Genomic DNA, 91,196 nt, shown 5'->3' with positions numbered 1-91,196 from the left:
ACCAACCCCGCCACCACCTGACCCCACCCCACACCCCACCCGGCTCCGCCGGGCGCTGTCGCCTGCCCACTCACCTTTCGATTTTCGGGTCGGTTCCGCCGTGGCGACGGAAAACCGCAGGGGCTCCCCCGATCCGCCGCAGCGCTCGGAAGCCCAGCAGCGTTCGCCGCCCTCGCGTCGCGCTGGAAATCACGGGTCCTCGACCTGCCGCAGCGCTTCGGGTCAAGCTGTTTCCGGCGCCTTTCGCACGTCGTCGGAAAGCGCAAGGCCTGCAACAGCCTCGCCTCAGCCCCGCAGGCGCAGCCCCGCAGGCGCAGCCCCGCAGGCGCAGCCCCGCAGGCCCAGCAACGCAGGCCCAGCAACGCAGGCGCAGCCCCGCAGGCCCGGCCGCGCAGGCCCAGCAACGCAGGCCCAGCAACGCAGGCGCAGCAACGCAGGCGCAGCAACGCAGGCGCAGCAACGCGACATCGGGCGCTGGCGCGCCCGAAATTTCGTGTTATTGGTTGCGTTGGGTGAGCTGGTTGCGTACAAGCCGAGCAGATCATCGGCAGGGCCGCCAGCTTTGGTCTGTCGCGCGGCGGTAGGCCGGTTCTCGCGTGTGGGCGGGCGCTTCTCGCTGATCGGCTCCGGTTCTCGGGTGGTCCGGTTTTGAGGGTTACGTCGGGCGGGCGCCGCCGGTCAGCATCGTGGTCGGGTTCAGGCTTGCGTTGGGCGGTCTGCTGCCGGTTGCGTTGGTGGCGGCCCTGCCGATGATCTGCACCCCTGCGGGCGGGTCGACGGCAAACGGGGCAGCCAGGCGGTCACCACTGTGGGTGCTTGCGCATAAAAGACAAAAGACCCGACCGTGGGCGGGGGAGGAGATGGCTCAAGATCCTTGCATACGCTACCGACCTTATTCGGGCCGAATAAGGTCGGTAGCGTATGCAAGGATCTTGAATCCCGAATATTGGCATGATGCTCTCGGGATCCGAGAAGAGGATCGTGTGGCGCCTGGTCGGGCGGGCAGCGCTTGCCGAGATTTCGGTGTCGGCGGGGGCGCGATCGGCGCGCGGGACGCTATTTCCCGAAATGTCGGGCACGGAGTGCCGTTGATCAAGACCAGTCTGGACCTCAGCGCGGATCTGGACCTCAACGCAGGTCCGGGACCTCAGCGCGGGACCGAACCTCGACGCAGGTCCGGGACCTCAGCGCGGGACCGAACCTCGACGCTGGTCCGGGACCTCGACGCGGGACCGAACCTCAACGCTGGTCCGGGACCTCGACGCGGGACCGAACCTCAACGCTGGTCCGGAAACTCGACGCGGGACCGGGACCTCGACGCAGGTCTGGGGTCACAGCGCGGGACCGGACCCAACGCAAGTCCGGGACCTCAGCGTGGGTCGGACCGGCGAGTTCGGAGGCGTGGGGTGATGACTACGAGGAGGGCCCAGCCGCAGGCGTAGAGGAGGGTGACGGTGCCGCTGGCGATCATGATGTGGTGAGGGGGGACGTGGTCGACGACGGCGGCGACGCCGAGCTGGCTGATCGAGATGGCGATGGTGGTCAGCATCAGGTCGGTGGCGAAGACGCGGCCGCGCAGCGCGTCCGGCACGGCGCCCTGCAGCGCGAAGTTGGAGAGCATCCAGTTGGTGCCGCCGGCGAAGTGCGCGACGAAGACCAGTAGGACCAGCAGCGGGAACCAGGGTACGAACGCGGCCGAGGCGTATGCCAGACCGTAGACGCCCATCGAGATTGCCAGGCCGGGCAGCAGCCAGGTGGCGTGGTCGAGCAGGCGGCGGGTGATCAGCGGGCCGGCCAGCACGGCGGCGCCCCGGGCCGCGAAGAGGATGCCGACGCCGGCCGGGCCGACGCCGTAGGACGCCACCAGCAGGGGGAACACGGCTATCACGCCGTTGCCGAGGCCGACCGCGGACTTGACCGTGATCAGCGCGCGGAGCCGGGAGCTGCCGCCGATGTGGCGCAGCGCCTCGCGGATCGCGGCGAGCGGGTGTGCGGGCGGGCCGTCCGGCGCGGCGGCCTGGAGCGGGCGGCGGATGCGGGACGTGAGCGCGGACGCGGTGAGCAGGGCGGCGCCGGCCATGGCGAAGCACGCGTACGGGCCGGCGAAACCGCTGACCACGCCGCCGACGGAGGCGCCGACCACGACCATGATGCCCCAGGCGCCGCCGGCCAGCGCGTTCGCGGCGGGCAGGTCGGCGGCGTCGACCACGTTGGGCAGCGCGGCCTGCGCGGCCGGCGTCTAGAAGGACTTCGCGACCGCCACCGCGGCCATGGCCAGCAGCGCGACCCACGCGGTGCCCGGCCCCTGCACGCCGAAGAGCAGCAGCGACGCGGCGAGCGCGGCCAGGTTCGCGGTGATCATGATGGTGCGGCGGTTGATCCGGTCGACGACCGTGCCGGAGTAGGGCAGCAGCAGCGCGTTGAGGCCGGTGTCGACGGTCATCACGAGCGCGCCGAGCACGCCGCTGCCGGTGAGGTCGGTCAGCAGGACCAGCAGCGGGACCATGATGAACCAGTCCGCGCCGAAGACGACGAGTTCGCTGAGGTACAGCCGCCGGAAGTCGGGGTTACGGCGGAGCAGTGACAGGGGTGAACTCACGCCGGGACCTTACCCAAACGATCAAGGCGCCCTCCGGACGGATCCGGAGGGCGCCTCGTGTCCGCTCGACTACTCCTGCGGCGGCAGCGGGGACTTCTGGCTGCGTGGCAGGCGGAGCACCTCGAACTGGTCGGTGCCCTCACGGAGCGCGCCGGACGGCTGCGGTGCGGGCGTCTCCTCGACCGAGTCGACCGACCCGACCGAGCCCACCGAAGCCGACGAACCCGCCGGTGCGGGGGCCCCGGCCGGAGCGGGCGCCGGGATGCCGGCCTCCGCCCGACCGGCCTTGCGGGCCTTCCGCTCGGCGCGGCGCTCGCGCCGGCCCTCGACCAGCGTGTAGAGCGTCGGCACCAGCACCAGCGTGAGCAGCGTGGAGCTGATCAGACCGCCGATGACCACGACCGCCAGCGGCTGCGAGATGAACCCACCCTCGCCGGTCAGGCCGAGCGCCATCGGGGTGAGCGCGAAGATGGTCGCGATCGCGGTCATCAGGATGGGCCGCAGCCGGTGCCGGCCGCCCTCGATCACCGCCTCCTGCACGCCGTACCCCTGTTTGCGGTACTGGTTGATCAGGTCCATGAGCACGATGGCGTTCGTGACCACGATGCCGACCAGCATCAGCACACCGATCAGCGCGGGTACGCCGAGCGCGGTGTCCGTGACCAGCAGCAGCAGGATCGCGCCGGTCGCCGCGAACGGGATCGAGACCAGCAGGATCAGCGGCTGGATGATCGAGCCGAACGTCGCGACCATGATGACGAAGACGATCGCGATGGCGGCCAGGACCGCGAGTCCCAGCTGCCCGAACGCCTCGGCCTGGTCCGCGCTGACGCCACCGATCTCCCAGCTGGCCCCGGCCGGCGGGGTGAGCCCGTCCAGCTTCGTGGTCAGCGCGGTGGTGGCGGCGCCCACGTTGGAGCCGCTGACCGTGCCGGAGACGGTGGCGCTGCGGTCACCGTTGATCCGGGCGATCTGCACCGGGCCGTCGACCTCGTTGACGTCCGCGACGTCGTCGAGCTTGACGATGCCGGCCGGGGTCTGCAGCGGGTACGCCCGCAGCGCGTCCAGGTCGGCCGGCGCGACGCCGCCCATGTTCAGCACGACGGCACGGTCGCCGCCGGTCAGCGTGACCTGCCCGATCGGCGCGGCCCGGAACGCGCCGGAGACCAGCTGCCCGATCTGCGCCTCGCTGAGCCCGCGCGCGGTCGCGGCCGCACGGTCCACCGTGATGTCGACGCGCGGCACGCTCTCCGCCAGGTCACTGGTGACGTCCGTGACGTCCGCCGTGGCGGCCATCGCGTCCTGCACCTGCTGGGCCGCGGTGGCCAGCGTCTGCGCGTCCTTCGCCTTGACGACGACCGCGAGCGAGTTGCCGCTGAAGCCGCTGCTGGAGTCCGCGCCGACGGTGATCTCGCCGGCCGACGGGCCCAGGTCGCCGAACTGCTTGCGCAGCTCCTCGCTGAACGCCTCGGTGTCGACGTCCTCCTCGAGCGTGACGGAGAAGCTGGCCGAGTTGCCCCCGCCGCCCCCGCCGCTGAACAGCGCGGCCTGGCCGCCGCCGCCCACGGTCGCCTGGTACGACTTCACCTCGTCCGACGCGGAGAGCACCGCCTCGACGCGCTTGGCCTGCGCGTCCGTGGCCGCCAGGCTGGTGCCGATCGGCATCGTCTGGGAGATGCTCAGCGTGTCCTGGCCGGACTGGTCGATGAAGTTCGTCTTGAGCTGCGTCGCGAGACCGCCGGTGATGGCCAGCAGCACGACGCCGATCAGGATGGTGGTCCAGCGGCGCGTGGTGGCGAACCGGATGACCGGCAGGTAGGAACGCTGCAGCGGGCTGCGCAGCTCCTTCTCCTCCGCGGCCTTGCGCGCGGTCTCGGCCTCCTCGGCCGTGCCCTTCGGCGGGCGGAGGAACCAGTACGCCAGCACCGGCACGATGGTCAGCGACACGATCAGCGAGGCGATCAGCGCGACCGTCACCGTGATGGCGAACGGCGCGAAGAGCTGCCCGACGAAGCCGCCGACCAGCGCGATCGGCGCGAACACCGCGACGGTGGTGAGCGTGGACGCCAGCACCGCGCCGGCGACCTCCTGCACACCGGTGGTGATGGCGTGCAGCTTCTCCTCGCCGTACCCCAGGTGGCGTTTGATGTTCTCCAGCACGACGATCGAGTCGTCGACCACGCGTCCGACCGCGATGGTGAGCGCGCCGAGCGTGAGCAGGTTGAGCGAGTAGTCCTGGATCCACAGCGCGATCAGCGCGACCAGCACGGACAGCGGGATGGAGACCGCGGTGACCAGCGTGGAGCGCACGGACAGCAGGAAGATCAGGATGACGATCACGGCCATCACCAGGCCGAGCGCGCCCTCGGTGGCCAGGCTCTCGATCGACTTCTCGACGAACGGGGCCTGGTCGAACACGACGGTGAGCGTGGCGCCGCTGGCCTGCGAGAGCTCGGCCAGCCGGTCGCGGATCTCCTCGGAGATGCGCACCGCGTTGCCGTCCGGCGTGGCGGTGACCGAGATGCCGAGGCTGTCGACGCCGTCGGTCCGGGTGAACGACGTGGGCGCCGCCACCGTCTCCTCGACGGTCGCGATGTCGCCGAGCCGGGCCGCGCGGCCGCCCGTACCGGTGAGGTAGATGTTCTGCAGATCTTCCAGCGTCGTGATCGGCGTGCCGACCTGGACGGTCAGCGTGCGGTCGCCCTCGGTCAGGGTGCCGGCCGGGACGGAGACGCCGTTGGTCTGCAGCGCGGTGGGAAGGTCCGCCGGGCTGACGCCGGCCGCGCCGAACTTGGCCAGGTCGGGCGTGATGGTGACGCTGGTGGTGCGCGCGCCGCTGACCTCGGCGGTCCGCACGCCGTCGATGCCCTGGAGCTCCGGGATCACGCTCTCGTTGAGCGCGGCCGCGAGCGCCTGCTCGTCCGCGCCGCCGGACGCGGCGAGCACGATCGCCGGCAGGTCGGCGGTGCTGCCCGCGAAGACGGTCGGCTCGACGTCCTCCGGCAGCTGGCTGCGGATCCGGTTGAGGTTGCTCTCGATCTTCGAGACGGTCGCGGTGAGGTCCGTGCCGAACTCGAACATGACCTGGACCGTCGCGGTGCCCTCGGAGGTCGTCGACGTGACCTCGTCGAGGCCGGTGATCCCCTGGACGGCGTTCTCGATCGGCTCGGTGACCCGCTGCTCGACGATGTCCGGCGAGGCGCCGGGGTAGGACGCGAAGATGAAGGCAGCGGGGAACTCCAGCGAGGGCAGGAGCTGCTGCTTGAGGGACGGGATGGCGAAGGCCCCGAAACCGGTCACGATGATCGCGATCAGGGCGACAAGCCCCCGGTTCGCGAGACTCAGTCTTGCGAGCAAGGACATGAGCAGACTCTTCTCCTGCTGGGGTAAGTTAGCTCGACACAAATAGTTTGCCTTACGCTAACAAGTACCCCGCAATCGGGGACTTCACGTAGGGGTCGAGACAGTGGGAGACGCGTGTGGCCGAGGACGTCAGGGACCGGCTGATCGCGCGGATCATGGACACCCAGCGCCGTCTGCAGTACCTCTTCGCGCACGACCGGTCCAACCCGCTCTTCGACGCGCATCTGACCATGCCGCAGCTCAAAATTTTACTCGTGGTCGCGGCCGGGGGTGGCTCATCCGGTCAGGAACTGCAGCGCTTCATGGGCGTCAGCCTGGCCACGCTGACCGGCATCGTCGACCGGCTCGTCGCGCACGACCTGGTGATCAGACAGGAAGATCCACATGATCGACGGGTACGCCGGGTGGCGCTCACCCCGCACGGCCGGGACACCGTCGACCGGATCATCATGGCCGGCGCGGAGCGGCAGGCACGCGTGCTGCGCCGGATGACCGCGGAGGAGCTGGAGACCATCGCGCGGGCGTCGGAGCTGCTGGCCGACGCCGCGGAGGAGGACGCGGCCGAGGAACGGGCCGCACAGCCGTCGTGATCGGAGGTCCCCGCGGGACCCCCGATCACCGGCAGGTCGTCAGGCGAGGTCGAGCGAGCGGGCGGCGGCCAGCACGTCGTTCGGGATCGTGGTCGGGGACGGGGCGGTGGAGATCGCCCACTCCGGGTCCTTCAGGCCGTGGCCGGTGACCGTGCAGACCACGGTGGACCCGGCCGGGATCTGACCGGCCTCGGCCTGCTGGAGCAGACCGGCCACGCTGGCCGCGCTCCCCAGTTCCACGAAGACCCCGACAGAGCGGGCCAGCAGCCGGTACGCCGTGAGGATCTCCCGGTCCGTGACGGCCGCGATCAGGCCGCCGGAGGAGTCCCGCGCGTCGACCGCCTTGGTCCAGCTGGCCGGGTTGCCGATCCGGATCGCGGTGGCGATCGTGGACGGCTCGCGCACGGCCTCGCCCTTGACGATCGGCGCGGCGCCGGACGCCTGGAAGCCGAACATCCGCGGCGTGCGGGTGGCGTTGCCCGCGGCCTTGTCCTCCTGGTAACCCATCCAGTACGCCGAGATGTTGCCGGCGTTGCCGACCGGGAGGCAGTGGATGTCCGGCGCGTCGCCGAGCGCCTCCACGATCTCGAACGCCGCGGTCTTCTGGCCCTGCAACCGGTCCGGGTTCACGGAGTTGACCAGCGCCACCGGGTAGTCCAGCGACAGCTTCGAGGCGAGCGCGAGGCAGTCGTCGAAGTTGCCGGAGACCTGCAGCAGCTTGGCGCCGTGCACCAGCGCCTGGCCCAGCTTGCCCAGCGCGATCTTGCCCTGCGGCACCAGCACCGCGCAGGTGATCCCGGCACGGGCCGCGTAGGCCGCCGCGGACGCGCTGGTGTTGCCGGTGGACGCGCAGATGATCGCCTTCGCGCCGTCCTCGACCGCGCGGGAGACCGCCATCGTCATGCCGCGGTCCTTGAAGGACCCGGTCGGGTTCGCGCCCTCGACCTTGAGGTAGACGTCGGCGCCCGTGCGCGTGGAGAGCTCCGGGGCCGGCACCAGGGGCGTGTTCCCCTCGTGCAGGGTGATCACCGGTGTCGCCTCGGTGACCGGCAGCCGGTCCCGATACGCCTCGATCAAGCCACGCCACATGATGCTTCTCCTCGGTCGGCAGTCGCCTCGGGGCCTAGCCTGCCCTACCGGCCGCGGCGCGGTCGAGGACACTCCGGCCCGTACCCACCAGGCGGGACGTACAAGGGCCCCGATGGGTGATTTGACCGGCATGGACCACCGCGCGCCTCTCGTGGCACATTTCCGGGATGTTCCCCGGCATGCCCGGCTGGCACATTGGTTTCAGCGCCGGGGGGCGCGAATGACGAACTCCGAAGGGAACCACCACCGATGAGCGAGCACACCGACGATCCGGCCGGCGTCGGATGTTCGCCCGTCACGGCCCGGCGTCAACCCGACGGGCCGCATCGATCGGGTGATTCTCCGCCCGGTGGCGCACCGCCTGCCTGCAGGTGAGCAGTCGTGATCCTTTTCCGGGATATCCGGTGAGCATCCGCCTCTGGCACTGTGTGCGCGTTGCTTCACACTCCCAGCCCCACACCACATTCTTCGAAGGGAACCTGTCATGAGCGAGGACTACAGCGGCGTCGACGACACCTCCGTCACCGAGGAGCCGCCGGTCGAGTTCGAGACCGTCTCGCTGAACGACGAGCTGGCCGCGCCCGACCAGTACGAGACGCTGCTGACCGACACGGACACGGCCGGTAACGAGTACACCTACATCGACACCGACGGTGACGGCGCGGTCGACTACTCCAGCGTCGACTCCAACGCGGACGGCATCGCGGAGACGGTCTGGGCGGACACCGACGGCGACGGCCTCAACGAGACCGTGGCCACGGACACCGACGGCGACGGCCTGCTGGACCGCGCCGAGATCGACGAGGACGGCGACGGCGTGGCCGAGGGCGTCGCGGTCGACTCCAACGCGGACGGTCTGGTCGACGTGCTGGAGATCGACGAGGACGGCGACGGCGTGGCCGACTTCACGATCACCGACACCGACTTCAACGGCACGCTCGAGTCGGTCACCTCCGAGGTCACCGTGAACCTGGAGGACCCGGAGTCGGTCGCCGCCGCGACCACCACCACGCCGGCCGACCCCTACGCCAACGCCTGACGCCGGTAGCACTCCATGACGAAGGGCCGGCGGATCATCGATCCGCCGGCCCTTCGCTCTTGACCGTGCACCCACGGATCCGCGGCCGCGGGAGCGCGCGGAACCGGACCACGCCGGAAGCGGGAAATCCGCTCTTGCTTCTAGGAACCGCCCTCGACCCGCAGCACGCTGGCGATGCTGCGGACGATGTCCAGACCGCGGAGTTGCTCGACGGTCGCGGCGAGCGCGGCGTCCGGCGCGGTGTGGGTGACGATCACCAGGCTGGCCTCCTCGCCGTGACCGGCCTGGCGGACCGTGGCGATCGAGACGTCGTGCTTGGCGAAGACGCCCGCGACCTGCGCGAGCACGCCCGCGCGGTCGGCCACGTCGAGGCTGACGTGGTAGCGCGTGATGGCGTCGCCCATCGGACGGATCGCGAGCTTCGCGTAGGCGGACTCGCTCGGCGCCCAGGTGCCGGCCAGCCGGTTGCGGGAGACCGCGACCAGGTCGCCGAGCACCGCGCTCGCGGTCGGCGTGCCGCCCGCGCCCGCGCCGTAGAACATGAGCTGGCCGGCGGCCTCGGCCTCGACGAAGACCGCGTTGTACGCGCCGCCGACGCTCGCGAGCGGGTGGCTGCGCGGGATCATCGCCGGGTGGACGCGGACGCTGACCGACTCGTTGCCGTCCGCGTCGACGCCGCGGGCCGCGATGCAGAGCAGCTTGATCGTGCAGCCCATGTCGCGCGCGCTGGCCACGTCCGCCGCGGTGACCTCGGTGATGCCCTCGCGGTAGACGTCCGCCGCGGTGACGCGCGTGTGGAACGCCAGCGACGCCAGGATCGCGGCCTTGGCGCCGGCGTCGAAACCCTCCACGTCCGCGGTCGGGTCGGCCTCGGCGTAACCGAGCGCGGTCGCCTCGTCCAGCGCCTCGCCGAAGCCGGCGCCGGTCGAGTCCATCCCGCTCAGGATGAAGTTGGTGGTGCCGTTGACGATGCCGGTGACCCGGTTGATCCTGTCGCCGTGCAGCGACTCGCGCAGCGGGCGGAGCAGCGGGATCGCGCCCGCGACCGCGGCCTCGTAGTAGAGGTCCGCACCACCCTCGGCGGCGGCGTCGTGCAGCGTGCCGCCGTCCTCGGCCAGCAGCGCCTTGTTCGCCGTCACCACGCTCTTGCCGGCCCGCAGCGCCTCGACCAGCCAGGTGCGCGCGGGCTCGATGCCGCCGACGACCTCGATCACCACGTCGACGTCGTCGCGCTTGATCAGGCCGAGCGCGTCGGTCGTGAAGATCGACGGGTCGACCGGCAGGTCTCCGCGGTCGCGGGCAAGGCGGCGGACCGCGATGCCGACGATCTCGAGCGGCGCGCCGATCCGGGCCGTGAGGTCGTCGGCCTGGTCGTGCAGCAGCCGGACGACCTCGGCGCCGACCGTGCCGCAACCGAGCAGGGCCACGCGTACAGCTGGTTTAGTCATCCCACATCCAATGCGAGCAGATCAGCTTCCGTCTCCCGCCGCACGATCACGCGAACCGCCCCGTCCCGGACCGCGACCACCGGTGGGCGCGGCACATGGTTGTAGTTACTGGCCATGCTGCGGCAATACGCGCCCGTGCCCGGAACAGCGACAAGATCTCCGGGCGAAACGTCGGCGGGCAGGAATTCATCCTTCACCACGATGTCCCCGGACTCACAATGCTTTCCCACCACACGGGCCAGAATCGGCTGTGAGTCACTTCTCCTGTTCGCGACCGTGGCGCTGTAGGAGGCGTCGTAGAGCGCGGTGCGGATGTTGTCGCTCATCCCGCCGTCGACGCTGACGTAGGTCCGCATCTCGAGTTCCTTGACGGTGCCGACCTCGTAGAGCGTGAACATCGCCGGGCCGACGATCGCGCGGCCGGGCTCGATCGAGACGTGCGGCCGGACCAGCTGCTGCGCGGCGCACTCGTCGTCGACGATCTTGCGCATGCGCTTGGCCAGGTCGTTCGGCGTGGCGGGGTCGTCCTGGGTGGTGTAGGCGATGCCGAAGCCACCGCCGAGGTCCAGCTCCGGGAGGTCCACGTCGCGGGCCTTCTTCACCTCGGCGACGAGTTCGAGCACGCGGCGCGCGGCCAGCTCGAAGCCGCTGGTGTCGAAGATCTGGGAGCCGATGTGCGAGTGGAAGCCGCGCAGCTCGAGGCTCTCAAGATCAAGAACCTTCAGGGCCGCACGGTACGCCGTACCGCCCGCGATCGAGAAGCCGAACTTCTGGTCCTCGTGGGCGGTCGCGATGAACTCGTGCGTGTGCGCCTCGACGCCGGGCGTCACCCGGATGAGGATCTTCTGGACCATCCCGTGCTTCCGGGCGATCTCGGCGAGCCGGTCGATCTCGTGGACCGAGTCGACGATGATGCGGCCGACCCCGTTCTCCACCGCCCGCTCCAGCTCGGCGACGGACTTGTTGTTGCCGTGGAAGCCGATCCTGGCGGGGTCCATGCCGGCCGCGAGCGCGGTGGCCAGCTCGCCGCCGGAGCAGACGTCCAGGAAGAGGCCCTCCTCCTCGATGATCCGCACGACCGCCTTGCAGAGGAACGCCTTGCCGGCGTAGTAGACGTCCGCGTCGTGGAACGCGTCCCGGAACTCGCGGCAGCGGGCCCGCATGTCGTCCTCGTCCAGGACGAACGCGGGCGTGCCGAACTCCTCCTTGAGGTCCCGCACGGTCCGGCCGGCGATCTCCAGGACGCCGTCGGTGTTGCGGGCCGCGTGGCGCGGCCAGAGCTGCGGAAGCAGGGCGTTGACGTCGGCGGGGGTCCGTAGCCAATCGGGGCCTCGGGTGCCCGGGTCGCCGTGGAGGGCGCCGGCCTCGTGTGCGCGCATGCGTTACATCCTCTCCGGGGCGGTGACGCCGAGCAGGGACAATCCGTTGGAGATCACCGTTCGGGTGGCGTCGTTGAGCCAGAGCCGAGCCCGGTGGGTGTCGTTGATCGCCTCGTCGCCCAGCGGCAGCACCCGGCACTGGTCGTAGAAACGGTGGTAGGCGGGGGCAACCTTCTCCTCCAGGTAGCGGGCGACCCGGTGCGGCTCGCGCAGCTCGGCCGCGGTCTCCACGATCGCCGGGAACTCCGCCAGCGCCTTGAGCAGCTCCTGCTCCTTCTCGTGGGCGAGCAGCTCGGGGCGGAACCCGCCCGCCTCACCCCGGGTCAGGCCCACGTCGGCGGCGTTGCGCGCGACCCCGGCGGTGCGGGCGGCCACGTACTGGACGTAGTAGATCGGGTTCTCGTTCTTGGCGCTGGTCCACAGCTCCACGTCGATGTCGATCGGGGAGTCGGAGGAGTAGCGGGCCAGCGCGTACCGCGAGGCGTCCACGCCGATCGCGTCGACCAGGTCCTCCAGCGTCACGACGGTGCCGGCGCGCTTCGACATCCGGACCGGGGCACCGTCGCGGACCAGGTTGACCAGCTGGCCGATCAGGATCTCCAGATTGACCTTCGGGTCGTCGCCGAAGCAGGCGGACATCGCCTTCATCCGGCCGATGTAGCCGTGGTGGTCCGCGCCCAGCATGATGACGACCCTGTCGAAGCCGCGCTCGCGTTTGTCCAGGTAGTAGGCACAGTCCGCGGCGAAGTAGGTCCAGTCGCCGTCCGACTTGCGCAGCACCCGGTCCTTGTCGTCGCCGTGGTCCGTGGTGCGCAGCCAGACCGCGCCGTCCTTCTCGAACGTGTGGCCCTGCGCGGTGAGCCGGTCCAGCGCGTGACCGAGCGCGCCGCGGTCGTGCAGGTCCTTCTCGTTGAAGTAGGTGTCGAAGTGCACGCCGAAGTCGGCCAGGCTCGCCTTGATCTCGGCGAACATCAGCTCCACGCCGTACCGTCGGAAATGCTCTCTGTCCCTTGGGGCCTCGGGGTGTTGCGCGATCACGGTCTGCGCGATCTCGGTGATGTAGGCGCCGCCGTAGCCGTCCTCCGGCGCGGGCTCGCCGTTCGCGGCCGCGAGCAGCGAATCCGCGAAGCGGTCGATCTGCGAGCCGGCGTCGTTGAAGTAGTACTCCGTGCCGACCTCGGCGCCGGCCGCGCGCAGCAGCCGGGAGAGCGCGTCGCCGACCGCGGCCCACCGGACGCCGCCGATGTGCACCGGGCCGGTCGGGTTCGCCGAGACGAACTCCAGGTTGATCTTCTGTTTCGCCAGCCGGTCCGACGTGCCGTAGCCGGCGCCGCTCTCGACGATCGACCTCGCCAGGACGCCGGTGGCGGCCGCGTCCAGCCGGATGTTCAGGAAACCGGGACCGGCGATCTCGACCTGCCGGATGCCGTCGCGCGCGGTGAGCGCCTCGACCAGCGCCTGGGCCAGCTCACGCGGCGGGAGGCCGGCCTTCTTCGCCACCTGCATCGCGATCGTCGATGCGTAGTCGCCGTGCTCCGGGTTGCGCGGTCGCTCGACCGAGATCGACTGCGGAAGGAGCGACGGGTCCAGGTCCCTGGCCGCGAACACGGTCCGGGCTGCGGCGAGGACGACCTCGGAGAGCTTGGCGGGAGTCACCGAGCCATGCTATCGGGGGTAGACTCGGGAACTTGGTGGCGGCCCGGTTACTCATATATCTGGGGCGAGCACCGTCCCCCGAGATCGAGCGACCTGACGAGGCATGATGAGCATCAGCACGCAGGGCGGCCCTGAGCGCCGACCCTCCGTCGTTAAGCCGGCTGCCGGCGCCAAGCCGAACCCCGGGGGCGGTAAGCCCAAGACGGGCGCGGCCCGCCCCGGCGGCGGCAAGGGCCCGCGCAAGCCGGTCACGCCGGTAAAGGTCGCACAGGAACGCAGCTGGGGGCCGATCCTGCTCTTCGTGGCGGTCGGCGCCCTCGCGGTCGGCATCATCGGGTACGGCGCGTTCGCGGTGATCAAGGGCAGCGAGTCCTGGGAGGACCGCGCGGCCGGCATCGACGGCATCATCAACTACCGCGAGACCGATCCCGGCATGCTGACCGCGAACCACAAGAGCGGCCCGCAGACCTACAAGACCACGCCGCCGGTCGGTGGCGACCACAACGCCTCCTGGCAGAACTGCATGGGCGACGTCTACGACGCCCCGATCGCCAACGAGCACGCGGTGCACAGCATGGAGCACGGCGCGGTCTGGATCACGTACAAGACCGGCCTCCCGCAGGACCAGATCGACAAGCTCGCCGCCAAGATCCAGGGCAACGACTTCACGCTGATGAGCCCGATCGACGGCCTGACCAACAACATCTCCGTGCAGGCCTGGGGCTACCAGCTCAAGGTCGACAGTGCGGACGACGAGCGCATCGACACGTTCATCAAGGCGCTGCGCATCAACGCCACCCAGGAGCCGAACGCCGGCTGCTCCTCCGGCGTGACCGCCACCGGCACCACGCCGCGCGACCTCAGCTCCGGCATGCAGCAGGGCGGCTGACCGTGTCACGGACGGACTCTCCGGATCTCGTCGACTCCGAGGACCCGGAGTCCGGCGAGGCTTTCGAGGACGTCGCTCCGGCCCGCGGCCGTCGCTTCGGCACCGTCCTGCTGGCGCTGGCGGTCGTGGTCGGTCTCGCACTCGGCTACGCGGGAGGCCTGCTCACCCCGATCGTCACCCGCCCCGGTGACGACTCGGTCGAGGCCGGCTTCATCCGCGACATGTCCACCCACCACGCACAGGCCGTGGAAATGGCCATGATCATGCACACCAAGGCCGAGAACGACCAGGTCGCCTCGCTCGCCGCCGACATCGCGATCACCCAGCAGGGCCAGATCGGCACGATGAGCGCGTGGCTGCGCGACTGGAAGCTGGATCCCACCGGCAGCCAGCCGCGGATGGCCTGGATGCCGGACTCCGAGGGCAGCATCACCAACGGCCTGATGCCCGGCATGGCGACCGAGGAGCAGCTCACCCAGCTGCGCGCGGCGACGGGCGTGGAGGCGGAGAAGCTGTTCCTGGACCTGATGCTCAACCACCACCTGGGCGGCATTCACATGGCGCAGGCGGCGGTGGAGCTCAGCGGCGACAAGGACATCGACTGGCTGGCGGGCACCATGGTCGCCAGCCAGCAGCGCGAGATCCAGGCGATCCAGATCATCAAGAGCGAGCTGTAGGGGTTCTGTGAAGCGGTCCGGCCCTTCGGGCCGGGCCGCTTTTCTGTATACGGTCGCGGCATGACTCCCCGGCATCGCCGCGCCCGCCTCGACCTGAGCGGCCTCGCGTTCATCGCCGCGGTGGTGGCCGGCGTGGTCCTTCTGATCTACGGGCTGCTGCATCGCGACGGCGGACCTGAGCGGCTGCGGGCGGCCGCCACCGCGTACCTGGACGCCGTGGTCGCCGGTGACACGGCCCGCGCGTGGGACCTGGCCTGCGGCGCCGAGCACCTGCGCGGACCGCGTTCGTCGTGGTCGCCGGTGGCGGACCTGCCGCTGGCCGCGTACACCATCACCGCGGTCGACACCTTCACCGGCAATCCCAGGATGCCCTCCACCCACGTCGTCACCGTGGCCGTCACCTACCGCGGCGTCCCCGACGGCACCCCGCCCACGGTCCGGAAGATCGAGATCACCAAGGAGATCGACGAGTGGAGGGCCTGTCCGCGAACGCCCCTGTAGTAGACGGTCCCCACCGGCTCATCAAGGTCGACCGGGCGCGGTCCGTCGAGGAGGCCGTGGCGCTGGACCCACACCCGGCCTTCGCCGACGCGCGCGTGTTGTCTCCCGGCACGGCCGGGGCCCTCACCGCCGTTCGCGCCCTCGGCCGGGCCGTTTAGCCGACGTCGCAAGCGTTACCCTGTGTCACGAAACGCCTTCGATCGGGTGATGGTCCGTCGCCTTTCGTGGGCGGGGCGGCATGGTCCTGATCATGATCACAATTGGTTTCCGGCCGCGCGTCGTCGCTGCCGCGTTCTCGTTCGCGGCCGTGCTCGCCGCCTCGGCCGTGGCACCGGCCGCCGCGTCCGCCGCCCCGGTCGGCATGCCGGCCGCCGCCCCTGCCGCAGGTATGCAGGCCGCCGCCACCTCGGCGGGTATGCCGGCCGCCGCCAGGGCCGACGCCTGCCCGATCGTCAAGGACAAGAAGAAGGCGGCCACGGACCGCACCGTCGTCCTGAGCCGCATCACGCCGAAGCCGGCGTGGCGCGTCAGCTGCGGCACCCTCTACCGCAGCGACAACCGCGGCCCCGACATCATCTTCCCGCACGGCTTCTCCGCCCGGGACGTCAAGGGCGGCACGTACGACGTCGAGGACTACGTCCTGCTCAACCAGCCTTCGCCGTACGTGTCGACCAGCTACGACCACGACCTTTACAAGAACTGGGCGTCCGGCTTCCACTACTACATCGACGCCCCCGGCGGCCTCGACGTCAACAAGACCATCGGCGACCAGCACATCTACGCCAACGAGGTGGAGGTCGCCTTCCCCGGCGGCATCAAGACCGAGTACATCATCGGTGTCTGCCCCGTCGACAAGGCCACCAAGACCGAGATCATGAGCGACTGCGAGTCCAACCCGGCCTACAAGCCCTGGCACTGACCCGTCCACCGCCTGCAGGGCGGATGCCCTGCAGGCCCCCAGGGCCACTCGGAGCACCGATCTTTCACATCCGGATCCCGGGACAACAAACACCGGCCGACGGGGCGAAGCCCCTTCCAGCACGAGCCCCCACCACACGCGGGGCCCGGGGCTCGGGCCCCAGGAAAAATGACAAGCGCCGCAGGTCCGCGATTCCCAGCGGACCTGAGGCGCCCAAAGCTTGTACCCCCGAGAGGGCGCAGACCTACGACTCGACAAGTCGTCTTCAAATCGGAAACTTCGGAACGCCCAGAGCTGAGCAATCCTCACGAAACGGGCGCACTTTGCTGCTGTGACGCCGCGTTACTGCGGCATGTCATAGAACTACGACAGGCCGGACGGGTGGATGGGCGACCTACGGCGACATCTCCATCGCCGTACGCGGCGACACCAAAGCGGCCCGAGGGGTGGGACAGGCCGCGGCGGCACTGGTGAACTTCCCCCACCCAGAACGCGTCCTCATGGACCGCGGACGCATCAATCCTAAGTGGCGTGACAGCAAGGAACGCGGCCCGGAATACTGTCGCGAGCTCAGCTCCTGGAACAGCAGGGCATCCGGTTTGAGGACGGTCTCGCTGACCCGGCCCGCCGGGTCACTCGGGACGAACTGCGCCGCCGCGACGAATCCGAACCGGTCGCCGAATGACCCGGCATCCGCATCCCGACCAGTTTGAGGGCGGCGGCCATGAATTCTGACGCTCACGGGCCGAATGTCACCGGCTTCGCCGTACGCACTCATCTGATCAACGGCGCCATCTACATCGAGTGCGACGAGGCCTACAAGAAGTACGCCGACAGGAACGGCAGAGTCGCCGCAGAGGCGCTGAGCGCGGTGCTCAGCGGCGAGCCCATACCTCAGCGGGAACGCGACTGGGTGATTCACTGGTCCACCTGGGGAGTTGCTTAAGGCGCCGCACAGTCGAGCGTTGTCCGGGCGCGGTTTCGCCACGATCAATGACTTACCGAGCGCCGTACAACCGCCGTACACTCGTCGCGGAGGTGGCCGATGGCAACAAAGACCGAGCGCATCGAAATGCGGACGGATCGTGACAGTGGGGCGAAGATCGCCCAGGCGGCTGAGCGGGAGCAGAAGTCGGTTTCCGCGTTCGTGCTGGACGCGGCGACGTCCGCGGCCGACCGTGTGTTGGCTCGCAGCGAGCACACCATCATGCCGGCAGAGCAGTTCGACGAGCTTCTTCAGTCGCTGGACGAACCCGCTGCTGCTCCGGCGTTGAGCAGACTGGCTCGCAGGGAACGGCGGTTCATCCGAGAGTGACTCTCTGGATTTCCCGAGAACTCGGGCCACAGCATGATCTCAGCGACTTCGACTGCGGCAAAGAACCGCTCAACACCTGGCTGACGGGGCAAAGCCGCCGCGCCCACGAAGCAGGCACCGCCCGGACGTACGTCTGGACGGCCGAGAGCTCCGACGTGGTGCGCGCTTATTACTCGATCGCACCGACGCAGGTTGTTCGGGAGGGACTGACGAGGTCGCAGACCGGCGGCTACTCGGTGATCCCGGCCTACCTGCTGGCTCGGCTCGCCCTTGACCAGAGCCTGCGCGGTCAGGGGCTCGGCGCCGAGTTGCTCTTCGACGCGATCGACAAGATCGTACGCGCGGCGGCCGTAGGCGGGGGTCGTCTGATCGTCGTCGACGCACTGGACGACGACGCCGCGAAGTTCTACCTGTATCACGACTTCACCCCGGTCAAGGGCAACCCACATCGGCTGGTCATGACCATCGCGACAGCACGGGCCGCGCTCGGCGTCGGCACGCTCACTGTCAGCGCAGATCCGAGTAGCCGGCTTGTGTCGATGGTCTTCGACACTCCCGAAGGTGTGACCGTCCCCGTTGTGCTCTCCCCCTTCGAACTACGTGCCGTGGCGACGGCACTGGAGTCCCTGGACGAACCGCAACTCAGCGAGGACGGCTTGCGCGCGACCATCATCACGGCGATCGGCCGAGACCCCTTCCACGACAGCTGAGACCTCACCCGCGCGGGGGAAGCCGTTCAGGCCGGTCGATAAGGTTGCCCGCGTCTTGGTCGGACTCGTGGTGGGAGGTACGCCTGATGGTGGAGGCCGCGATCCTGGATCGTGCAGGTGAGCTCAAGGGTGAGCTGGTGGCGTTCTCCCAGCAGCCCCGGTATGACCGAGCCGCGTCCGAGTTCCTCGACCGTTATGGCAACGGGATCGAGGAACTCGACGAGCAGCGGTGGATGGTGCTGTGGGACTGTTTCATTCTGGAGCACAAGCTGACCGGCGGCCGGACGGTGGTGGAGCAGTTCGTCGCCGCGCACCCGCAATTGCCCGAGTCGGAGCGGGAGATGCTGCTGGGCTGGCGGGACGTCGTCCAGGGCCCGTTCGAGGTGATCCGCCGTGACGGCCCGGCGCTGATCGTGCAGAGCCTGGTCGACGAGCTGACCTATCGGGTGCGCTCGAACATGGGACCAGCCATCTTCCGGCATACGCCCCGCGGATCGTTCCTGATCGCTCGCCTGGTTGCGATCGGTGACGAGTGGATGCTCTCCGGGCCGCTGACCCCGCTGCGTAAGTCCGACCGGAACATCGCCTACCGGCTGGCGATGGACATGGCGTTGCGCACGCCGGAGGCGGTGTTCCGTAACCCGGAGAAGCTGACCCTGGCATGGAAGCAGCAGCGCGCTGACCGGGACCGGTTCATCAAGCATTTCGGTGCCGATCTGGTCGTGTTCCCCGGTGACCAGGTGCAAGATCGGTTGAACGGCTTCTACGCGTTCTGCCGCGAGGAGATCCTCGGCCGCCCGGAACCCGGCGGTCCGCCGGCCGGAGTCGCGGTGACCCTGCCGGAGGACATGGTCGACGCCGAGACGGTCGCGTTGATCTACGACGAGACGGACGGGATCGGCTTCTATGCCGAGTTCGGGTTCGTCGAGCAGGCGTTCGCGAACCCGGACCTGCTCCGGCGCCGGCTCTGGCGTGAACACACCCTTCAGTATCTGCACGACGACAGCGTCGAACCCATGGTGATCCGGCGGCTGGCCGAGCGGGATCAGGACAGGGCGACCATCGTGATCCGGCGGCTGCTGAAGCGGCCGAAGTTCGATTGGACCCGCGACGGTGAGACCCTGCTGCGCGAGGTCAAACCCGGCTACTACGCCCAACCGCCGCGCCCACGGGTCAGCCCCGTCAGCGAACGACTGGCCGCATTCGTCACCCAGCAGTGAGCCCGGCCGAGCCAGGCCAGATCCGGCTTCAACCTGCTCTTTCACCTGGTGGCTGTCAGGCGCCGCTGACCGGCACACGGCGCCCGCCCCGGGGATCAGTCCGGCCAGGTCCAGTCCGGGCGCGGGGTGGCGGGGAACGGCTGAAGTCCCAGGTAGTGGCGGTAGGCGGCGTGGATCCACGCGGTTTCGGTGTCCGGAGGAAAGGCGAGATCGGCCAGGGCGACGTCGCCGGTCTTTCCCGGTGACTGGCAGGTGGCGGTCAGGCCGCGCGCCTCGTTGTCGTAGTCGATGCCGGTGACGGTTACCGGGATGCCGAGCATGGTGGCTGTGGTGGGCAGCGCGGTCTGCTCGCTGATGACGGTGAGGAAGGCTGTGTATTGCTCGTCATCGCCATACGCGTCCACGACGATGATCTCGATCGTGGCGTCCAGGTCAGCGGATCTGGGCATGCTGTCGAGCGTAGACCGAGGTTTTGACGCGCTGGTAGAGGAGGGGCGGCATGGCTGGCGATGAGGATCTCCTCGCCGCGGTTGATCTGTTGCGACGGGACCGGCGGCAACACCCCTACCGCGGCCGCCGCGAGTATTCGCAGGCAGCCCGCGAAGTTGCTGATGGTGGTGAGCGGCTGATCGAAGCAGGAGAGACGGCACAAGCGATGCCGCTGTTGCGCAAGGCAGTCGATCGGATGACTCGTGCACTGATGTACCTGGACGACTCGTCCGGCATCGTCGGCGACGACCTCCGCCGCATCATGATCCTGTACGCACGGGCCTGCACCGCTGTTCCGCCGAAGCCGGCGTCGTTGGCGAAGTGGCTGGTAGATCTCGCCTGCGACGGTCCCGGCTGGCCTCGCGTCCTGCTCTCCGAGTTCGTCGGCGCCCTCGGAGACAAAGGCGTGACCGAGGTCGCCGCCTGGTCGAGGAGCGATCTCGAACCGCCGACCCGGAGTCCTGGACGTCGGTGTATTCGCTGCGGGATCTCAAGGAGCAACTGGCGGAGGTATCCGGCGATCTCGATCGCTATGTCGACGTTCTCGCCGAGGATCTCACCAGTGCCATCCAGTACGAACGGATTACCCACGCGCTGCGTGACGCCGGCCGCAGGCAGGAAGCGATCACCTGGGCTCGGCGTGGTCTGGCCGCCAAGCCTGGATGGCCGCACGCCGAACAACTCCGTGACGACCTCGTGTCCATGCTCCTGGACGAGAAGGACCCCGACGAAGCCGTCACCGTCCGTCGTGAGGAATTCACACGCCACCCGACCGGCACCACCTACCGTGCGCTTGCAGCTACCTGTGCACAGGTAGCTGCCGATACTCCGACATCCTGGGCGTTGGAGATCCTCACCGAACGTGTCGGCCGACAGCCGGTATACGCCGCTGAGCTGCTTGACATCCTCAGTTTCCTCGGTCGCCACGAACAGGCCTGGCTTCTCGCTCAGCAGCATCGGAACGTGCTCGGCGATCAACAGTGGCTGAGGCTTCTCGACCAACGCCGTCTCGACCATCCGGAAGACGTTCTCGCCCCGTACCAAGAGATGATCGAAGGCCATGTCCTGAACTCCGCGGACAAACATCGCTACCGAAGGGCGATCGCGATGCTTCCCGCACTCCGTGACGCCTATCAGGCGGCGGGCCACTGGGATGCCTTCGCCCGGTATCTGGAAGATCTCCGGGCCCGGCACACTCGGCGGCCGACCTTCATCAAAACGCTTGATGGCGCGAACCTGTAGCCGGTGATCGACAGGTAAGCGGGTAGGTCACGGCCACCAGCAGAACCCGGCTACCTACGTAAATCTTTTGGGTGCCCCCGGCAGGATTCGAACCTGCGCTTTCGCCTCCGGAGGGCGACGTCCGGTTCGGTGAAGAAAGGCTGCTGACCAGCTCAAACGGGTAGCCGAGCCGCCTTTCGAGGGCTAGTTCGGTACGTATCCGGTACGGATGGCCGAGATGAGGTGGCCGCCGTGCCCACTTCTCGTGACTCAGCGGATGGATCCGCCGGCGCCGTCGTGGCGTCTGCCGAGGGGCACCGGCCACCGCCCGCAATCCGGCACAACTGCGAAAACAGTCTTCGACAGTTGTGCCGGGGCACACGGCGACCGGGCTGTCTGCGGAGGCCTGTTCGCGACTCACTCCGTCACGGGGTGGTTGCCCTGTTTCTTGGTCGCCGGAGCGACGTCGAGAGAGTAGTCGACCTCCGTCCAGCTCGATGGGTCAGTGAACGAGAGGCCGGTAGACCGGACCGCCAGCGCGCGCTGCAAGGCCAGTCGGCGGGTTGCCTCGCTGAGGTGGCCTGTCCCGCCGGACTTGGTGGTCTGGCCGGGATGCTGGCGGTAGAGCCACGTCACCTTGTCAACGTTGTACCCGTCCGCGATCTCCGACAGAGCGGCGAACATCCCGAGGTCTTCGTCAGACGGTAGGCCAACCCATCCGCCAACCGCCCTCAGCGCGGACGCCCGCAGCATGAGCCCGGCACAGTGAATCGGCCAGTTTCCGCCCTTGGACTCTGCCCAGCGGTTGACGGCACCGGCCTTGACGGTGCCGTACGGGATCGCCGAGGCCCACGACACTCGCTTGCCGTCCGGCAGCAAGTCATCGGCTTGAGCTACCGCCCAATGCACGTTCGGGTTGGAGAATGCCGGAATTACGCTCGACAAGGCCCCCGGCAGCAATACGTCGTCGGAGTCGAGAACCTGAATAAGCGAGCCCTGCGCCCGCGACAGCGCTAGATTGCGACTCGCGGCAACGCCGAGGTTCGCCCGGCTCGCTTCGTAGCGCACATGGGGGATTTCGGCAAAATGGTCGGCCAGGCGCGGATTCGCGCCGTCCTCCTGGACGAGCCACTCAAGCTCCCATTCACCCGGAAGTTCTTGCGCACAAACCCCCTTAATGGTATCCGGAATGAAGTCAGCGCTCGGCGAGTAGGCAGCCGTGATGATTGACAGGATCGGCATTTAGTTCAAACCTTCCGGTGAGTCCCCACGCCATCCGAGGGAAAAATGGAGTGCTTGAGTCGTTTTCCTCAACAAATCGCGCTCGAACTCCTGTGGGTCATCATTATTAGGCTGATATTTGGCCATTAAGCGATGAGCAATCTCGTACCAGCGCCTAAGCGCGGAAGCGTCCAACTGGCCGATGCGTCCATCTGCCGTAGCCTCACGAATTAGCACCTCAAGCTCTCTGGCCATGAGGTCAGGCTTGGGTCGCTGAGGATTGGTCCAGTCATCCGCCAGTACGGGTCGGAGTCGCACGGCGTGCCGATTCCAATGCATGAGGATTTCGAGATCGACGGTGAACCCTGGCGACACCGCCGCGGGCCAGAGGTTCCGGAACGCGGCCCGCTGCCCTGACCAGGGCGTAGAGCCCACCTTCGGCAGCAGTTCGGGGAAGAGGTAGCCAGCGACCGGCGCGAAGAAGCCCGATAGCCACATCTGCGGGTAGATCGGGCGCCAGTAGAGATCGGTGACGCACGCATCCGCGATGCCGCTGATCAGGGGCTCAATCAGGATCGTCGACAGCGGCCGTTCGCCGTAGTACCTCATGTCGCCGTCGATCAGGCAGACGATCTCTCCGTCTGTAGCTGCCAGGCCTGCCGTGATCGCCTCTCCCTTGCCGATCGGTGCTTCGACAACACGTGCACCGGCCCTCAACGCCTTCTCTGCGGTTTGGTCAGTGCACCCGCTCGCGCTCACCAGCACGTCACCCTGGACTCCGAGCAAGTCAAGGCCTCGCCGGGCCTCCGTCACCACCTCGACGATCGTTGCCTCTTCGTTGTGCGCGGGGATGACAATGGAGATGGTTGCGTTCGACCTCTTGAGCGTGCGTTCACGCGCCAGATCGAGGCCGAGCGCAGGATTGATTTCCGGCCTGTCGCTCATTCGCCATCCTTCACGAATCGGGGATACCCCTCCGGCCATCGGTTTAGCTTTTCCGTGAATACGAGATCGATGCGATCGGCCGGATACTCCGCGTCGGACAACTCGACCACTCGATCCGCAACATCAATAGAACGACTACGAACGCGCAGGATCGGGACGCCCGGCTGCATGTCCCATCGCGCCCGATCCGCGGGGGTAGTCTCGCGCGCGCCTACAGACCTCTCCACGCGGTCGATCTCGATCCCGACCGTGTAGAGCTGGTGCTGATGTCCACCCGGCCATGGCTCCTTGCTTTCGTCAAGCAAATCATGATTAGACTCAATCAGGGAAACCGGTATGTATGACTGACTCCAGGAGAGCCGTGTTCCGGTATCTTGACGCGAGTTCTCATATTCTCGACGCAGTAGCTCCGAGCCCTCCGGAATTCCAAACTCTGCCGCCAAGTCGCCATTTGCCGTGATTGTTGTGTAGCTGTTAACGAACTTTGTGTCTTTTATAGACAGCCCCGCGGTCAACTCGATTGCGCCGGTCGCAGCCCGGTCTTCAGCCGACTCAAGCACCAAATCCTTCTGGCGCTGATTCAGGTCGACCGACATCCTGATCCGCTGCATCGAGGGCCGGACTGTGGCCCGACGGCCGGCGCCACCGCTGATCCTCCCTTCGCCAAGGAGTAGGCGGATGGCGGTTCGCGCGGTCCCTGGCGAGCATCCCCACTGCTTCGCCAGCTCGTTCACCGATGGCACCGGGTCACCGGGGGCAAGGTCGCCCCGCACGATTTTCGCTCTCAGGTCGTCCGCGATCTGGTGATGCACCGGCACAACGCCGGGCGTGGATTCCGCCTCTGCCTGCATGGTCGCTATTACAGCACCCACCTTTGCCACCTCGCTATCGAAGTCTTGCGCGCCCGTCGCGGGGCCTGCTACCGTCAGCCAACAACCTCGCTAGCGAGGTGGTTAGGTAGACAAGTGGCCAGGGTACACGGACGGCTTGCACCGGACGTTCGCCCGAGCCGCTGAGTAGGTCGCCGGAGTGTGTTGAGCCGTGCGGTTGTTAGTTGATGAACTTCATAGAGGCAGTGTTGACCGAACTGCGTACAGACCGGTCAGGTGCCCCACTCGGCGGTGTTCGAGCGGTGCCAGCACAGAGCGTTGAGGAGTTGCCCTCCGGTTGAGGAGCGCCTTCTGCCAGCGAGTGATACCTCGTTTGCAGGGGGCCGGCGCGGGATGCTCGCGTCGTCGCATTGCGCCGCCCGGTGTGGGCGGTCGACCCCAGGTTGCCCCTGGGTGAGCGGGTGCCGGTGAAGGGTGCGGACCTCGCGCTGCACGTTCTGATTCGCGGCTCGCGCTGGGTTGTCGTGCCGTCCGCGTTTCGATCGCATCGCGCCGGGGCGGCTCTGAGCCGCTTCGGCGCGATGCGCGGTACCTAATTCACGACTTAAACGATCGACTTACAGGACTTTCCTGGCCCTGCTGCGATCCGCGCGGGCTGTTTGAGCTGCACAGACTCATTCGGAGGTGCGCGTCATGGCTTCGCTGTTCGACACCGTGCGGATTACGTCCCGCAGCTGCGCCGTGTGGCGCGCCTGTGCGCGCTGTACCGCGTTGGCGCCGCTCGCGCCGGATGAGTCCCACTGCCCCGCCTGCCGCAGGCCGGCGCGGCGCAAGCGTCGCGCTGCCTGACTTTGAAGGGACTCCCTTACGTGATCAGCACCTTTGACGACGGTCCGTCCGCCGAGGATCTGGCGGCGATCGAGGCCGAGTGGCCGCAGATCGAGCAGGATCTGGCCGACCTGGACGCGGAGATCCGCGCGCTCGGTGTGAGCCCCGATCCGGGGTGGGGCGGTTACCGGCGTGCGGAGTCGATGGCGCTGGCGACCGTGACCGACCTGGTCAACCGGCGCCGGCACGACTGCCTGTTGCACCTGGTCGAGACCGGAATGTCCGACTGCCGGTATGGCTGCAAGGTTCTGACCTGCACGAAGTGCTTTACCGGCGGTGTCGTCCACAACAGCACCTACGGCTGCCGCGCCGGTCAGGCCGCGGCCTGATGGGCGCCGGGGGCAAGACTCCTGACCCGGCCGGCCGCCCCGCCGGGCCGTCTCCCGTGCTCGCGGGTCTGCTGAGCGCGGTGCTCGGGCTGCTGTCGCTCGTGGTCGACGGTGACCTCGGTCGTCTCTGTGCCGCCGGCGCGCTGGTGTGCGCGATGGGCCTGGTTCTCATGCTGTGGCGCGCCACGGGTGCGGGTGAGGACCGGGCGGGCTGATGGCCCGCGTCCGCGCCGTTTTCCACGATCCGGAGGGCGAGCGTCACGGCGGTCTGCCGACGTGGTGGTGGCGCGGCGCCCCGGACGGTTACGCCACGCGCCGTCAGCTGCGCGCTCGCGGGCTGCGGCCTGGCGGGCAGCCGATCGCCGGGCAGGTCAAGTGGTCCGGGGTGGGTGGTGTGCGCACGGCCTACCTGTACCGCATCGACCTCGCGCTGCCGAAGCGTCCGGCGTCGCCGGCGCAGCTGCGGGCGGTCGCCGGAGCTCTGGCCGCGCGCCGGGTCTGCCGGCGCTGCCGCGTGTTGCGGCCTTACTACATTCCTCGCTCGCTCGGCGAGTGCCTGACCTGCCATGAAGGGATTGCGTCATGACCGTCACCGTCGAGCGCCCGCCGGGCAGCGCGTATCCGCCTTCGATCGAGGCGCTGCTGCCCCTGGCGCGTCAGTTTGCCGTCGAACTCGGCACGCTGCCGTCGCAGAACGCGTTGCGGAAGAGGTTCCGGATCGGTCCGATCAAGGCCGGTCTGCTGCTCGCCGCGCTCCGGGCCTGGTCCGACAGTGCCCTGACGCTGCCGGACCGGGCCGACCAGCCGCCCGCGCCGGGCGATGCCTCGCTGACACCCGCGCAGGAGGACCCGGCGCCGCCGGTCGAGGCGGAGACGCCCGAGGTCGCCGAGGCGCCCCCGCTGGCCCCGGCCGTTGCGCCGGTGGTCCCGGAGAGCCTGCCGGAGCCGCTGGCCGTCGAGTCCGACGAGGTCCCGCCTGTCGCGCCGCCGGCCGTGCCGGTGTCTGGGACGGACAAGCCTGCTAAGGCGCGGGGGACCGGCCCGTTCTATCTGGTGGCGCTGATCGCGTCGCTGATCAGCATCGACACGGCGCTGAAGTTCTTCGACCTGCGCTTGCTGATCGATGGTGAGGTGAGCTTCACGCTGCCGTTGTGGTCGGGCATGGTGTGGCGGGTCGAGGACGCGCCGGTCGAGCGGTGGGCGTTGTCCGGCGTCATCGAGATCACGCTGATCGCGTGCGGGTACGCGATGCGGCACGCGGTCCGCCGGCCTGGTGGCACGCCGGGCCTGCCGCAGGTGGTCGCGGTCGGGTTCGCCGCGGTCAGTGTGTTCATGGCCGTCCGTGTCTCGGCCGATTTGAGCGCGGGTCTGGTCCGGGCGGCGCTCGGCCCGGTCCTGGCGCTCGTGGCGCTGCACCTGGCGCTCGGGATCGAGGTGCACGTGCGGTCCGGTGGTGTCCGGTCCGGTGCGATCAGCCGGGTCATCGGTGAGCTGCGCGAGCGGCTGCTGTCGCTGCTCGGGCTCGGCGACGACACCCGCGACGCGCGGACGCTGACCCGGGACCGGGCGCTCGCCCGTGCGGCCCGGCTCGCGACCGCGCAGTGGGCGATCGCCCGCAAGCCCCGCCTGGCGCGGGCGCTGCGCGCGTCCGGCGCGGCCAGCGATGCGGGTCAGCGTGACCGGCTGCTGACCCAGGTCGCGGCGCTGCGCAGCATCGACGACCTGATGACCGCGTCCCGTCCTTCCCCGTGGATCTGATCCACATCCGCTGAATGCTCCCGGGACGCGGCTGATCCGGCTACCAACCACACGCCGCGCCCCTGGCTGTCCCCTCAATCCCTTCTACGCGCCCGGCCGGGGCTGGTCCCGGCCGGGCTGGAGGCCGCCCATGAACGCCGCAGAACAGCAATCCATCCGCCTGCGCGACGAGCGCAGGATGCAGCGCCTGGCGACGATGGCCGAGGCCCAACGTCAGGCGAACGAACGCAACGCCGTGCAGGCGGCCCGCCGGGCCGCCGCATCGCAGGTCCGCGTCGATGACGACGTGGACGAGGCGTGAGCGCGGTGGACGAACGGATGTATATGTTCGCCGAGGATCCGGAGACCGGCCGGGTGACGGAGGTCGCGATCGACCCGGCGCACCGTGACCGGCAGGTCCGCGACCTTCGTGCTGCGGGCCTGTCCGTGTCCATCTTGGACGAGGACGAGCGCATCAGGTTCGGCATCCTCTCCCAGAACCTGACCGCCGCACACCGCGCGTCCACAGCCGCGGACGCCGCTGCGGATGAGGACGTCGCATGACCGCGCCGACGAAGACCCTCGACGAGCACGCCGCTGCGGCGGCGGCCGAGGCGCGTGAGCATCACGGGCGGGCGGACGCGAAGTCGTCGACGTTGCTGGCGATGGCCGGGACCGCGTTGACGCTCGGCCTGACCGTGCTGGCCCGCACCGATCTGCCGCGCGCGGCGGCGGTCTGCGGGTGGGTAACGCTGGTGGTGATCGGTGTGGCGACCTGGTTGCTGATCCTGGCCATCCGCCCGGATCTGCGCGGGAACCACGGGATCGTCCGCTACGCGGCGGCGAGGTCCCGCGCCGAGGTACTCGACGCGCTGACCGCCGAGGCCGACCAGCCCGGCGGCGCCGTAGACGTGCTGCGCGCGGCGTCGCGGACGGCGGTGCGCAAGTACCGGCGGCAGCGGCTCGCGGTCGATCTGCTGACCGCCGGCCTGGCCGGTGTGGCGGTGACCGTGCTGGTGGCCTGGCTCGCCTGAGCCCGTGATGAGGCCGTCTCCGTCCCGGCCTAGCCCGGTGTGATCAGCCGGGCGGGCCGGGAGCGGTGGTGGCCGCCAGATCGGCGGCGGAAAGGAACACCCCATGTCGCAACAGACTGACCCGGCGGCGCTGGCCGCTGCGATCGAGTCGACCCCGCTGGACGGCATGCAGCCGGAGCAGTGGGCCGACGCGGTGTGGTCGCAGACCGACACACCCACCAACGTCGCTGCGGCCGATGCGCCGCTGGAGGCGTTGCGGGGCCTGGCGACCCGCACGGACGGACCGGACGCCGCGGCGCGTGTCGCGTTCCGGGAGCGCGTGGACCAGGCCGCGCGGGTGAGCGCGAACGTGCCGGAGCCCGCGGTATCGCGCCGGTGGGATCGGCTCCCGGAGACCGATGCTGACCGCCGGTTCTTCGACCTGCGGGAGTCCGGCTACTCCGGCTGGATCGACCAGGATGGCTACGCCGTCGGCGACCCGTTCGAGGGCCGGGACGCGGCGCGCTGGACCCCGGATCTGCTCGACGAGGACACGCCGTGACCTCCCCACAGGTCGGCCCGGTCTACAGCCGGCCGGTCTCGCTCCGGGACCTGCATGACCTGGCGCCCGGCGACCTGGTGGACGTCTCCACCACGCTGCTGCCGTACTGGGAGCCGGTCGTGAGGACCGGCTGGTGCGGGGATGACCCGGACGGCCCGGCCGACTGTGAGGCCGAGTGCGTCGGGGTCGTCTTCTACACCGCCGGTGACGGCACGTCGGCGTGGCACGTCGGCCGGCACGACGCCATTCGTGCCCGGCTCGACGCGACCGCAACCAGCGACGTCGCCGGGATCGCGGCCGAGAACGCCATCCACGACCGCTCCACCGCCGTGCGATTCGGCGCGGCGCCCGATTCCCGTTCTGTCAGCGGCGATGCGGCTGACGCGATCGACGAGATGTGAGGACCATGACGACGTCTTTCAAGGTGAAGGCCGGCGCTGCGCTGGTGGTCTCGGCAGGTGTGAGCGCCGCCGTCGCGGTGGAGCCCGGGTGGACGGCCGCCGCTGCGGTGGCGGGGACGTCCGGGATGGTGTGGTGGCGGTACGGCCGGTCCGGGACCCGTGCGGCGATCGATCGGTGGGACCGGCGGACGGCCCGGCACGCGGGGACGGCGTCGTGGTGGGACATCACCCGCACGTCGTCGCCGTGGGCGATGCGCCGCAAGGCGCGGGTGCTGCGCCCGTCGCTGGCGTCCGCGCCGGTGTGGCGGGTGTGGCGGGCGCCGATCACGTCGGTGGCGGTGCCGCTGTGCACGGTCGGCCGGCGGGTCGTGCACACGTCGGTGGAGGAGTCGACGCTGCGGATCGGGATCCCCGGCACCGGCAAGACCGCCGAACTCGCCTGCCGCGTCCTCGACGCCCCGGGCGGTGCGGTGGTCACCTCGACCGCCACGGACCTGTACGACCTGACCGCGCCGGTCCGGCGGAAGCGCGGGCCGGTGACGGTGTTCAACCCGGCCGCGCTGGGCGGGCTCGCCTCGACACTGCGGTGGTCGCCGCTGACCGGATGCACCGATCCGGCGACCGCAGCCCGACGTGCGACGGACCTGGTCGGCCCGCAGAAGGAGGGCAGCGAGGGCGAGCGGTGGGCGGTCAACGGCCGCCGCGTCCTGGCGGTGCTGCTGCATGCGGCGGCCCTGGGCGGCTACCGGATGAGTGACGTGGCCGCCTGGATCGCGAGCCCGGACGCGGCCACCCCGCTGATCCTGACCGCACTCGCCAGTTCGCCGCAGGCCCGGCAGATGGTCACGGCGGCCCGGCAGGCACTCGGCACGAACCCGCGGACGCGGGACGGGGTGATGCTCGCGATCAGCCCGGCGGTGGCGTGGACGACGCTGCCGTCCGCCGCGGACACCGGCGACGTCGAGCCGGAGCAGTCGTGGTCGGTCGGTGACCTCATCGACCGGGCCGGGACCCTGTATCTGCTCGGGGACGAGGACGGCACGGTCGGGCCGCTGCTGTCCGCGCTGGTCGCCGAGATCGCCCACCAGACCCGCCGCGAGGCCGCCGCCCGACCGGGCGGCCGGCTCGATCCGGCGCTCGCCCTGATCCTGGACGAGGTCGCGCTGACCTGCCGGACCCCGCTCCCGCAGTGGATGGCCGAGCTGCGCAAACGCAACATCGCCGTGCACGCGGCGTGTCAGGGGCTGGCGCAGCTGCGGCAGGTCTGGGGCGACGACGGCGCGTCGATGATCCTCAACTGCGCCGCCGCGGTCCTCGTGTACGGCGGCTGCAAGGACGCGGGCGACCTCGACCTGTTCGCCCGGCTCGCGGGCGAGCGCGAGGAGGTCACGCATACCCGCGACCAGTCCGGCCGGATCACATCGACCAGCACCCGCCGGGTGCCGGTCATCGCCCCCGCGATGCTCGCCGGCCTGCCGAACCACGAGGCGCTCCTGATCCGGCGTGGGATGCCGGTCTCGCTGGCCCGCACGCCGATCGCCTGGAAACGGCGTGACGTGCGCCGGGCAGGCCGGGTGGCGCACATCGTGCGTGAGCCCGCACCTGCCCCGGCGGTCCGGCCGTCCGGCACACCTGCGGTGGCTGCGTGACGCAGGTCCGCCTCGACGAGATGGTGTGCCCGCCGCATCAGGAACAGACCATGACCATGTGGCCGGTCGCCGGTGGTCTCGACGTGCTGGCGGAATCCTGCGAGGACTGCGGTTCACGGTTCGCCGCGGCACTCGACGAGGCCGGCGGCAGCGAGTTGACCGTGTTGACGCAGCCGGACCTCTCTGCCGATGCCAAGGAATGGTCGGTGGCGATCCATGAGGCGGGTCACGCGGCGATCGCGGCGGTCACCGGCCGGCAGGTGCTGTCTGCGGAGGCGTACCCGTGGGACAGCGCACCGGCCGACTACGTGGGCAGGGTCATCGTCGCCGACGAACTGAACGCCTCGACGGCACTGGGCTACGTCGCCGGGAATCTGGCCGGTCAGGAAGCCGCGGTGAAGTGGCTGGCGGAATCCGGCCGCGACACCCCGGCAACGATCCTCGGGGCACGCTACGGCTCCCACGCGGACAACGCGCGCGCCGCCGAGATCAGCCGCAGGTACGGGGTCAGCGTGGAATCCGGGCTCGCGGTCTGCCGCGAAATCCTCGACGACCGCTGGCCCCAGGTCCGCATCCTGGCCGGCGATCTGCTGTCCCAGACCTACCTCGACGGTCCCGAAGTCCACCGGGTCTTCGACGCACGCACCGACGACGACACCGACACCTACTGACCCACTGATCACGCAGGAGGAAACAGCCAGGATGCCGCTCTTCAGTGACGAGACCCGCCAGCACCGCGCGGCCCTCATCGCCGCACGCCAGAACCTGACCGAGGTAAGCGACCGCGACCGCGAGGTCACCGACGACGTTCTCGACGCCAACACGGCGGTCATCGCCGCCGAGCAGCCGCTGCCGTGGTGGCAGCGGCTGGACATCGACGCCGGCACCTACGACGACTCCTACTGACGAAGGGAGGTCCGGGTGACCGGACCGACGATCGACCACACCGACGCCCACAACGACCGGCTGATCCGCACCGCCGCGGACCTGACGGGGCTCGCTGACCGCATCGACGCCAGCGCCGCAGGCCTGGCCTTCGACGCCGAGCACGCCACGACGGCACTCGACGCCCGCGGGCACGGCGACCTGAGTCAGGACGACCAGGACGCGTGGGCCGGCAGGCACGCCGACGCGGCGCTGGCCGCAGCGCAGTACGCCGATCGGCTCCGCGACCAGGCCTCGACCATGGACGCCGGCGCCGCCGTCCCGGACGCCGACTACGCGCAGGCCGAGACGGTCGCCGCCGCGGCGGACCTGAACGGCATCCTCATCGACGGTCGTTCGCTCGCGGAGCACACGATCGCGGACGGGTCGCCGTGGCACACAGGCGAACGCGAGGCGTGGGACGCCGGCGAGCACCCCGCGCAGGTCAAGGCCGCGACGGTCGAGGCGACCGGCGCGTTCACCCACATCGCCGAGCTCGGTCAGGTGCCGTTCTGGCAGCTGACCCCGCACACGGACGCGAACGACGCCGACGAGGCGTGAGTTCGCCCGGGGCGCGGCCACCCGGCTACCAACCACAGGCCGCGCCCCGGCCCCTCATCCCAACCCCTCGCAAGGAGCTGGAGGAAACCTCATCATGCCAACCAACGGGCCACCGCCGCGCGGGCGGCCCTCATGAACCGATGGCAGCGGTGGCAGGTCCGCCTGCGTGGCGGCGGCCGTGCGCTGGCCGTGTACGAGCGGCATCGGCGTGACGCGGACCGGCTGATCGACCGGCTGGCCCGCACCGATGACCCGGGCGTGCGAGCGGCGGTGTGTCTGGACATCAGCCGGGAGCTTGACCGGGCGGCCTACGCCGTCGCCGGTTCCCCGGTCCTGGCGGGCGTGCTCGGTGAGGGCCGGGCCGACCAGTTGCAGGGTCTGGCCGCCCGGTACCGGATGCGCGAGCAGACCGTGATGTTCGGCCTGATCCGTGACCGGTCCGGACCGGTCACGGCCGGGCGGGTCCCGGTCGCTGAACCGGGGCGGTTCTGGCCCTGGAATCAGCCATTCGACGAAGACGAGGCGTGAGCGGCGGGCGCGGCGGCCGGGGTGGCGCTCCGGCTATCCCTGGCTGCCGCTTCCCGCCCGATGCGAGGTACGGGAGGAACCACCGGTGAGTAGTGGATCGGTCAACGGAGTCCACCCGGCGGTGCCGGGTGCGGATGAGACGGCCGGGCGGATCGTCGATCTCGCCGCCCGCCGTGAGGCACGTGCCGCGGCGGCCGAGGGCCTGACCGTCGCGGACGAGACGGACACCGAGACGGTCGCCCCGGATGAGGTCCTGGTCGGTGAGATCGTCGATCCGGACGGCCCGGGACGGCTCGCGGACACGACGGTCCGGCGGGTGCCGATCCTGCCGCCGTGGCTGACCAGCACGGCCGCGCTGCGGTGGCAGGCCGCCCGGTGGGCCGGTGACGCCGGCTACCTCGCGGCACTGCACGGCGTCCGGCTGCCGCTGTATGCGGGCAAGGTGCTCTGGTACGCGCCACAGGGCGCGTGGCGGCTCGGCCATCGGGTGCTGACCTGGACGGCCGCGGAGGGCGGGAACTGGTCGTTGCGGCAGCACGCGGCCTCCCGCAGCGACGCCGCGACCTGGCTGGAACTGGACCAGCACCGGATGCGGCAGGCGTCGTGGCGGTGGTGGGTCACCGGCGCCGCCACGATCGGCGCCGGCGCGGGCGGGCTGGTCCTCGCCTCCGACGTAACGCCGTGGTGGGTGCAGTTGCCCGCCGGGGCGGTGGTGCTGGTCGGGCTGGCCCGGTACGGGCGGCCGCTCGACGCGCCGATCCTGGAACGGACCCGGGTGAGGACCCGGTACCGGAAGTTGACCGCAGAGTTGACCCGCAAGGGCATCATGGCCACCGGCCTGGTCAAACGCCCGGAAGACATTGCGTTCGAGTCCGAGATCCGCCGGGACGGCCCCGGCTATCTCGCGATCGCGGACCTGCCGGACGGCGTGATCGCGGTCGACGTGATCGAACGGCGGGAGAAACTCGCCGGCGGGCTACGACTACCGATGGACCAGGTGTGGCCGGAACCCATGCCGCGCGAGCACCCGGGGCGGCTGGCGCTGTGGGTCGCGGACCGGCCAGTCTCGGCGATGCGTCAGCCGCCGTGGCCGCTGCTCAAGGACGGCGTCACGGACTTCTTCAAGCCGTTCGTGTACGGGTTCGACCCGCGCATGCGGGCGGTCATGTACCGCCTCGACGAACGGAACTCGCTGTTCGCCGGGTTCCCCGGCTCGGGCAAGAGCCTGTCCGCGCGGGTCGTGATGTCCGGGGCGGCGCTGGATCCGCTGGTCACCTTCGCCGTGTTCGACCTGGCCGGCAGGGGTGATTTCGACGCGTTCGAGCAGCTTTGCGACCCGAAGCTGTTCGGATCCGGCGCGGACGACGGTACCAAACAGCGCGCCTACCAGATGCTGATGTGGCTGCTGGCGGAGTGCGACACCCGCGGGCCGCTGATCAAGCGGTACGCGGGCCAGGGCCTCAACAGCGAGAACAAGCTCAACAGGGAGATCGCCCAGCGCGACGGACGTCTCCGGCCGATCCTCGCCTCGATCGACGAGGTGCAGGAGCTGATCACGGATCCGGAGCTGGGCAAACCCGCGGCGGCGGCGATGACGAGCATCGTCAAGCGCGGCCGGGCGCTGGGGATCCATCTGCTCATCCAGACCCAGCGCATCGACAGGGACTCGTTGCCCAAGGGCGTTACGAGCAACATCGCCCTGCGGACCTGCCTGGCCGTGCCGAGCCACACCGAGGTCGAACTCGCGCTCGGCACCGGCGCGTACGCGCAGGGCGCGCGACCGAACCACTTCGAGATCGGAGTCGACGCCGGCTGGGGCGTCCGGGTCGGATACGGGCCGATGGCCACGGTCCGAGCCGCCTACCTCGACCGGGCCGCGGTCGAGCAGATCTGCGCCCGCGCGCTGCGCCTGCGCGGCGGCACGATCGCCAGCGTCGAGCTGGACGAGGCCCGCGACGTGCTCGCCGACGTGCTCGCCGTCCTGGAAGACGGCGAGAGCGGGCAGCACTGGGACACCCTCGCCGCCCGGCTCGCCGATCGGCACCCGCAGGTCTACTCCGCCATGACCGCCGACGCGCTCTCGGCCATGGTCCGCGGACTCGGCCTCGAATCACGCAGCGTGAAAATCTCCGGCGAAGTCCGCCGGGGCGTCTACCGCACGCAGCTGGTCAAGGCAATCGACGACCACAACCACGACGCCTCCTGAAAAACCGGCGGCGGGGCAAGTAGCAGACCCGCGGCAAGTAGCAACCCTGATACTCGCCCCGCTGCCGCCACCACCAGGCCCAACATCCATTGGAAGCGGTAGCCGTCCTGTATGGCTACCGGTCGTCACCATGCCCTGGAGCGCTTGAGTGACCCTCATCCTGGCCGCCACCAGCACAAACGCGCCCGAAATGTCCGTGATCCTATTTGCCGGAATCATCCTTTTCGTGACGGCGGGTTACGCACTCGCGTGCTGGGTCCGACCCTTCACCCTCTGTAGTCGCTGCGACGGGACCGGGACCAGTGCCGATCGCGGCCTGACCGACCGGCTCCGGCACCGGCGCCCGGTCCGACCCCGCGCCCCACGAGGACGGCGGGACTGCCCGCGCTGCCGTGGGACCGGCCTGCGCCTGCGCATCGGCCGCCGCCTGCACAACCACTTCGCCCGCCTGCACCGCAACTCCCGCCGCTGACCCGCCGGAAGGACACGATCCCGATGCTGCGCCACCTGATCAACGCTGTCACCTACCGCACGCCCGCCACCGACGACCGGGGCGCCCTCGTCGCGCGGCCCATCGGCGGCGGCCGGATCCGCTACGGACACCCCGACCTGCCCGCGTTGTTCGAGGCGCGCCGCGAGCGGATGATCCGCGACGGCCTCGACACCGCCGACATGGCCATGCTCGACGCCGGCACCCGGCTCGCGCTGGAGAACACCATGCGCCGGATGGTGCGCGAAAAGGCGTTCACGAACGGCGTCGACTCCCGGTGGCAGGTGCTGGCCGGGCCGGTCGAGATCGTCACGGACGAGGACGCCCCGTGGTACGGCCGGTTCGGTGCGGCGGCATGAACCTCTACGACACCAACGACGGCCGGTTCCCCGACGACGCGGACGTCAAGGTCCGCTTCCCTCTCACCGACCGGCAGATGGCCGCGGGCCGGGACACCTGGCCGTGGGTGGACGGCTACGTCGCCGGGCAGTGCGGCCCGGACGAGTGGGACATCTGCGTCACCGGCGGCGAGCCGGTCGACCATGACGAGGACGGCGAGCCGCTGTTCCCGCTCGTGTTCCGCGACGCATCCGAGATCCGGCGCGACGCCCTGTTCCGTGCTGTCGACCGCATCGCCGGCGAACTCGCCGAGCACGATGCCGCATGAGAACCCCCGGACCGCGCCGGATCCAGCGCCGCCGCACCGCCGGATGGCGCATGCCACCCGGCACCGTCTACGTCGGCCGCCCGACCCGCTGGGGCAACCCGTTCACCTCCGCCGACGCCGGGAGCCCGGACGCAGCGGTCGCTGCGTACCGCACGCACCTCACCGCGACACCCGGGCTGCTCGACGCGGCCCGCCGCCAGCTGGCCGGCCGGGACCTGGCGTGCTGGTGCCCGACCGGCCGGCCCTGCCACGCCGACGTGCTTCTCGACCTCGTCAACGATCCGATCGGAGATCCCATGTCTCGCACCATCGACCAGCGCCGCGACGTCGACCAGCGCCGCCGCGACGCCCTCCGCCAGATTCTCGACCTCGCCGACGAGCACAACCTGCGCCTGCCCAAGACCATCCGCATGGACGAGTTCTCCGGCGACGAGACCGGCCCGGCATGGGCTGCGTTGCAGATGGACCTCGACGATGAGCGCAGCGACGACGTCGCCCGGTGGGCCGACGCGCTCGGCGTGAACGAGCGTTCCCGCGACGACGTCGGCCACGACACCAAGCGGTGGATCAACGACAACGCGGCCCGATGGGACCGCGACCCGGCCACGGACTGGCTCCTGGTGTCGGTGCAGTCGCAATGCGACGTGCAGGCTGTCGTCACTCCGGTGGCGGAGGTCGCCTGATGCTGACCGTCGCGGACTACTTCTGCGGTGCGGGCGGCTCGTCGACCGGCATGCACCAGGTGCCCGGGGTGCGGGTGGTGATGGCGTCGAACCACTGGCAGTTGGCGGTGGACACGCACAACGAGAACTTCCCGGACGCCGACCACGACCGGGAGGACATCACCCGCATCGACCCGCGGCGGCACCCGCGCACCGATATCGGCTGGTTCTCGCCGGAGTGCACGAACTGGTCGGTGGCCAAGGGCAAGCGGGTCGACTACGACGGCAAGCCCGTCCAGCCGTCACTGCTCGACGACGACGGGGACGACGCGCCGGAGGCGGACGAGGCCGCGATACGCAGCAGGATGTTGATGCAGGACGTGCCCCGGTTCACCGAGGTCCACCGGTACCGCGCGGTGATCGTCGAGAATGTGACCGACGTCCTGAAGTGGTCGCACCTGCACGAGTGGCTGCGCCGGATGGTCAACCTCGGCTACGCCTACCGGATCGTGGTCCTTAACAGCGCGTTTGCGACCGCGTACGGACCCGGCGCCCCGCAGCTGCGCGATCGCGTCTACTTCACGTTCTGGCGGCGGGAGTACCGCACGCCGGACTTCGCGAAGTGGACCCGGCCGCGCTGCTGGTGCCCGTCGTGCGGGGAGGACGTGGCCGGTGTCTACGTCGACAAGCAGCCCGAGGCGCGTCGGACCATGCGCTACGGGCAGCAGTACTTCTACCGCTGCCCGCACGCCGGCTGCCGCGGGACGGCGGTCCACCCGTACGCCCTCACCGCGATCGCGGCCATCGACTGGACGATCCGGGGCCGGCGCATCGGCGACCGGGCCACGCCCCTGAAACCGAAGACCATGGCCCGGATCGTCGCCGGGCTGCGCGCCAACCCCATGCCGATGCTCGTACCGGCCGGTGGCGGATGGAACACCACCGCACAGCCGGTCGACCTGCCGATGCGCGCCCGGACCACCCGGGAGACCGAGGGCGTGCTGGTCCCGGAGCCGTTGCTCGTGCCGGTCGAAGGACGTGACGGCAAACAGGCTCGGCCGGTGTCCGCGCCGCTGCGGGCGCAGACCGCCCGCGCGGAGTCCGCCCTCGTCATCCCGTTGCGCAACAACGGGGTCGCGAAACCCGCTGCGACCTCACCGCTGCTCACGTTCGCCGCCGCCGGCACCCACCAAGGACTGCTGGTGCGGCACAACACCGCCCGTGGTGACAGCGGCTACCTGTCCACACCGGTCACCGAGCCGATGCGGGCGCTGACCACCGCCGGACACCAGTCCCTGATCGGCGTCGACCACGCCATCTACGGCTACGACACCGGCACCCTGCGGCCCGCCGCCGTGCCGCTGCCCGCGCAGACGACCGTGCAGGGTGACGCGCTGCTCGGGCCGGGGATCGACGTCAACGACTGCACGTTCCGGATGCTGACCGTCGATGAGATCCGGGCCGGGATGGCGTTCACCCCCGGCTACGTCCTGCTCGGCACCGCCAAACGCGACAAGATTCGCATGCTCGGCAACGCCGTCACCCCGCCCGCCGCCCGCGACCTGGTCGCCGCGGTCGTCGAGGCCATCACCGGCGACAGCTACGACCTCGCCGCCTGAGCAGCCGTAGCGCATCCCGCCAGAAAACTCACACACCCCTCAGCAGGGAGCCATTTCCATGATCACATCTGTCGGAACCGCCATCCCGTTCGAGCGGGGTGCGGGCGCCTGGTCGGTCGGTTCCCACGAGCCGCCCGCGGCCGAGGTCGTCGCGCACCGCGTGACGTACACGAGCCGCAAGGTCGGGGAGGTGGACGGCCGACCGTTGACGGAGCACTACGAGGCCGCCGCGTGCGCGCCTCAGTCCGGGCGGGTCTACCAGGTGAGCGCGTGGCGTGCGGCAGTCGAGCTGGGCATGACCGGCTGCCCGGCCGCCGCCTGCTTCGGCGACGCCGAGGGCTGATCTGTGCGCGTCGAGCCAGCCGCGGCCGGGATCTGCACGGCGGGCTGCGGCCTGCCGTTGGACCCGGTCGCGGCGGCCGGCGGGTTCACGACACATCCCGGTTGCGACCTCCCTCCACCGACTGGCCCCCGACAGATCGAGTGGCGGTGTGCGCACTGCGGCATGCGCGGTGCCGCGGTCGGCGAGCAGCACGCCCTGGTCCTCATCCACGTGCACGAGACCTACGCCTGCCCGGCGACCGCGTCCAGCGACCGCGAGCGGGACCTGCGGATCGCACGGCGCCGGCCGCTGACCGCGCTCTACCCGGCCGAGGTGCCGCCCTACCCGAGGAGCCCGGACCCCATGACCATCCTCGATCGGCTACGGGAGACCGCGCTGGCCGATGCTGTGCGAGGCTGGCATGTCTTCCCGCTGCGGCCCGGCGGGAAGCTACCCGCGTTTCCCGACCACTCCGCCGGACCCGGCTGCGACGGGCGTGATCGGCGGTGCCGGGCCGCGGCCCGGCACGTCACCTGGGAGGAACGTGCGACGACCGATCCGGACCGCATCACTCGCGCCTGGTCGGCCGGACGGCCCTACAACGTCGGCATCGCCTGCGGCCCGTCCGGCCTGGTCGTGGTCGACCTCGACGAGGCCAAGCCCGGAGCGGACGTCCCGGAGGCGTGGCAGGGCACCGGTGTCGAGACCGGCATGCAGGTGCTGCAGATCCTCGCGGACCGGGCCGGGGAGCCGATGCCGACCGGCACATACACCGTGCGGACCGCCTCCGGCGGACTGCACCTCTACTTCCGCCACCCTCCGGGCGTCGCGCCGCTGCGTAACACCGCCGGTGCGCGGGGCGGTGGACTCGGGTGGCTGATCGACACCCGCGCGCACGGCGGGCTGGCGGTCGCCGCAGGGTCACGGATCGGACCGGACGCGTACGAGGTCGTCCGTGATGCCGAGGTCGCGCCGCTGCCCGGGTGGCTCGCCGAACGTCTCGCCCCGCGGCCGATGCCGCCGCAGCGGCCCGTGGCGGTGCCCGTACGCCAGGGCCGGGCGGGCGCGTATCTGGCGAAAGCGGTGCAGGCAAGCCTCGACCTGATCGCCGACGCCGCGGACGGCACGCTGAACACGACCCTCTACAACACCGCGATCTCGATGGGCCAGTTCGTGGCCGGCGGCGCGCTGGACGCGACCGCCGCCGAGGACATGCTCACCGCCGCCGCCGTCCGCAAGGACCACCCCGAGGGGGCCGCACGCCGGACCGTCAGGTCCGGGTTCCGGGCCGGTGCACAGCGTCCGCGAGTCCTGCCCGCCGACTGATCGCCCCATGCCCCATTTATCTGTCTATTTCATGCCGTGGGCGTGGTCGGCCGCGCATGGTCGGCGGTCGCATGCACGTCACCAGCAACGGAAAGGAGCTGTCGCATGACCAGTGTCGACGACGGTGGACGCGCGGAATCGATGCCCCGGGTGAAGGTAGGCGGCGGGCCGGAGACGATCCGGGCGCTGTCGGAGGCATTCACCGGCGGGGTGCTGCCAGACACCTACGTCGCCGGCGGCGACCTGGTCCACACCGAACAGGTCTCCGGCGGGCTCGCCAGCGTGGCCGCCGACGAGGACGCGCCGCTGCCGATCGCGGCGACGGTGCTGGCCCCGGCGAACACCGCCGGGCTGCTGGCCAAGCACGTCTACGTCTACCGGATCAAGTTCCGGAAGAAGGAGGACGGATCGCTGGAACCGTACGAGGAGGAGTGCACGCCGTCGCAGGCGGCGCTCGCGGCGGTGCTGGCCGCGAAGACGTGGCCGGGCGTGCCGCCGCTGCGCGGGATCATCGGGGCGCCGATCCTGCGCCGCGACGGCACCCTGTTGCAGACCCCCGGCTACGACCCGGCGACCGGCCTGTTCCTCGCGTCGCGGGTGGACCTGCCGCCGGTCCCGGAGCAGCCCACCGCGGAGCAGGTCGCCGAGGCCCGGTCGTTCCTGCTGGACCGGTTCCTGCGGGACTTCCCGTGGGCATCGGACGCCGACCGGGCCAACTACCTCGCCTTGTTGGCCACACCGATCTTGCGCACGTTCACGCGCAGCCTGACCCCGTTCGCGATGATCGACGCGACGATGCCCGCCTCCGGAAAGACGATCTTGACCGGTGGGCCGGGGATGCTCTACGGGCAGAAGATCCTGATCTGGTCGGACGCGGAGGACGAGCTGCGCAAGCAGATCACCGCGGTGTTCACCGACCAGGTCGGCGTGGTGATCTGGGACAACCTGCCCGAAGGCACCGTCATCGACTCCGCGACCCTGGCCGCGCTGGTCACCACGGGCGTGTGGTCCGATCGGCCGCTGGGCACCTCCCGCAGCGCCTCCACCGTCAACGACCGGCTGTGGATGGCGACCGGCAACAACCTCCAGGTCGGCGGAGACATGGCGAGCAGAACCGTCCGGGTGCACCTCGACCCGGACATGCCCCGGCCGGAGTCCCGCGACCAGAGCAAGTTCGGGATCCCCGGCCTCGACCAGTGGATCACCCAACCCGCCAACCAGATGACCGTGATGCGGCACCTGCTCGTGCTGGTCCTCGACTGGACGAGGGCCGGAGCGGGGCGGGCGGCGGGCCTCGCGATGCGCCAGTTCACCCCATGGGCGCAAGCCCTCGGGGGGCTGCTCGCGCATCACGGCATCGACGGGTTCCTGACCAACATGGCTGCGGTCCGGGACGTCGACGAGGACGAAACCCGCTGGCGCGGGTTCCTGACCTGCTGGCACGACCGGCACGGCGACAAGGAGATCTCCGCCGCGGAGCTGCGGGCAGACGGAGAACCGGACGTGCTCAACGGCGTGCACCTCGACCGGTGGGACGGGTTGTTCATCACCACCTCCAGTGGCCGGCTCCCGAATCCGATCCACCTCGGCCGGATGCTCACCGGCCAGACCGGGCGCTGGCGCGGCGACTACGTCGTCCGCAAACGCCTCAGCGAGCGCGGCGACCGGGCCATGTTCAAGGTCGAGCGAGCCAGCACCTGACCAAAAACCGCTGAAACATCTCCGCATCTCCGCAACCACCGTCGAAACAGCCATCTACCTGCAACAACTTCTGCGGAGATACCAAAAACTTGCACACTGAGCATCTCCGCATCTCCGCAACAGAAAAGCTTCAAGATCGTGCGGAGATGCGGAGATGTGCGGAGAACCGCCAAACGCATCTCCGCACCACAAAACCGCAGGTAGGAAGGCTGCTGCGGAGATGCGGAGATGTTTCAGCCGCTCTGCGCCACCAGAAGCACAGCGAGACCCGTCCCGCTGAGAACCCCTCAGCCGATTCGGCGCATCCCCTCACACCAGACCACCACAGATCTTGGCTCTACGGGGTTCTCAGCGGGCCGCTGTGAGCGCCGCCGTCATTCTTGCCCGCACGCCGCCACTCCGACGTGCATCGGCTGCCGATCGTCCGCCCAGCAAGGCCTGGGGCTGCGATGCGGCCCCAGATGTACGCGCTCATCAGGAGGTAAGGCGTGGCTACCAGTCGTGCTCACCTGACCGTCGTCGAATTCTGCGAAGAGGTCGGCATCGGACGCTCCACCTTTTATGACTGGCGCACGAAACGTCGGGCGCCTCGATGCATCAAATTGCCCAACGGCGAACTGCGAATCCGCCGAGCCGAATATGAGCGCTGGCTTGACGCGCTGGAAGATGGGGCCGCCTGAGTGCCGACCACATACGACGTCCGGATTTATGAGATCGACGTCTATAGGGGCAAGAGGACCACAACCTACTGGGTGCAATGGAAGGTTGCCGGTAAGCTGCCGCTCAGAAAGCGACCCTTCAAGCAGAAAGCTCTCGCCGAGAGTTTCCGGGCCGGCCTCATGTCGGCATCCCGGAAGGGCGAGGCGTTCGACGTGGTCACCGGCATGCCGATTTCGATGGGCAGAGAGATGCAGGACATCACCTGCTACGAACTGGCGTGCAAGTACATCGATCTTAAATGGCCGAGGGCTGCGGCGACGACACGCAAGACCAACGCCGAAGCGCTGACCGCCGTCCTACCGATGCTGTTCAGGCGCACCAACGGCAAGCCCGATGACCGCCTCATTCGTACAGCATTGCGCCGATGGGCGTTCAACACCACCGCGCGCACGTCCGAGGGGCAGCCAGAAAACATCCGGCGCACCCTCGCATGGGTCGAGCGCAACACCCGCCCGGCGTCCGACCTTACTGACCCGAACGTGCTACGCGCTGTCCTCGATGGGCTCACGCTTCGGCTGGATGGCAAGCCCGGCTCTCCTGTCGTCGTCACTCGGCGCCGGAAGATTCTTACGGGAATGCTTGAATACGGTGCCGAGATTCATGCCCTCGCCGAGAATCCATGGCCCAATCTCAAGTGGACGCCGCCTCGAACTGCAAGCGGTGGAATTGACCGCCGTCGCGTGGCGAATCCGATGCAGGTCCACGCCCTGCTAGGGGCGGTGAGTCGGCAGGGGAAGCCCGGTCCTCGAATGGTTGCATTCTATTCATGTCTGTATTACGCCGGGCTTCGCCCAGAGGAAGCGGTTGGTATCGAGGTGCCACGTAATTTGCGGGTACCCGCTCATGATGACGAGTGGGGCGAGTTCGTTCTGGAGAGGGCGGAGCCGCATGCGGGAAAGGCGTGGACCGACTCCGGCAAGAACCGCGACCTGCGTCAGCTCAAGCAGCGGGCCATTGGTGAGGTACGCCGGGTGCCCTGTCCGCCGATTTTGACTGCCATCATCCGGTGGCACATCGGCGAGTTCGGGCTGGGTCCGTCCGGGCGGCTGTTCGTGGGAGAGCGGAACAAGGAAGAGCTGCCGACTCTGACGATTAACCGGATTTGGCGGCAGGCCCGCCAGGAGGCGTTCACGCCGGAGGTGCACGCCTCGCCGCTGGCTGAGACGCCGTACGACCTGCGCCATGCATTCATCTCGACGAACCTCAACGCCGGGATCTCGCCGGCTCAGGTGGCGGAGTGGGCCGGGCAGTCACCCGAGGTGATGTGGCGCACCTACGCCGCCTGCCTCGACGGCGGGCAGGAGGAACTCCGTCGCCGGATGGAAGAAGGCTTCGGCGGGCGCAGGCCCCTACCGAACTTCGGTACGTCCTCGGTACAGATCACCGTAGAAGGCCGTTGACGGCCGGACACAGCCGGACAGACGAGTAAGGCCGCTGACAGCGTTCGCGCTGCTCAGCGGCCTTAAAGTCCTGGTGATCGTGTGTGCCCCCGGCAGGATTCGAACCTGCGCTTTCGCCTCCGGAGGGCGACGCTCTATCCCCTGAGCTACGGGGGCTCAAGGACTTCTAGAGACTAGCAAACCCACGCGCCCGGCAGCGAATCGGTATCCGGGCCGCACGGTGCCTGGCCTCTCCGACGAAGCAGGACGCATCTAAGAGCCGCCGGCGAGGTGTGCGTTGATGGCTGCCATGTCGAAGGGGGTCGCGTCGCGGCCGCAGCCCGGGAACCAGTCCTCCGGCGGCGCATCGCCCTCGCCGCCCACGCAGACCGCCGCCGCCTCCGGATCCGCGCCCCCGACGAGACGCTCCACCGTGATCAGGTGTTCCCACTCGTCGCCGAGGTCGTAGACGTAGGTCATCGTTGCGCCGGCGGCCGGGGCCACGCGGCTCAGCCGGGCGCGGGACTCGTCGCCGCATCGCTCCAGGCCGAACTGCGGGTCGGAGTACCGGCGCCCGCTCGCCGTGAACACGTGCAGGTGGTCGTCGTCCCAGTCGAAGGCGATCTGGATGATCCGGTGCAACTCGTCCAGCATGGTGGTGGCGGGCAGGCTGATCCTGCGCCAGACTGCCGGCCGCATCCGCGTCAGCGCGATCTTCAGCTGATACGCCGCGACCGGCGGTCCACCGGCCGTGGTCAGCTCCGCCAGGGCCTCCCGCAGCGACACCTCACCAGGATGACTGCTGCCGCCGCCGAGCCCGTCGTACTCCCGGAGCACGTGATACGCCTCGTCCGGGCCGTGGGCGGCGAGCGCCGCCAGCGCGTACTCCACCGCCAGCCAGCCCTGGTCCGCCGCATCCGGTTCCGCGCCCAGCACCAGCCGGGCGTGCGGCCCGGTCATCGGGTCGCCGGCCGCGGCCCGCCAGGCCGGCAGCGCCGCATCACCGAGGCCGGCAACAAGATCAAGAGCAATGAGCCGTTGCGCCGGTACGGCCTCCGCCGCCGCGGCGAGCAGCTCGTGCGCGACCGCGCCGGGGTCCCGCGCGGTCAGCCACCGGCGGGCGTGCTCCCACACGTCCTCGTCGGGAAGGACCGCCAGCCGGTCCAGCAACTCGGTGACGCCCACCTCCGGTGCGGGTGGAAGCGGATACTCCTCCGACAGCCGCTCCAGCATCCACCGGCCGAGCGCCGTGACCTTCTCGCCGTCCACGGCACCGGCCTCGGACAGGAAGCCGATCCCGGAGCGGACCGGCGACGGGCCCTGCTGGAACGCCGCATATGCCGCCCGGTGATCGTCGAGGTCCAGATCGTCCAGCAGCATGTGGAACAGTTGCGCAAGGGTGAGGTTCTCCACCGGATGCTCGGTGCCCAGTGTCAGGAGCAGGGTCCGGCACGCCAGCGGCACCCCGCGGCCACGGTCGTCGCGCGACTCCGCCCGCATCACCGCCTGCACCACGGCCCACCAGCGCGCCAGCGGATCGGCCGCCGTGTCCGGCACCGGCACCGCACGCCCGGCCGACACCGTCAGCCAGCCGGCTGCCTGCGCCGCCACCCACGCCCGGTGAAGCGCCTCGACGTCTGCCGCGGACCGGACCTTGGCCGGCGCGGCCACGCCCAGCGCTCCCGCCGCTCCCGGCACGTCCGCCGGACGCGGCACGCCCTTCGGCGTCACCCGCCGCTCGTCGCCGGCCCACGCCGCGATCCGCCGTGCGGCGTCGATCAACCTGCAGCCGTCGGCCGCGTGTCCCAACTCAGACGTCACCCGCAGATCCTACGAGGACGGCAGTCGATCACCGGCTGCGGCGTCGACCGTCTTGATCGGCCTCCGGCCGGTCAGGCCCGCCGGCCCAGTCCGCGCCGCGCCCGCGTGATCGCCTCCCGGCTGCGGCCGTCGTCCCGCTGCGCGTGGGTGATCCGCAGGTGAGCGCTGGTGAGGTTCTCGGCAAGCACCGCGACACAGCGGTCGACGTCGCCGGTGACCTCGGCCAGTTGCTCCCGGAGGTCCCGCAGCGAATACACGGACGGATCGGCGGTCCGCGCGTTCCTCGACCAGGCGGGCGAGGTCGACCAGGGCGGCCAGGCGATCGCTGACCGGGCTCACGCGGGGCCGGGGCGGGGTGGCGAAGTACTCCGCCTTGAGTTCGCGCAGCAGGGCGTCGCCGTCGCGGGACCGGTCGAGACAGGGGCGCTTCATCAGGCGCCGGAACACCACGGTGGCCTTCTCCGGGTCGCGGTCGGCCAGACGGCGCGGGACCGACGGCTCCACGCTGTCGTCGTGCAGGTAGCCCGGTGTGGTCTCCTGCCAGCGTCGTCGCCGCAGCAGGTCCGGATCGGCGAACGCCGCCTCCACGAGTCCGAAGTCGGCGTAGGAGCCGAGACCGTCCGTCTCGTCGTCTATCGGGGCACCGTGTCCGACTCGACCACGTCCGGCGGCAACGTGACTCCCGGCAGGTCGCCACCGGGCGGGGAGATCCAGAAGCTCGGTGTCCGCTGCTTCTCCCTGTCCACACCGGAGTTGGATCGCGCCACCCTACCGGCCGGTCCGGCCGTCACCGCTCGCGCGGAAGAGTGCGGACGGGGCAGCCCGGCTATTCGGCGGCTGGGGTGTTCCAGATGTCGGCGGCGACGCGGCCCCGGGCGATCGTGGCGGCGCGGCGTTCGAGTTCGGCCTGGTTGGCACGGCTGGCGGCCTCGCGGGCCAGGCTGGCGGCGATCTTGGCGTGGCGGCGGGCGACCTCGCGGGCGCCGCTGTGGTCGGCGCTGCGGGCGACGGCGTTGCGCTCGCGCCACTCGAGGTCGCGGGCGGCGGCGCGCTCGCGCTGGCCGGCGCCGAGGTCGGCCATGGCGCGGGCGGTGGCGGAGTAGGGACCGCGCATGACGTCCTCGCCCTCCTCGCGCTCGGAGAAACGCCAGCGGCGCAGGCGCTGGCGGATGCGCCACAGCGTGCGGTCGGGGTCCTCGCCGCGGACCCAGGCGGTGCCCTGGCCGGGGTGGGTGACGCCGTCGGGGAGGTAGTTGAGCGCGTAGATGACGTCGCGGACGCACCAGCCGGCCAAGAAGTACGGCCGGAGGATCTCGTAGATCAGCTCGTGGTCGATCGGGGCGATGATCGGGACGTAGACGGCGAGCGTGTCGATGGCGGCCCAGGCCTGCTCGCGGCCGTCGGGGGCGGTGCGCGGGTCGAAGGGCAGGGACCGGCTGGTCTCGCCGTGACAGCGGCGGCAGCGCCACACCCAGCCGGTGGGCGCGCGGACCAGCTGCTGGTCGTCGGGGGAGGCCTCGCACTGCTGGCAGGGGAAGGACGACGGCCGGAATTCGGTCACGCCACCGCTACTCTCAGTAGCCACGGCTCGCCTCCCGTCTGCGTGAATTCATCGAGATTAGCAGCGCGTGGACCACCACGAGAGGGGCCACTCCGGCCGGGTACCAGAACACGTCGACGAGGTCGAACTGCACGCCGAGCGCGAGCCGGGCCAGCAGCGAACGCTCGGAAAGATAGGCAGGCACGCCGGTGAGCTGCGAAAACTCGACAACCCAGCAGAAACCGACCGCGATCGCGCCGGACATCCACGGGGAGAGACGCGGCCACAGGAACACAACAGCGGCGTAGACCATCGAGGCGTACAGTGCGGTGCCGGAGAATTGCTCGATCGCACCGTCCGCAAAGAAACGAATACTCAGAGCGACAATCAGGGCGAGTACGGCGGTGAGCACAGCGATCGACCGGACGAGCATCGCGAGATCGTAACGACCGGGAAGCGCTGGTCTCTCGATTGGGTGAGGGCCGGGGACGAACGGGTACCGTGCCAACCGGTACGGTGTGCGCGCGCGGAGGACTGCGCGCTGCCACTACACATACACCGATCTCGTGCGGCATCCGTTACGGTTCGGGTGTTGAGAGTGGCTGTCATGGTGGCGTCGGCGTCGTCCCGTCGCCTGGATGTCGGATCTAGTAACAGGTAAGAGGGCGCAAACATGGGAGACTCCTCCCCCAAGGTCACGGTCGTCGTCCCGACCTACAACGAACGGGACAATCTTCCCAAGCTGGTCGAGCTGCTCACCGCCCTCGGCCTGCCGAACCTCCACATCCTGGTGGTCGACGACGGCTCCCCCGACGGCACCGGTGAGCTCGCGGACAAGCTGGCGGCCGAGTCGCCGGAGTCGTTCGGCGTGCTGCACCGCACCACCAAGGACGGCCTCGGCCGGGCCTACGTGGCCGGCATCGGCCGCGCGCTGGACGAGGGCGCGGACATCGTCGTCCAGATGGACGCGGACCTGTCCCACCCCGCGTCCGCGCTGCCGGTGATGGTCGGCAAGCTGGCCACCACGGACGCCGCGGTCGTCATCGGCTCGCGCTACGTCTCCGGCGGCGAGGTCGCGGGCGACTGGGGCCTGCACCGCAAGCTGCTCTCCGCCTGGGCGAACTTCTACGTCAACACGATCCTCCGCCTCGGCGTGAAGGACGTGACCGCGGGCTTCAAGGCCTGGCACGCGGAGACGCTGCGGAAGATCGACGTCGCGTCGATCCACAGCAACGGTTACGCGTTCCAGGTCGAGATGAACTACCGCACGGTCCGGCACGGCGGCCGCATCGAGGAGGTGCCGATCCGCTTCGAGCAGCGGGCCGACGGCGTCTCGAAGATGAGCGTCGGCGTGCAGATCGAGTCCGCGCTGATGCCGTGGCGCCTGCGCTTCGGCCGCAAGGTCTGAGGAAAGACAAAAGCATCAGGGGGTACGCCGCTGCCGGCGTACCCCCTGATGCTTTTGATCTGGATTCTCAGGAACGCAGCGGCTCCCACCAGGCCCGGTTGTCCCGGTACCAGGTCACCGTGCCGGCCAGGCCGGCGGAGAAGGTCTGCCGGGGCGTGTACCCCAGCTCAGAACTGATCTTGGTGATGTCCACCGAGTAGCGGCGGTCGTGGCCCTTGCGGTCCTCGACGTACTCCACCGAGTCCCAGCCCTTGCCGCACGCCTCCAGCAGCAGGCCGGTGAGCTCCTTGTTCGTCAGTTCGGTGCCGCCGCCGATGTTGTAGACCTCGCCCGCACGGCCGCCGGCCAGCACCAGCGCGATGCCGCGGCAGTGGTCGTCGACGTGCAGCCAGTCGCGCACGTTGCCGCCGTCGCCGTAGAGCGGGACCGTGCGGCCGTCCAGCAGGTTCGTCACGAACAGCGGGATGACCTTCTCCGGGAACTGGTACGGCCCGTAGTTGTTCGAGCAGCGCGTGACCAGCACCGGCAGCCCGTGCGTGCGGTGGTAGGCGAGCGCGAGCAGGTCGGATCCGGCCTTCGCGGCCGAGTACGGCGAGTTCGGCGCCAGCGGGAAGTCCTCGCGCCACGAGCCGGTCTCGATCGAGCCGTAGACCTCGTCCGTGGAGACGTGCACGAATCGTCCCACTCCGTGCCGGACCGCGGCGTCCAGCAGGATCTGCGTGCCGAGCACGTTGGTGCGCACGAACGCGGCACCGCCGTCGATCGAGCGGTCCACGTGCGTCTCGGCCGCGAAGTGCACCACCGCGTCCGTCCCGGCCATCAGCGTGTCGACCACGGCCGCGTCGCAGATGTCGCCGTGCACGAACCGCAGCCGTGCGCTGTCTGAGACCGGGTCGAGGTTGGCCCGGTTGCCGGAGTAGGTGAGCGCGTCGAGCACCGTGACCGTGGCGCCCGCCAGCTCCGGGTAGGCGTCGCCGAGCGCCTCGCGGACGAAGTGGGAACCGATGAATCCGGCGCCGCCGGTGACCAGAATCCTCATGGCGCCGAGCCTACGGTCTTCGGTCCCCCAGACCTCCGCCGACCAGCCACTACCCGGGGCGGTGAGCACGCCCCTAACCTCGTATGGTGAAAGAATCTTGCGTCGCGAACGGTCAGGAGACCCGGTGAAGATCCGCCCCCTCAGCATCGAAGGCGCGTTCGAGATAACGCCGGTCGTGCACGGTGACGCGCGAGGCAGCTTCACCGAGTGGGTGCGGTTCGACAAGCTCGCCGAGGTCGTGGGTCACCCGGTCGCGATGATGCAGGGCAACCTCTCCGTCTCCGCGAAGGGCGTGGTGCGCGGCATCCACTACGCGGACGTGCCGCCGGGCCAGGCCAAGTACGTGACCTGCGCGCGCGGCGCCGTGCTGGACGTGGTGGTCGACCTGCGGACCGGCTCCCCGACGTTCGGCGCGTGGGAGGGCGTGGTGCTGGACGACACGTCCCGCCGGGCGGTCTACCTGAGCGAGGGCCTGGGGCACGGCTTCTGCGCGCTCTCCGACGACGCGACCGTGACGTACCTGGTCTCGACCACGTACAACCCGGGTGCGGAGCACGGCATCCACCCGCTCGACCCGGACCTGGCGATCTCCTGGCCGGCCGACGTGCCGCTGCTGTCCGGCAAGGACGTCGCCGCGCCCACGCTGGCCGAGGCACGCGCGCAGGGTGCACTGCCGGTCTACCGGCCCGTTCAGCCGATGCCCTAAAGCGACATTGTGGGCAATAGTAGGCGACATGGGCATGAACGGGGAAGGCGAAGGCGGGACTAAGAGGTAGGGCCGAACCGCTCGGTCCTGATCCGCCGCGGGTCGTGGCCGAGCGCGACCAGGATGTCCGCCACCGTCTCCACGAAGCCGGTCGGGCCGCACACGAAGCAGGCCGGTTCCAGATCCGGCGGCCAGCCGTGCGTGTTCACGTCCGCGACCGTGATCCGGTGCGCGCTCTCCCCGTGCCGCGTGTAGATCACCGTGACGTCCAGGCCGTGGTCGTCGCGCGCGCGGCGGCGCAGCTCCTCCGCGTAGTACTCGTCGGCCGGCGTGCGGACCGAGTAGATCAGCCGGAACAGCGACCGGTTACCGGCCGCGCGGCGCGCGCGGATCATCGCCATCAGCGGCACCACGCCGGACCCGCCGCCGACCAGCAGCACCGGGTCGGCCTGCTCCGGCCGCCAGACGAACCAGCCGCCGATCGGGCCGCGCAGCTCCACGGCGTCGCCCACGGTCAGCACGTCCACCAGGTAGGGCGAGACCTCGCCGTCCGCCACCGACTGCACGGTGATCTCCACGTGCGTGCCGTCGGCCGGCGCGGACATCGAGTAGCTGCGCTGCGCCGTGTAGCCGTCGTCCGCGGTGAGCCGCACGTCCACGTGCTGGCCGGCCAGGTGACCCGGCCAGTCCGGCACGTCGAACGTCAGCGTGCGCGCGCTCGCGCCCTCGGCCCGCGCGTCCACCAGCGTGGCCACGCGCCAGGTCAGTCTCCCTGATACCGCTGCTCGCGCCACGGGTCTCCGTAACTGTGATAGCCGGCCGCTTCCCAGAAGCCGGGCTCGTCCTCCAGCAGCAGCTCGATGCCGCGCACCCACTTGGCGGACTTCCAGAGGTAGAGGTGCGGGACCAGCAGCCGGACCGGGCCGCCGTGCTCCGGGTGCAGCGGCTCGCCGTCGTACTCGTAGACCAGCCAGGCCTGGCCGTCGAGCAGATCCTCCAGCGGCAGGTTCGTGGTGTAGCCGCCGTACGAGTGGGCCATCGCGTAGTCGGCCGCGCTCTCCACGTCCTCGAAGAACGTGTCCAGCGAGACGCCCTTCCAGCTCGTGCCGAACTTCGACCACTTCGTCACGCAGTGGAGGTCCACGGTCGGCGTCTCGGCCGGGAGTTTGCGGAGATCGTCCCAGGTCCAGGTGTGCTTCGCGCCGGTCTCGGTGCTGATCGTGAACTCCCACCGCTCCTCCGGCACGCGCGGCGTCGGACCGGCGGTGAGGACGGGGAAGTCGTGGGCCACGTACTGGCCCGGGGGAAGGTTCGGCTCGGCCGCGCGGGACCGCCCGCGGAAACCGGGCGAGAGAGTCGCCATCCGGTCAGTATGCCGCCGGAAGGCGTGCGTGGTCATCAGTGTGTGGCGCGCGACGCGTACCCGCGCGACGTGGTTATGGTTCTGGTCATGAGCGAGCGGACGGTCGACGTGAGCATGGAGGCCGCGCTCTCCACCGACGAGACCGGCCGGCGGCCGGCACTGGTCAAGCTCGCCACCCGCGACTGGGAGCTGAACATCCGCGCCACGCTGGAGGAGCTCGCCGGGCTGACCGAGATCCGCGGCGCCGACCGGCTGAGCCGTCGCGCGATCGCGGTCGGCACCGCGGCCGGCGCGCCGGTGCACTGGGCGGCCGGCGACGGCAAGGCCAGCATCCTGGTCGGCGCGGACGACGAGGCGTGGGATCTGGCGCTCCAGGTGCCGCTGAGCGCGGTCGAGGAGCTGGCCCAGCTGGCCCGCCAGGAGATCCTGGAGAACGAGGCTTGAGCTTCCTGGTCGTCGCTTCGCTCCTCCGGCCCGCCGTCTCTGGTCGCCCGCGCCTCACGTGGATGGCCGGGTTTCGCTGTGGTCGGGGGAAACTGCAGATAAAAGGCGAAAGCGCCCTCGGGGGTACGGCGTCAGGCGTTCACGCCGATCGTGAGCGTCGCGGTGTAGCCGCTGGTCACGCTACCGGTGACGGTGGCCATCTCGTGGATCGCCAGGTCGTCGCGGAAGACCATGTCCGTGGCCAGGCTGACGCGGCTCAGGTTGGTGACCGACTGGGAGTAGCCGGTCGTGGCGTAGACGGCCTGGGAGACGTCCTTCGGGAGCGCGATCTGTGACGTCTTCACGATCTGGCCCGTGTTGCTGGTCGCGTTCGCCAGCGAGGAGAAGACCTCGAAGTGGATGTGCGGCCAGCGCCCCGCGTAGCAACCCGGATAGATGCTCTGGAACGTGACCACGCCGGACGCGTTCGCCACCTGGATTCCGCGCAGGTAGTTCTGGTTCGTCACGCCGCTGGAGTAGAGCGAGTACCGGCCCTCACGGTCGCACTGCCAGGCGTAGACCGCGGCGCCGGCGATCGGCGCGCAGTCGAGATCCTGCACGACCAGCGAGAACGTCAGCGGGACGCCGCCGGCCACGCCGGACGCGGTACCGAACGAGCTGCGGATGTCGCTGCGGACCACGCCGCTGAGCGTGCGGACCTGCGGGCCGTTGCTGCCGTCCGCCGGGTACGGCCCGGCGGTCTCGGACGGCACCTCGTCGACGCAGACGGCATCGGCGGCCTCCGCCGACGCGGGCGTCTTCAGGAAGCTCGCGCCGAGCACCCCGGCCGCCCCGGCGCCGGCGACCACGCCGAGCATGCGCCGCCGGTTCATGGTGCCGAGGTCGAACGCGAGGCCCTTGTCGTGGACCTCGCGGACGTACGCCTCGTTGTCCCTGTCCTGCATGGGGGTTTCCTCCTCGGAGGTGTCCCGCGTGCGCCGCCCGGGTCTCGGGACCGGCACGCGGGGCCGGCGGTCTGACGCCGCCGGCGTTCGGGTGCGGACAAGGGACACCAAAACATCGAAGTCTATGAATTACCTATGAAACCTTAAGTCCCGGTCATACCGTGTTTCACCTCTTTCGCGTGTACGCCTCGTACGCGTCCACCACCTCGTCGGTCGGGCCGTCCAGCCGGATCTCGCCGGACTCCAGCCAGATCGCACGCTCGCAGGTGTCCCGGATCGACCGGTTCGCGTGGCTCACCAGGAACACCGTGCCCGCGGCCCGGCGCAGCTCGCGCACCCGGTCCTCGCTGCGCTTCTGGAACCGCGCGTCGCCCGTGGTCAGCGCCTCGTCGATGATCAGCACGTCGTGCGTCTTCGCGGCCGCGATCGCGAACCGCAGCCGCGCGGCCATGCCGGACGAGTAGGTGCGCATCGGCAGCGAGATGAAGTCGCCCTTCTCGTTGATCCCGGAGAAGTCCACGATCTCCTGATATTTCGCCCGGGTCTCGGCGGGCGACATTCCCATGGCCAGGCAGCCGAGCACCACGTTCCGCTCGCCGGTGAGGTCGCGCATCAGCGCCGCGTTCACGCCCAGGAACGACGGCTGGCCACGGGTGAACACGCGGCCCCGGCGCGGCGGCTGCAGGCCCGCGATCGTGCGCAGCAGCGTGGACTTGCCGGAGCCGTTCGTGCCGATCAGCCCGATCGCCTGGCCCTCGTACGCGGTGAACGTGACGTTCCGGACCGCGTGCACCTCCCGCCGGGGCGGGCGGCGCACCATCCGGCCGAGCGCGGCGATCGGGCTGGTGACCCGGCCGGCCGCGCCCCGGACCTGATAGACCACGTCGAGGCTGTCGACGATCACGGTCGGCTCACTCACGGCCGTACTCCTCCTCCGCCTGCCAGAAGAACAGGAACCCGCCCAGGCCGGCCACCAGCGCCCAGACCAGCGCGGACAGCCACAGATGGCCGGGCATCCGCGCGTCCGGCAACGATTCGATCAGCGCGTACCGCATCAGGTCGATGTAGGCCACCATCGGGTTCCAGTTCAGGAGCACCGCCAGCGGGCCGGGCGCGTCGTCGATGAAGTTGTCCAGGCTGTAGAACACGCCGGAGCCGTACAGCCAGGTGCGCAGCACGAACGGCATCAGCTGCTTCAGGTCCGTGGTGCGGGCGGCCAGCCGGGCCAGGATCATCGCGAGCCCGGCGTTGAACAGCGTCTGCAGCGCCACCACCGGCACCACCAGCAGCCAGGACCAGGTGAGCCGCTCGCCGGTGACCAGCACGATCGCGGCCAGCACCGCCAGCGCGGCCAGCAACTGCTGCAACTGCACCAGCGTGAGCGCCAGCGGCAGCGACGCGCGCGGGAAGTGCAGCGCGCGGACCAGGTTCAGGTTGTCCGCGATCGACCGGGTGCCGGCCATCGCGACCTGCTGGGTGAAGTGGAAGACGAAGACGCCGGTGCAGAGGTACGCGATGAAGTTCGTGACGCCGTGGTCCGTGCCGAGCAGCACGCCGAAGATCAGGTAGTAGACGCCCGCGTTGACCAGCGGCGTGATCACGGTCCAGAACGAGCCGAGCGTGGCGGACGCGTAGGACGCGGTGACCTTGGCGCGGGCGAACGTGACGATGAACGCGCGCCGGTCCCAGAGCCGGCGCAGGTACTCCCCCACGCCCGGCCGCCGGCCGCTCAGGTTCAGCCCGTGCCGCCGGGCGAGCTGCACTGCCTCCATAACCGGTCCTCTCTATGGACGGGACGATACCGTCTCGTCGCGTCGAAGGTTAGGGGACGCGCACGACGAGACGCAACCGTCTCGTCGCGGCGTTACACTCCCGGGTATGGAAACGGCCCGGACCCCAGTGAAGAAGCGCGCGCCCGCCGGTGCGGCCGTGCTTCGCCCGGACGTGACGGACTCGATCCGGGACGCCGTCTTCGCCGAACTGGCCGCGTCCGGCTACGGCCGCCTGTCGATCGAGGCCGTGGCGCGCCGGGCCGGCGTGGGCAAGATGGCGATCTACCGGCGCTGGGGCTCGAAGCTCCCGATGGTGATCGACCTGGTCGGCGCCGTCGCGGTCGACGTCTCCGCGCTGCCGGACGCCGGATCGCTGCGCGCGGACCTGGAGACGCTCCTCGGCCTGGCCGCCCGCGCGCTGCGGCACCCGCTGGCCAACCAGATCGTGCCGGACCTGCTGGCCGAGGCCGCGCGCACGCCGGAGATCGCCGCGACCTTGCAGGCCGCGCTGCGTACGCACCAGCGGGAGGCGGGCGCGCTGCTGGTGTCCCGCGCGGTCGCCCGCGGCGAGCTGCCCGCGGACGCGGACCCGGACCTGCTGGTGGACCTGACGATCGGGCCGCTCTACTGGCGTCTCGCGGTGGTCCGCACGCCGCTGCCGAAGGGCTACATCAAGAAGCTGGTGGCGGCGGTCGTTCCCGGGTAGTCGCGGCGTCCCGTCCGTACCCCGGAAAGATCAAAAGCTTTTGAACCAGATTTTCCCGCTTTGTGGGTGGTGCTGCCCGCATGCTCCCGCGGGCACCGGTCGTCGCTGGCGCTCCTCCCTGCCGGTTTCGCCGTGGTCAGGGAAACCCAGGTGCGTCACAGGCGGGTCCGGTTCACGCCCACGCCGCTCATCCCCGCGGCGTGGGATCCGCGCGCAACGCCAGCGTGGGGCACTCCGCGACCGCGCGCCGCGCGTGCGCCACCAGGTGCGGCGGCAGCGGATCGCCCTTCAGGATCGGATAGCCCCACTCGTCCAGCTTCACCTGCTCGGGCAGCAGCTCCGCGCACATCCCCCGGGCCACGCAGGTGATCGGGTTGACGCGCAGGAACTGGCCGGCCTCGGCCTGCGGGATGCTCGCCACGACTACCTCCAGGAACCGTCACGGTCACGGGCGACCGGCAGCGGCAGCAGCGGGTCCGCGGTCACGCCCCGGCAGGTCCAGCCGCCCAGGTGCGTCTGCAGATCCTCGGCGAACGCGGAGAGCGCGCTGTTGACCAGCCGCGTCGCGCCGTCCGGGTGGCTGCACGCGCCGCGGCCGTTGACCACGGCGAGCCGCCGGGTGAGGCGCTGGCGGACCGCGGGGTCGCAGCGGCCGTACGCGACCGCCTCCATGTCGTCCGCGATCGCCGGCAGGCCGAAGATGCACGGCCCGCACTGCCCGGCCGACTCCTCCGCCAGGTAGCGCGCCACCCGCGCGGTCTCCACCAGCCCGCAGCTGTCCGCCGGGAGCGCCACGATCGCGCCCGCGCCCAGCGTCACGCCGAACGGGCCGGCCGGATCGTGCGACAGCGGCAGCCCCCAGTTGTCCGGCAGCGTCGCCCAGGTGCCGAAATAGCCGCCGACCAGCGCCGCGGCGAGCGTCCCGGTGGCGCCGCCGGCCAGCTCCAGCACGGCGCCGAGGTGGGTGCCGGGCGCGATCTCGTAGACGCCGGGCCGGTTCACCGCGCCGCCGACCGTGACCAGCGTGGAGCCGGGGTCGGTGTCGGTGCCGACCGTGCGGAACCACTCCGGGCCGCGCAGCGCGATCAGCGCCAGGTGGGCCAGCGTCTCCACGTTGTCGACCAGCGTGGGGCGGCCGCCCACACCGCGCTCGGACGTGCGCGGCGGCGCGAACGTGGGCCGCGCGTCGCCGGTGTTCAGGTACTGGACCAGGGCGGAGGACTCGCTGGCCACGTACCGCCGGGGCAGGCGTGCGACCTCCCAGCGGACCGGGTCGGTGCGGCGTCGGGCGATCTCCCGCTCCAGCCGGTCCGCGAGCCCGGCGCCGCGCTCCACGCAGACCACCACGCGGTCCGCGCCGATCGCGTGCGCGGCCAGCACCGCGCCGTCCAGCACCAGGTGCGGCGCGTAGGTGAGCAGCGCGCGGTCCTTGCTGCTGGCCGGCTCCGACTCGCAGCCGTTCGCGACCACCACGGGGGTCCGGCCGTGCGCCGCCACCGCGGCCAGCTTCGTGCCGGTCGGGAACCCGCCACCGCCGCGGCCTCGCAGTCCGGCGCGGGTGACCGCCTCGATCAGCTGCCGCTGGCCGGGCTCGCCCGCGTACCGGCGCAACGGCAGGTCACCGTAGACGCCACGATGTTCCTCCAGCGTCCCCGCGGCACGCAGCAGCCGGGGAGCGGGCCTGGTGCTGCGGCGCTGCGGCCGATCCGCCATGAGCGTCAACTCAGGTCCCTTCGAGGCAGTCAGCGGGTACGCGTGGAGAACTCGCCGGGCCGCCGGACCGGCTCCGGGGCCGGCCGGGCCGCACCGACCGGCTTCGTCGCCGGGGCGGGCTTCGGCGGGGCGAAGTCGATCGGCGGCCGGTCGCGCTTGATGATCCGCAGAATCACCGCGAGCACCACCGCGGCCACGCACAGCCCGGCGATGATCAGGCCGAGCGGGCCGGTCGCGTCCGTGCCCACGCCGATGCCGTGCGCCAGCGCGATCGGCCAGCTGACGTACGCCAGCCAGTGGATGCTCCTCCAGAGCCGCAGGTTGATCCGGGGCCGCAGCAGGCTGGTGACGATCAGCGCCAGGATCAGGTCGAACGAGATCGCGCCGAGCCCGAGCCAGAACGGCTGGTACTGCGACACGAACGGGACGACCGCGTCCGCGAACGTGATCGGCACGTAGTCGTCGAGCGCGATCGTCACCGCGTGCACCACCAGCAGCACCACGGTCAGCAGCGAGATGTTGCGGTGCAGCCCGGCCAGCGCGAACCGGGGCCAGTTCGCCGAGCCGACGCGCAGCGGGCCGAGGATGCCGAGCAGGATCGTGGCGGTCAGCAGCAGCAGCGAGACCATGCCGCTGGACCGGGCGGCGAACCAGAGAACCTGCTCGTTCATCTCACGCCACCTGTGCCTTCGCCGGATGTGCCGGGTCGCTGGGCCAGCCGGCCGAGGTGGTCACCGCGGCGTCGTGCGCGACCAGGCGGGCCGGCAGCCGGCGGTTGGCCAGCCAGCGCGGCGCGCCCCGGCCCCGGATGATCGACGCGGTGGCGGCCGCGTTCGCGTCCACGCAGTTGCCGGCCGCGACCGAGACCGTCTTCCAGACCGGCGCCGGCACGTCGCCGGTGCGCGGGTCCACGATGTGGTGCACCAGCCGGTCGCCGCGACGCCACCGCCGCTGGGTGACGCTGGACGTGGCGAGCGCGCCCGAGGTGATCGAGACGACCGGGTCGGTGGCGCCGGCCGGCGTGCGGTGGCTGTCGCCCACGCTGATCAGCCAGCCGCCCTCCGGCGCCGGGCCCGCGGTGGCCAGGTCGCCGCCGAGCGAGACCAGCACGCCGCAGCCGAGCCCGGCGATGCGCGCGGCCGCGCGGTCCGCGGCGAACGCCTTGCCGGTCGCGCCCACGTCCAGCAGGATCCGGCGCGGCACGAGCACGCGGCCGGCGTCCGGGTCGAGCTGGATGCGCCACCAGCCCGGGGCCGGGCGCAGCGGCTCCCCCTCGGGAAGCTGGCGGCCACGGAGGGAGGCGTAGTCCCGGTCGTAGCCGAGGTCGATCACGGCCTGGCCCACGGTCGGGTCGACCAGTCCGTTGGTGGCGGACGCGGCACGCAGCGCGGCCTGGAGGATCTCGGTGAGCAGCGGGCTGATCGAGGCGGCCCTGCCCGCGTACTCGGTGAGGCGGACCAGCTCGGAGTCCGGGCGGAAGCGGCTGCACGCGGCGTCGATGGCGTCCAGCTCCTCGCGGAGCAGGCGCTCGGCCTCGGCCAGCGCGGCCTCCTCGGTCACCAGCAGCAGCGCGGTGGTGCCCCAGATCGGGAAGGTGACGCGGGACGGTGCCACCCGTAGGCCGGTCATGCCACCTCCCCCGCTTCGTTCCTCCGGTGCCATGACTTTTCCGGCCGTGCTTGCCTGCTGCCCTCGCTGCGCTCGGTCATGAGCCGCCCGTCGTGGCGTCGCTCTCCTGCTGCGGCGCGGGCTCGGGCGCGGCGGGCGGCGGTGCGAGCTCGGCCCCGCCCTCGTCCTCGTCGTCCTCCTGGGCGTTCTCGTCCTCGGCGGGCGACTCGTCCGTCTCCGGCTTCTGCTTCTCGTCCGTCTTCGGCTTCTCGGACGACTTCTCTCCGGGCTGCTCCGACGTCTCGACCGCGGCCGGCTCGGTGGAACCCTTCTCCTCCGCCGAGGCGCTGCTGCCCTGGGCGAAGACCCAGCCGAACGCGATGGAGAGGATCGCCGCGCCGACCGCGGCCGCCTGCGTGACCAGCCGCTGCCGGCGCAGTCCCTGGTCCCGGCGGTCGACGTGGCGGGGTTCGGTGTTGTCCATGACTCCCTCTTCGCCAACTCGGATGACGGATACCACCAGGTACGGACGGCATCCCCCGAAGGGTTCATTCCGTTCCGCCGTCGATCCCGTTTGCGACCGACCGGCAACCGCCTGCAACGCGAAAAGACTGATCAGGGCCACCGCAGCGCCGATTGCCAATCTGCGGGACGGAAACGCCGACCGCCGAGCCACCCTCAGAGAGGAGCCACAGTGATCAACTACGTGCGCGTAATGATTCGGGAGCGCATCAAGTCGGACCGCGGTGCGAGCGCCGTGGAGTACGGCCTGCTGGCCGCCCTCATCGCCGTCGTGATCATCGGCGGGGTGACCTTGGTCGGCAGCAACCTGAGCGCCACGTTCACCAAGGTGAGCACCAAGGTCTCGCCCTCACCGTAATCGCACGGACGCTCATCTCGCATCGGCGGTCCGCGCCGTCAGTACCGCAGACCGCCCTACCCGATCATGAGCGAAGGAGTACGACCGTGACGCTCCGCCCGTGTGTGCCTCCGTCCCCGCCTCAGGCCGTTCCCCGGCCGAAGCGGGTACGGAGGCCGGACGGCGGGGCCGCGGCGGTCGAGTTCGCGATCATCCTGCCGCTGCTGCTCGCCGTGGTCTTCGGCATCATCGACTTCGGCCGGATGATGGCCAACCAGATCACGCTGAACGAGGCCGCGCGTGAGGGTGCCCGCGCCGCCGCGTTCAACCAGCCGGTCCAGGCGCAGGTGGACCGGATCGGGCCCGGCATCACGGTGTCGTACTCGCCCTCCCCCGCCGCCTGTCCCGCGACCGCGGACCCGAGCGTCAACGTGGTCGTCACGGTCTACCAGACCTGGTCCCCGATCACCCCGCTCGGCCCGATCCTGAAGCTGCTCAGCAACGACAGCACCGCGGCCAACGGTTTCACGCAGCGCGCGAAGGGGGTCATGCAGTGTTCCGGTTGAGCCGATTTTTCAACAAAAATCGGGATAAAGGGGCGGTCACCATCATGGTGGCGGTGCTGCTGACCACCGGTGTCCTGCTCGGCATGGGCGCGCTCGTGGTCGACGTCGGCCGGATCTACGCGGAACGCGAGGAGCTGCTCTCCGGCGCGGACTCCGCCGCCTGGGCCGTGGCCAACCAGTGCTCCGTCGCGGCCTCGGCCTGCACCTCGTTCGCGGCCAGCGCGCAGAGCTACGCCAACCTGAACGCGTCCGACGGCACGGTCACGGTCTCCCGCATCTGCGGGTACAACCCCAAGGCCTCGGCCGCGGCGAACACCGCCCAGGCCTGCCCGGCCGCGAACAGCGGTCTCACCCAGTGTCTCGGCACCCGTCCGACGGACACCTCGTTCGGTTACGTCGAGGTCTGGACCAGCACCAAGAACACCGACGGCTCCACGCTGCTGCCGCCGGTCTTCGCCCGCACGCTGGCCGGCGGCTCGTCGAACAACGGCACCGCGGTCGGCGCCTGCTCGCGGGTGCGCTGGACGCCGATCAACCTGACCGGTATCAACGTGACCACGCTGACCGTGCCGGCCTGCGTCTGGAACACGTCGGCGCCGGTGGCGCTGCACTTCCGCGGCAGCGCCGGCTTCACCGCGTGCGGCACCGCGAGCAGCGGCATCGCGATGGGCGGCCTCAACACGTACGGCCTGCTGAGCGGGCTGCTGACCTGCAAGACCACGATCGACATGCCGGTCTACAAGACCGCGCTGCTGGCCGCGCCCGCGCTCAGCGGCTGCGCCGGCCTGGTCACCACGTCGGTCGGCAGCGTGCTGACCATCCCGGTCTACGACGATATCGACGGTCTGCTCGGTTTCCGCCTGGTCGGGTACTCCCAGTTCAGGCTCACCAACTACTGCATCGCCGGGTCGACCAACGGCATTCCGGCCGGGTCCGGGCTCACCTGTACCGCTCTGGGCAACCAGACCTGGATCTACGGCAGTTTCACTCGGTCCATTCCCGGTAGCTATGGGGTTACCAGCCTCAAGCGCGACGGCTAGCCACCGAAGGGCAGAACGTGAAGAGACGGATGCTGGCGGTGATGACCGCCCTCGTACTGGCGGCCTTCGGTGGATTCGCGGTGATCGTGTACGTCCGCGGCGCCGAGGACCGCGCGCTGGCCCAGACCGACCCGGTGTGGGTCCTGGTCAGCACCGGCACCATCGCGACCGGCACCACCGGCGCGCAGATCCGGGAGAAGGGCCTGGTCCAGCGGGTCGCCATGCCGGCGGACACGGTGCCGCAGGGCGCGCTCAGCGACCTGACCGCGGACCAGGACACGCTCGCGCTGACCGGCGAGGTCGGTGCCAGCCAGCTGCTGCTGTCCGGCATGTTCGGCGCGCAGCAGGACCTGACCGGCGGGCTGCCGGTGCCGGCCGGGAAGCTGGCGATCAGCGTGCAGGTCTCGGCCGCGGCGCAGGTCGCGGGCTATGTCCGGCCCGGTGCCACGGTCACGATCTTCGACACCTACGACGGTGGCAACGGGCGGGTCACGCGCGTGCTGCTGCCCCAGGTCGACGTGATCGGCGTGGGCGAGCGCGGGAGTGCGGGCGCCACCGTGACGGCGGTGCAGCAGGACGGCGCCCAGGCCGTGCAGAACTCGACCATGCTGCTGACCGTCGCGGTCGACCAGGGCCAGGCCGAGCGCCTGGTGCACGCGGCCCAGACCGGTTCGCTGTACCTGGCGCTGCGCAACGAGTCCGCGAAGGTCTCGGTCGGCGACGGCGTCACCGACCGCACCCTCTTCGACTGAAGCCGGGCAAGACGAAAGGAGCGAGGCGATATGACCATCAACCTGACCCACACGCTGTACCTCGAGGCGAACCCCTCGTTCCGGAGCATCCCGGCCGACGACTACGTGACGAACGGCATCAAGCTGGTCGAGTCGTTCCCGGAGCTCGGCGCGGAGCTGGGCAAGCGCGCGGACGTCAAGGTCGTCATCTTCGGCGCGAGCGTGGACCTGGGCGCGGTGCTGGAGTTCGCGGCGTACCACCGGGTGCACCGGCCGTCCGTCGGCGTGGTGCTGGTCCGCGACGTGATCGACCTGGACACGCTGCAGGAGGCGCTCCGGGCCGGCGTGCGCGAGGTGGTCCCGGCGCGTGACCCGGCCGCGCTGACCGCGGCCTGCCAGCGCGCGGCCGACCTGTCGAACGCGATCACCACGATCACGCCGTCGGTCGCCACCGTGCGCGAGCCCACCAGCGCCAAGATCGTGACGGTGTTCGCGGGCAAGGGCGGCTGCGGCAAGAGCGTGGTCGCCACGAACCTGGCCGTGGCGCTGGCCGCGAACGGCGCCCGGCGCGTCTGCCTGATCGACCTGGACCTGCAGTTCGGCGACGTCGGCATCATGCTGCAGATGGCGCCGGAGCGCAGCATCGCGGACGCGATCCCGATGGTCGGCCGGCTGGACACGGACGGCGTGCGCTCGCTGCTCACCCACTACCGGGCCGGCGTCGACACGCTGCTGGCGCCGACCACGCCGGCCGAGGGAGACCAGGTCACCCGCGAGGTGATCACGGAGCTGCTGGCGGTCGCGCGGACGATGTTCGACTACATCGTGGTCGACACGCCGTCGTTCTTCAGCTACCAGGTGCTCTCCGCGCTGGACGTCACCGACTGGTACGTCCCGATCGTGGTCCCGGACCTGCCCACGTTGAAGAGCGTCCGGCTGACGCTGGACATGTTCGACATGCTGCAGTACCCGCGCGAGAAGGTCCGCACGCTGCTGAACCGGTCCGACTCGCAGGTGGGCCTCAGCCACGGCGACGTCGAGCAGGCGATCGGCACCGAGATCGACATCCGGATGCCGTCCTCCCGCGACGTGCCGGTCAGCGTGAACAAGGGCATGCCGCTGGTCATCGACCACCCGGTCCACCCGGTGAGCATCGCCATCCGCAACCTGGCCGACCTGATCGCCGGCGTCACCCCGGCGGAGGCGGCGCCCGTCACCCGCCGCCGTCGCGGCCTTCTCACGCGTAAGGGCTGATCATGGGTCTCGCAGACATCATCCAGGCACGTCAGCAGGGCACGGACCTGACGATCCGCAAGCCCGAGGCCGCGGCCACGCACGAGCGGTCCGTGGGCGAGCGTGCGCGGGCCGTCGGCCGTCAGGTCGCCGACCCGGTCAACGACGTCCGTGCCCGGATCCAGCGTGAGCTGGGCGAGATCCTCGGACCGAAGCTCTACACCGAGATCGACCAGGCCGACGACCTGGAGCAGCAGGTCCGGCAGACCATCGCGGAGCTGCTGGCCCGCGAGGAGACGCCGCTGACCGGCGCGGACCGGGTGCGGATCACCCAGGACGCGGTGGACGAGATCCTCGGGCACGGCCCGCTGGAGGCGCTGCTGCGCGACCCGTCCGTCTCCGAGATCATGGTCAACGGGCCGCGCCGCGTCTACGTCGAGCGCTCCGGCCGGCTGCAGGCCGCGGACGCGGTCTTCACGGACGAGACGCACCTGCGCCGGATCATCGACCGGATCGTCTCCCGGGTCGGCCGGCACGTGGACGAGGCCAGCCCGATGGTGGACGCGCGGCTCGCGGACGGCAGCCGCGTCAACGCGATCGTCTCGCCGCTGGCGCTGGACGGCTCCTCGCTGACCATCCGCAAGTTCTCCGCGGAGACGCTCACCGTGCAGGACCTGATCCGCTTCGGCACGCTCACCACGCAGACCGCGGACGTGCTCCAGGCCTGCGTGGAGGCGCGCCTGAACGTGGTGGTCAGCGGCGGCACCGGCTCCGGCAAGACGACCACGCTCAACATCCTGTCCGGTTTCATCCCGCACGACGAGCGGATCGTCACGGTCGAGGACGCGGCCGAACTTCAACTGCGCCAGGACCACGTGGTACGCCTGGAGTCGCGCCCGGCCAACTCCGAGGGCCGCGGCGCGGTCTCCACCCGTGACCTGGTCCGCAACGCGCTGCGCATGCGCCCGGACCGCATCGTGGTCGGCGAGGTCCGCGACGGTGCCGCGCTGGACATGCTGCAGGCGATGAACACCGGCCACGACGGCTCGCTGACCACGCTGCACGCGAACACGCCCCGCGACGCGCTCTCCCGGCTGGAGACGCTGGTGCTGATGGCCGGCATGGACCTGCCGATCCGGGCCATCCGGGACCAGGTCGCGTCCGCGGTCGACCTGATCATCCAGGTCGCCCGGCTCAAGGACGGCAGCCGGCGGATCACGCACATCACCGAGGTCGTCGGCATGGAATCGGACATCGTGACCCTGCAGGATCTTTTCGTCTTCGACTACCACGCGGGCGTGGATTCCGAAGGCCGTTTCCGCGGCACGCTCAACTCCACCGGCCTCCGGCCGACGTTTACGGAGAGGTTCGAAGCGCACGGCGTGCAGCTGCACCCGGAGATGTTCGGAGGAGTCATTCGATGAGGCGTGCGGCAGCCCTGTCCGTCGCCGCGCTGGGGTTGTCGCTCGTTCTGGGCGCGGCGCCGGCGCACGCGGAACCGTCGGCCTCACCGGTCACGCTGAGCATCTCGCGGACCGCGACGGCGCCGGGCGAGGTCTCGTTCCGGCTGACCGCGGACGGCCTCTCCGGGAGCCTGGACGCGTCGCGCCTGCGCGTGCTGGTCGGCGACCGGGCCCTGCCGGTGGAGCTGGACGGGCGCCGGGTGCGCGCGGCGGTGCCGGCCGAGCTGGCCGGCACGGACGCGACCGTGCAGGTCGTGCTGGCGGTCCCGGGCGACGGCGACTTCGCGGTGGCGACCGAGCGGGTGTCGTTCGCGGGCGCGGCCGCGCAGGCGAGCCCGTCGGCGGACGCAAGCCCGTCGGCAGGCGCGAGCCCGTCCACGGGCCTGAGCCCGACGGCGGAGGCCGGCCCTACCGAGAACGCGGGCCCGGCCCCGCAGAGCACCGCGACCAGCACGGCGACCACCACCGCGTCGGCCTCGGAGCCGGCGTCCGGCACGCTTCCGGTCGTACCCTCGCAGGCTGTTGATCGTGGTTTTGACTCTGCCGGCGGTGACGCCGGGACCGGCCGTGAGCTGCTGATCGCGGCCGGCGTGGCGTTGGCCGTGGCGGCCGGGATCGCGCTCTGGCTGGTGTTCTCGACCGGCGGGCGGCGCAACGAGTACCGGCGCCGGCTCGACTCGCTGCGACGGTTCACGGATGCGCGCGGCACGGTCCCGGACCAGGAGCGGTTCACCGCACAGACCCGGCTGGTGCTGGGCATCCTGCGCTGGCTGGACGCGCGCCTGGGCCCGAAGCAGCGGGCCGCGCTGGAGCTGTCCGTGGAGCGGGCCGGCATCTCGCTGGACCCGGCGGAGTGGCTGCTGGTCCGGATCACGATCACCGTGGTCTCGGCCGTGGCGCTCGGCGCGCTGTTCGGCTCGTGGTTCGGCCTGCTGGTCGGCGCGCTGGCCGGGTGGGTGTGCTGCGGCCAGTGGCTCGCGTTCCGGGCCGGCCGGCGCAGCCGCGCGTTCACCGACCAGCTGCCGGACTCGCTGCGGCTGATGGTGGGCGCGCTGCGCTCCGGCTTCACGCTGAACCAGGCGATCGACGCGGTGGTCCGGGAGGGCCAGGCGCCGGTCAGCACGGAGCTGGGCCGCGCGATGGCCGAGACCCGGCTGGGCGACGACCTGGAGAACGCGCTGGACCGGGTCGGCGAGCGCAACAACAACCCGGACGTGGGCTGGATCGTGATGGCGATCCGGATCCAGCGCGAGGTCGGCGGCAACCTCTCCGAGGTGCTGGAGACCGCGGTGCACACCATGCGGGAGCGGGCGAAGCTCGGCCGGCACGTGCGCGCGCTCTCCGCCGAGGGCCGGCTGTCCGGGATCATCCTGTTCGCGATGCCGTTCGTCATCGCCGCGGTCCTCATGGTGCTGCGGCCCGAGTACGTCCGTCCGCTCTACACGGAGCCGACCGGACTCGTCATGATCGCCGTCGCGGCGGTCCTGCTCACCGTCGGCGCGCTCTGGCTGCGCCGCCTCGTCGAGGTGAAGGTCTGATGTTGCTGCTCATCGTCGGTCTGTGCGCGCTCGCGGCGAGCGCGGTCACGGTCGCGCTCGTCGCCGTGCCCGCGCGGGAGACCGCGGGCGGCAACATGGTGCGCTCGCTGCAGGCGTTCGACCGGGCCCGTGCGCAGGCCGGCTCGCACCGCGCGGAGCAGGGCGCCCGCCGCTCCGGCGTGCCGGCGTGGCTGCGCGCGCTCGGTGACCGGATGGAGCACCTCGGCCGGGTGCTGACGCCGGGCACCGGCGTGCAGCGGCTGGAGCGCCAGCTGGACTTCGCCGGCAACCCGGCGAACCTGTCGGTCGAGCACGTGCTGCGCGGCAAGGGGATCGGCCTGATCAGCGGCGTGGCCAGCTGGATGATCGTCGGCGGGCTGCTGAACGGCGTGCGCGGCGCGCTGCTCGGCGCCCTGTTCGGCGCGGCCGCGGGCTTCTACGCGTGCGACCTGATCGTGCGCAACCGGGCCGCCGCGCGTCAGCTGGAGCTGGGCCGCAGCCTGCCGGACGTGCTGGACACGCTGGTGATCAGCGTGGAGGCCGGTCTCGGCTTCGATGCCGCGCTGGCGCAGGTGGCGCGGCACGGCAAGGGCCCGATGGTCCGTGAGCTGTTCCGGGTGCTGCAGGAGATGCAGATCGGCAAGTCCCGCACGGAGGCGCTGCGCGCGATGGCGGACCGGACCACGGTGCTGGAGCTGAAGGGCTTCGTCTCCGCGATCATCCACTCCGGCGAGCTGGGCGTGCCGATCGCGTCGGTGCTGCGCGAGCAGGCGAGCGAGATGCGGGTCAAGCGTCGTCAGCGAGCCGAGGAGCAGGCGCAGAAGGTGCCCGTGAAGATCCTCTTCCCGGTGCTGTTCTGCATCTTCCCGGCGATGTTCGTGGTCGTGCTCGGCCCCGGCATCCTGTCGATCCTGAAGTCTTTCTGAATCTCATCCTTCGGTGTCCGGCTGGTCACCGATCGGACGAGCAGGTTGCACGGCCGACACGCGGCTACGAATACTCGGTGTATGCGAGCCGACACCCTGGGAGATCATTTTCTCCTGACCGACGGCGCCGTGCCCGGAGCCCCCGGTCCGTCGTTCACCACCCGCACCGGGAGCACCGCCGAGATCCAGCAGCTGGCCGGCGAGGTCTACTCGGCGCCGCACTGGATCACCACGATCGGCGGCGGTGATCCGGCCCGGTGCCGGCTGCGCACGCTCCGGTTCGGGCCGGTGATCATGTCCGACTGGGAGACGGACGAGGCCGTGCAGGTCACGGCGCCGGAGCTTTCCGACTACTACATCGGCCTGGCGCCGGCCGGACGCCTCTTCACCGAACAGCGCGGCATCGTCACCACCGCGACCACGCTGGAGGGCGCGGTCTACCGGCCGGGCTCGCCGACGCGCACCTGGTGGCTGCCGGACACTCGCCCGGTCTCGGTGTCACTCGCGCCGGACGCGCTCGAGTCCGAGCTGGAGGCGCTGCTCGGGCACGCGGTCCGCGGGCCGCTGCGGTTCTCCCGCCGATTCGACCTGAGCCGCGGCATGGGCCGCAGCTGGGGCGCGCTGGCCGGGCTGGTCCACGCGGAGCTGGTCGCGGCGGACGGCATGATCTACCGGCCGATGATCGCGGAGCGACTGTGGCACTCGATGCTCGGCGGCCTGCTGCTCGCGGTCGAGCACCAGTACAGCGACGAGCTCAAGGAGCCGACCGCGCCGAGCCGGCCCCGCGCGGTCAAGCGCGCGATCGACGCGATGGAGGCGGACCCGTCCCAGCCGTTCACCACGTCCACGCTGGCCCACGCGGCCGGCGTCAGCGTGCGCTCGCTGCAGGACGGGTTCCGCCGGCACGTCGGCGTGACGCCGATGATCTACCTCCAGGAGGTACGGCTCGGCCGCGCCCACCTGGACCTGTCCATCGGCGATCCGGGCGGGGTCACGGTCAGCGAGGTGGCGCACCGCTGGGGCTTCGCCCACCTGGGGCGGTTCGCGGCCGCGTACCGCCGGCGGTTCGGCGCGCTCCCCTCGGAGACGCTGCGCGAGCCGTGACGCTCACTCCCCCGGGTCGCCGTGGCCGCTGCTGCGCTGCCGCGGGATCGGCGCGCGGGCCGGCGCCACGACACTGCGCTCGGCCAGCACCGACCAGGGCGCGGTCGCGCCGGAGACCACCGACCACTCGTCCCGCGACTGCTTCCGCACGTGCGCGAGCACCCGGTCCGCGGCGTCCACCCCCTCCTCGACCAGCGCGGTCAGCGGCGAGCGCGCCGGCGGCAGGCCCGGGGACAGCGCGGCCTGCGCGGCCTCGTAGTGGGCGAGGAAGTGCGCGGCCCGGCGGAGCGCCTCGAGCGCCCGCGCGGCGTCGCCTTCGATGTCGGATGGCTGGCCCACGCCGGACGCCTCCGCTTCGTCGTGTTTCGTCGGACGTTCTCGGACTGTCACCGGCCGTTCCACCGAGGGCAACGGAAGGCCGTTGCCGAACCTATCCGCAAACGCTCCCCGGAGTCGATCCGATCCGCGCAGTAACAGTCCGAATTACGCATGAAGCTCGTCAGGTCCGGCGTCCTCCTCCGGAGTCCTCCTCTGGGATGAGGGCCGCGCCACCAATGGCTGACACGGATCTCCACCCGCGGGCTGTCGCCGTCCGGTCCCGCCCTCACTACCGTCATGCGAGTGAGGACCATCGTCTGGGTGCGGTCGCCGCACGCCAGTGAGCTGCACGGCGCGCTGTCCGTCGAGGGTGGCGCCGTCACGGTCGTCGCGCCCGGCCTGCTGCGCGTGACCGGGCTGACCGCGGCCGAGATCGGCGACCTGGCCGTGGAACGGGGCGCGCCGATCCACGAGCTGCGCACGACACGGCGGTGCGCCCGCCGTGTCACCTGACCTTCGCAAACACGAGTTCGTGATCCGGTGCCGGGAGCTGGCCGCCCGCCACCGGCTGCTGCTGGACGGTGTGTTCGCGACGGCGCTGCTGGTGATCCAGCTCCCGCAGCGGGTGCCCGGCCCGCTCGGCCTGACGCTGCTGATCGCGCTGCACGTGCCGCTGATCTGGCGCCGGTCCCGGCCGGTCCCGGCGTTCTGGGCCGTGCTCGCGCTCGCCGTCGTCTGCGACCTGCAGGCCCGGCCGTACGAGCCGCGCAAGCCGTTCGTGTTCGCGGTGCTGGTGGTGGCCGTCTACGCGGTCGCGCTGCACGAGCCGGACCGCCGCCGCCTCTGGTACGCCGTCGCCGGCGCCGAGCTGGCCAGCGCGATCATGGTCTCGTCCGCCCGGTCCTGGTCGGAGTACTCCGGCGGGCTGCTGTTCGTGTCCGCGCTGCTGGCCGCGGCCGCGTCGCTCGGCGTGGTCCGGCAGACCCGCCGCGCCTACCTCGCCGAGCTGGAGGAACGCGCCCGCCGCCTGGAACTGCAGAGCGACCAGCAGGCCAAGCTCGCGGTCGCGGCCGAGCGGGCCAGGATCGCGCGTGAGATGCACGACATCGTGGCGCACAACCTCACGGTCATGGTCGCGCTCGCGGACGGCGCCGCGCTCACCGCCATCCGCGCGCCGGACCGGGCCGCCGACACCATGCACAAGGTCTCCGCGACCGGCCGGCAGGCGCTCGGCGAGATGCGCCGGCTGCTCGGCCTGCTCCGCGACGACGTGCCGTCCCCGCCGATCCGCGCACCCCAGCCCGGGTTCGCGGACCTCGACGGGCTGATCGCACAGGTACGGGCCGCGGGCCTGACCGTCACCGTCGACCAGGACGGCGCACCGGCCGAGGAGTGGGGGCCCGGCGCCGGACTCACCGCCTACCGGCTGGTGCAGGAGGCGCTGACGAATACGCTCAAGCACGCGGGACCGGGTGCCAGCGCCCGGGTGAGCCTGCGGTACGAGCCGCACGGGATGGAGCTATCGGTGACCGACGACGGACGTACCCCCGCCCGCGCCCCCGCCACGAGCGGCGGCCACGGGCTGGCCGGCATGGCCGAACGGGTGGGCTCCTACGACGGCACGATCGACTCCGGGCCGCTGGCCGGGGGCGGCTGGCGGGTCCACGCGCGACTCGCGTTCGGCGCGGTCTCGTGACCGGCCCCGCGAAGATCCGGGTCGCGCTCGTCGACGACCAGCCGCTGCTGCGCCTCGGCTACCGCATGGTGCTGGAGAGCGAGCCGGACCTGGAGGTGGTCGGCGAGGCCGGGGACGGCGCGGCCGGCGTCACGCTGGCCCACACGCTGACGCCGGACGTGGTGCTGATGGACGTCCGCATGCCGGTCCTGGACGGCATCGAGGCCACCCGCCGGATCGTCGCGGCCGGGCTGCCCTCGCGCGTGCTGGTGCTGACCACGTTCAACCTGGACGAGTACGCGTTCTCCGCGCTCCGGGCCGGCGCCAGCGGCTTCCTGCTCAAGGACGTGCCGCCGGCCGACCTGCTGACCGGCATCCGCGCGGTCGCGGCCGGCGAGGCGATGATCTCGCCCAGCGTCACCCGCCGGCTGATCGACGCGTTCGCCGCGCACCTGCCCGACCACGGCACGGCCCGCGGCCCGGCCCCGGACGAGCGGCTCTCCCGGCTCACCGACCGCGAGCGGGAGGTGCTGATCGAGATCGCCCGGGGCGGGTCCAACGCGGAGATCGCGGCGAACTTCAACGTCTCCGAGGCCACGGTCAAGACGCACGTCGGCCGCATCCTGACCAAGCTCGGCCTCCGGGACCGGGTGCAGGTCGTCATCTACGCGTACGAGACCGGCCTGGTGCACCCGGCACCGGAGTGAGCGCTCAGAGCTCCAGCGGCACCTGTGCCTTGATCGGGAGCGTCGGCTTCGCGGAGCCGCTCGCCGGTTCGATCGTCAGCGCCAGCACGTCCGTGTCCCGCACCGACGTGATGAACTTCGTGCCCGCCCCCTGGCCGGCCGGCATCACCCCGGCGGGCGTCGGCGTCGTCCCGCGGATCGTCCAGAGCTGGTAGGCCTCGGCCGCGCCCGGCGGCAGCCCCTCCGCCAGCATCACCACGCCCGCGTCCTGGGACGCCGAGACCACGACCGTGACGTGCCCGCCGCCGATCACGTCCTCGGTCCGCAGCTTCGCGTCCGGCGCGGTCAGCACGGCCTGGATCCTGGCCGCCTCGGCCAGCGCCAGCTGCTGTTCCTGCAGACGCTGGTCCTGGTAGACGTAGGCCGCGGCCCCGGTCCCGGCCGCCAGCGCCACGGCCGCGGCCACCGCGAGCAGCCGCCGGCCCCACGGCACGCGCCGCCGCGCGGGTGCCACCCGGCGGGGCGTGGACTGACGGGTGACCGCGATCCGGGTCAGCACGTCGCGGCGCAGGCTCGGCGGCGGCACCGACCAGGTCGCGTCCGCCAGCCGGGCCGTGGTCTCGCGCAGTTCGTCGACCTCCGCGGAACAGGCCTTGCAGGTGCCGAGGTGACGGTCGAACGCGGCCCGTTCGATGTCGTCCACGGCGTCCAGCACGTACGCCCCGACCAGTGCGTGAATGTCCATGGTCATCGCGCCACCTCCACACCGAGGCAGTCGCGCAGCCGGATGAGGCCGTCGCGCATGCGGCTCTTGATGGTCGGCAGTCCGGCGTCGAGCAGCCGGGCCACCTCCGGATAACTGTGCCCGCCGTAGTACGCGAGCGTGACCGCCTCGCGCTGCAGGTCGGTGAGCGTGCCCAGGCAGCGGCGGACCTGCTGCTGCTCCAGGCGGGTGGTGACCTCCTCGACGACCTCGTCGTACGGGACGTCGGCCCCGGCCGCGGCCACCCGCCGCACCCGGTCGCTGCCGGCCTGCTCCGAGCGGACCCGGTCGACCGCCCGCCGGTGCGCGATCGTGAAGACCCAGGCGGTGGCGGATCCACGGTCCGGGTCGAACCGCCCGGCCGTGCGCCACACCTCCACCAGCGCCTCCTGCGCGACCTCCTCGGCCTGTGCCGGGTCGCGGAGCACGCGCCGGATCAGCCCGTACACGCGCGGCGACACCAGCTCGTACAGCCGGGCGAACGCGGTTTCGTCGCCGCGCGCGACCGCCCGCAGCAGCCGGTCCGGTTCGGCCTGGCCGGCCGCGTGTTGCGGTGCCGGCACCGCCGACAGATGCTCCTTCATACCGTTCAGCCTGCCTTGCCTGCGCCCCTGATCACAGTAGGGACTTCGGTGCGGCGTCCCGGACGGATGGGTGGGAGGCTGTCGCACATGAAGATCGGTGCGGTGCTCTTCGACATGGACGGGACGTTGATCGACTCCCACGGGGCGATCATTCGTAGCTGGACCCGGATCAGCGAGGAGTACGGCCTCCCTCTCGACGAGATCCTGGCCGTGCACGCGGGCCGCCCGGCGTGGAGCACGCTCGAATCGGTGGCGCCGTGGCTGGGCGCGGAGAAGATCGCGCTGGCCGGAAAGCGGCAGCTGGAGTGGGAGTACGACGATCTCGGCGATATCGTCGCGATCGACGGCGCGCTGGAGCTGATCGACGGCGTTGCCGGAAAGAACCTCCCCTGGGCCGTCGTGACCAGCGCGGACGAACGCCTGGCCCGCGCCCGGATGGGTGCGGTCGGGATCGATCCGCCGCTGCTGATCTCCACGGACGACATCACCGCCCCGAAGCCGGACCCGGAGGGTTACCTGCTGGCGGCGCGCCGGCTCGGCGTACCCCCGGAGGCTTGTCTTGTCGTGGAGGACGCACCCGCGGGCGTGGCCGCCGGGCGGGCCGCGGGCATGCGAGTCGTCGGCGTGGCGGGAATCACCGGCGATTCAACCGTGACAAATCTGGTCGAAATCCTCGACCTTCTTTCCTGACCAGCCGTAAATTTCTCCGACTGGTTCGTATTCGCAACGTTACCCGGCTGGACGGGGACCATAGTGCTCCAGGAAACTGTGCCGGTACTTCCGTGGTGCTGACATTCCTCGGTGCTGTGGCTCGGGAGCGCTGTGGCAGGGACGTAGGGGTGGGAATGACCGAACCAATCCTGGCGGTCGATGTCGGCACGTCCGGCACATCGGCGGCGCTGATTGTCGGTGACCAGACGACGCTGCTGAAGGAGCCCTTGACCGGCGGTCTCGTCTGGCCGTCCGCCGTCTGTGTGGACGACAACGGCTTCGTCGTGGGCACCGCTGCCGAGCGCCGCAAGCGATCCGTGCCCCGCCGTTACATCGACGGGCCGCGCCGCGCGGTCGACGCGCAGGCCGCGATGCGCCTGGAGGACCGCGAGGTCACCGGCAACGAGGCGGTCGCGTCCTACCTGATCGAGCTCGGCCGGGAGGCGCAGCGTGTCTACGGCGGGCAGGTCTGGCGGCTGACGCTGGCGATCCCGGCGAGCTACCTGCCCGGTGACCCGCGCCGGGACGTGATGGTCGGCATCGGCGAGGCCGCGGGCTTCTCCGACGTGGAGCTGATACCCGACGCGGTCGCGGCCGCGCTCGACCCGCACACCAGCGCCGACCTGCGGCACGGCTCGCTGGTCCTGGTCTGCGACCTCGGTGCGAACTGGACCGCGTCGCTGGTCCGGGTCGCCGGCAACGACTCGATGCTGCTGGCCACCGAGAGCTCCACCGCCGGGCACGACCTGGAGGCGCTGCTCATCAAGGACCTGCGCACCGAGGGCCGGGCCTGGCTGGAGCCGCTGCTCGCCGCGCCCGGCGACGGCGGTCTGCGGGCCTACTACGAGGCGATCGACTTCGTCCGGCGCCTCAAGCACCAGCTCGGCGACTCGCTCGAGGTCGAGGACCACCTCACGCCGCTCACCCCGCCGTACAAGTTGAGTCGCCGCTGGCTGGAGGCGTTCGCCGAGCCCGCCGTGCAGGCGCTGGTCAACAGCGCCCACGCGATCGTCGGCTCGGTCGGCGCCACGCTCGCGGACATCTCCACCGTCGTCCTGACCGGTGGCGCGTCGCGCCTTCCGATGGTCGAGCCCGCGCTGACCCAGAGCCTCGGCCACATGCTCCGGCACGCGCCCGAGCCGGAGCTGGCCGTCGTCCGCGGCGCCGCCCAGTGGTCGGCCAACGCGGACAGCCGCTCCGTCACGGCGGACGCGCCCAGCTGGCGCATCGAGCCGATCTCCTGGGACATCCCGGGCGGCGACGCGAAGCTGCTCCGCTGGAACATCAACGAGGGCCAGGCCTTCCACCAGGGCACGGTCGTGGCCGAGGTGCGCACCGGCGACGAGCGCGTCTACCAGCTGACCGCCACGCACGCGGGCGCGCTGCTGCGCCACACCGTCCCGGCCGGCGGCCAGGTCGGCACCACCCTGGTCACCGCCGCGACGCGGGACGCCGCCGCGCTCGCCGCCGACCCGCCGACGCAGAAGCTCCAGCTGCGCACCAACGGGTCCTGGCTGCTCACGCCGGACCGGCAGGTGCTGGTCGAGTGCGACACGGCCGGCCGGCACGTCCGGTCGTTCGTGATCTCCACCGGCGAGCTGATCGGCGAGTTCCGCCCCGACTTCGGCGCCGGCACCGCGCAGGGGGCCCGGATCTTCTTCGACCCCGAGGGCCGGCTCAGCCTGATCGCCTGGGACACCGAGGGCACGTTCTCCGTGTGGGACGTGGAGACCGGCAAGCTCTCCACCCGCTTCCGCGACTCGGCCGGCCCGGTCCGCGTGCTGGTCGACGAGCCCAGCTGGCGGCTGGCCGCGGAGGCCGACGGCAAGGTCCAGGTCGGGCGGTACCGTCGCGGCGTCACCACGCTGTGGGACCTGCGCACCGGCGAGCGGCTGGAGCGCACCGGCGACGAGACCTGGGAGCAGCGCAACCCCGGCTTCCGGATGCGCAGCCCCACCGACTCGTTCAACACCGAGAGTTACAGCCCCGACGGACGGCTGCGCGCCACCGCGACGTCCGATCTGGACGGTTCCGGTGTGCTCAGCCTGCAGGACATCGAGAGCAGCCTGGAGGTGTTCCGCGTGCAGGCCCCGGCCGCCACGCCGGAGGCCGAGGGCTTCGTACCGCGGCTGTTGACGTCGTTCACCGCGGACGGAAAGCTGCTCCTGGCGAACTGGGACTACGCCGACCGCAGTCTGGTCGACGCATGGGAGATGTGAGGGTGAACCCGGACCTGGGCCCGGTGCTGGCCATCGACTTCGGCACCACCACGTCCTCGGCCGCGCTGGTCGACGGCGAGGAGATACGCCTGCTCCCGGAGCCGGTCAGCGGCGGCTACGCGTGGCCGTCCGCCGTCTACTGGGACGGCGAGCGCATGCTGGTCGGCACGCTGGCCGAGCGCCGCAAACGCGCGGACCCGAATTCGTACGCGGTCGAGTTCAAGCGCGGCCTCAAGGGTGACCGCCCGATGCCGCAGGGCGACCGCAGCTTCCGGCCGATCGAGCAGGCCGCGTCCGTGCTGACCGCGCTGCGCATGGAGGCCGAGCGCATGCACGGCAGCCAGATCTCGCGCGCGCTCGTCACGGTCCCGGCCAGCTACGGGCCGGACGACATCCGCCGCCTGCAGATGATCGCGGCCGCCGAGGCCGCCGGCTTCTCCACCGTCGAGCTGCTGCCCGAGCCGGTCGCGGCCGCCTACGCGCCCATCCCCGGCCCGACGTTCCTGCCCGGCGAGCTCATCCTGATCTACGACCTCGGCGGCGGCACGTTCGACACCGCGCTCATGCGGGTCGGCGCGGAGGGCCCGGAGGTTCTCGGCCACGACGCCATCGACGACTGCGGCGGCCGCAACATCGACGCGCTGCTCGCCCACCGCATCCAGGCCGACGGCGAGGAGTGGCTGGCGCCGCTCATCGCGTCCGTGGTCACCGCGCCCGGCACGCCCGCGGCGCTGCGCCTCAGCATGGCCCTCGCCGACTTCGCCCAGCGGATCAAGCACCAGCTGAGCGACGCCGAGAGCGTCGAGGACTATCTGATGCCGACCACGCCGGCCTACGAGCTGGACCGTTCGCAGCTCGCGCTGCTGGCCGAGGCCGTGCTCGAGCGCACCGTGAAGTGCAGCGCCGACCTGATGGCCCGCCTCAAGGTCCACCCGGACAACGTCAGTGCCATCCTGCTGGTCGGCGGCGGCTCCCGCATGCCCGCCGCGGCCGAGGCGCTGAACAAGGCCTTCAACCGCCCGCTGCGCCGCGTCGACGAGCCCGAGCTCGCCACCGTCCAGGGCGCGGCCCGCTGGCTCACCCGCAGCGGCCCCCGCATCATCACCTCGACCACCGAGGCCTCCCGCACCGTGCCGCTGTCCTTCTCCCTGCCCGGCGGCACCGGCGCCCAACTGCTCCGCTGGTTCGTCGCGCCGGGGGACACGTACCCGGTGGGCTGGCCGCTGGCCCGCGTGCGCCTCCCGTCAGGCGCGCTGTGGGGCACGCACCGCTCCGGGCACCCCCTTTCACGATCGGGGGCGTCCCGCAGCATGAGGGACGCCCCGATCATGGAAGGGCGGCTCCCGCGGCACGGGACGCGCCTCGACCGGCGTGAGCACGGCGGGACTCGCGTGCTCTTTCGTGCGCCGCGCGGAACCGGCTCCGACGCCGGGAGGCAAGCGGAGCGCCAGCGGAGGCTTGGCGTACGGCGAGGTTAGCCCGCGGGAGCAACGCTGCTGGGCCACGCCGGGAGCGGGAAATGAATCTGATCTTGATCTCCGAGAAGCACGACGCGGCGCTGCCTGCCACCACTCGCCGCCGCCAGCCTCGATCCACGGGCACTCCGTGCCCGACATTTCGTGAAATAGCAGCTGTCATGGCGGCGGCAGCCTCGCCCTGACACCGCAAGCGGAACGGAAACAGGTCCCGCTGCGGCCCGCAACCGGGAGAATCCGCGCCGGCGCGGTGTCGTCGGGAGAGCTCAGTCGTGGCGATCGGCGGCCAGCTGGAGCCGGAGCGCTTCCGCGATCTCCAGGACCGCGCAGCGCGCCGCGTCGCTGACCGCGGTCAGGTTCATGAAGGCGTGCGGCATCCCCTCGACCCGCCACGATCGGACCGGCACTCCGGCGGCCCGCAGCCGGTCCGCGTAGGCCTCGCCCTCGTCGCGCAGCGGATCATGGGACGCGGTGACCACGATCGCGGGCGGGAGGCCGGTCAGGTCGGCGGCCCGAAGTGGCGAATGCCGAAAATCCGGCGGGGATCCGGTAAAGCCGGGCAGGTAGCTGTCTCGGAAGAAGGCGAGATCCGCCGCGGTCAGCAGCAGGCCGTCCGCGAACAGCAAGCGGGACGGCCAGATACCGACGTGATCCAGCAGCGGGTAGACGAGCACCTGCGCGACCGGCGCGGGCGGGAGGTGGCAGGCGACCGTGGCCAGGTTCGCGCCCGCACTGTCGCCGCCGACGGCCACCCGCGCCGGGTCCGCGCCGAGCGACGACGCGTGGGAGACGGCCCAGAGCACCGTGTCCCGCGCGTCGTGCACGGCCGCGGGGAACGGGTGCTCGGGCGCCAGCGCGTAGTCGACGGCGAGCACGTGCACGCCCGCGTGCGCGCACAGAAGCCGGCAGATCTCGTCGTGCGTGTCGAGATCACCGGCCACGAAACCGCCGCCGTGGAAGTAGACCAGCAGCGGAGCGGCGCCGGCCGCCTGCGGCGGAACATCGGGCCGCGGCAGCGCATCAGAATGCGGCACAACGTCACGCTGCGGGACGGCGGCACGCTGCGGGACGGCGGCACGCTGCGGGACGGCGGCACGCTGCGGAGCCGCGTCGGCCCGCGGCATGTAATGGCGGCCCGGGAGCCGGTCGGCGATCGTCACGGAGCGCACTGCCGCGACCACTGTGGGCGCACCTGACATGAGTGCGGCGGACGACCGGGTCCGGGACCGGGTACGGGCGGCGGTGCCGGCGGTCAGGCCGTGGATCCCGCGCCATCGCTGGACGCGCAGCAGCATCGCCACGGCCGGGTCGAGGGACGGGCGGCCGCCGATGAACCGCTGCACAGGCAGCGGAAGCGCGAGCAACCACCGCAGCATCAGCGACTCCACGCGACGGATCACGCGGTGACCCCTCTCGATGCAGGTCGGACGGCTCAACATCGCGCGCAGCGTCCACATAGGATGGCTATGCGGGGGCGCGTGCGAGGACCGGACAACCCGGCCGATCGCGTTGCGGTACATGGGAATCCCGCCATTCCACAGTGAATGGTCTCCCCAATCGACGGCTCCCGATCCGGCTCCCCACGGCACCCGGATCCATCGACGGTAGCTTCGGGCACCGGAGGAAGGAAGAGCATGACGACGGCGGCCGAAGACGCCCGCATCCGGGTTATGCAGGGCTTCACGACGGCGGTCGCGGAGCGCGGCTACGCGGCCACCACGATCGCGGACATAGTGGCCGCGGCGCGCGTCTCCAAGCGCACGTTCTACGAGCACTTCCCGGACAAGGAGGCGTGCCTGCTCGCCACGTACCAGGCGAGCGGCGACCGGCTGGAGCACGTGCTGCGCGAGGCCGGCCGCGAGCCCGGCACCGGCTGGCGGGACCGGGTGCACGCGCTGGTCACCGCCTACCTGTCCGCGCTGGACGCGGCCGGGCCGGCCAGCCGCACCGTGCTGGTCGAGGTGCAGGCGGCGGGGCCGCGCGCGTTCCGGCTGCGGGGCGAGATCCAGCAGCGGTTCGCGACGCTCTTCTCCGAGCTGGTCGCGACCGAGCCGGAGCTGCCGCCGCTGTCGTCGCCACTGGCGATCGCGCTGGTGGGCGGCATCAACGAGCTGCTGCTGCACGTCGCGGATCCGTACACACGCGACGGTGAGCCGTTCCGGTCGCTCACGGATACCGTGGTGGAGTTCGCGAGCGCGGTCATCAGTCGTGGAACTTCCACATCGGCGAGCTGAACTCCGTACCCACAAAAGATCTTGATCTTTGGTTGGAGCTGATCAATCGGTTCGGGAAATAATGCTGGGATGAACCGACCGGAGTGGGCCCCGCCGGGCATCGACGTCGAGCGACCGAGCGCCGCGCGACTGTATGACTACTTTCTGGGTGGTTCGCACAACTTCGCGGCCGACCGTGCGGTGGCTCAGCAGCTGCTCGCCACCGCGCCGGACATCCCGCTGATCGCCCAGGCGAACCGCGCCTGGCTCCGCCGGGCCGTCAGCATGCTGGCCCGGTCGGGGATCAGACAGTTCCTTGACATCGGCTCAGGCATCCCGACGCTCGGCAACGTGCACGAGGTGGCGCGCGAGATCGTCCCGGACGCGCGGGTGGTCTATGTGGATCTCGACCCGGTCGCGGTCGCGCACAGCTCCGTGCTGATCCGCGGCCAGGAGGGCGTCGCCGCGGTCCAGGGCGACGTGCGCAAGCCGGCCGACATCCTGCACCATCCCACGGTCCGCGGGCTGATCGACTTCAACCAGCCGGTGGCGCTGCTGGTCATCGCGCTGCTCCAGTTCGTGCGCGACGAGGACGGGCCGGACGACATCATGCGCCAGCTGCGCGACGCGCTGCCCAGCGGCAGCTACCTCGCGCTCTCCCACGGCGTGGTCGACGGCTGGCGGCACGACAAGGAGATGGTCAAGAGCCTCTACAACCGCACCACCACACCCACCGCGACGCGCACGCGCGCGGAGGTCGCCCCGTTCTTCGGCGACTTCGAGCTGGTCGACCCCGGCCTGGTCTGGGTGACCCAGTGGCGTCCCGACCAGCCCAGCAACATGGACGGCATCAAGGCGGCGAAATCCGCGGTCGTCGCCGGGGTGGGGCGCAAACCGTGATCGTCGAGCCCGCACCGCGTGGCCTGATCGACGGCCAGCACATCACCAGGGTCGCGCGTGCCTGGGCGCGGGCGATCGCCGGCGCCAGCTACGTGCCGATGGCGCACGTCGACATCGAGCTGCGGCTGGCCGGCTTCACCACCCGGCTGCTGCGCGTGCTGACCAGTCAGCCGTTCGACCCGAGCCCGGCCACCCAGATCGGCGTCGAGCTGGTCGAGGCGCACTTCGCGTCGCCGGAGACGCTCGGCCACACCATCGGCGTGCTCGCCGACCGCCTGCCGCCGCTGGCCGGCACGTCGCTCGACTCGTCCGGCCGCCGGGTGATGCGGCTGCTCAGCGCGCTCTCCGTCGGCTACTCCCGCGGGCTGCGCGAGCGCACGCTCGACGAGCAGGAGAGCATCCGCCTGGCCACCGTGCTCGCCCAGGCCCAGACCGAGCACGCGCTGCGCGAGAGCCAGGAGGCGTTCCGGCACGCGGCCGTGCACGACCAGCTCACCGGCCTGCCGAACCGGATCTTCTTCGAGAAGCAGCTGGCCGACCTGATCGGCGCCGGCAGCCGGGAGCGGATCGCGATCTGCTTCGTCGGCATCACCAGCCTCCAGGCGATCACGGACCGGTTCGGGCACATCCTCGGCGACCGCGCGCTCGCCGTCACGGCGGACCGGTTCCGCACGCTGGCCCGGTCGCTCGGCCATCCGCTGGCCCGGTTCGCCGGCGACCAGTTCGTCATGCTGATCGAGGACCCGCCCGACACGTCCTACCTGGCCGGCGTCGCCGAGCAGATCATCGCCACGCTCGCCACGCCCGTGCACACGGACCGGCACCTGCTGCCCATGTCCGCCAGCGTCGGCGTGGTCGAGCGCCCGGTCGCCGGCATGGACGCCAACGATCTGATGCGCGCCGCCGCCATGACGCTGCAGTGGGCGAAGGCGGACGGCACCGACCGCTGGCGGCTCTTCGACCAGGCGCGCAGCGACCGGGAGATAGCCCGGCACGCGCTCGCGGCGGACCTCGCGCTCGGCATCGACCGCGACGAGTTCTTCCTGGAATACCAGCCGCTGGTCCGGCTGGAGGACCGCGCGGTCATCGGCGTCGAGGCGCTGGTCCGCTGGCAGCACCCGCGGCTCGGCCGGCTCTCGCCCGGCAGGTTCATCGACCTGGCGGAGGAGAGCGGCCAGATCGTCCGGCTCGGCCGCCGGATGCTGGACAAGGCGTGCCGTCAGGCCCGCGAGTGGGCGCGGCTGACCGACAGCCCGCCCTACGTCAGCGTCAACGTCGCGGTCCAGCAGCTCCGCGACGGTGGCAGCCTGCTGCGTACGGTGGACAACCTGTTGCAGGAGATCGGCCTCGCGTCGGAGCTGCTCCAGCTGGAGATCACCGAGAGCGCGTCCATCCCGGACGATCCGCAGATCCGCCGCACGCTGGACGACATCGCGGGCCTCGGCGTCCGGCTGGCGCTCGACGACTTCGGCTCCGGCTACTCCAACCTCGGCTACCTGCAGAATCTCCCGGTCAACCAGCTGAAGATCGACATGCAGTTCGTGCGGGACTGGAAGCCGTCCTCCACCAAGTCGCTGCTGCCGTCGCTGGTCGAGCTGGCCCACAACCTGCGGCTCTCCGCGCTGGCCGAGGGCGTCGAGACGCTGGAGCAGGCCGACTACCTGGAGTCGATCGGCTGCGACCACGTGCAGGGCTACTACTTCGGCCGGCCGCAAGCACCCTCGGAGATCACCTCGCTGCTCCTGGAGTGGAGCAGCGAGGAGGACGATCTCTAGAGCGTGACCGTGCGTCCCTCCTTGATGGACGTCTCGGCAGCCTCCAGCACCGCCACGATCAGTCGGCCGAAGTGCACGCCGCACGGGTGCGGCGCCCGGTGCCGGGCCGCCTGGACCAGCTGGCTGATCGCGGAGCCGAACGCCTCCACCGACGTGGTCTCGTGCTCCGGCACCAGCACCGCGCCCTCGGTGCCGTGGAAGACGGTCGACGTGCCGGTCAGCGCCGCCGGCGCCTCCAGCGTGAGCGTGAGCGAGCTGACCGCGCCCAGCATGTGCTTGACCAGCACGTGCGTCGTCCCGTTCGGCCCGGCGAGCGCGGTGACCGAGACCGGCATGCCGAGCACCGCGAGCAGCACGGCGAGCGCGTGCGGGCCGACGTCCCAGAGACCGCCGGACTCCTTGCGCCAGGCGGAGTCCGCGTACGGCCCGTTGTCGCCGTAGATCGAGGCGAACCGCTCGGCCCGCGCGCCCTGCCACCCGCCGGTGCTCACCGCCTCGCGGATGAACTCCTCCACCGGCTGCTGGAACCGGCTGGTGAAGAACACCACGGAGGCCACGTCGTTCTTCTCCACGGCCGCGACCACCCGGTCCGCGGCCGCGATCGTCAGCGACAACGGCTTGTCCAGCAACAGGTGCCGGCCGGCGGACGCGGCACGCGTGGCCAGCTCCGCCTGCACGTCCGGCGGGAGCGCGATCGAGACCGCGTCCACGTCCGCGATGAGATCGTCAGGGTCGCCGTAGGCGGTGATGCCGAACCGGTCCGCCACCGCCCTCGTCTTGGCCGGATCGCGCCCCCAGACACCGACCAGCTCGGCCTCCGGGTGATCGGCCAGCGCCGCCCCCTGCGTCTCCACGGCCCAGTAGCCCGTGCCGAGCAGTCCGAATCTCATCGTCGCTCCTCATCGCCGTGCCGGTGAACGACACCAACCCTAGGGGTATACGAATCCGTTACCCATCCGGGTTCATGGTGCGAAGTGGATCATTTGTCTCAGTTCCCAACACCCAGCCGCGCCATCATGGCCGCGGGGTATCGATCTCCCCGGGCCGAGCCCTTCGGCACCGCGGTCTCGATCGCCGCGACGTCGTCCGCGGACAGCGTGATGTCCACCGCCGGCAGCGCCTCGGCCAGGCGTTCCCGGCTGCGCGCGCCGACCAGCGGCACGATGTCCGCGCCCTGGGCCGCCACCCAGGCGATCGCCAGCTGTGCGACCGTGCACCCCTTCGCGGCCGCGACCTGCCGCAGCGCCTCCACCAGCGCGAGGTTGTGCGTGATGTTCCCGCCCTGGAACCGCGGGCTGAGCACGCCGCGCACGTCGCCCGGCGCGGCGGTCCGGTCCGGGTTCCAGTGCCCGGAGATCAGGCCGCGGCTCAGCACGCCGTACGCGGTCAGGCCCACGCCCAGCTCGCGCAGCGCCGGCAGCACCTCCGCCTCGACCGCGCGCGTGATCAGCGAGTACTCGATCTGCAGGTCCGCGATCGGCGTCACCGCATGCGCGCGGCGGACCGTCTCCGCGCCGACCTCGGACAGGCCGGCGTGGCGGACGTACCCCGCGTCGATCAGCTCCTTGACCGCGCCCATGGTCTCCTCGATCGGCACGGCCGGGTCCGACCCGGCCGGCCGGTAGATGTCGAGGTGGTCGACCCCGAGCCGCCGGAGCGAGTAGGCCGCGAAGTTCCGTACCGCCTCCGGACGGTGGTCGGCCGGCCCGAACCCGTGGTCCACGCCGCGCAGCGCACCGAACTTGACGCTCAGCACGTAACTGTCCCGGTCCCGCCCGCGCAGCGCCTCCGCCAGCAGCAGCTCGTTATGGCCCATCCCGTAGAAGTCGCCGGTGTCGATCAGCGTGACGCCGCCGTCCAGCGCCGCGTGCACGGTCCTGATGCTCTCCGCGCGATCGGTCACGCCGTAGAAGTCGGACATGCCCATCGCACCCAGGCCCAGCGCGCCGACCTGCGGTCCGGTGCTGCCCAGTCGCCGTGTCTGCATGGTGATGCTCCCTCGTCTCGTTCCTGCTCGGGGATTCACCGTGCGCCCGGAATCCGAGGTCCGGGAGCGGAGAGCACATCATGGGAGAGCCGCTCCCTGGCTGGTGGCAACCGGTGCGAGGCAGCATGGGCTCATGCAGCGTGACCAGCTCGCCGACTTCCTGCGCCGCCGCCGCGAGGCGATCCGCCCGGCCGAGGTCGGCATCGAGAGCGGGCCCCGCCGTCGTACCGCCGGGTTGCGCCGCGAGGAGGTCGCGATGCTGGCCGGCGTGTCCGTCGACTACGTCGTCCGGCTGGAACAGGGCCGCAGCAGCCAGCCGTCCACCCAGCTGCTCGGCGCGCTGTCCCGCGCGCTTCGCTTCTCCGACGACGAGCGGGCCCACCTGTTCCACCTGGCCGGCCACCAGCCGCCGCCCGCGCACGGCAGTTTCGCCCGCGCCGGCCTGATCCGCATGCTCGACCTGCTCGGCGCCACCCCCGCCACCGTCATGTCCGACTTAGGCGAAACGCTGGCCCAAAACACGGTGTCCCGCCTGCTCACCGGCGACGACCTGCACCACACCGGCCCCCGGCGCTTCCTGGTCTACCGATGGTTCACCGACCCGTCCACCCGCACCATCCACCCGCCGGACTTCCAGCTCCACCAGTCCCGCCAGCTCGTCGCCGACCTCCGCGCCGCCGCCGGTCGCCGCCCCGCCGACCCGATCATCACCGGCCTGGTCACCCGCCTGCGCGCCGCCAGCCCCGACTTCGACCGCCTCTGGACCGCCCACGACGTCACCACCTACCGCGCCATCCGCAAAACCGTGATCCACCCCCGCGTCGGCACGCTGCTCCTCGACTGCGAAACCCTGGTCACGCCCGACCTCAACCAGTTCCTCCTGGTCTTCACCCCCGCCAACCCCGAAACCCGCGAGCGCCTCGACCTCCTCCAGGTCCTCGGCATCGAGTCCTTCCCCACCCCCACTCACTAACCCCCAAAATCACCCCTCATCGGTACGACTCAGCACTCCACCCCGCCCGAAGCACGCACCCCACACCCGCCGCCATGATCACGCAGCCCCACATCGCCAATATCATGAAATTTCGGGCGCGCCAGTGCCCGATCCGCTAGCCACACACCGGCGGCATCCCGCGAAGCCGCACGATTCCTGGTTTTCCGTGACCACAGCGGAACCGGCTCCGATCGGCGGGCCGAAGCGGAGCGCCAGCGGAGTCTTCGGCCCGCCGGAGGTTTGCCCGCGGGAGCAAACGGGCTGCACCACGCCGGAAGCGGGAAACGAACTAGATCTTGACCTGGCAGTCGAGGCCAGGTCAGCGGCGCCGCTTGCGCTCGGTGTGATGGCGCGCGACCAGCATCGCCTCGTGCGCCTCGGCTGCGGCCTGCGCCGCCTCCTCCGCCAGTGCTATCGCCGCGATCTCCGCGATCCGGGCTGCCTCGTCCGCGGCCCGTGCCGTGGCTGCCGCCCGGTCGTGAAGCCGACGGGCCGCGCGCTGCTCGGTCTGGTAGCGGTAGGCGACGCGCTCGCGCTCGCTCTGGATCGGCGACTGGTCGGTGGTGGCGACCCGGAAGACGTCGCGCAGCTCCTCGACCGAGATCTCGCCGCGCTTGTAGGCGCCCAGCGCCGCCCGGGAGACCGTGCGGTCGCGCTCGTCGGTGTCCTCCTCCGACGTCGACGACGACTCGCCTTCGGCGTTGTAGGCCTGCATCGCGGCGGCTGCGGCTATCTCCGCGGCGGCGTCCTCCACGTCCTTGCGCGCGGCGTCGTAGGCGGCGTCGGCGATCTCCTGCACACGCCAGGCCTCGTCCCGGGCTTCCTCCGCGTCGGTGGCGGCCGTGCGGGCCTGCTCGGCCGCCGCGGCGGCACGGCCCGCCTTCGCGTAGGCGACGGCGGCCAGCTCGGCCAGTTCGTCGGCGGCCTCGCGGAGCAGGGCCGGGTCCGGCGCCTTCACGGACTCGCGGGTGGTCAGGCTGACGACGGCGAGGAATATCAGCGCCACGATCACCGAGCCTCCGGCGATCAGCAGGCCCCACATCGCCACCGACAAGTCCTCGAACACGGCCTCGACCCTCCCCGATCCCGGACGTTCCCCCTATCTTCCGGGTCCGAAATCACGTGCCGGTCACGGCCCGGCGAGGGCCCGGACAATGGCATGGAACAGCGCGTCCTTGCGTCGTTCCGCGTCGGGGAGCCGGTCGTACGGCACGAGGCACGGATGGGTTCTCGCGACCGGATCCTTGTCCGGGCCGTACCGCCAGCCGTCCCTGTATTTGAGGTCACACCAGTCCGCGTGCAGCTGGGCGGGTGTGGCCCCGGCGAGGACGCGGCGGACGCTGGCCTCGGTCGCCGCGCGCTCCCATTCCTCCGGCTCTTCGGCCGACGGCCGGGCATCGCCCATGGCCTGCTGGAACGCGCGATTGGCGGCGTGGCAGACCCAGCTGATCACGTCGATCGAGGCGGGTTCGGATGCGGTCATTCTGGTCTCTCCACCGTCGCTCGCGGCCGACGCCCGCGAGGCGGGCCCACGCGTAGAGTGGCCCCGTGCACCATGGAGACGCCCGGTGAGCGGACCACTCGACCTAGCGATCATTATCGCCTCCCTCGCGGTGGCGGCCTGGGCCGGTTTTGCCGGGTTCCGTGACCGCGCACCGGATCGGGTGCAGTTCGCCGGTCTGATCGTGCTGCAGGCCGGCGTGGTGGCGATGGGCGTGGTGTCCGGTGTGGCGCTGTTGCGGGGTGAGCGTCCGGCCGAGCTGGAGACGTTCGTGGGTTACATCGTGACCACGGTGTGCTGGCCGGCGGTGGCGTTCGTGCTGGGCCGGATGGAGCCGACCAAGTGGGGCTCGGTGACGATCTCGGTGGGCTGCCTGGTGATCCCGGTGCTGGTGCTCCGGCTGGAACAGATCTGGGGATAGACGGCGACATGACGAGCGAGCACAGCGGAATGCGCCCGACCGGGCGCGGGCCCGGCCGGGTCATCCTGGTGATCTACTGCATCTTCGCGCTGGCCGCGGGCGCGCGGGCGGGGGTGCAGATCGCCACGAAGTTCGGCGAGGCGCCGCTGGCCTACTCGTTGTCCGCGGTCGCGGCCGTGATCTACCTGGTGGCGGCGATCGCGTTGTCCCGCAACTCGACCGCGGGCCGCCGGGTGGCACTGGTGTCGATCGTCGTCGAGCTGGTGGGCGTGATCGTGGTCGGGCTGCTGAGCGTGTTCGACGCGCAGGCGTTCCCGGACGCGACCGTGTGGTCCGGCTTCGGCCAGGGCTACGGCTACGTGCCGCTGGTGCTGCCGTTCGTCGGCCTGTTCTGGCTGCACAGGACCACCAGGCCGATCACGGAGCCGGCCACGAAACCTGTCACGGAGCCGGTCACGAATTCCGACGGAGCCTGATCCACCGGAAGCCGTAGCCGTTCAGCGCGACCGTGGCCAGGTCGTCGGTGATCGGGTCGTAGCCGTCGTCGGACAGCACCTCGACCGGGTAGCCGGCCTCTGCGGCCAGTGACGACATGTCGGCCTCGCACGCACTGTCGGCCAGGTTGTGCAGGAACAGCATGCTGCCGGTGCTGTCCACCGCGCGGTGGGCGAGCACGCCGCGCGGGACCGGCACGTCCACGTGCTCGCAGGATCCGGCGCCGACCTCGGGCGCCTCGCGCAGCGTGTGGATCATCCGCTCGAACCAGGACAGCAGCGACTGGCGGTCGTTGCGCTGCACGGTGACGTTCAGCGTCTCCCAGCCCTCGGCCAGCGGCCGGATCAGCGTGTCCGCGCTGGAGAAGCCCGCGTTCCGGGCCGGGGACCACTGCATGGGGGTACGGATCGCCATCCGCCCCTCCAGGCTCAGGTCCTCCCCCATGCCCAGCTCCTCGCCGTAGCGCAGCACCGGTGTGCCGCGCAGGCTGAACTGGAGCGCGTACGCCAGCTGAATCCGCCGCAGGTCGTTGCCGAGCATGGGCGCGAGCCGCCGCCGGATGCCCCGGTCGTAGAGCCGCATGTCCGGCGACGGGCCGAACGCCTCGAACACGTCCGCGCGCTGGTCCGCGGTGAGCCGGGACAGGTCCACCTCGTCGTGGTTGCGCAGGAACGTGGCCCACTGCGCGCCGTCCGGCAGCGCGGGCGTGTCCCGGAGTGCGTCGATGACCGGCTCCGGGTCGTGCCGGGCCAGCGCCAGCATCAGCCGCGCGTTGAGCATGAAGTCGAAGAGCATGTGCAGCCGGCCGCCGAAGTAGTCGGTGAGCTCGGCGGGCTCCACGTTCGCCTCGGCCAGCAGGAGCGCGTCGCCCTGGCGCCACTGCACGTGCTGGCGCAGCTCGCTGAGGAACGCGAAGTCCTTCGGCGAGTCGGGGTTGCCGGGCTCGGTGCGCTCGATGATGAACGGCACCGCGTCCATCCGGAAGCCGGAGACGCCCAGTTGCAGCCAGAACGCGCAGATCTTCTTGATCTCCTCGCGGACCTCCGGGTTGGTGATGTTCAGGTCCGGCTGGAAGTCGTAGAAGCGGTGGTAGAACCAGGCCTTCGCGGTCCGGTCGTAGGTCCAGGTCTCGTCCTGCTCGCCGGGGAACACCATGCCCTGCTTGCGGTCGGACGGCGCCTCCTCGGACCAGACGAACCAGTCACGGTACGGCGAGTCCGGCGACGACCGCGCCGACTGGAACCAGGGATGCTCGTTCGACACGTGGTTCACCACCAGGTCGATGATCACCCGGATACCCCGGTTACGGGCCTCGTGCAGCAGCTCCGCGAAGTCGCCGAGCGTGCCGAAGCGCGGGTCGATGTTGTAGAAGTCGGTGGCGTCGTAGCCGTCGTCGCGGTTCGGTGAGGGGTGGATCGGGTGCAGCCACAGGCAGGTGATGCCGAGGCGGGCCAGGTAGTCCAGCCGGCCGATCAGTCCCCGGATGTCGCCGACGCCGTCGCCGTTCGAGTCCTGGAACGTGTCGATGTCCAGGCAGTAGACGACCGCCTTCGAGTACCACCGCTCATTCATGACCACGGGGTTTCCATGCCGGGCCGACACCAAACCGACACGGATGGATGAGATCATGGGCGCGGGGACCGGCGCGGCGCAGGGAGAATCAGAACGAACGAGGAGCGATGGCGACCATCTACGACGTCGCACGGCGCGCGGAAGTCTCCCCGGCAACCGTTTCCCGCGTGGTCAACGGCCACGCGAATGTGGACCCGGCCCTGGTCGAACGGGTCAGGCGTGCCATGCAGGAGCTCGGCTACCGGCCGAACGCGGTCGCACGGAACCTGCGGCGCAGCCGTACGACGCTCTGGGCTGTGATCATCCCCGATGTCGGGGACCCCTTCTACACCTCGATGGTCCGCGGCGTGGAGGACGCGGCCCGGCTCGCCGGTTTCTCGCTCGTGCTCTGCAACGCGGACGACGACGAGGACAAGGAGGGCGGGTACGTCGACGCCGCGCTGGCCGAGCAGATGGCCGGCGTGATCGTGGCCCCGGCCGGTCCGGGCGCGCCGCACGTGCGCCGCCTGATGGACGCGCGCGTGCCCGTGGTGGTGGTCGACCGGCAGGCAGCTGACCTGCGGGTGGACACCGTGCTGGTCGACAACGAGCTGGGGGCGCAGGCCGCGACCGCGCACCTGATCGAGGCCGGTTACCGGCGCATCGCCTGTGTCACCGGCCCGCGCACGGCCTCGACCGCGACCCAGCGGGCGGACGGCTACCGGCAGGCCCTGCAGGAGCACGGCCGCCCGGTGGACGACGCGCTGATCCGCTACACCGGGATCCAGGAGCAGGCGGGGTACGACGCCATGCGTGAGCTGCTGGCGCTGGGCGAGCGGCCGGACGCGGTGTTCGCCGCCGGCAACCGGCTCGCGCTCGGTGTGCTGCGCTGCCTGCAGGACCGCGCGGTGTCCGTACCCGGTGAGGTCGGGCTCGTGGGTTTTGACGAGTTGCCGTGGGCTCCGCTGATCCGGCCCGCGCTGACCACGGTGGCGCAGCCGACCTACGAGCTGGGCCGGTCCGCCGCGCGGCTGCTGAGCGAGCGGATCGCGGAGCCGGGCCGCCCGCCGTCGACGATCACGCTCGCCACGCACCTGGAGGTCCGGGCCAGTTCCGCTCGTTTCGGCAGGGTGAACGGCGGGTAGCTGAACGACGGTGACGACCCCACCGCTGAGCGCCGACGGCCCTTCCCAGAATCTGACCGGCCTCAGCGGGTGGGTCGCGGGCATCATCGAGTCGCTCGGCGAGATCGGCGTCGGCCTGCTGGTCGCGCTGGAGAACCTGATCCCGCCGATCCCGAGCGAGGTCGTACTGGCGCTGGCCGGCTACCTGGCCAACCAGGGCAGCGTGAACCTGGTGCTGGTCTGGGTCGCGGCCACGCTCGGCTCGCTGGCCGGCGCGGTCGCGCTCTACTGGATCGGCCGAGGGCTCGGCGAGGAACGGCTCACACGCTGGCTGGACCGGGTCCCGCTGGTCGAGCGGGACGACCTGGAGAAGGCCGACAGATGGTTCGAGAAGCACGGCAAATGGGCCGTGCTGGCCGGCCGTTGCATCCCGGTCGTCCGCAGCCTCGTCTCCGTGCCCGCGGGTGCCGACCGCATGCCCATGCCGCTGTTCCTCACGTTCACGGCGCTGGGCAGCGGCGTGTGGAACGCGATCTTCATCGGCGCGGGCTATGCGCTCGGCTCCCGCTGGCAGGACATCGAGCGGTACAACCAGTGGTTCGACATCGCGATCTGGGCCGTCTTCGCCTGGATCGCCGGGTCGTGGATCGTCAGCCGCGTCCGGGCCCGGCGGCGGAAGCGGGCGCGGCAGCCGTGAGCAGGTGCCGGTCCGCGCCGAGCACCAGCCGTTCCACCGCGGTCCAGGTCGTGGTGGTGACCAGGTAGAGCACGGCCGCGAGCGGCACGATGCAGGCGAAGAGCACGGTGCCGTACGGCAGGTAGCGCATGAGCCGCATGATCTGCGCCTGGCCGGGCGGCGCGTCCGGCGAGACCGGCGTCGCGGCCTGCACCAGCGCCATCCGCCGGGACGACCACCAGGCCAGCACGGTCAGCATCGTCAGCAGCACGCCGAACAGCACCAGGCCGCCGTCCGTGACGTGCGCGTCCAGCGGTGTGCCGAAGAACCGCTCGTCGAGCAGCGCGTTGTGCTCGCCCGCGATCTGCGGCGTGGTGAACAGCCGGTACATGACCGTGAAGAACGGGATCTGCAGCAGCGCGGGCAGGCAGCCGCCGAGCGGGCTCGCGCCCTCCTCCCGGTAGAGCTTCATCATCTCGGCCTGCAGCGCGGCCGGATCCTTCCTGTGTTTGTCCTGCAACTCCCGCAGCCGGGGTGCGAGCGCGGCGGTGCGACGCTGGCCGCGGATCTGCGCCCAGGTCAGCGGCGAGATCAGCAGCCGGACGCCCATGGTGAACAGGATGATGGCGATCGCGGTCGCGGCCGTGCCGGTGAGCGGCGCGGTGAACGAGGCGATGGAGGACACGACGGTGCCGGCGATGCCGGCGGCCCCGTCGATCGGGCCGAACGCGAGCATGGAGAAACCCCTCAACGGGAAGATCTGGACGGGAACGAGCTAGGCGACCGAGGGGAGGGTCGCCGGGGCTCGCGGGCGGGATCG

97 protein-coding genes, 2 tRNA genes and 1 pseudogene (1 of these 100 only partly in view) are annotated in these 91,196 nt (G+C 70.8%); 62 read left to right on the top strand and 38 right to left on the bottom strand.

What is annotated here, in order from left to right; all coding sequences use genetic code 11:
* Nucleotides 1-1,369 precede the first annotated feature (1,369 nt).
* Together OP04_RS48810 and OP04_RS42340 are read right to left on the bottom strand one after the other, a co-directional pair.
* A pseudogene (locus OP04_RS48810) lies at nucleotides 1,370-2,599 on the bottom strand (MFS transporter).
* Between the two features lie 69 nt (nucleotides 2,600-2,668).
* On the bottom strand, nucleotides 2,669-5,962 hold the full coding sequence (locus OP04_RS42340; RefSeq protein ID WP_033345617.1) for an efflux RND transporter permease subunit: 3,294 nt from the start codon (nucleotides 5,960-5,962) through the stop codon (nucleotides 2,669-2,671).
* Nucleotides 5,963-6,078: 116 nt separating this feature from the next.
* On the opposite strand from OP04_RS42340, the gene OP04_RS42335 reads away from it, so the two are divergent.
* A complete protein-coding gene (locus tag OP04_RS42335; protein WP_051799911.1) occupies nucleotides 6,079-6,552 on the top strand; it encodes a MarR family winged helix-turn-helix transcriptional regulator in 474 nt (157 codons plus the stop codon).
* 39 nt (nucleotides 6,553-6,591) lie between these two features.
* Here the strand turns inward: OP04_RS42335 and thrC are convergent, their stop codons facing one another.
* Nucleotides 6,592-7,641, bottom strand: coding sequence for a threonine synthase (thrC, locus tag OP04_RS42330; protein ID WP_033345616.1), 1,050 nt, complete (start codon nucleotides 7,639-7,641; stop codon nucleotides 6,592-6,594).
* A 484-nt stretch (nucleotides 7,642-8,125) separates the two neighbouring features.
* Between thrC and OP04_RS52575 the strand changes: the two genes are divergently transcribed.
* The gene (locus tag OP04_RS52575) at nucleotides 8,126-8,680 is read left to right on the top strand and encodes a hypothetical protein (RefSeq protein WP_051799910.1); all 555 of its coding nucleotides are present in this window, start codon (nucleotides 8,126-8,128) and stop codon (nucleotides 8,678-8,680) included.
* 140 nt (nucleotides 8,681-8,820) lie between these two features.
* Here the strand turns inward: OP04_RS52575 and OP04_RS42320 are convergent, their stop codons facing one another.
* Genes OP04_RS42320 through argS form a run of 3 tightly spaced genes read right to left on the bottom strand, consistent with a single transcriptional unit; the run spans nucleotide 8,821 to nucleotide 13,163 of the window.
* On the bottom strand, nucleotides 8,821-10,128 hold the full coding sequence (locus OP04_RS42320; RefSeq protein WP_033345615.1) for a homoserine dehydrogenase: 1,308 nt from the start codon (nucleotides 10,126-10,128) through the stop codon (nucleotides 8,821-8,823).
* On the bottom strand, nucleotides 10,125-11,507 hold the full coding sequence (gene lysA / locus OP04_RS42315) for a diaminopimelate decarboxylase (RefSeq protein WP_033345614.1): 1,383 nt from the start codon (nucleotides 11,505-11,507) through the stop codon (nucleotides 10,125-10,127). The genes OP04_RS42320 and lysA overlap by 4 nt, the downstream gene beginning before the upstream one ends.
* A 3-nt stretch (nucleotides 11,508-11,510) precedes the next feature.
* Nucleotides 11,511-13,163, bottom strand: coding sequence for an arginine--tRNA ligase (argS, locus tag OP04_RS42310; RefSeq protein WP_033345613.1), 1,653 nt, complete (start codon nucleotides 13,161-13,163; stop codon nucleotides 11,511-11,513).
* A 106-nt stretch (nucleotides 13,164-13,269) separates the two neighbouring features.
* On the opposite strand from argS, the gene OP04_RS42305 reads away from it, so the two are divergent.
* The 8 genes from OP04_RS42305 to OP04_RS42265 all read left to right on the top strand — a co-directional run bounded on the left by OP04_RS42305 (nucleotide 13,270) and on the right by OP04_RS42265 (nucleotide 19,394).
* Complete coding sequence (locus tag OP04_RS42305) at nucleotides 13,270-14,052, top strand: DUF3105 domain-containing protein (RefSeq protein WP_033345612.1); 783 nt, start codon at nucleotides 13,270-13,272, stop codon at nucleotides 14,050-14,052.
* A 2-nt stretch (nucleotides 14,053-14,054) separates the two neighbouring features.
* Nucleotides 14,055-14,729, top strand: a complete 675-nt coding sequence (locus OP04_RS42300) for a DUF305 domain-containing protein (RefSeq protein ID WP_033345611.1) — start codon at nucleotides 14,055-14,057, stop codon at nucleotides 14,727-14,729.
* 60 nt (nucleotides 14,730-14,789) lie between these two features.
* Nucleotides 14,790-15,230, top strand: a complete 441-nt coding sequence (locus OP04_RS42295) for an Rv0361 family membrane protein (RefSeq protein WP_033345610.1) — start codon at nucleotides 14,790-14,792, stop codon at nucleotides 15,228-15,230.
* A gap of 250 nt (nucleotides 15,231-15,480) precedes the next feature.
* Complete coding sequence (locus OP04_RS42285) at nucleotides 15,481-16,149, top strand: ADP-ribosyltransferase (protein WP_033345679.1); 669 nt, start codon at nucleotides 15,481-15,483, stop codon at nucleotides 16,147-16,149.
* Nucleotides 16,150-16,873: 724 nt separating this feature from the next.
* Nucleotides 16,874-17,095: a hypothetical protein gene (locus tag OP04_RS42280; protein ID WP_157241098.1), complete on the top strand. Its 222-nt coding sequence runs from the start codon at nucleotides 16,874-16,876 to the stop codon at nucleotides 17,093-17,095.
* 99 nt (nucleotides 17,096-17,194) lie between these two features.
* Entirely contained in the window at nucleotides 17,195-17,464 is a 270-nt protein-coding gene (locus OP04_RS42275; RefSeq protein ID WP_033345607.1) for a type II toxin-antitoxin system TacA family antitoxin, read from the top strand.
* Nucleotides 17,461-18,174 carry a GNAT family N-acetyltransferase gene (locus tag OP04_RS42270; protein WP_063746866.1) on the top strand — a complete coding sequence of 238 codons (714 nt, stop codon included), beginning with the start codon at nucleotides 17,461-17,463 and terminating at the stop codon, nucleotides 18,172-18,174. The genes OP04_RS42275 and OP04_RS42270 overlap by 4 nt, the downstream gene beginning before the upstream one ends.
* Nucleotides 18,175-18,260: 86 nt before the next feature.
* Nucleotides 18,261-19,394 carry a hypothetical protein gene (locus OP04_RS42265; RefSeq protein ID WP_051799909.1) on the top strand — a complete coding sequence of 378 codons (1,134 nt, stop codon included), beginning with the start codon at nucleotides 18,261-18,263 and terminating at the stop codon, nucleotides 19,392-19,394.
* A 95-nt stretch (nucleotides 19,395-19,489) separates the two neighbouring features.
* Here OP04_RS42265 and OP04_RS42260 read toward each other — a convergent pair whose 3' ends face one another.
* Nucleotides 19,490-19,843, bottom strand: a complete 354-nt coding sequence (locus tag OP04_RS42260; protein WP_033345606.1) for a hypothetical protein — start codon at nucleotides 19,841-19,843, stop codon at nucleotides 19,490-19,492.
* Between the two features lie 511 nt (nucleotides 19,844-20,354).
* Between OP04_RS42260 and OP04_RS50735 the strand changes: the two genes are divergently transcribed.
* Entirely contained in the window at nucleotides 20,355-21,125 is a 771-nt protein-coding gene (locus OP04_RS50735; protein ID WP_051799908.1) for a hypothetical protein, read from the top strand.
* Between the two features lie 72 nt (nucleotides 21,126-21,197).
* On the opposite strand, the gene OP04_RS54110 is transcribed toward OP04_RS50735, so the two are convergent.
* The 4 genes from OP04_RS54110 to OP04_RS52570 all read right to left on the bottom strand — a co-directional run bounded on the left by OP04_RS54110 (nucleotide 21,198) and on the right by OP04_RS52570 (nucleotide 24,121).
* Nucleotides 21,198-21,290, bottom strand: a tRNA-Ser gene (locus OP04_RS54110).
* 231 nt (nucleotides 21,291-21,521) lie between these two features.
* Nucleotides 21,522-22,346 (bottom strand): glycosyltransferase family 2 protein, encoded by an 825-nt coding sequence (locus tag OP04_RS42250; protein ID WP_033345605.1) that lies wholly within the window; start codon nucleotides 22,344-22,346, stop codon nucleotides 21,522-21,524.
* Nucleotides 22,347-23,270, bottom strand: a complete 924-nt coding sequence (locus OP04_RS42245) for a glycosyltransferase (RefSeq protein ID WP_033345604.1) — start codon at nucleotides 23,268-23,270, stop codon at nucleotides 22,347-22,349.
* Nucleotides 23,267-24,121: a GntR family transcriptional regulator gene (locus OP04_RS52570; protein ID WP_085067217.1), complete on the bottom strand. Its 855-nt coding sequence runs from the start codon at nucleotides 24,119-24,121 to the stop codon at nucleotides 23,267-23,269. The genes OP04_RS42245 and OP04_RS52570 overlap by 4 nt, the downstream gene beginning before the upstream one ends.
* A gap of 848 nt (nucleotides 24,122-24,969) precedes the next feature.
* Between OP04_RS52570 and OP04_RS42240 the strand changes: the two genes are divergently transcribed.
* The 24 genes from OP04_RS42240 (at nucleotide 24,970) to OP04_RS42140 (ending at nucleotide 43,805) form a co-directional block, all read left to right on the top strand.
* Nucleotides 24,970-25,317, top strand: a complete 348-nt coding sequence (locus OP04_RS42240; RefSeq protein WP_051799907.1) for a DUF6284 family protein — start codon at nucleotides 24,970-24,972, stop codon at nucleotides 25,315-25,317.
* Entirely contained in the window at nucleotides 25,317-25,532 is a 216-nt protein-coding gene (locus OP04_RS54105) for a hypothetical protein (protein ID WP_157241096.1), read from the top strand. The genes OP04_RS42240 and OP04_RS54105 overlap by 1 nt, the downstream gene beginning before the upstream one ends.
* Nucleotides 25,532-25,903: an RRQRL motif-containing zinc-binding protein gene (locus tag OP04_RS42235; RefSeq protein WP_033345603.1), complete on the top strand. Its 372-nt coding sequence runs from the start codon at nucleotides 25,532-25,534 to the stop codon at nucleotides 25,901-25,903. The genes OP04_RS54105 and OP04_RS42235 overlap by 1 nt, the downstream gene beginning before the upstream one ends.
* Entirely contained in the window at nucleotides 25,900-27,075 is a 1,176-nt protein-coding gene (locus OP04_RS50730) for a hypothetical protein (RefSeq protein ID WP_051799906.1), read from the top strand. Before OP04_RS42235 ends, OP04_RS50730 begins: the two co-directional genes overlap by 4 nt.
* Nucleotides 27,076-27,205: 130 nt before the next feature.
* A complete protein-coding gene (locus OP04_RS54100; protein WP_157241094.1) occupies nucleotides 27,206-27,376 on the top strand; it encodes a hypothetical protein in 171 nt (56 codons plus the stop codon).
* The gene (locus tag OP04_RS42225; RefSeq protein ID WP_157241092.1) at nucleotides 27,373-27,618 is read left to right on the top strand and encodes a hypothetical protein; all 246 of its coding nucleotides are present in this window, start codon (nucleotides 27,373-27,375) and stop codon (nucleotides 27,616-27,618) included. The genes OP04_RS54100 and OP04_RS42225 overlap by 4 nt, the downstream gene beginning before the upstream one ends.
* Complete coding sequence (locus OP04_RS42220) at nucleotides 27,615-28,088, top strand: Pycsar system effector family protein (RefSeq protein ID WP_198154173.1); 474 nt, start codon at nucleotides 27,615-27,617, stop codon at nucleotides 28,086-28,088. Before OP04_RS42225 ends, OP04_RS42220 begins: the two co-directional genes overlap by 4 nt.
* Nucleotides 28,089-28,191: 103 nt before the next feature.
* A complete protein-coding gene (locus OP04_RS54095) occupies nucleotides 28,192-28,629 on the top strand; it encodes a hypothetical protein (RefSeq protein ID WP_033345601.1) in 438 nt (145 codons plus the stop codon).
* Entirely contained in the window at nucleotides 28,626-29,030 is a 405-nt protein-coding gene (locus OP04_RS42210) for a hypothetical protein (RefSeq protein ID WP_033345600.1), read from the top strand. Before OP04_RS54095 ends, OP04_RS42210 begins: the two co-directional genes overlap by 4 nt.
* A 5-nt stretch (nucleotides 29,031-29,035) precedes the next feature.
* Complete coding sequence (locus tag OP04_RS42205; RefSeq protein ID WP_033345599.1) at nucleotides 29,036-30,679, top strand: type IV secretory system conjugative DNA transfer family protein; 1,644 nt, start codon at nucleotides 29,036-29,038, stop codon at nucleotides 30,677-30,679.
* Entirely contained in the window at nucleotides 30,676-31,350 is a 675-nt protein-coding gene (locus OP04_RS42200) for a hypothetical protein (RefSeq protein WP_033345598.1), read from the top strand. The genes OP04_RS42205 and OP04_RS42200 overlap by 4 nt, the downstream gene beginning before the upstream one ends.
* A gap of 31 nt (nucleotides 31,351-31,381) precedes the next feature.
* Nucleotides 31,382-31,585 (top strand): hypothetical protein, encoded by a 204-nt coding sequence (locus OP04_RS42195; protein WP_033345597.1) that lies wholly within the window; start codon nucleotides 31,382-31,384, stop codon nucleotides 31,583-31,585.
* A gap of 15 nt (nucleotides 31,586-31,600) precedes the next feature.
* A complete protein-coding gene (locus tag OP04_RS42190; protein WP_033345596.1) occupies nucleotides 31,601-32,164 on the top strand; it encodes a hypothetical protein in 564 nt (187 codons plus the stop codon).
* Nucleotides 32,165-32,296: 132 nt separating this feature from the next.
* A complete protein-coding gene (locus tag OP04_RS42185) occupies nucleotides 32,297-32,692 on the top strand; it encodes a hypothetical protein (RefSeq protein ID WP_033345595.1) in 396 nt (131 codons plus the stop codon).
* A gap of 85 nt (nucleotides 32,693-32,777) precedes the next feature.
* Nucleotides 32,778-34,898 carry an FtsK/SpoIIIE domain-containing protein gene (locus tag OP04_RS42180; protein ID WP_033345594.1) on the top strand — a complete coding sequence of 707 codons (2,121 nt, stop codon included), beginning with the start codon at nucleotides 32,778-32,780 and terminating at the stop codon, nucleotides 34,896-34,898.
* Nucleotides 34,899-35,393: 495 nt separating this feature from the next.
* On the top strand, nucleotides 35,394-35,747 hold the full coding sequence (locus OP04_RS42175) for a hypothetical protein (protein ID WP_033345593.1): 354 nt from the start codon (nucleotides 35,394-35,396) through the stop codon (nucleotides 35,745-35,747).
* The gene (locus OP04_RS42170; RefSeq protein WP_033345592.1) at nucleotides 35,744-36,055 is read left to right on the top strand and encodes a hypothetical protein; all 312 of its coding nucleotides are present in this window, start codon (nucleotides 35,744-35,746) and stop codon (nucleotides 36,053-36,055) included. The genes OP04_RS42175 and OP04_RS42170 overlap by 4 nt, the downstream gene beginning before the upstream one ends.
* Nucleotides 36,052-36,738, top strand: coding sequence for a DUF4326 domain-containing protein (locus OP04_RS56730; RefSeq protein WP_063746865.1), 687 nt, complete (start codon nucleotides 36,052-36,054; stop codon nucleotides 36,736-36,738). Before OP04_RS42170 ends, OP04_RS56730 begins: the two co-directional genes overlap by 4 nt.
* Nucleotides 36,738-38,336, top strand: a complete 1,599-nt coding sequence (locus tag OP04_RS42160; RefSeq protein ID WP_033345591.1) for a DNA cytosine methyltransferase — start codon at nucleotides 36,738-36,740, stop codon at nucleotides 38,334-38,336. The genes OP04_RS56730 and OP04_RS42160 overlap by 1 nt, the downstream gene beginning before the upstream one ends.
* Nucleotides 38,337-38,394: 58 nt before the next feature.
* Nucleotides 38,395-38,679, top strand: a complete 285-nt coding sequence (locus tag OP04_RS42155; protein WP_033345590.1) for a hypothetical protein — start codon at nucleotides 38,395-38,397, stop codon at nucleotides 38,677-38,679.
* 162 nt (nucleotides 38,680-38,841) lie between these two features.
* Nucleotides 38,842-39,984 (top strand): bifunctional DNA primase/polymerase, encoded by a 1,143-nt coding sequence (locus OP04_RS42150; protein WP_232323936.1) that lies wholly within the window; start codon nucleotides 38,842-38,844, stop codon nucleotides 39,982-39,984.
* Between the two features lie 105 nt (nucleotides 39,985-40,089).
* A complete protein-coding gene (locus OP04_RS42145; protein ID WP_051799905.1) occupies nucleotides 40,090-41,685 on the top strand; it encodes a hypothetical protein in 1,596 nt (531 codons plus the stop codon).
* A gap of 488 nt (nucleotides 41,686-42,173) precedes the next feature.
* The gene (locus OP04_RS52555) at nucleotides 42,174-42,365 is read left to right on the top strand and encodes a helix-turn-helix transcriptional regulator (protein WP_085067204.1); all 192 of its coding nucleotides are present in this window, start codon (nucleotides 42,174-42,176) and stop codon (nucleotides 42,363-42,365) included.
* On the top strand, nucleotides 42,366-43,805 hold the full coding sequence (locus tag OP04_RS42140; RefSeq protein ID WP_051799904.1) for a tyrosine-type recombinase/integrase: 1,440 nt from the start codon (nucleotides 42,366-42,368) through the stop codon (nucleotides 43,803-43,805).
* A gap of 84 nt (nucleotides 43,806-43,889) precedes the next feature.
* Here OP04_RS42140 and OP04_RS42135 read toward each other — a convergent pair.
* The 5 genes from OP04_RS42135 to OP04_RS42115 form a co-directional block, all read right to left on the bottom strand.
* Nucleotides 43,890-43,961, bottom strand: a tRNA-Arg gene (locus OP04_RS42135).
* A 96-nt stretch (nucleotides 43,962-44,057) separates the two neighbouring features.
* Nucleotides 44,058-45,605 carry a plasmid pRiA4b ORF-3 family protein gene (locus OP04_RS50720; RefSeq protein WP_157241090.1) on the bottom strand — a complete coding sequence of 516 codons (1,548 nt, stop codon included), beginning with the start codon at nucleotides 45,603-45,605 and terminating at the stop codon, nucleotides 44,058-44,060.
* Between the two features lie 71 nt (nucleotides 45,606-45,676).
* Nucleotides 45,677-45,862, bottom strand: a complete 186-nt coding sequence (locus OP04_RS42125; protein WP_033345589.1) for a hypothetical protein — start codon at nucleotides 45,860-45,862, stop codon at nucleotides 45,677-45,679.
* Between the two features lie 569 nt (nucleotides 45,863-46,431).
* Entirely contained in the window at nucleotides 46,432-47,190 is a 759-nt protein-coding gene (locus OP04_RS50715) for a hypothetical protein (protein ID WP_157241088.1), read from the bottom strand.
* On the bottom strand, nucleotides 47,180-47,578 hold the full coding sequence (locus OP04_RS42115; RefSeq protein WP_051799901.1) for a ribosomal maturation YjgA family protein: 399 nt from the start codon (nucleotides 47,576-47,578) through the stop codon (nucleotides 47,180-47,182). The genes OP04_RS50715 and OP04_RS42115 overlap by 11 nt, the downstream gene beginning before the upstream one ends.
* Before the next feature lie 240 nt (nucleotides 47,579-47,818).
* Here OP04_RS42115 and OP04_RS42110 point away from each other — a divergent pair, with 240 nt between their 5' ends.
* Complete coding sequence (locus OP04_RS42110; RefSeq protein WP_033345587.1) at nucleotides 47,819-48,553, top strand: polyprenol monophosphomannose synthase; 735 nt, start codon at nucleotides 47,819-47,821, stop codon at nucleotides 48,551-48,553.
* 67 nt (nucleotides 48,554-48,620) lie between these two features.
* Here OP04_RS42110 and rfbB read toward each other — a convergent pair whose 3' ends face one another.
* Nucleotides 48,621-49,592 carry a dTDP-glucose 4,6-dehydratase gene (gene rfbB / locus OP04_RS42105; RefSeq protein ID WP_033345586.1) on the bottom strand — a complete coding sequence of 324 codons (972 nt, stop codon included), beginning with the start codon at nucleotides 49,590-49,592 and terminating at the stop codon, nucleotides 48,621-48,623.
* Nucleotides 49,593-49,716: 124 nt separating this feature from the next.
* Here rfbB and rfbC point away from each other — a divergent pair, with 124 nt between their 5' ends.
* Entirely contained in the window at nucleotides 49,717-50,298 is a 582-nt protein-coding gene (gene rfbC / locus OP04_RS42100) for a dTDP-4-dehydrorhamnose 3,5-epimerase (protein ID WP_033345585.1), read from the top strand.
* Nucleotides 50,299-50,357: 59 nt separating this feature from the next.
* Here rfbC and OP04_RS42095 read toward each other — a convergent pair whose 3' ends face one another.
* Nucleotides 50,358-51,092 carry a ferredoxin reductase gene (locus tag OP04_RS42095; protein WP_033345584.1) on the bottom strand — a complete coding sequence of 245 codons (735 nt, stop codon included), beginning with the start codon at nucleotides 51,090-51,092 and terminating at the stop codon, nucleotides 50,358-50,360.
* Entirely contained in the window at nucleotides 51,062-51,661 is a 600-nt protein-coding gene (locus OP04_RS42090; RefSeq protein ID WP_033345583.1) for a sulfite oxidase-like oxidoreductase, read from the bottom strand. The genes OP04_RS42095 and OP04_RS42090 overlap by 31 nt, the downstream gene beginning before the upstream one ends.
* 87 nt (nucleotides 51,662-51,748) lie before the next feature.
* On the opposite strand from OP04_RS42090, the gene OP04_RS42085 reads away from it, so the two are divergent.
* The gene (locus OP04_RS42085) at nucleotides 51,749-52,105 is read left to right on the top strand and encodes a hypothetical protein (RefSeq protein WP_157241086.1); all 357 of its coding nucleotides are present in this window, start codon (nucleotides 51,749-51,751) and stop codon (nucleotides 52,103-52,105) included.
* 131 nt (nucleotides 52,106-52,236) lie between these two features.
* Here the strand turns inward: OP04_RS42085 and OP04_RS42080 are convergent, their stop codons facing one another.
* The 3 genes from OP04_RS42080 to OP04_RS42070 all read right to left on the bottom strand — a co-directional run bounded on the left by OP04_RS42080 (nucleotide 52,237) and on the right by OP04_RS42070 (nucleotide 54,821).
* Entirely contained in the window at nucleotides 52,237-53,049 is an 813-nt protein-coding gene (locus OP04_RS42080) for an intradiol ring-cleavage dioxygenase (RefSeq protein WP_033345581.1), read from the bottom strand.
* Between the two features lie 166 nt (nucleotides 53,050-53,215).
* The gene (locus OP04_RS42075) at nucleotides 53,216-53,968 is read right to left on the bottom strand and encodes an ABC transporter ATP-binding protein (RefSeq protein ID WP_033345580.1); all 753 of its coding nucleotides are present in this window, start codon (nucleotides 53,966-53,968) and stop codon (nucleotides 53,216-53,218) included.
* The gene (locus OP04_RS42070; protein ID WP_033345579.1) at nucleotides 53,961-54,821 is read right to left on the bottom strand and encodes an ABC transporter permease; all 861 of its coding nucleotides are present in this window, start codon (nucleotides 54,819-54,821) and stop codon (nucleotides 53,961-53,963) included. The genes OP04_RS42075 and OP04_RS42070 overlap by 8 nt, the downstream gene beginning before the upstream one ends.
* 106 nt (nucleotides 54,822-54,927) lie before the next feature.
* Between OP04_RS42070 and OP04_RS42065 the strand changes: the two genes are divergently transcribed.
* On the top strand, nucleotides 54,928-55,527 hold the full coding sequence (locus tag OP04_RS42065) for a TetR/AcrR family transcriptional regulator (RefSeq protein ID WP_033345578.1): 600 nt from the start codon (nucleotides 54,928-54,930) through the stop codon (nucleotides 55,525-55,527).
* 187 nt (nucleotides 55,528-55,714) lie between these two features.
* On the opposite strand, the gene OP04_RS42060 is transcribed toward OP04_RS42065, so the two are convergent.
* The 5 genes from OP04_RS42060 to OP04_RS42040 form a co-directional block, all read right to left on the bottom strand.
* The gene (locus OP04_RS42060) at nucleotides 55,715-55,948 is read right to left on the bottom strand and encodes a ferredoxin (RefSeq protein ID WP_051799900.1); all 234 of its coding nucleotides are present in this window, start codon (nucleotides 55,946-55,948) and stop codon (nucleotides 55,715-55,717) included.
* Between the two features lie 2 nt (nucleotides 55,949-55,950).
* A complete protein-coding gene (locus OP04_RS42055; RefSeq protein WP_063746864.1) occupies nucleotides 55,951-57,240 on the bottom strand; it encodes an NADH-ubiquinone oxidoreductase-F iron-sulfur binding region domain-containing protein in 1,290 nt (429 codons plus the stop codon).
* A 29-nt stretch (nucleotides 57,241-57,269) separates the two neighbouring features.
* Entirely contained in the window at nucleotides 57,270-57,911 is a 642-nt protein-coding gene (locus OP04_RS42050; protein WP_063746863.1) for a ferric reductase-like transmembrane domain-containing protein, read from the bottom strand.
* 1 nt (nucleotide 57,912) lies between these two features.
* Nucleotides 57,913-58,869 (bottom strand): FAD:protein FMN transferase, encoded by a 957-nt coding sequence (locus OP04_RS42045; protein ID WP_051799899.1) that lies wholly within the window; start codon nucleotides 58,867-58,869, stop codon nucleotides 57,913-57,915.
* Nucleotides 58,870-58,945: 76 nt separating this feature from the next.
* On the bottom strand, nucleotides 58,946-59,332 hold the full coding sequence (locus OP04_RS42040; RefSeq protein WP_033345577.1) for a hypothetical protein: 387 nt from the start codon (nucleotides 59,330-59,332) through the stop codon (nucleotides 58,946-58,948).
* 210 nt (nucleotides 59,333-59,542) lie between these two features.
* On the opposite strand from OP04_RS42040, the gene OP04_RS42035 reads away from it, so the two are divergent.
* The 9 genes from OP04_RS42035 to OP04_RS41995 all read left to right on the top strand — a co-directional run bounded on the left by OP04_RS42035 (nucleotide 59,543) and on the right by OP04_RS41995 (nucleotide 68,308).
* Complete coding sequence (locus tag OP04_RS42035; RefSeq protein WP_033345576.1) at nucleotides 59,543-59,728, top strand: Flp family type IVb pilin; 186 nt, start codon at nucleotides 59,543-59,545, stop codon at nucleotides 59,726-59,728.
* 86 nt (nucleotides 59,729-59,814) lie between these two features.
* Nucleotides 59,815-60,273: a TadE family protein gene (locus OP04_RS42030; RefSeq protein ID WP_198154172.1), complete on the top strand. Its 459-nt coding sequence runs from the start codon at nucleotides 59,815-59,817 to the stop codon at nucleotides 60,271-60,273.
* On the top strand, nucleotides 60,261-61,313 hold the full coding sequence (locus OP04_RS42025) for a TadE/TadG family type IV pilus assembly protein (RefSeq protein ID WP_269746738.1): 1,053 nt from the start codon (nucleotides 60,261-60,263) through the stop codon (nucleotides 61,311-61,313). Before OP04_RS42030 ends, OP04_RS42025 begins: the two co-directional genes overlap by 13 nt.
* Before the next feature lie 41 nt (nucleotides 61,314-61,354).
* On the top strand, nucleotides 61,355-62,065 hold the full coding sequence (gene cpaB / locus OP04_RS42020) for a Flp pilus assembly protein CpaB (protein WP_198154170.1): 711 nt from the start codon (nucleotides 61,355-61,357) through the stop codon (nucleotides 62,063-62,065).
* A gap of 30 nt (nucleotides 62,066-62,095) precedes the next feature.
* Nucleotides 62,096-63,298 (top strand): AAA family ATPase, encoded by a 1,203-nt coding sequence (locus OP04_RS42015; RefSeq protein ID WP_051799898.1) that lies wholly within the window; start codon nucleotides 62,096-62,098, stop codon nucleotides 63,296-63,298.
* A 2-nt stretch (nucleotides 63,299-63,300) separates the two neighbouring features.
* Entirely contained in the window at nucleotides 63,301-64,701 is a 1,401-nt protein-coding gene (locus OP04_RS42010; protein WP_033345572.1) for a CpaF family protein, read from the top strand.
* Nucleotides 64,698-66,278 (top strand): type II secretion system F family protein, encoded by a 1,581-nt coding sequence (locus OP04_RS50710; RefSeq protein ID WP_051799897.1) that lies wholly within the window; start codon nucleotides 64,698-64,700, stop codon nucleotides 66,276-66,278. Before OP04_RS42010 ends, OP04_RS50710 begins: the two co-directional genes overlap by 4 nt.
* Nucleotides 66,278-67,204 carry a type II secretion system F family protein gene (locus OP04_RS42000; protein WP_033345571.1) on the top strand — a complete coding sequence of 309 codons (927 nt, stop codon included), beginning with the start codon at nucleotides 66,278-66,280 and terminating at the stop codon, nucleotides 67,202-67,204. The genes OP04_RS50710 and OP04_RS42000 overlap by 1 nt, the downstream gene beginning before the upstream one ends.
* An 81-nt stretch (nucleotides 67,205-67,285) precedes the next feature.
* Nucleotides 67,286-68,308, top strand: a complete 1,023-nt coding sequence (locus OP04_RS41995) for an AraC family transcriptional regulator (protein ID WP_051799896.1) — start codon at nucleotides 67,286-67,288, stop codon at nucleotides 68,306-68,308.
* Nucleotides 68,309-68,311: 3 nt separating this feature from the next.
* Here OP04_RS41995 and OP04_RS41990 read toward each other — a convergent pair whose 3' ends face one another.
* Entirely contained in the window at nucleotides 68,312-68,647 is a 336-nt protein-coding gene (locus OP04_RS41990) for a hypothetical protein (RefSeq protein ID WP_033345570.1), read from the bottom strand.
* 282 nt (nucleotides 68,648-68,929) lie between these two features.
* Between OP04_RS41990 and OP04_RS41985 the strand changes: the two genes are divergently transcribed.
* Genes OP04_RS41985 through OP04_RS41975 form a run of 3 tightly spaced genes read left to right on the top strand, consistent with a single transcriptional unit; the run spans nucleotide 68,930 to nucleotide 71,008 of the window.
* A complete protein-coding gene (locus tag OP04_RS41985; RefSeq protein ID WP_157241081.1) occupies nucleotides 68,930-69,139 on the top strand; it encodes a hypothetical protein in 210 nt (69 codons plus the stop codon).
* A complete protein-coding gene (locus OP04_RS41980) occupies nucleotides 69,129-70,322 on the top strand; it encodes a sensor histidine kinase (protein WP_085067203.1) in 1,194 nt (397 codons plus the stop codon). The genes OP04_RS41985 and OP04_RS41980 overlap by 11 nt, the downstream gene beginning before the upstream one ends.
* On the top strand, nucleotides 70,319-71,008 hold the full coding sequence (locus tag OP04_RS41975) for a response regulator (RefSeq protein WP_269746737.1): 690 nt from the start codon (nucleotides 70,319-70,321) through the stop codon (nucleotides 71,006-71,008). The genes OP04_RS41980 and OP04_RS41975 overlap by 4 nt, the downstream gene beginning before the upstream one ends.
* Nucleotides 71,009-71,012: 4 nt before the next feature.
* Here the strand turns inward: OP04_RS41975 and OP04_RS41970 are convergent, their stop codons facing one another.
* Nucleotides 71,013-71,738 (bottom strand): anti-sigma factor, encoded by a 726-nt coding sequence (locus OP04_RS41970; RefSeq protein WP_033345568.1) that lies wholly within the window; start codon nucleotides 71,736-71,738, stop codon nucleotides 71,013-71,015.
* Nucleotides 71,735-72,334, bottom strand: coding sequence for an ECF RNA polymerase sigma factor SigK (gene sigK, locus OP04_RS41965; protein ID WP_033345567.1), 600 nt, complete (start codon nucleotides 72,332-72,334; stop codon nucleotides 71,735-71,737). The genes OP04_RS41970 and sigK overlap by 4 nt, the downstream gene beginning before the upstream one ends.
* Before the next feature lie 87 nt (nucleotides 72,335-72,421).
* On the opposite strand from sigK, the gene OP04_RS41960 reads away from it, so the two are divergent.
* The 3 genes from OP04_RS41960 (at nucleotide 72,422) to OP04_RS48800 (ending at nucleotide 76,742) form a co-directional block, all read left to right on the top strand.
* The gene (locus OP04_RS41960) at nucleotides 72,422-73,024 is read left to right on the top strand and encodes an HAD-IA family hydrolase (RefSeq protein ID WP_033345566.1); all 603 of its coding nucleotides are present in this window, start codon (nucleotides 72,422-72,424) and stop codon (nucleotides 73,022-73,024) included.
* 155 nt (nucleotides 73,025-73,179) lie between these two features.
* Entirely contained in the window at nucleotides 73,180-75,264 is a 2,085-nt protein-coding gene (locus OP04_RS41955) for an Hsp70 family protein (RefSeq protein WP_033345565.1), read from the top strand.
* Nucleotides 75,252-76,742 carry an Hsp70 family protein gene (locus OP04_RS48800; protein WP_085067202.1) on the top strand — a complete coding sequence of 497 codons (1,491 nt, stop codon included), beginning with the start codon at nucleotides 75,252-75,254 and terminating at the stop codon, nucleotides 76,740-76,742. Before OP04_RS41955 ends, OP04_RS48800 begins: the two co-directional genes overlap by 13 nt.
* A gap of 263 nt (nucleotides 76,743-77,005) precedes the next feature.
* Here OP04_RS48800 and OP04_RS48795 read toward each other — a convergent pair whose 3' ends face one another.
* Nucleotides 77,006-78,139 carry an alpha/beta hydrolase gene (locus OP04_RS48795; protein ID WP_035087173.1) on the bottom strand — a complete coding sequence of 378 codons (1,134 nt, stop codon included), beginning with the start codon at nucleotides 78,137-78,139 and terminating at the stop codon, nucleotides 77,006-77,008.
* A 234-nt stretch (nucleotides 78,140-78,373) separates the two neighbouring features.
* On the opposite strand from OP04_RS48795, the gene OP04_RS50705 reads away from it, so the two are divergent.
* The 3 genes from OP04_RS50705 to OP04_RS41930 all read left to right on the top strand — a co-directional run bounded on the left by OP04_RS50705 (nucleotide 78,374) and on the right by OP04_RS41930 (nucleotide 81,627).
* Nucleotides 78,374-78,973 carry a TetR/AcrR family transcriptional regulator gene (locus OP04_RS50705; protein ID WP_051799892.1) on the top strand — a complete coding sequence of 200 codons (600 nt, stop codon included), beginning with the start codon at nucleotides 78,374-78,376 and terminating at the stop codon, nucleotides 78,971-78,973.
* Between the two features lie 69 nt (nucleotides 78,974-79,042).
* Nucleotides 79,043-79,852 carry an SAM-dependent methyltransferase gene (locus tag OP04_RS41935; RefSeq protein WP_033345564.1) on the top strand — a complete coding sequence of 270 codons (810 nt, stop codon included), beginning with the start codon at nucleotides 79,043-79,045 and terminating at the stop codon, nucleotides 79,850-79,852.
* A complete protein-coding gene (locus tag OP04_RS41930) occupies nucleotides 79,849-81,627 on the top strand; it encodes a putative bifunctional diguanylate cyclase/phosphodiesterase (protein WP_051799891.1) in 1,779 nt (592 codons plus the stop codon). Before OP04_RS41935 ends, OP04_RS41930 begins: the two co-directional genes overlap by 4 nt.
* Here the strand turns inward: OP04_RS41930 and OP04_RS41925 are convergent.
* Both OP04_RS41925 and OP04_RS41920 read right to left on the bottom strand, forming a co-directional pair.
* On the bottom strand, nucleotides 81,624-82,517 hold the full coding sequence (locus OP04_RS41925) for a Gfo/Idh/MocA family protein (protein ID WP_033345563.1): 894 nt from the start codon (nucleotides 82,515-82,517) through the stop codon (nucleotides 81,624-81,626). The genes OP04_RS41930 and OP04_RS41925 overlap by 4 nt on opposite strands.
* A gap of 98 nt (nucleotides 82,518-82,615) precedes the next feature.
* Nucleotides 82,616-83,614, bottom strand: a complete 999-nt coding sequence (locus tag OP04_RS41920; RefSeq protein ID WP_033345562.1) for an aldo/keto reductase — start codon at nucleotides 83,612-83,614, stop codon at nucleotides 82,616-82,618.
* A gap of 133 nt (nucleotides 83,615-83,747) precedes the next feature.
* Here OP04_RS41920 and OP04_RS41915 point away from each other — a divergent pair, with 133 nt between their 5' ends.
* A complete protein-coding gene (locus tag OP04_RS41915; protein WP_033345561.1) occupies nucleotides 83,748-84,587 on the top strand; it encodes a helix-turn-helix transcriptional regulator in 840 nt (279 codons plus the stop codon).
* A gap of 340 nt (nucleotides 84,588-84,927) precedes the next feature.
* On the opposite strand, the gene OP04_RS41910 is transcribed toward OP04_RS41915, so the two are convergent.
* Nucleotides 84,928-85,674 (bottom strand): hypothetical protein, encoded by a 747-nt coding sequence (locus OP04_RS41910; RefSeq protein ID WP_033345560.1) that lies wholly within the window; start codon nucleotides 85,672-85,674, stop codon nucleotides 84,928-84,930.
* Between the two features lie 63 nt (nucleotides 85,675-85,737).
* Nucleotides 85,738-86,091: a RyR domain-containing protein gene (locus OP04_RS41905; protein WP_033345559.1), complete on the bottom strand. Its 354-nt coding sequence runs from the start codon at nucleotides 86,089-86,091 to the stop codon at nucleotides 85,738-85,740.
* Nucleotides 86,092-86,176: 85 nt separating this feature from the next.
* On the opposite strand from OP04_RS41905, the gene OP04_RS41900 reads away from it, so the two are divergent.
* Together OP04_RS41900 and OP04_RS41895 are read left to right on the top strand one after the other, a co-directional pair.
* Nucleotides 86,177-86,530: a hypothetical protein gene (locus OP04_RS41900; RefSeq protein ID WP_033345558.1), complete on the top strand. Its 354-nt coding sequence runs from the start codon at nucleotides 86,177-86,179 to the stop codon at nucleotides 86,528-86,530.
* 8 nt (nucleotides 86,531-86,538) lie between these two features.
* Nucleotides 86,539-87,006 carry a hypothetical protein gene (locus tag OP04_RS41895; protein WP_051799890.1) on the top strand — a complete coding sequence of 156 codons (468 nt, stop codon included), beginning with the start codon at nucleotides 86,539-86,541 and terminating at the stop codon, nucleotides 87,004-87,006.
* On the opposite strand, the gene OP04_RS41890 is transcribed toward OP04_RS41895, so the two are convergent.
* The gene (locus OP04_RS41890) at nucleotides 86,984-88,597 is read right to left on the bottom strand and encodes an alpha-amylase family protein (RefSeq protein ID WP_033345654.1); all 1,614 of its coding nucleotides are present in this window, start codon (nucleotides 88,595-88,597) and stop codon (nucleotides 86,984-86,986) included. The genes OP04_RS41895 and OP04_RS41890 overlap by 23 nt on opposite strands.
* A 107-nt stretch (nucleotides 88,598-88,704) precedes the next feature.
* Between OP04_RS41890 and OP04_RS41885 the strand changes: the two genes are divergently transcribed.
* The gene (locus tag OP04_RS41885; RefSeq protein ID WP_033345557.1) at nucleotides 88,705-89,721 is read left to right on the top strand and encodes a LacI family DNA-binding transcriptional regulator; all 1,017 of its coding nucleotides are present in this window, start codon (nucleotides 88,705-88,707) and stop codon (nucleotides 89,719-89,721) included.
* Nucleotides 89,722-89,731: 10 nt separating this feature from the next.
* A complete protein-coding gene (locus OP04_RS41880) occupies nucleotides 89,732-90,397 on the top strand; it encodes a DedA family protein (protein WP_085067198.1) in 666 nt (221 codons plus the stop codon).
* On the opposite strand, the gene OP04_RS41875 is transcribed toward OP04_RS41880, so the two are convergent.
* Nucleotides 90,351-91,112: a YidC/Oxa1 family membrane protein insertase gene (locus OP04_RS41875; RefSeq protein ID WP_063746861.1), complete on the bottom strand. Its 762-nt coding sequence runs from the start codon at nucleotides 91,110-91,112 to the stop codon at nucleotides 90,351-90,353. The genes OP04_RS41880 and OP04_RS41875 overlap by 47 nt on opposite strands.
* Before the next feature lie 39 nt (nucleotides 91,113-91,151).
* A protein-coding gene (locus tag OP04_RS41870; protein ID WP_085067197.1) for a DUF6412 domain-containing protein crosses the window boundary here: on the bottom strand, nucleotides 91,152-91,196 show its end. It continues 264 nt past the right edge of the window; 45 of the gene's 309 nt are visible here — the last part of the coding sequence; its start codon lies off the right edge, out of view; it ends in the stop codon at nucleotides 91,152-91,154.

The sequence above is a fragment of the Catenuloplanes japonicus genome (assembly GCF_000717135.1).
GTDB lineage: Bacteria > Actinomycetota > Actinomycetes > Mycobacteriales > Micromonosporaceae > Catenuloplanes > Catenuloplanes japonicus.
This window is presented reverse-complemented; position numbering and strand designations above follow the sequence as displayed.

What these genes read in the sequence shown, in the direction of transcription:
- OP04_RS42340 (WP_033345617.1), bottom strand. Translation starts at nt 5,962, where the DNA reads ATGTCCTTGCTCGCAAGACTGAGTCTCGCGAACCGGGGGCTTGTCGCC.
- thrC (WP_033345616.1), bottom strand. Translation starts at nt 7,641, where the DNA reads ATGTGGCGTGGCTTGATCGAGGCGTATCGGGACCGGCTGCCGGTCACC.
- OP04_RS52575 (WP_051799910.1), top strand. Translation starts at nt 8,126, where the DNA reads ATGAGCGAGGACTACAGCGGCGTCGACGACACCTCCGTCACCGAGGAG.
- OP04_RS42320 (WP_033345615.1), bottom strand. Translation starts at nt 10,128, where the DNA reads ATGACTAAACCAGCTGTACGCGTGGCCCTGCTCGGTTGCGGCACGGTC.
- lysA (WP_033345614.1), bottom strand. Translation starts at nt 11,507, where the DNA reads ATGCGCGCACACGAGGCCGGCGCCCTCCACGGCGACCCGGGCACCCGA.
- OP04_RS42305 (WP_033345612.1), top strand. Translation starts at nt 13,270, where the DNA reads ATGAGCATCAGCACGCAGGGCGGCCCTGAGCGCCGACCCTCCGTCGTT.
- OP04_RS42295 (WP_033345610.1), top strand. Translation starts at nt 14,790, where the DNA reads ATGACTCCCCGGCATCGCCGCGCCCGCCTCGACCTGAGCGGCCTCGCG.
- OP04_RS42285 (WP_033345679.1), top strand. Translation starts at nt 15,481, where the DNA reads ATGATCACAATTGGTTTCCGGCCGCGCGTCGTCGCTGCCGCGTTCTCG.
- OP04_RS42280 (WP_157241098.1), top strand. Translation starts at nt 16,874, where the DNA reads ATGAATTCTGACGCTCACGGGCCGAATGTCACCGGCTTCGCCGTACGC.
- OP04_RS42275 (WP_033345607.1), top strand. Translation starts at nt 17,195, where the DNA reads ATGGCAACAAAGACCGAGCGCATCGAAATGCGGACGGATCGTGACAGT.
- OP04_RS42265 (WP_051799909.1), top strand. Translation starts at nt 18,261, where the DNA reads ATGGTGGAGGCCGCGATCCTGGATCGTGCAGGTGAGCTCAAGGGTGAG.
- OP04_RS42260 (WP_033345606.1), bottom strand. Translation starts at nt 19,843, where the DNA reads ATGCCCAGATCCGCTGACCTGGACGCCACGATCGAGATCATCGTCGTG.
- OP04_RS42250 (WP_033345605.1), bottom strand. Translation starts at nt 22,346, where the DNA reads ATGCCGATCCTGTCAATCATCACGGCTGCCTACTCGCCGAGCGCTGAC.
- OP04_RS42245 (WP_033345604.1), bottom strand. Translation starts at nt 23,270, where the DNA reads ATGAGCGACAGGCCGGAAATCAATCCTGCGCTCGGCCTCGATCTGGCG.
- OP04_RS52570 (WP_085067217.1), bottom strand. Translation starts at nt 24,121, where the DNA reads ATGCAGGCAGAGGCGGAATCCACGCCCGGCGTTGTGCCGGTGCATCAC.
- OP04_RS54105 (WP_157241096.1), top strand. Translation starts at nt 25,317, where the DNA reads ATGGGCGCCGGGGGCAAGACTCCTGACCCGGCCGGCCGCCCCGCCGGG.
- OP04_RS42235 (WP_033345603.1), top strand. Translation starts at nt 25,532, where the DNA reads ATGGCCCGCGTCCGCGCCGTTTTCCACGATCCGGAGGGCGAGCGTCAC.
- OP04_RS50730 (WP_051799906.1), top strand. Translation starts at nt 25,900, where the DNA reads ATGACCGTCACCGTCGAGCGCCCGCCGGGCAGCGCGTATCCGCCTTCG.
- OP04_RS54100 (WP_157241094.1), top strand. Translation starts at nt 27,206, where the DNA reads ATGAACGCCGCAGAACAGCAATCCATCCGCCTGCGCGACGAGCGCAGG.
- OP04_RS42220 (WP_198154173.1), top strand. Translation starts at nt 27,615, where the DNA reads ATGACCGCGCCGACGAAGACCCTCGACGAGCACGCCGCTGCGGCGGCG.
- OP04_RS54095 (WP_033345601.1), top strand. Translation starts at nt 28,192, where the DNA reads ATGTCGCAACAGACTGACCCGGCGGCGCTGGCCGCTGCGATCGAGTCG.
- OP04_RS42205 (WP_033345599.1), top strand. Translation starts at nt 29,036, where the DNA reads ATGACGACGTCTTTCAAGGTGAAGGCCGGCGCTGCGCTGGTGGTCTCG.
- OP04_RS42195 (WP_033345597.1), top strand. Translation starts at nt 31,382, where the DNA reads ATGCCGCTCTTCAGTGACGAGACCCGCCAGCACCGCGCGGCCCTCATC.
- OP04_RS42185 (WP_033345595.1), top strand. Translation starts at nt 32,297, where the DNA reads ATGAACCGATGGCAGCGGTGGCAGGTCCGCCTGCGTGGCGGCGGCCGT.
- OP04_RS42175 (WP_033345593.1), top strand. Translation starts at nt 35,394, where the DNA reads ATGCTGCGCCACCTGATCAACGCTGTCACCTACCGCACGCCCGCCACC.
- OP04_RS42170 (WP_033345592.1), top strand. Translation starts at nt 35,744, where the DNA reads ATGAACCTCTACGACACCAACGACGGCCGGTTCCCCGACGACGCGGAC.
- OP04_RS56730 (WP_063746865.1), top strand. Translation starts at nt 36,052, where the DNA reads ATGAGAACCCCCGGACCGCGCCGGATCCAGCGCCGCCGCACCGCCGGA.
- OP04_RS42160 (WP_033345591.1), top strand. Translation starts at nt 36,738, where the DNA reads ATGCTGACCGTCGCGGACTACTTCTGCGGTGCGGGCGGCTCGTCGACC.
- OP04_RS42155 (WP_033345590.1), top strand. Translation starts at nt 38,395, where the DNA reads ATGATCACATCTGTCGGAACCGCCATCCCGTTCGAGCGGGGTGCGGGC.
- OP04_RS42150 (WP_232323936.1), top strand. Translation starts at nt 38,842, where the DNA reads ATGCGCGGTGCCGCGGTCGGCGAGCAGCACGCCCTGGTCCTCATCCAC.
- OP04_RS42145 (WP_051799905.1), top strand. Translation starts at nt 40,090, where the DNA reads ATGACCAGTGTCGACGACGGTGGACGCGCGGAATCGATGCCCCGGGTG.
- OP04_RS42115 (WP_051799901.1), bottom strand. Translation starts at nt 47,578, where the DNA reads ATGCTCGTCCGGTCGATCGCTGTGCTCACCGCCGTACTCGCCCTGATT.
- OP04_RS42110 (WP_033345587.1), top strand. Translation starts at nt 47,819, where the DNA reads ATGGGAGACTCCTCCCCCAAGGTCACGGTCGTCGTCCCGACCTACAAC.
- rfbB (WP_033345586.1), bottom strand. Translation starts at nt 49,592, where the DNA reads ATGAGGATTCTGGTCACCGGCGGCGCCGGATTCATCGGTTCCCACTTC.
- OP04_RS42090 (WP_033345583.1), bottom strand. Translation starts at nt 51,661, where the DNA reads ATGGCGACTCTCTCGCCCGGTTTCCGCGGGCGGTCCCGCGCGGCCGAG.
- OP04_RS42085 (WP_157241086.1), top strand. Translation starts at nt 51,749, where the DNA reads ATGAGCGAGCGGACGGTCGACGTGAGCATGGAGGCCGCGCTCTCCACC.
- OP04_RS42080 (WP_033345581.1), bottom strand. Translation starts at nt 53,049, where the DNA reads ATGCAGGACAGGGACAACGAGGCGTACGTCCGCGAGGTCCACGACAAG.
- OP04_RS42070 (WP_033345579.1), bottom strand. Translation starts at nt 54,821, where the DNA reads ATGGAGGCAGTGCAGCTCGCCCGGCGGCACGGGCTGAACCTGAGCGGC.
- OP04_RS42065 (WP_033345578.1), top strand. Translation starts at nt 54,928, where the DNA reads ATGGAAACGGCCCGGACCCCAGTGAAGAAGCGCGCGCCCGCCGGTGCG.
- OP04_RS42055 (WP_063746864.1), bottom strand. Translation starts at nt 57,240, where the DNA reads ATGGCGGATCGGCCGCAGCGCCGCAGCACCAGGCCCGCTCCCCGGCTG.
- OP04_RS42050 (WP_063746863.1), bottom strand. Translation starts at nt 57,911, where the DNA reads ATGAACGAGCAGGTTCTCTGGTTCGCCGCCCGGTCCAGCGGCATGGTC.
- OP04_RS42045 (WP_051799899.1), bottom strand. Translation starts at nt 58,869, where the DNA reads ATGACCGGCCTACGGGTGGCACCGTCCCGCGTCACCTTCCCGATCTGG.
- OP04_RS42040 (WP_033345577.1), bottom strand. Translation starts at nt 59,332, where the DNA reads ATGGACAACACCGAACCCCGCCACGTCGACCGCCGGGACCAGGGACTG.
- cpaB (WP_198154170.1), top strand. Translation starts at nt 61,355, where the DNA reads ATGACCGCCCTCGTACTGGCGGCCTTCGGTGGATTCGCGGTGATCGTG.
- OP04_RS42015 (WP_051799898.1), top strand. Translation starts at nt 62,096, where the DNA reads ATGACCATCAACCTGACCCACACGCTGTACCTCGAGGCGAACCCCTCG.
- OP04_RS42010 (WP_033345572.1), top strand. Translation starts at nt 63,301, where the DNA reads ATGGGTCTCGCAGACATCATCCAGGCACGTCAGCAGGGCACGGACCTG.
- OP04_RS50710 (WP_051799897.1), top strand. Translation starts at nt 64,698, where the DNA reads ATGAGGCGTGCGGCAGCCCTGTCCGTCGCCGCGCTGGGGTTGTCGCTC.
- OP04_RS42000 (WP_033345571.1), top strand. Translation starts at nt 66,278, where the DNA reads ATGTTGCTGCTCATCGTCGGTCTGTGCGCGCTCGCGGCGAGCGCGGTC.
- OP04_RS41995 (WP_051799896.1), top strand. Translation starts at nt 67,286, where the DNA reads ATGCGAGCCGACACCCTGGGAGATCATTTTCTCCTGACCGACGGCGCC.
- OP04_RS41970 (WP_033345568.1), bottom strand. Translation starts at nt 71,738, where the DNA reads ATGACCATGGACATTCACGCACTGGTCGGGGCGTACGTGCTGGACGCC.
- sigK (WP_033345567.1), bottom strand. Translation starts at nt 72,334, where the DNA reads ATGAAGGAGCATCTGTCGGCGGTGCCGGCACCGCAACACGCGGCCGGC.
- OP04_RS41960 (WP_033345566.1), top strand. Translation starts at nt 72,422, where the DNA reads ATGAAGATCGGTGCGGTGCTCTTCGACATGGACGGGACGTTGATCGAC.
- OP04_RS41955 (WP_033345565.1), top strand. Translation starts at nt 73,180, where the DNA reads ATGACCGAACCAATCCTGGCGGTCGATGTCGGCACGTCCGGCACATCG.
- OP04_RS48800 (WP_085067202.1), top strand. Translation starts at nt 75,252, where the DNA reads ATGGGAGATGTGAGGGTGAACCCGGACCTGGGCCCGGTGCTGGCCATC.
- OP04_RS50705 (WP_051799892.1), top strand. Translation starts at nt 78,374, where the DNA reads ATGACGACGGCGGCCGAAGACGCCCGCATCCGGGTTATGCAGGGCTTC.
- OP04_RS41935 (WP_033345564.1), top strand. Translation starts at nt 79,043, where the DNA reads ATGAACCGACCGGAGTGGGCCCCGCCGGGCATCGACGTCGAGCGACCG.
- OP04_RS41925 (WP_033345563.1), bottom strand. Translation starts at nt 82,517, where the DNA reads ATGAGATTCGGACTGCTCGGCACGGGCTACTGGGCCGTGGAGACGCAG.
- OP04_RS41920 (WP_033345562.1), bottom strand. Translation starts at nt 83,614, where the DNA reads ATGCAGACACGGCGACTGGGCAGCACCGGACCGCAGGTCGGCGCGCTG.
- OP04_RS41915 (WP_033345561.1), top strand. Translation starts at nt 83,748, where the DNA reads ATGCAGCGTGACCAGCTCGCCGACTTCCTGCGCCGCCGCCGCGAGGCG.
- OP04_RS41905 (WP_033345559.1), bottom strand. Translation starts at nt 86,091, where the DNA reads ATGACCGCATCCGAACCCGCCTCGATCGACGTGATCAGCTGGGTCTGC.
- OP04_RS41895 (WP_051799890.1), top strand. Translation starts at nt 86,539, where the DNA reads ATGACGAGCGAGCACAGCGGAATGCGCCCGACCGGGCGCGGGCCCGGC.
- OP04_RS41890 (WP_033345654.1), bottom strand. Translation starts at nt 88,597, where the DNA reads ATGAATGAGCGGTGGTACTCGAAGGCGGTCGTCTACTGCCTGGACATC.
- OP04_RS41885 (WP_033345557.1), top strand. Translation starts at nt 88,705, where the DNA reads ATGGCGACCATCTACGACGTCGCACGGCGCGCGGAAGTCTCCCCGGCA.
- OP04_RS41875 (WP_063746861.1), bottom strand. Translation starts at nt 91,112, where the DNA reads ATGCTCGCGTTCGGCCCGATCGACGGGGCCGCCGGCATCGCCGGCACC.